This is a genomic window from Streptomyces sp. 1114.5, assembly GCF_003635085.1.
Taxonomy (GTDB): Bacteria; Actinomycetota; Actinomycetes; order Streptomycetales; family Streptomycetaceae; genus Kitasatospora.
This window is the reverse complement of sequence record NZ_RBXE01000001.1, coordinates 2630390-2744848: the sequence shown is the minus strand read 5'-3', so window position 1 is coordinate 2744848 and position 114459 is coordinate 2630390. Positions and strand designations below refer to the sequence as shown.

98 protein-coding genes and 5 tRNA genes (2 of these 103 only partly in view) are annotated in these 114459 nt (G+C 72.6%); 35 read left to right on the top strand and 68 right to left on the bottom strand.

Annotated features, from left to right (window positions below; genetic code table 11):
* From leuS to BX285_RS12055, 4 genes are all read right to left on the bottom strand, one after another.
* On the bottom strand, window positions 1-71 hold the 5' portion of the coding sequence (gene leuS / locus BX285_RS12070; protein WP_097237952.1) for a leucine--tRNA ligase. Its footprint begins 2824 nt before the window's first position; only the first 71 of its 2895 coding nucleotides appear in the window; its start codon is at window positions 69-71; the stop codon falls past the left edge of the window.
* A 389-nt stretch (window positions 72-460) separates the two neighbouring features.
* Window positions 461-1756, bottom strand: coding sequence for a hypothetical protein (locus BX285_RS12065; protein WP_121175112.1), 1296 nt, complete (start codon window positions 1754-1756; stop codon window positions 461-463).
* Between the two features lie 98 nt (window positions 1757-1854).
* Window positions 1855-1927: transfer RNA gene (locus BX285_RS12060), tRNA-Ala, on the bottom strand.
* Window positions 1928-2119: 192 nt separating this feature from the next.
* On the bottom strand, window positions 2120-3559 hold the full coding sequence (locus BX285_RS12055) for an MFS transporter (protein ID WP_121175111.1): 1440 nt from the start codon (window positions 3557-3559) through the stop codon (window positions 2120-2122).
* Window positions 3560-3662: 103 nt separating this feature from the next.
* Between BX285_RS12055 and BX285_RS12050 the strand changes: the two genes are divergently transcribed.
* Window positions 3663-4562: a helix-turn-helix transcriptional regulator gene (locus BX285_RS12050; RefSeq protein ID WP_097237949.1), complete on the top strand. Its 900-nt coding sequence runs from the start codon at window positions 3663-3665 to the stop codon at window positions 4560-4562.
* Window positions 4563-4700: 138 nt separating this feature from the next.
* On the opposite strand, the gene BX285_RS12045 is transcribed toward BX285_RS12050, so the two are convergent.
* The 8 genes from BX285_RS12045 to BX285_RS37260 form a co-directional block, all read right to left on the bottom strand.
* Window positions 4701-4773: transfer RNA gene (locus BX285_RS12045), tRNA-Ala, on the bottom strand.
* Between the two features lie 43 nt (window positions 4774-4816).
* Window positions 4817-4889: transfer RNA gene (locus tag BX285_RS12040), tRNA-Ala, on the bottom strand.
* Between the two features lie 213 nt (window positions 4890-5102).
* Window positions 5103-5753, bottom strand: a complete 651-nt coding sequence (locus tag BX285_RS12035) for a histidine phosphatase family protein (protein WP_121175110.1) — start codon at window positions 5751-5753, stop codon at window positions 5103-5105.
* Window positions 5750-6208 carry a ribosome silencing factor gene (rsfS, locus tag BX285_RS12030; RefSeq protein WP_121175109.1) on the bottom strand — a complete coding sequence of 153 codons (459 nt, stop codon included), beginning with the start codon at window positions 6206-6208 and terminating at the stop codon, window positions 5750-5752. The genes BX285_RS12035 and rsfS overlap by 4 nt, the downstream gene beginning before the upstream one ends.
* A gap of 195 nt (window positions 6209-6403) precedes the next feature.
* Window positions 6404-8305, bottom strand: coding sequence for an LCP family protein (locus tag BX285_RS12025; protein ID WP_121175108.1), 1902 nt, complete (start codon window positions 8303-8305; stop codon window positions 6404-6406).
* A 19-nt stretch (window positions 8306-8324) separates the two neighbouring features.
* Window positions 8325-8957, bottom strand: a complete 633-nt coding sequence (gene nadD, locus BX285_RS12020) for a nicotinate-nucleotide adenylyltransferase (protein ID WP_179852882.1) — start codon at window positions 8955-8957, stop codon at window positions 8325-8327.
* Between the two features lie 124 nt (window positions 8958-9081).
* On the bottom strand, window positions 9082-9237 hold the full coding sequence (locus BX285_RS37265; RefSeq protein WP_179852881.1) for a hypothetical protein: 156 nt from the start codon (window positions 9235-9237) through the stop codon (window positions 9082-9084).
* A gap of 199 nt (window positions 9238-9436) precedes the next feature.
* A complete protein-coding gene (locus tag BX285_RS37260; protein WP_179852880.1) occupies window positions 9437-9583 on the bottom strand; it encodes a hypothetical protein in 147 nt (48 codons plus the stop codon).
* Window positions 9584-9889: 306 nt separating this feature from the next.
* Between BX285_RS37260 and BX285_RS12015 the strand changes: the two genes are divergently transcribed.
* Entirely contained in the window at window positions 9890-10942 is a 1053-nt protein-coding gene (locus tag BX285_RS12015) for a M48 family metallopeptidase (RefSeq protein ID WP_097237945.1), read from the top strand.
* Between the two features lie 118 nt (window positions 10943-11060).
* On the opposite strand, the gene BX285_RS39200 is transcribed toward BX285_RS12015, so the two are convergent.
* The 5 genes from BX285_RS39200 to proB all read right to left on the bottom strand — a co-directional run bounded on the left by BX285_RS39200 (window position 11061) and on the right by proB (window position 16264).
* Entirely contained in the window at window positions 11061-12122 is a 1062-nt protein-coding gene (locus BX285_RS39200; RefSeq protein ID WP_121175107.1) for a hypothetical protein, read from the bottom strand.
* Window positions 12123-12279: 157 nt separating this feature from the next.
* Complete coding sequence (locus tag BX285_RS12005; protein ID WP_121175106.1) at window positions 12280-12867, bottom strand: hypothetical protein; 588 nt, start codon at window positions 12865-12867, stop codon at window positions 12280-12282.
* Between the two features lie 91 nt (window positions 12868-12958).
* Window positions 12959-14281, bottom strand: coding sequence for a glutamate-5-semialdehyde dehydrogenase (locus tag BX285_RS12000; protein ID WP_097237942.1), 1323 nt, complete (start codon window positions 14279-14281; stop codon window positions 12959-12961).
* Between the two features lie 151 nt (window positions 14282-14432).
* Window positions 14433-14951 (bottom strand): hypothetical protein, encoded by a 519-nt coding sequence (locus tag BX285_RS11995; RefSeq protein ID WP_097237941.1) that lies wholly within the window; start codon window positions 14949-14951, stop codon window positions 14433-14435.
* 176 nt (window positions 14952-15127) lie between these two features.
* The gene (gene proB / locus BX285_RS11990) at window positions 15128-16264 is read right to left on the bottom strand and encodes a glutamate 5-kinase (RefSeq protein WP_097237940.1); all 1137 of its coding nucleotides are present in this window, start codon (window positions 16262-16264) and stop codon (window positions 15128-15130) included.
* 312 nt (window positions 16265-16576) lie between these two features.
* On the opposite strand from proB, the gene BX285_RS37255 reads away from it, so the two are divergent.
* Window positions 16577-17362 (top strand): hypothetical protein, encoded by a 786-nt coding sequence (locus tag BX285_RS37255; RefSeq protein ID WP_183107057.1) that lies wholly within the window; start codon window positions 16577-16579, stop codon window positions 17360-17362.
* Between the two features lie 92 nt (window positions 17363-17454).
* On the opposite strand, the gene obgE is transcribed toward BX285_RS37255, so the two are convergent.
* From obgE to BX285_RS11955, 5 genes are all read right to left on the bottom strand, one after another.
* Window positions 17455-18936, bottom strand: a complete 1482-nt coding sequence (obgE, locus tag BX285_RS11975) for a GTPase ObgE (protein ID WP_097237938.1) — start codon at window positions 18934-18936, stop codon at window positions 17455-17457.
* Between the two features lie 120 nt (window positions 18937-19056).
* Window positions 19057-19314 carry a 50S ribosomal protein L27 gene (gene rpmA / locus BX285_RS11970; RefSeq protein ID WP_030058248.1) on the bottom strand — a complete coding sequence of 86 codons (258 nt, stop codon included), beginning with the start codon at window positions 19312-19314 and terminating at the stop codon, window positions 19057-19059.
* Between the two features lie 14 nt (window positions 19315-19328).
* Window positions 19329-19646 carry a 50S ribosomal protein L21 gene (rplU, locus tag BX285_RS11965; protein WP_045696828.1) on the bottom strand — a complete coding sequence of 106 codons (318 nt, stop codon included), beginning with the start codon at window positions 19644-19646 and terminating at the stop codon, window positions 19329-19331.
* 228 nt (window positions 19647-19874) lie between these two features.
* Window positions 19875-23534: an Rne/Rng family ribonuclease gene (locus BX285_RS11960; RefSeq protein ID WP_121175104.1), complete on the bottom strand. Its 3660-nt coding sequence runs from the start codon at window positions 23532-23534 to the stop codon at window positions 19875-19877.
* Window positions 23535-23969: 435 nt separating this feature from the next.
* Window positions 23970-24731 carry a TIGR03936 family radical SAM-associated protein gene (locus BX285_RS11955; RefSeq protein WP_097237936.1) on the bottom strand — a complete coding sequence of 254 codons (762 nt, stop codon included), beginning with the start codon at window positions 24729-24731 and terminating at the stop codon, window positions 23970-23972.
* 352 nt (window positions 24732-25083) lie between these two features.
* Here BX285_RS11955 and BX285_RS11950 point away from each other — a divergent pair, with 352 nt between their 5' ends.
* The gene (locus BX285_RS11950; RefSeq protein ID WP_121175103.1) at window positions 25084-26697 is read left to right on the top strand and encodes a recombinase family protein; all 1614 of its coding nucleotides are present in this window, start codon (window positions 25084-25086) and stop codon (window positions 26695-26697) included.
* A gap of 197 nt (window positions 26698-26894) precedes the next feature.
* Here BX285_RS11950 and BX285_RS11945 read toward each other — a convergent pair whose 3' ends face one another.
* The 5 genes from BX285_RS11945 to BX285_RS11925 form a co-directional block, all read right to left on the bottom strand.
* Window positions 26895-28334 (bottom strand): replication initiator, encoded by a 1440-nt coding sequence (locus tag BX285_RS11945; RefSeq protein ID WP_310794200.1) that lies wholly within the window; start codon window positions 28332-28334, stop codon window positions 26895-26897.
* Window positions 28335-28491: 157 nt separating this feature from the next.
* Entirely contained in the window at window positions 28492-28692 is a 201-nt protein-coding gene (locus tag BX285_RS11940) for a hypothetical protein (RefSeq protein WP_121175102.1), read from the bottom strand.
* The gene (locus tag BX285_RS11935; RefSeq protein ID WP_121177455.1) at window positions 28692-29993 is read right to left on the bottom strand and encodes an FtsK/SpoIIIE domain-containing protein; all 1302 of its coding nucleotides are present in this window, start codon (window positions 29991-29993) and stop codon (window positions 28692-28694) included. The genes BX285_RS11940 and BX285_RS11935 overlap by 1 nt, the downstream gene beginning before the upstream one ends.
* Window positions 29993-30199: a hypothetical protein gene (locus BX285_RS11930; RefSeq protein WP_147465146.1), complete on the bottom strand. Its 207-nt coding sequence runs from the start codon at window positions 30197-30199 to the stop codon at window positions 29993-29995. Before BX285_RS11930 ends, BX285_RS11935 begins: the two co-directional genes overlap by 1 nt.
* Entirely contained in the window at window positions 30199-30552 is a 354-nt protein-coding gene (locus BX285_RS11925) for a hypothetical protein (protein WP_121175100.1), read from the bottom strand. The genes BX285_RS11930 and BX285_RS11925 overlap by 1 nt, the downstream gene beginning before the upstream one ends.
* 251 nt (window positions 30553-30803) lie before the next feature.
* Between BX285_RS11925 and BX285_RS11920 the strand changes: the two genes are divergently transcribed.
* A complete protein-coding gene (locus BX285_RS11920) occupies window positions 30804-31592 on the top strand; it encodes a GntR family transcriptional regulator (RefSeq protein ID WP_121175099.1) in 789 nt (262 codons plus the stop codon).
* A 425-nt stretch (window positions 31593-32017) separates the two neighbouring features.
* Here BX285_RS11920 and BX285_RS11915 read toward each other — a convergent pair whose 3' ends face one another.
* From BX285_RS11915 to BX285_RS11900, 4 genes are all read right to left on the bottom strand, one after another.
* Complete coding sequence (locus BX285_RS11915) at window positions 32018-32338, bottom strand: hypothetical protein (RefSeq protein WP_183107056.1); 321 nt, start codon at window positions 32336-32338, stop codon at window positions 32018-32020.
* 142 nt (window positions 32339-32480) lie between these two features.
* The gene (locus BX285_RS11910) at window positions 32481-32735 is read right to left on the bottom strand and encodes a hypothetical protein (RefSeq protein ID WP_121175098.1); all 255 of its coding nucleotides are present in this window, start codon (window positions 32733-32735) and stop codon (window positions 32481-32483) included.
* 32 nt (window positions 32736-32767) lie between these two features.
* Entirely contained in the window at window positions 32768-32971 is a 204-nt protein-coding gene (locus tag BX285_RS11905) for a hypothetical protein (protein WP_147465145.1), read from the bottom strand.
* A gap of 310 nt (window positions 32972-33281) precedes the next feature.
* Window positions 33282-33731 (bottom strand): ATP-binding protein, encoded by a 450-nt coding sequence (locus tag BX285_RS11900; RefSeq protein ID WP_398900938.1) that lies wholly within the window; start codon window positions 33729-33731, stop codon window positions 33282-33284.
* 156 nt (window positions 33732-33887) lie between these two features.
* Between BX285_RS11900 and BX285_RS11895 the strand changes: the two genes are divergently transcribed.
* Entirely contained in the window at window positions 33888-35240 is a 1353-nt protein-coding gene (locus BX285_RS11895; RefSeq protein ID WP_121175096.1) for a transcriptional regulator, read from the top strand.
* Between the two features lie 98 nt (window positions 35241-35338).
* On the opposite strand, the gene BX285_RS36810 is transcribed toward BX285_RS11895, so the two are convergent.
* Window positions 35339-35803 carry a hypothetical protein gene (locus BX285_RS36810; protein ID WP_147465144.1) on the bottom strand — a complete coding sequence of 155 codons (465 nt, stop codon included), beginning with the start codon at window positions 35801-35803 and terminating at the stop codon, window positions 35339-35341.
* 1263 nt (window positions 35804-37066) lie between these two features.
* Window positions 37067-39010, bottom strand: a complete 1944-nt coding sequence (locus tag BX285_RS11885) for a TIGR03960 family B12-binding radical SAM protein (RefSeq protein ID WP_121175094.1) — start codon at window positions 39008-39010, stop codon at window positions 37067-37069.
* A gap of 356 nt (window positions 39011-39366) precedes the next feature.
* Here BX285_RS11885 and BX285_RS11880 point away from each other — a divergent pair, with 356 nt between their 5' ends.
* The 6 genes from BX285_RS11880 to BX285_RS11855 all read left to right on the top strand — a co-directional run bounded on the left by BX285_RS11880 (window position 39367) and on the right by BX285_RS11855 (window position 47269).
* Window positions 39367-40668 carry a M14 family zinc carboxypeptidase gene (locus tag BX285_RS11880; RefSeq protein ID WP_121175093.1) on the top strand — a complete coding sequence of 434 codons (1302 nt, stop codon included), beginning with the start codon at window positions 39367-39369 and terminating at the stop codon, window positions 40666-40668.
* A 99-nt stretch (window positions 40669-40767) separates the two neighbouring features.
* Complete coding sequence (locus BX285_RS11875; RefSeq protein WP_121175092.1) at window positions 40768-41607, top strand: IclR family transcriptional regulator; 840 nt, start codon at window positions 40768-40770, stop codon at window positions 41605-41607.
* A gap of 439 nt (window positions 41608-42046) precedes the next feature.
* A complete protein-coding gene (locus BX285_RS11870; RefSeq protein ID WP_121175091.1) occupies window positions 42047-43744 on the top strand; it encodes an ABC transporter substrate-binding protein in 1698 nt (565 codons plus the stop codon).
* Window positions 43741-44727: an ABC transporter permease gene (locus BX285_RS11865; protein WP_259470503.1), complete on the top strand. Its 987-nt coding sequence runs from the start codon at window positions 43741-43743 to the stop codon at window positions 44725-44727. Before BX285_RS11870 ends, BX285_RS11865 begins: the two co-directional genes overlap by 4 nt.
* Window positions 44724-45599, top strand: coding sequence for an ABC transporter permease (locus BX285_RS11860; protein WP_121175090.1), 876 nt, complete (start codon window positions 44724-44726; stop codon window positions 45597-45599). The genes BX285_RS11865 and BX285_RS11860 overlap by 4 nt, the downstream gene beginning before the upstream one ends.
* The gene (locus BX285_RS11855; protein WP_121175089.1) at window positions 45596-47269 is read left to right on the top strand and encodes an ABC transporter ATP-binding protein; all 1674 of its coding nucleotides are present in this window, start codon (window positions 45596-45598) and stop codon (window positions 47267-47269) included. The genes BX285_RS11860 and BX285_RS11855 overlap by 4 nt, the downstream gene beginning before the upstream one ends.
* Window positions 47270-47329: 60 nt before the next feature.
* On the opposite strand, the gene BX285_RS11850 is transcribed toward BX285_RS11855, so the two are convergent.
* On the bottom strand, window positions 47330-48427 hold the full coding sequence (locus BX285_RS11850) for an SGNH/GDSL hydrolase family protein (protein ID WP_259470502.1): 1098 nt from the start codon (window positions 48425-48427) through the stop codon (window positions 47330-47332).
* The gene (locus BX285_RS11845; protein ID WP_121175087.1) at window positions 48424-49887 is read right to left on the bottom strand and encodes an MFS transporter; all 1464 of its coding nucleotides are present in this window, start codon (window positions 49885-49887) and stop codon (window positions 48424-48426) included. Before BX285_RS11845 ends, BX285_RS11850 begins: the two co-directional genes overlap by 4 nt.
* A gap of 205 nt (window positions 49888-50092) precedes the next feature.
* Here BX285_RS11845 and BX285_RS11840 point away from each other — a divergent pair, with 205 nt between their 5' ends.
* The 5 genes from BX285_RS11840 (at window position 50093) to asnB (ending at window position 57894) form a co-directional block, all read left to right on the top strand.
* On the top strand, window positions 50093-51259 hold the full coding sequence (locus BX285_RS11840) for an acyltransferase (protein ID WP_121175086.1): 1167 nt from the start codon (window positions 50093-50095) through the stop codon (window positions 51257-51259).
* A 101-nt stretch (window positions 51260-51360) separates the two neighbouring features.
* Window positions 51361-52563: a cytochrome P450 gene (locus tag BX285_RS11835; protein ID WP_121175085.1), complete on the top strand. Its 1203-nt coding sequence runs from the start codon at window positions 51361-51363 to the stop codon at window positions 52561-52563.
* A gap of 268 nt (window positions 52564-52831) precedes the next feature.
* Window positions 52832-54481 (top strand): aromatic amino acid ammonia-lyase, encoded by a 1650-nt coding sequence (locus BX285_RS11830; protein WP_121175084.1) that lies wholly within the window; start codon window positions 52832-52834, stop codon window positions 54479-54481.
* Window positions 54482-54628: 147 nt separating this feature from the next.
* A complete protein-coding gene (locus BX285_RS11825; protein WP_121175083.1) occupies window positions 54629-56080 on the top strand; it encodes a phenylacetate--CoA ligase family protein in 1452 nt (483 codons plus the stop codon).
* Window positions 56077-57894, top strand: a complete 1818-nt coding sequence (gene asnB / locus BX285_RS11820) for an asparagine synthase (glutamine-hydrolyzing) (protein ID WP_097237925.1) — start codon at window positions 56077-56079, stop codon at window positions 57892-57894. Before BX285_RS11825 ends, asnB begins: the two co-directional genes overlap by 4 nt.
* 129 nt (window positions 57895-58023) lie before the next feature.
* Here the strand turns inward: asnB and BX285_RS11815 are convergent, their stop codons facing one another.
* Together BX285_RS11815 and BX285_RS11810 are read right to left on the bottom strand one after the other, a co-directional pair.
* A complete protein-coding gene (locus BX285_RS11815; RefSeq protein ID WP_097237924.1) occupies window positions 58024-58863 on the bottom strand; it encodes a bifunctional 2-polyprenyl-6-hydroxyphenol methylase/3-demethylubiquinol 3-O-methyltransferase UbiG in 840 nt (279 codons plus the stop codon).
* Window positions 58864-58971: 108 nt separating this feature from the next.
* Window positions 58972-59784 (bottom strand): cyclase family protein, encoded by an 813-nt coding sequence (locus BX285_RS11810; RefSeq protein ID WP_121175082.1) that lies wholly within the window; start codon window positions 59782-59784, stop codon window positions 58972-58974.
* A gap of 87 nt (window positions 59785-59871) precedes the next feature.
* Here BX285_RS11810 and BX285_RS11805 point away from each other — a divergent pair, with 87 nt between their 5' ends.
* The gene (locus BX285_RS11805) at window positions 59872-60378 is read left to right on the top strand and encodes a MarR family winged helix-turn-helix transcriptional regulator (protein WP_097237922.1); all 507 of its coding nucleotides are present in this window, start codon (window positions 59872-59874) and stop codon (window positions 60376-60378) included.
* Between the two features lie 95 nt (window positions 60379-60473).
* Here BX285_RS11805 and BX285_RS11800 read toward each other — a convergent pair whose 3' ends face one another.
* On the bottom strand, window positions 60474-61715 hold the full coding sequence (locus BX285_RS11800; protein WP_121175081.1) for a serine hydrolase: 1242 nt from the start codon (window positions 61713-61715) through the stop codon (window positions 60474-60476).
* A 221-nt stretch (window positions 61716-61936) separates the two neighbouring features.
* On the opposite strand from BX285_RS11800, the gene BX285_RS11795 reads away from it, so the two are divergent.
* Both BX285_RS11795 and BX285_RS11790 read left to right on the top strand, forming a co-directional pair.
* On the top strand, window positions 61937-62590 hold the full coding sequence (locus BX285_RS11795) for a nitroreductase family protein (RefSeq protein ID WP_097237920.1): 654 nt from the start codon (window positions 61937-61939) through the stop codon (window positions 62588-62590).
* Window positions 62591-62914: 324 nt separating this feature from the next.
* Window positions 62915-63625 (top strand): response regulator transcription factor, encoded by a 711-nt coding sequence (locus tag BX285_RS11790; RefSeq protein ID WP_097237919.1) that lies wholly within the window; start codon window positions 62915-62917, stop codon window positions 63623-63625.
* Window positions 63626-63648: 23 nt separating this feature from the next.
* Here BX285_RS11790 and BX285_RS11785 read toward each other — a convergent pair whose 3' ends face one another.
* The gene (locus tag BX285_RS11785; protein ID WP_121175080.1) at window positions 63649-64626 is read right to left on the bottom strand and encodes an LLM class F420-dependent oxidoreductase; all 978 of its coding nucleotides are present in this window, start codon (window positions 64624-64626) and stop codon (window positions 63649-63651) included.
* 151 nt (window positions 64627-64777) lie between these two features.
* Here BX285_RS11785 and BX285_RS11780 point away from each other — a divergent pair, with 151 nt between their 5' ends.
* Both BX285_RS11780 and BX285_RS11775 read left to right on the top strand, forming a co-directional pair.
* A complete protein-coding gene (locus BX285_RS11780; RefSeq protein WP_097237917.1) occupies window positions 64778-65101 on the top strand; it encodes a helix-turn-helix transcriptional regulator in 324 nt (107 codons plus the stop codon).
* A 155-nt stretch (window positions 65102-65256) separates the two neighbouring features.
* Window positions 65257-65655 (top strand): hypothetical protein, encoded by a 399-nt coding sequence (locus tag BX285_RS11775; protein ID WP_097237916.1) that lies wholly within the window; start codon window positions 65257-65259, stop codon window positions 65653-65655.
* 64 nt (window positions 65656-65719) lie between these two features.
* Here BX285_RS11775 and rodA read toward each other — a convergent pair whose 3' ends face one another.
* The 8 genes from rodA to BX285_RS11735 all read right to left on the bottom strand — a co-directional run bounded on the left by rodA (window position 65720) and on the right by BX285_RS11735 (window position 74609).
* The gene (gene rodA, locus BX285_RS11770) at window positions 65720-66919 is read right to left on the bottom strand and encodes a rod shape-determining protein RodA (protein WP_097237915.1); all 1200 of its coding nucleotides are present in this window, start codon (window positions 66917-66919) and stop codon (window positions 65720-65722) included.
* Window positions 66916-69243, bottom strand: a complete 2328-nt coding sequence (gene mrdA, locus BX285_RS11765) for a penicillin-binding protein 2 (RefSeq protein ID WP_121175078.1) — start codon at window positions 69241-69243, stop codon at window positions 66916-66918. The genes rodA and mrdA overlap by 4 nt, the downstream gene beginning before the upstream one ends.
* Before the next feature lie 52 nt (window positions 69244-69295).
* Window positions 69296-69934 carry a rod shape-determining protein MreD gene (mreD, locus tag BX285_RS11760; RefSeq protein ID WP_097237913.1) on the bottom strand — a complete coding sequence of 213 codons (639 nt, stop codon included), beginning with the start codon at window positions 69932-69934 and terminating at the stop codon, window positions 69296-69298.
* Between the two features lie 3 nt (window positions 69935-69937).
* On the bottom strand, window positions 69938-70897 hold the full coding sequence (gene mreC / locus BX285_RS11755; RefSeq protein WP_121175077.1) for a rod shape-determining protein MreC: 960 nt from the start codon (window positions 70895-70897) through the stop codon (window positions 69938-69940).
* A gap of 96 nt (window positions 70898-70993) precedes the next feature.
* Window positions 70994-72019, bottom strand: a complete 1026-nt coding sequence (locus tag BX285_RS11750) for a rod shape-determining protein (protein ID WP_030256393.1) — start codon at window positions 72017-72019, stop codon at window positions 70994-70996.
* Window positions 72020-72340: 321 nt separating this feature from the next.
* Window positions 72341-72754 carry a nucleoside-diphosphate kinase gene (ndk, locus tag BX285_RS11745; protein WP_030058261.1) on the bottom strand — a complete coding sequence of 138 codons (414 nt, stop codon included), beginning with the start codon at window positions 72752-72754 and terminating at the stop codon, window positions 72341-72343.
* 108 nt (window positions 72755-72862) lie between these two features.
* Entirely contained in the window at window positions 72863-73216 is a 354-nt protein-coding gene (locus tag BX285_RS11740; protein WP_097237911.1) for a DUF4233 domain-containing protein, read from the bottom strand.
* Window position 73217: 1 nt separating this feature from the next.
* A complete protein-coding gene (locus BX285_RS11735) occupies window positions 73218-74609 on the bottom strand; it encodes a folylpolyglutamate synthase/dihydrofolate synthase family protein (RefSeq protein WP_121177447.1) in 1392 nt (463 codons plus the stop codon).
* Between the two features lie 174 nt (window positions 74610-74783).
* Between BX285_RS11735 and BX285_RS11730 the strand changes: the two genes are divergently transcribed.
* Both BX285_RS11730 and wecB read left to right on the top strand, forming a co-directional pair.
* Window positions 74784-76217, top strand: a complete 1434-nt coding sequence (locus BX285_RS11730; RefSeq protein WP_121175076.1) for a glycosyltransferase family 2 protein — start codon at window positions 74784-74786, stop codon at window positions 76215-76217.
* Window positions 76218-76272: 55 nt separating this feature from the next.
* Window positions 76273-77427 carry a non-hydrolyzing UDP-N-acetylglucosamine 2-epimerase gene (gene wecB, locus BX285_RS11725; RefSeq protein WP_398900108.1) on the top strand — a complete coding sequence of 385 codons (1155 nt, stop codon included), beginning with the start codon at window positions 76273-76275 and terminating at the stop codon, window positions 77425-77427.
* A gap of 24 nt (window positions 77428-77451) precedes the next feature.
* On the opposite strand, the gene BX285_RS11720 is transcribed toward wecB, so the two are convergent.
* Together BX285_RS11720 and BX285_RS11715 are read right to left on the bottom strand one after the other, a co-directional pair.
* Window positions 77452-77976 (bottom strand): hypothetical protein, encoded by a 525-nt coding sequence (locus tag BX285_RS11720; RefSeq protein ID WP_097237910.1) that lies wholly within the window; start codon window positions 77974-77976, stop codon window positions 77452-77454.
* A gap of 285 nt (window positions 77977-78261) precedes the next feature.
* Window positions 78262-80898, bottom strand: a complete 2637-nt coding sequence (locus BX285_RS11715; protein ID WP_097237909.1) for a valine--tRNA ligase — start codon at window positions 80896-80898, stop codon at window positions 78262-78264.
* A 193-nt stretch (window positions 80899-81091) separates the two neighbouring features.
* Between BX285_RS11715 and BX285_RS11710 the strand changes: the two genes are divergently transcribed.
* Window positions 81092-81901, top strand: a complete 810-nt coding sequence (locus BX285_RS11710) for a hypothetical protein (RefSeq protein ID WP_097237908.1) — start codon at window positions 81092-81094, stop codon at window positions 81899-81901.
* 67 nt (window positions 81902-81968) lie between these two features.
* Here BX285_RS11710 and clpX read toward each other — a convergent pair whose 3' ends face one another.
* The 5 genes from clpX to BX285_RS11685 form a co-directional block, all read right to left on the bottom strand.
* The gene (gene clpX, locus BX285_RS11705) at window positions 81969-83258 is read right to left on the bottom strand and encodes an ATP-dependent Clp protease ATP-binding subunit ClpX (protein WP_030058268.1); all 1290 of its coding nucleotides are present in this window, start codon (window positions 83256-83258) and stop codon (window positions 81969-81971) included.
* Between the two features lie 282 nt (window positions 83259-83540).
* On the bottom strand, window positions 83541-84203 hold the full coding sequence (locus tag BX285_RS11700; RefSeq protein WP_097237907.1) for an ATP-dependent Clp protease proteolytic subunit: 663 nt from the start codon (window positions 84201-84203) through the stop codon (window positions 83541-83543).
* A 56-nt stretch (window positions 84204-84259) separates the two neighbouring features.
* Window positions 84260-84880, bottom strand: coding sequence for an ATP-dependent Clp protease proteolytic subunit (locus tag BX285_RS11695; RefSeq protein ID WP_051709451.1), 621 nt, complete (start codon window positions 84878-84880; stop codon window positions 84260-84262).
* Window positions 84881-85149: 269 nt separating this feature from the next.
* Window positions 85150-86538 carry a trigger factor gene (gene tig, locus BX285_RS11690; RefSeq protein ID WP_121175075.1) on the bottom strand — a complete coding sequence of 463 codons (1389 nt, stop codon included), beginning with the start codon at window positions 86536-86538 and terminating at the stop codon, window positions 85150-85152.
* Window positions 86539-86831: 293 nt separating this feature from the next.
* Window positions 86832-86905: transfer RNA gene (locus tag BX285_RS11685), tRNA-Pro, on the bottom strand.
* 201 nt (window positions 86906-87106) lie between these two features.
* On the opposite strand from BX285_RS11685, the gene BX285_RS11680 reads away from it, so the two are divergent.
* Window positions 87107-87177: transfer RNA gene (locus tag BX285_RS11680), tRNA-Gly, on the top strand.
* 79 nt (window positions 87178-87256) lie between these two features.
* Here the strand turns inward: BX285_RS11680 and BX285_RS11675 are convergent.
* A complete protein-coding gene (locus BX285_RS11675) occupies window positions 87257-87826 on the bottom strand; it encodes a hypothetical protein (RefSeq protein WP_097237905.1) in 570 nt (189 codons plus the stop codon).
* A 190-nt stretch (window positions 87827-88016) separates the two neighbouring features.
* Here BX285_RS11675 and BX285_RS11670 point away from each other — a divergent pair, with 190 nt between their 5' ends.
* On the top strand, window positions 88017-88811 hold the full coding sequence (locus tag BX285_RS11670) for a DUF6348 family protein (protein ID WP_143685801.1): 795 nt from the start codon (window positions 88017-88019) through the stop codon (window positions 88809-88811).
* 10 nt (window positions 88812-88821) lie between these two features.
* Here the strand turns inward: BX285_RS11670 and BX285_RS11665 are convergent, their stop codons facing one another.
* The 4 genes from BX285_RS11665 to BX285_RS11650 form a co-directional block, all read right to left on the bottom strand.
* Window positions 88822-89019, bottom strand: coding sequence for a hypothetical protein (locus BX285_RS11665; RefSeq protein ID WP_030058274.1), 198 nt, complete (start codon window positions 89017-89019; stop codon window positions 88822-88824).
* A 487-nt stretch (window positions 89020-89506) separates the two neighbouring features.
* The gene (locus BX285_RS11660) at window positions 89507-90640 is read right to left on the bottom strand and encodes a PP2C family protein-serine/threonine phosphatase (protein ID WP_257032794.1); all 1134 of its coding nucleotides are present in this window, start codon (window positions 90638-90640) and stop codon (window positions 89507-89509) included.
* A 411-nt stretch (window positions 90641-91051) separates the two neighbouring features.
* The gene (locus BX285_RS11655) at window positions 91052-91537 is read right to left on the bottom strand and encodes a ribose-5-phosphate isomerase (RefSeq protein WP_097237902.1); all 486 of its coding nucleotides are present in this window, start codon (window positions 91535-91537) and stop codon (window positions 91052-91054) included.
* A 69-nt stretch (window positions 91538-91606) separates the two neighbouring features.
* The gene (locus BX285_RS11650) at window positions 91607-92206 is read right to left on the bottom strand and encodes a biotin transporter BioY (protein WP_097237901.1); all 600 of its coding nucleotides are present in this window, start codon (window positions 92204-92206) and stop codon (window positions 91607-91609) included.
* A 267-nt stretch (window positions 92207-92473) separates the two neighbouring features.
* Here BX285_RS11650 and BX285_RS11645 point away from each other — a divergent pair, with 267 nt between their 5' ends.
* Window positions 92474-93886 carry an amino acid permease gene (locus tag BX285_RS11645; RefSeq protein WP_097237900.1) on the top strand — a complete coding sequence of 471 codons (1413 nt, stop codon included), beginning with the start codon at window positions 92474-92476 and terminating at the stop codon, window positions 93884-93886.
* Window positions 93887-94025: 139 nt separating this feature from the next.
* Here the strand turns inward: BX285_RS11645 and BX285_RS11640 are convergent, their stop codons facing one another.
* Window positions 94026-94658 carry a DsbA family protein gene (locus tag BX285_RS11640; RefSeq protein WP_121175074.1) on the bottom strand — a complete coding sequence of 211 codons (633 nt, stop codon included), beginning with the start codon at window positions 94656-94658 and terminating at the stop codon, window positions 94026-94028.
* Between the two features lie 220 nt (window positions 94659-94878).
* On the opposite strand from BX285_RS11640, the gene pepN reads away from it, so the two are divergent.
* On the top strand, window positions 94879-97482 hold the full coding sequence (gene pepN, locus BX285_RS11635) for an aminopeptidase N (protein ID WP_121177443.1): 2604 nt from the start codon (window positions 94879-94881) through the stop codon (window positions 97480-97482).
* A 314-nt stretch (window positions 97483-97796) separates the two neighbouring features.
* Here pepN and acnA read toward each other — a convergent pair whose 3' ends face one another.
* The 3 genes from acnA to BX285_RS11625 form a co-directional block, all read right to left on the bottom strand.
* Window positions 97797-100460: an aconitate hydratase AcnA gene (gene acnA, locus BX285_RS11630; protein WP_097237898.1), complete on the bottom strand. Its 2664-nt coding sequence runs from the start codon at window positions 100458-100460 to the stop codon at window positions 97797-97799.
* A gap of 183 nt (window positions 100461-100643) precedes the next feature.
* Entirely contained in the window at window positions 100644-100799 is a 156-nt protein-coding gene (locus tag BX285_RS37250) for a hypothetical protein (protein ID WP_179852877.1), read from the bottom strand.
* On the bottom strand, window positions 100796-101923 hold the full coding sequence (locus BX285_RS11625) for a hypothetical protein (protein ID WP_183107055.1): 1128 nt from the start codon (window positions 101921-101923) through the stop codon (window positions 100796-100798). Before BX285_RS11625 ends, BX285_RS37250 begins: the two co-directional genes overlap by 4 nt.
* Before the next feature lie 29 nt (window positions 101924-101952).
* Between BX285_RS11625 and BX285_RS38320 the strand changes: the two genes are divergently transcribed.
* The 5 genes from BX285_RS38320 to BX285_RS11600 all read left to right on the top strand — a co-directional run bounded on the left by BX285_RS38320 (window position 101953) and on the right by BX285_RS11600 (window position 105216).
* Window positions 101953-102300, top strand: coding sequence for a hypothetical protein (locus tag BX285_RS38320; RefSeq protein ID WP_121175073.1), 348 nt, complete (start codon window positions 101953-101955; stop codon window positions 102298-102300).
* Between the two features lie 110 nt (window positions 102301-102410).
* Window positions 102411-102935 carry a SigE family RNA polymerase sigma factor gene (locus tag BX285_RS38315; RefSeq protein WP_121175072.1) on the top strand — a complete coding sequence of 175 codons (525 nt, stop codon included), beginning with the start codon at window positions 102411-102413 and terminating at the stop codon, window positions 102933-102935.
* A 32-nt stretch (window positions 102936-102967) separates the two neighbouring features.
* Window positions 102968-104014, top strand: a complete 1047-nt coding sequence (locus BX285_RS11610) for a hypothetical protein (RefSeq protein WP_121175071.1) — start codon at window positions 102968-102970, stop codon at window positions 104012-104014.
* A gap of 58 nt (window positions 104015-104072) precedes the next feature.
* Window positions 104073-104480, top strand: a complete 408-nt coding sequence (locus BX285_RS11605) for a type II toxin-antitoxin system VapC family toxin (protein ID WP_097237895.1) — start codon at window positions 104073-104075, stop codon at window positions 104478-104480.
* Between the two features lie 160 nt (window positions 104481-104640).
* Entirely contained in the window at window positions 104641-105216 is a 576-nt protein-coding gene (locus tag BX285_RS11600) for a superoxide dismutase family protein (protein ID WP_121175070.1), read from the top strand.
* Between the two features lie 123 nt (window positions 105217-105339).
* Here BX285_RS11600 and argF read toward each other — a convergent pair whose 3' ends face one another.
* From argF to BX285_RS11585, 3 genes are all read right to left on the bottom strand, one after another.
* Window positions 105340-106341, bottom strand: a complete 1002-nt coding sequence (gene argF / locus BX285_RS11595; protein ID WP_097237893.1) for an ornithine carbamoyltransferase — start codon at window positions 106339-106341, stop codon at window positions 105340-105342.
* Between the two features lie 128 nt (window positions 106342-106469).
* Window positions 106470-109244: a polynucleotide kinase-phosphatase gene (locus BX285_RS11590; RefSeq protein WP_121175069.1), complete on the bottom strand. Its 2775-nt coding sequence runs from the start codon at window positions 109242-109244 to the stop codon at window positions 106470-106472.
* Window positions 109241-110839: a 3' terminal RNA ribose 2'-O-methyltransferase Hen1 gene (locus BX285_RS11585; protein ID WP_121175068.1), complete on the bottom strand. Its 1599-nt coding sequence runs from the start codon at window positions 110837-110839 to the stop codon at window positions 109241-109243. The genes BX285_RS11590 and BX285_RS11585 overlap by 4 nt, the downstream gene beginning before the upstream one ends.
* A gap of 141 nt (window positions 110840-110980) precedes the next feature.
* Between BX285_RS11585 and dapD the strand changes: the two genes are divergently transcribed.
* A complete protein-coding gene (gene dapD / locus BX285_RS11580; protein WP_121175067.1) occupies window positions 110981-111985 on the top strand; it encodes a 2,3,4,5-tetrahydropyridine-2,6-dicarboxylate N-succinyltransferase in 1005 nt (334 codons plus the stop codon).
* Between the two features lie 88 nt (window positions 111986-112073).
* Here the strand turns inward: dapD and BX285_RS11575 are convergent, their stop codons facing one another.
* The gene (locus BX285_RS11575) at window positions 112074-112373 is read right to left on the bottom strand and encodes a DUF6087 family protein (RefSeq protein ID WP_147465143.1); all 300 of its coding nucleotides are present in this window, start codon (window positions 112371-112373) and stop codon (window positions 112074-112076) included.
* Between the two features lie 203 nt (window positions 112374-112576).
* Window positions 112577-114459 carry the 3' portion of an RNA polymerase recycling motor ATPase HelR gene (helR, locus tag BX285_RS11570; protein WP_121175065.1) on the bottom strand. 277 nt of this gene lie beyond the right edge of the window, so only the last 1883 of its 2160 coding nucleotides appear in the window; its start codon lies off the right edge, out of view — the gene reads right to left on this strand; it ends in the stop codon at window positions 112577-112579.

Here is a 114459-nt window from a genome sequence, read left to right as displayed (position 1 = left end):
AGCGCGGCGCTGTACCGGAACGGCTCGGTCGCGGTCTCGGCCGCGCCGGACGCAGGGGTCGTCTCGCTCATGGTCCTTCAAGCTCCATCGGTGTCAGTTGGCGAACCGCGCAGGCGGCCGAGCCGTGGGCCCCGGCCCGGGACGGGGTCGGGGGCGGAAAACAAAAAATCCCCTCGCAGGAGGGGACGCCACGCCGACTCCGGCACCGCCCGAGGGCTCAGCCGGTCCTGGTCAGCGCGGCCGGCTAAGGAGCAGGCGCACGGTTCGCATGGGCTCAGGGTACCGCAAGCGACTCGGCGCGCTGCGGGGTATACCGCCCGGGCGCCCGTACGAACAGCGGCGTCAGCGCCTCAGCCCGCCGCCGCACCTTCACCGCACCGCCACGCCGCACCACAGCCCCAGCACTCCGCACCACCGCCACCGCCACCGCCACCGCCACCGCCACCGCAGCGCGCCACCCTCACCGCACCCCCGCCCGCCCCGCCGCGTCGAAGTCCCGCAGCGCCTTCGCCAACCGCTCCGACTGCATCCCCGCCGCGAGGGAGCGGGCCAGCGCCGCGGTGCGGGCCGCCTCCCGCTGGTCGCCGAGCTGCCGGTGGGTCTCGGCGAGGCGCACCATCAGCAGCGCCTTGGAACGTGCCCGCCCCGGCCCGAGCCCGGCCACGGCTTCGGCGAGCAGCCCCTTCGCCATCCGGTGCTGGCCGAGCGCGAGCCGCGCCTCGCCGACCATCCCGGCGAGGGAGGCGCGGGCCTCGTCGGTGCCTGGCACGCGGTCCAGTTCGGCGAAGGCCCGGGCGGCGGCGGCCTCGGCCCGCTGGGCCTCGTCCCGGCGGCCGTGGGCGCGCGCGAGCCGGCCGAGCTGGCGGGCCCGCCCGGTGGGGCCGAGCGCGGCACCGTGGACCTCCAGGGCGGTTTCGAGGGCGGAGACGGCGTCCAGGCCGCGCCCGCCCGGACCCTGGGTGGCGAGCACCACCAGGGCGCCGAGCACGGCGACCCCGAGCCGGGGGTCGCCACTGACGTGGGCGGCGCGCAGCGCGGCGACGAAGGCGCGCTGGGCGGCCGCGTCGTGGCCGAGGTCGTACGCGGCCCAGCCGGCCAGCCGGGCGAGGCTGCTGGCCGTGCCGTACAGCTCCCGGCCGAGCCGCTCGTCGTACGCGCCGAGTTCCAACAGCTTGGCCAGCATGGCGAGTTCGGCCCGAGTGGGGCCGAGGACGAGGCCGCCGCCACAGGAGCGTTCGAGCCGTTGCTTGCTGCGGTAGGAGAGGCCGAGTTCGCCGACGAGGCCGGGCTCGACGCGCAGGGCGCCTTCGCCGCCCGCGACGGGCGGGGGCGGGGAGGCGAGCCGGGCGGCGGCCTGGTCGAGGTCGGCGTTGCGGAACAGGTCGGTGAGGCGGACGGGCCCGGCGTCGGTGGCGGCCTCGCGCAGCGCGGTCTGGGCGGTGTCGGCGGTCCACGGGTCGGTGAGCAGCCGGGGCGAGAGGATCTTGGCTCCGCGGTGGCCGCCCATGCGGCCCCAGAGCTGTTCGTAGGTGACGGCGATGCCGAGGGTGCGGCTGAGCACTTCGCAGACCGCCTGGTCGTGCGGGCTGCGGGGCACCATGCCGCGGTCGCGCCACTTGTAGGGGGCGGTGGAGCTGATGGCCAGGCCGGGCGGCAGGGCGAGGCTCACCTCGCGGGCGAGCCGTTCCGGACTCCAGCCGAGCTGGTGGAGTATCCGGGCCAGTTCCTCGTTCCGCCTTCGCTCCAGATCGGCCATGGCACGACGGTAGCGGGATTCCTGTCCCTGCCGCCGGTCGCACGGGCGAAACGGCGAAGAGCCGCCCCCCGTTTCCGGGAGGCGGCTCTCGACTGCTGTGGAGCTATGGGGAATTGAACCCCAGACCTCTTGCATGCCATGCAAGCGCTCTACCAACTGAGCTATAGCCCCTTGACCTGCGATGTCACCGGGGTTTCGGTCGTTTCCTTCCGGTTTCCCTCGGCGACATCGACTACTTTACACGGTCCGGGGCGTGGTCCAGAAATCCGTTTCCCGAGCTCCTCTACGAGGCCCGAGACGAGGCCCCGAGGCGAGCCCCGCAGCAAGCTCCGCAACGAGGCCCGCGCCGGACCCCCGCCGCCCCTACCGCGCCGCCCGCCGGCTGCGCACGGCGAAGCCCGCGGCGGCCGCCCCCGCGACGGCGTCGACCGCCAGGGTGATCAGCAGCGCGTGCCCCGACTCGGCGGCCGGCGCCGGCAGGTCGACCTGCCCGAGGAAGACCGAGCCGAGCACCGCGACCCCGATCACCTGCCCGAGCTGGATGACCGTCACCATCACTCCGCTGGCGTCGGCCGCGTCCTCGGGCGCCACCCCCGCGAGGGCCCGGGCGAACAGCGGTGAGTACGCGCAGCCGGCGGCCAGGCCGAGCAGGGCCATCTCCACCAGCTCCCCGGCACCGATCTCGGCGCCGCCGCCGAGGAGCACCCCGAGCAGCAGGTAGCCGCCGCCGACCAGGACCGCGGCGAGCGCCGGCATGGCACCGTGCAGCCGTCCGGGCAGCCGGTGCCAGTGCATGCTGGACAGGCCGAAGCCGATCGCGACGGGCGCCGAGCAGAGCCCGGCCTTGAGCGCGCTGTGGCCGAGCCCGGCCTGCTGGTGCAGGGCGAAGGCGAACATGAAGCCCGCGAAGGCCGCCATGATCGAGAACAGTCCGGCCGCCGCCGGCCGCAGCCCGGGCGCGCGCAGCACCCGGCCGGAGATCAGCGGCTGTCCGCCGCGGCGGGCGATCCGGCGCTCGACCAGCACGAACAGGCCGAACATCAGCACGCTGCCGGCGATCATCGCCCAGCCCCAGGCGGGCCAGCCGAGTTCGTGGCCGAGGACGAGCGGCACCACCAGCAGGCCGAGTGCCGTGCCCAGCGCCACCAGGCCGGGGATGTCGAAGCCGCGCGAGGCGTCGCCGGGCAGTCGGGGCAGCAGTCGGGCGCCGGCCGCCAGCAGCAGCACCCCGATCGGCACGTTGACCAGGAACACCGGCCGCCAGCCGCTGCCGAACAGGTCGGCGCTGACCAGCACGCCGCCGAGCACCTGGCCGAGCGCCATGCCCCCGGCCAGCACCGCCGCGTAGAGGCCGAGCGCACGGGTGCGGGCGGTGCCGGTGAAGGTGCGCTGCATCAGGCTCATCACCTGGGGCACCATCAGCGCGGAGCCGGCGCCCTGGAGCAGCCGGAAGGCGATCAGCCACCCGGTGGACGGGGCGAGGCCGCAGGCCAGCGAGGTGGCGGTGAACGCGGCGAGGCCGAGTTGGAAGAGCCGGCCGTAGCCGTAGCGGGCGCCGAGGCGGGCGCCGGTGATGAGCAGGACGGCGTAGGCGATGGTGTAGCCGGCGATGATCAGTTGCAGGGCGGCCCCGGAGGCGCCCAGGTCGGTGCGGATGGTGGGCACGGCGACGTTGACGATGGAGACGTCGAGCACGGCCATGAACTGCCCGCACAGGACGAGCGCGAGGAGCAGCCCGGGCCGTACGGCCGGGGGCCCGGTGGTGCCTGCGGCCGCGCCGGGCCGGATCTGAAGGTCCGTCATGGGTACCAGCGTGGGGCCGTACCGGTACTGGTGGTTAGAGCCTGCGGATCCTGGTACTGGCAGCACCTGTATCGCCCGGCGGGCCTGCGGCACGATGGTGGGCATGACCGTCCTGGAGGAACTGCCGACCGGCGCGACCGGGCGTGACCGCCGCCGTACCGAGCTGGCCCGTTTCCTGAAGGCCTGCCGGGCGCGGGTGACCCCGGAGGACGTCGGGCTGGTGCCGGGGCTGCGGCGCCGTACGCCGGGGCTGCGGCGCGAGGAGGTCGCGCAGCTCGCCGGGGTGGGGGTGACCTGGTACACGTGGCTGGAGCAGGGACGCCCGATCAACGCGAGCGAGCAGGTGCTGCTGGCGGTGGCACGGGCGCTGCGGCTGGACGGCACCGAGCGCGAGCACCTGTTCCGGCTGGCCGGGATGGCGCCCTCGCGGTTCCCGCAGCCGGCTCCGCCGGAGCTGAGCCCGTCGATCCAGGTGATCCTGGACTCGCTGGCCCCGCTGCCGGCGGCGGTCTCCAACACCCGTTTCGACGTGTTGAGTTTCAACGGGCCGTACCGTTCGCTGTTCGGCACCGAGCGGATGCGGCCGTCCCACGGGGCGTTCTTCAACAGCCTGTGGTGCATGTTGGTGGCGCCGCCGTGCTGCAATCCGTGCGGCAACCGGGAGGAGTCCCTGCCGCGGATGGTGGCGGTGCTGCGCGCGGCCTACGGCAAACACGTGGGCGAGCCGGCCTGGGAGGAGCACGTGCAGCGGCTGTCGGCGCGCAGCGAGGAGTTCCGGGAGCTGTGGGCGCGCCAGGAGGTCGCGCCGCCGGAGACCTGGCTGCGGGTCTTCCGCCACCCGGAGGTCGGGTTGCTGCGGCTGAACGCCACCTATCTGACGATGCCCGGTGTGCAGGAGTGCTACATCGTGGTCTACGTGCCGGCGAGTGCGCAGGACCGGGAGCGGGTCGAGCGGCTGGGGTCGCTGCCGCCGGGCGGCTGGACGCACACCTGCGAGCAGTGAGCGCCCGAGCGAGCACCCCGGGCCGGGATGCCCGAAGGCCGGGGCACCCTGGCCCCGGGGCGCCCGAAGGCCGGGGCAGCCCGGCCCCGAAATGCCGGGAGGCCGCCACCCGTTGGGTGACGACCTCCCGAACTACTGTGGAGCTATGGGGAATTGAACCCCAGACCTCTTGCATGCCATGCAAGCGCTCTACCAACTGAGCTATAGCCCCGCGACACAGGCGACCCTGGCTGACCACGACCGCCGATGCGGAGTGGAGCTATGGGGAATTGAACCCCAGACCTCTTGCATGCCATGCAAGCGCTCTACCAACTGAGCTATAGCCCCGCACACACCGGATCTCCCGCTTCCCTTCCGGGCCGCGTTCCTTCCCTGCGAACGAGGAAGACTCTAGCTGGTCAGGGCCGGAACTGCGAAATCCGCTCCCGCAGCGCCCCCTCCGGGCCCCGCAGCGCCCCCCTCAGGGGCCCTGCGGTGTGGCCGCTCCGAGGCCCCCGGGGCCGCCCTCGGCCGAAGCCGTCAGCCGTCAGCCGGCAGGTGTCAGGTGTCGTCGCCGATGACCGGCTGCGGGAGCGTGCCCGCGTTGTGCTCCAGCAGGCGCCAGCCGCGCGCCCCCCGGCCGAGCACCGACCAGCAGCAGTTGGACAGCCCGCCGAAGCACTCCCACTGGACCGGCTCCAGGTCGAGCAGCCGTCCGAGCATGGTGCGGATCGTCCCGCCGTGGCTGACCACGACCAGGGTGCCGTCCTCCGGCAGCTTGGCCGCGGCCTCCAGCACCACCGGGACGGAGCGGTCGGCGACCTCGGTGGCGAGCTCCCCGCCACCGCCGCGGCGCACCGGCTCGCCGGCCGCCCAGGCCGCGTACTCCTCCGGGTAGCGCTCGCGGATCTCGGCGTTGGTCAGGCCCTGCCAGGAGCCCGCGTAGGTCTCCCGCAGGCCCTCGTGGTGGGTCACGTCGAGTCCGGTGACCGCGGCCAGTTCCTGGGCGGTGCGGCGGGCGCGCTTGAGGTCCGAGGAGATCAGCAGGTCGGGGCGGAGCCCGGAGAGCAGCCGGGCCGCCCGCTGGGCCTGCAGGACGCCCTGCCCGGTCAGCTCGATGTCCGTGGTGCCCTGGAACCGCGATTCGAGGTTCCAGGACGTCTGGCCGTGCCGCCAGAAGACAATGCGCGGGCCTCGCGCGCCGCGGCTCAGTGCAGGTCCTCGGGCTTGCCGAAGTCGTCGGCGGGGGCGACGGCGTTGCCGGCCTCGTCGGTGTGGGCGTCGGGGCGGTTGCGCGAGGCCAGGGCGTCCTCGGGGATGGGCAGCTCGGGGCAGTCCTTCCAGAGCCGGTCCAGCGAGTAGAAGGAGCGCTCCTCGGAGTGCTGGACGTGCACGACGATGTCGAGGTAGTCGAGCAGGATCCAGCGGCCCTCGCGCTCGCCCTCGCGGCGCACCGGCTTGATGTCCAGCTGCTCGCGCAGCTGGTCCTCGATCTCCTCGGCGATCGCGCGGACCTGGCGGTCGTTGTTCGCGGAGGCGATCAGGAAGGCGTCGGTGATCGACAGCACCTCGCTGACGTCGAACGCGATGATGTTGTGGGCCAGCTTGTCGGCCGCCGCCTGGGCGGCGACGGTGATGAGCTGCTGGCTGTGGTCGGTGACGGTCACGGTGTTCTTCCGGCTCGGCGGCGTTGGGGCGGCGCCCCGGCGCGGGGCCGGGGTCGCCTTCCAGGATCTCACGCCGCCCGGGCGGGCCCGGAACCGATTTCCGGGCCCCCGGGCCGCCGTACCGCCTCGCTCAGGGCCGCCGCGCCGCCTCGGGACGGACCCGACGGACCGCCCGGGGACGACCCGGCCGCCGCCCTACTGGTTCTTCGGCGGCTGGTAGTCCTTGCCGAGCACGACCAGCAGGTCCGCGTTCTGGGTGTCGCCGGTCACCTTCTTCACCGCCGTGTCCGGCAGGCCGAGGCTGGTCGCCAGCGACTTCGCCGCGCCCTGGCGGGCGTCGTCGGTGTAGCGGATCTCACTGGTGGCCTGCGCCGCGCTCTTGGCGCCGCCCGGGATGAAGGTCAGGCCCGAGTTGACGATCTGGACCTGCGCGGCGGCGGCCGCCGCGTCGTTGCCGCTGGCGTCCTGCAGTGCGACCCGGGCCGGGGCGTCCGCGGCGGTCGCGGACTTCACGGTCCCGCCCAGCACGTCCTTGACCTGCTTGCCCGCGGTCGCCTCGTCCAGGCTGCCGTCCGGCTTGACGGTCAGCGCGGTGGTGCCGAAGTGGCCGTCCTTCGCCTGCTGGGCGAGCTGGGCGAGCACTCCGGCGAGGGCGTCCTCGGGCAGGGAGGGGTCGAGCACCGCGTTCATCCGGTGCACGTCGTCCTTGGCGTCCTTGAACTCGGTCGGCATGGTGCGCACGACCGCTTCCATGACCTGCCCGAACCGGGCCAGCTGGGCGTCCCGGCCCTCCCCGGCGTTCTGCAGCGTCGCGTAGGCGACCGCGGCCTTTCCGCTGAGCATGGTGTTCTTCCCGGCCACGGAGAGCAGCTTGCCGTCCGGCTTGCCGCCCTCGTGGGTCTCGGCGTTGGTGTCCACCCGGACGCCGCCGAGCTGGGAGACCAGCAGTTCCAGGTACGGGGTGTCCAGCCGCCAGGTGCCGGCCACCTGGGCGCCGAGCACGGTGGAGAGGCCGTCGCGGGTCGCCGAGGCGCCGATGGTGTCCATGGCCTGGCCGACGGTGGTGACCGGCGGGTCGGCGGGGCCGGGCAGCCGCAGATTGTCGGGCAGCAGCAGCACGGTGCCCTTCTTGCCGGAGGCGTCGTCGACCAGCAGCGCGCTGGACACCTTGCCCTGCAGGTCGCGCAGGTGGACGACGTTGACCTGGCGCCCGCCGGCCGCGGCGGCCGCGGTCGGCTTGTCGCCGGTGAACCACAGGTAGCCGCCGACGCTGCCCGCCGCCAGCGCCACCACCACACCGAGGCCGATCAGCCGGTTGCGCAGCTTGCGGCGGCGCTCGGCGCGCACCTCGCTGCGGGACTCGGCGAACTTCAGCCAGTCGATGACGTCCTCGGTCTCCTCCGCCTCCTCCTCGGCGAAGGCGAACTCGCCCGTGGTGTAGCCGTCCCTGGACGCCTTGCTCCCGGCCTTGCCGGAGCGCGCCCCGGCGACCTGCTCGGACGGCGCCTCGGGCTTGGCCGGCGCCGCCGCGGCGGGCCGGGGCACCCGCGGGCGCGGCGGCACAGCGGCCGGAGCGGGGGCGGCGGGTGCGGGTGCGGGTTCCGGCTCGGCGACGACCGGCTCCGCCGGAGCGGCCTGGGCGGGCTGGTAGGGCTGCTGCTGGTAGCCGTCGTAGCCGTACGACGGCTCCTGGTACCCGTAGCCGCCCTGCTCCTGGTACCCCTGCACGGGCCGGCCGGGCTGCACGGGCTGCCCGTACTGGTCGTACTCGCCGTAGTGCTGCTGCTGGTGCTGGGGGAACTGCCCCGGCTCCTGGTACCCCTGGTAGGCCTGCTGCTGGTACGGCTGCTGCTCCTGGTAGCCCCCGTACGAGCCCTGGCCGTACACCGGCTGCCCGTACTGGTCGTACTGGTCGTACCGCTCCTGCTGCTCGTACGACCCCTGCTGCCCCTGCTGCCCCTGCTGCTCGTACGGCCCGTGCTGTCCGTGCTGCTCGTACGGCTGCCCCGGCTGCTGCCGGTAGCCCTGGTACGGCTGCTGGTACTGCCCGGTGGACCACTCCTCCGGCTGCTGCTGCCCGCCGCTGCGCTCGCTCACGCGCCCACCCGCTCCCGGTTCAGGTCCCGCGCGGCGCGTACAGCGCCCGCTTGTCGATGTAACGGACGACGCCGTCCGGGACGAGGTACCAGACCGGCTCGCCCTTGGCGACCCGGTTGCGGCAGTCCGTGGAGGAGATGGCCAGCGCCGGGACCTCCACCAGGGAAACCCCGCCCACTGGCAGACCGGCGTCCGACAGGATGTGGCCGGGGCGGGTGCAACCGATGAAGTGGGCCAGCGAGAAGAGCTCGTCGGAGTCGCGCCAGGACAGGATCTGGGCGAGCGCGTCGGCGCCGGTGATGAAGAAGAGGTCGGCGTCCGGGTGCAGGGCGTGCAGGTCGCGCAGGGTGTCGACGGTGTACGTCGGGCCCTCGCGGTCGATGTCGATCCGGCTGACCGAGAACTGCGGGTTCTCGGCGGTGGCGATGACCGTCATCAGGTAGCGGTCCTCGGCCGGGGTGACCTGGCGGTCGCTCTTCTGCCACGGCTGTCCGGTCGGGACGAAGATCACCTCGTCCAGGTGGAACGCGCTCGCCACCTCACTGGCGGCGACCAGGTGGCCGTGGTGGATCGGGTCGAAGGTGCCGCCCATCACGCCGAGGCGCTTCTTCACCGGTTCCGGTCCGCCGGGATTCCCGGCCTGCTTTCCCATGCCGCCACACCTTACGCGACGCCCGTTACGGTGCGGGAACGCCCGTGTGGGGGTTGCCCGCAGATGCGTGAGGGAGCGGCCGGCCCGATGGCCGGACGCTCCCCTGGCGGTCCGTGGAGCAGGCTCAGCGGTCCCGGTTGAAGCGGGTGGTGATGAAGAGCAGGAGCAGCAGGATGAACAGCGCGGCGCCACCCGTCAGGGCCGGGTTCAGGCTGTCGTGGTTGCCCCCCTCGCCCTCGGCGAGCAGGTTCAGAACGGGGAGTGCGGCGGCAGTGTTCATGGTCGGCGGGACCTTCTCGGCTCGGTGAACGGACCTGGGGGTTGTTCCGGGCCGGTGAGGGCCCACCCGTCATCGTACGGGGGGTCACCCGGCAACCGCTCGGCGGCCCACCGCCGCTGACCGGGCGTGAGCCCGTGCCGTCGGGGGCGGTCGAAAACGGGTCCGGTCCCGTTCTGGTCCCGGTCCTGCCGGTTCCCGTCTAGTTGCCGCGGAAGGCGCGGGCCATGATCCAGACCAGCAGGCCGACGCCCACGAAGGACGCGACGATGATGATCCGCAGGAACAGGCCCGGGCCGGCCTCGTCGGAAATGGGCGAGGCCAGGCTGACAAGCGCGTCGGTGGACATTGCGGGGGCTCCTCGAACTGCTCGGTACCGCGGCCGGATCCGGCCTCGGTCGTCCAGGTCATTCAGGGTAGACCGGCCTCACACGGGCGCCGCCCACCGGGGCTGTGACTCGCCCGCTCACCTCCGCGGCGCTCTGCCCCGGCGCTCCGCCCCGGCGCCGACGGCCGGGGCCGGGGCCGTTCGTACGCCGGGCCCGGGGACGAGTGCGCAACCGCGGACGTTGCACAGACAGTCGTTGCAGGCGAAGAGCAGCGGGGGGCCGGCCGGCGCGCCGGGACCGCCGTCGACCAGGAGGTAACCCAGACCATGACCGACACGACCGCGAAGACCCCGAGCCGCCGCCGCGAGCGCTTCCCCGGCATCTCCACCCGGGCCTGGGAGCACCCGGCCGACCGTTCGGCCCTGGTCGCCCTGCGGAAGCTGTCCGGCTTCGACGAGATCCTGAAGAAGCTCGCCGGGCTGGTCTCCGAGCGCGCAATACGGCTGATGTTCCTGGCCACCGCCGTGAAGACCTCCGAGCGCCAGTTCCCCGAGCTGTACGACATGGTGCGCGACGCCGCGTACACCCTCGACCTGCAGCAGGTCCCGGACCTGTACGTGACCCAGGACCCGTCGGTCAACGCGTTCACCATCGGCATCGACACCCCGATCATCGTGGTCACCAGCGGCCTGGTCGAGCTGCTCGACGAGGAGGAGCTGCGCTCGGTCATCGGCCACGAGGTGGGCCACGCGATGTCCGGCCACGCGGTCTACCGGACGATGCTGATGATCCTCACCAACATCGCCACCCGGATCGCCTGGGTGCCGCTGGGCAACCTGGCGATCACGGCCGTCATCACCGCGCTCAAGGAGTGGTTCCGCAAGGCGGAGCTGTCCAGCGACCGGGCCGGCCTGCTCGCCGGGCAGGACCTGCAGGCGTCCATGCGGGCCCTGATGAAGCTGGCCGGCGGGCACAACCTGGCCGAGATGAACGTGGACGCCTTCCTGGAGCAGGCCGAGGAGTACGAGAAGGCCGGCGACCTGCGCGACGGCGTCCTCAAGCTGCTGCAGCTGCTGCCGCAGACCCACCCCTTCGCGGTGGTCCGGGTCGCCCAGCTGAAGAAGTGGGCGGAGAGCGACGAGTACCGCTCGATCCTGGCCGGTGCCTACCCGCGCCGCGAGGACGACCGGGAGGCCTCGGTCGGCGAGCAGTGGAAGGCCGCCGCTGACCACTACGCGACCTCGGTGAAGGAGAGCAAGGACCCGCTGATGGGCCTGCTGCGGGACGTCGCCGGCGGCGCCGCGACCGTCGGCGGCAAGCTCCGCGACACCTTCGCCGGGGCCGGACGCGGCGGCTCGAACGACCGCGACGCCGACTGAGCCGGCCCGCCCGAGCCGCACGACGGCCGGTGACCCACCCGGGTCACCGGCCGTCCGCGCCTAAGGCCGTCCGCGCGTCCGCCCGCACACCTGCGCCCGCGCCTGCGTCCGCCGCCCCTCAGCTCCCCGCCAGCACTCCGCACACCTGCCAGGCCGGCCGGGCGTGGTTGCCGGGGTCGACCGCCGTCGGCGGCGCGACCGCCGTGCCCTGGGCGCCGGCCAGCACCGGCTGCAGGAAGCCCGCCATCGAGGTGCCGCAGGGTGCCGGCCCGGCCTCCAGCACCGAGTCCACCAGCCGCAGCTGCGCCGAGGCCAGGTCGACCCGGTCGAACTGGAAGGTCAGCTGCCGCCGCACGGTCTCCAGGGTGACCGGTGCTCCGGCCGGGGCGCCGGCCGGCTTGAGCGCGTAGACGAAGGTGTGGTCGGTGGTGATCTGCAGCGTCCCGCTGTCCGCCTCGTCGATCCGCATCGCGCCGGCCACCTTCACGGTGTTCGAGGCCAGCGCGACCTGCGCCGGGTCGAAGCGCACCACCCAGCCGGTCACCGCGTGGTGCCGGTCGTCCAGCGGTTGGGCCACGCTCGCGTCGAACCCGGCCTGCTCACCGGGTGTGACGAAGGTCCGTACGTCCGCGGTGGCGCCCTGGACCAGGGCGGCCGGGGCCAGCGAGGAGGCGACCAGGTAGCGCTGGACGGTGTCGAGCGCCTTGGTCACCTCGACCCGGCTGAAGTGCTCGGTGGCGGCCCCGGTCGGGGTGTTCAGCCCGAGCGTGCCGTCCCCGTACCCGGCCGGCAGCGCGGCGAAGGGGTTGGCCGGGTCGGCGACCGGGTGGACGGTCGAAGCCGGGCTCAACGCGACCAGGCTGACGGTCAGTTGGCTGCCCTCGGGGCGGGCCGGGACGCCCCTCGGCGAGCTGACCCCGAAGTACACGGCGGCGCCGAAGGCGAGCAGGATGAGCAGCAGCAGGGCGAGTGCCTGGCGCGGGACGGAGCCCAGCGGGCCGAGCCGCACGCGCTGCCGGGTGGCCTTGCCGAAGGAGCCGGCCAGCCGCTCCCGGGCGGACAGCTCCTGGATCCGGGCAGCCCGGACGAACGATTCGTCGAAGACGACGGACCGGAATTCGTCCTCGTTGCCGGAACCGCCCTCGGGCGTACCCTCAGGAGGTTCTCGCGGGTCACCCATACCACCAAGGGTAGGCGGACACCCGCGCCGCCACGAGGGGCCCGGCGCAGATTCCCGGGGACGCTCGGTGACCACCACCCGGGGCGTACGCCCGCGCGGCCTCCACACCGACATCCGTGCGGAAGCCCGAACGCAGGCGGTGGCCCGGAGGCGGGCCTCAGCCCGCCGGTGCGGCGGTGACCACCGGCAAGGGCTCGGCGGGCGCCGGGCGCGGGTCCACCCCGGCGCTGCTGCTGCCGGACTCCGGCCTGCGGGGCGCGCTCGGGGAGCCGCCCACGCCCTGGTAGACCGCCGCGACCGCGACCGCCACCAGGCTCACGCCCATGATCACGGCGAGCACCCAGGCCACCGGCCGGTGCCAGCGCTGCTGGGCCACGTACCGGCCGCGGCCGCCCACCGGGTCGAAGCCGCGCCGCCACCAGCGCCGGCCCTGGCGCCCGGCCGAGCGGCCCGTTCCCGACCAGGGGTCGGGGTAGAGGTGGTCCGCGTCCAGTCCGCTCGGGTACGGGCGCAGCTCCAGCGGCAGCCCGTCCCCGGCCGGGACCTCATGGCCCCAGCCCGCGCCCGCAGCGTCCGACTCGAACCGGGCCTCGGCAGCGGCGAGTTGCCGCTCCTTGGCGGTCGGCTCGTGCACGGCGGCGGACCGGACGAAGGCCTCATCGAAGACCACGGTGGCGAACTCGTCGTCCGCACCACCGTGGTCGGCGCCGTCGGGGTACGGCAAGCCCCCCACATCCTCAGCCACGGATTCAGCGTATTACCGGCCGGGCGATTTGTCTGTGGCTCCCGGCAGTTGGTCCGTCACCCGTGTGACGGCCGGTTCCCGTCCCCCCGGCTCAGCGGGCGTCCGAGCTCCCGCCGACGGTCTGCGTCGCCTCGCCCCGCACGTGCCCGTCACCGGTGACGATGTACTTGGTGCTGGTCAGCTCGGGCAGGCCCATCGGGCCGCGGGCGTGCAGCTTCTGGGTGGAGATGCCGATCTCCGCGCCGAACCCGAACTCACCGCCGTCGGTGAAACGGGTGGAGGCGTTGACGGCGACCGTGGTCGAGTCGACCAACTGGGTGAAGCGGCGGGCGGCGGCCTGCGAGGTGGTGACGATCGCCTCGGTGTGGCCGGAGGACCAGCGGCGGATGTGGTCGACGGCGGCCTCCAGCGAGGGCACCACGGCCGCGGCCAGGTCCAGCGACAGGTACTCGGCGCCCCAGTCCTCGTCGGTCGCGGGCACCACGGTGGCCTGGCCGCCCTCGGCGGCCTTGAGCACCGCCTCGTCGCCGTGCACGGTCACCCCGGCCTCGGCGAGGGCGGCCAGGGCGAGCGGCAGGAAGGCGTCCGCGACGTCCTGGTGGACCAGCAGGGTCTCGGCCGCGTTGCAGACGCTGACCCGCTGCGCCTTGGAGTTCAGCAGGATGCCGACGGCCATCGCCAGGTCGGTGTCGGCATCCACGTAGACGTGGCAGTTGCCGGTGCCGGTCTCGATCACCGGGACGGTCGAGCCCTCGACGACGGTCCGGATGAGCGAGGCGCCGCCGCGCGGGATCAGTACGTCGACGTAGCCGCGGGCGCGCATCAGCTCCTGCACCGAGTCGCGGCTCTCCCCGGGCACCAGCTGGATCGCGTCGGCGGGCAGCCCGGCCGCGGCGACGGCGTCCCGCAGGACGGCGACCAGCGCGGTGTTCGAGCGGTAGGCCGAGGCCGAGCCGCGCAGCAGCACCGCGTTGCCGGACTTGAGGCAGAGCGCGGCGGCGTCCGCGGTGACGTTCGGCCGGGCCTCGTAGATGATGCCGACCACGCCGAGCGGCACCCGGACCTGCCGCACGTCCAGGCCGTTCGGCAGCGTGTAGCCGCGCACCACCTCGCCGACCGGGTCGGGCAGGCCGGCCACGTCGCGCACGTCGGAGGCGATCGCGGCGATCCGCTCGTCGGTGAGCGTCAGCCGGTCGACCACCGACTCGGCCGTGCCGGCCTCCCGGGCCCGGGCCACGTCCTCGGCGTTGGCCGCGACGATCTCGGCGCTGCGGGCGACCAGCGCGTCCGCGATCGCCAGCAGCGCGGCGTCCTTCGCCCTGCGCGGCAGCGGGGCGAGCGCGGCGGCGGCCTCCCGGGCTCGGCGCGCTACGGCGAGGACGGGGCTGTCGGCGGTGGCGAGGTCGCTGGTCATGCCGCCAAGGGTAGCGACTGCGCGCGCCGCCCCGGCCGGTATTTCGCCCGGTGAGACACCCGGCGGGACGCCGCTGGGACGCCGACCGGGACCACCGGGCGAACCGGCCCGCCGACCCCGCCGCGACGGGCCCGGTACGGCTCAGTACGGCTCAGTACGGGTGCACCCCGCCCAGGTGCGGCGGCGGATCGCCGAAGCCCTCGGCCACCCGCTTGTGGTAGGTCGTCCGGTCGACGACCTCAAGACCGACGATCTCCCACGGCGGCAGCTTCGCGGTGACCTTGTGCTCGCCCCACAGCCGCAGCGCCATCGCCGCCGCGTCGTGCAGGTCCCGGGCCTGTTCCCAGTAACGGATCTCGGCGTGATCGGCCGCGTAGCGGGCGGTCAGGAAGAACGAGTGGTCGTGCGCCAGTTGCTCCAGCGAGGCGCGCAGCGAGGACAGTGGGGTCACCTGCCCGGCCACGCTCAGCACCACGTGCCACAGTCGTGCCTGCTCGGGCACGGTGGGCGGTTGTGCCGCGTCCGTGCGCTGCGGCCTGCGCGCTCCCCCGGGCCTCTGGTGTGGCGGACCGGCCGGCTCGGCGGGGCCGTCCCCGCGTCCGCCGTCGATGCTGGTCAGCCGTCGGCCTGCCGTCCCTCCGGTCAGCGCTGCCTCGCGCCTGCGTTCCACCGGCGGCCTCCTGTTCGGCGATGTCCTGTCGTCCCCACCGTCCCCCACCCGTCCCCGTCGGCTCCGGGCCGACGGGTGCGGCTGCGCCCCTCCTCGCCCGTGGCCGGACCGCTCCCGTTCGCAGCGGCCCGCCGTCCACACTGTGCCGATCGGCCGGTGCCGGCCCCCGGGGCCGGTCAGCCGCGCAGAACGACCAGGTCGTCGCGGTGGACGACCTCGCGCTCGTAGGCGGCGCCCAACTCCTGGGCCAGGTCGCGGGTGGACCGGCCGAGCAGGCGGGGCAACTCCCTCGCATCAAAGTTGACCAGTCCGCGGGCGACGATGTGGCCGTTTTCGGCAAGAAGGTCCACCGGATCACCCGCGGCGAACTCCCCGTCGACCTTGGTGACCCCGGCCGGGAGCAGCGAGGCGCCGCCGGAGACGACCGCCTCGACGGCCCCCGCGTCCAGGTGCAGGGCGCCGCGCGGGCTGCTCGCGTGGGCCAGCCAGAGCATCCGGTCGGAGGTGCGGGCGCCGGTGCGCAGGAAGAGGGTGCCGGTGGAGCGGCCGGCGAGGGCGTCGGCGGCCTGGCTGGCGGCGGTGAGCACGACGGGGATGCCCGCGCCGGTGGCGATCCGGGCCGCCTCGACCTTGGTGACCATGCCGCCGGTGCCGACGCCGGCCTTGCCCGCGCTGCCGATCTCGATGCCGTCGAGGTCGTGCGGGCCGCTGACCCGGGCGATCCGGCTGGTGCCGGGGCGGGACGGGTCGCCGTCGTAGAGGCCGTCCACGTCGGAGAGCAGGACCAGCAGGTCGGCCCGGACGAGGTGGGCGACGAGCGCGGCGAGCCGGTCGTTGTCGCCGAACTTGATTTCGGCGGTGGCGACGGTGTCGTTCTCGTTGACGATCGGCATCGCGCCCATGGCCAGCAGCTGGTCCAGGGTGCGGTAGGCGTTGCGGTAGTGGGCACGCCGGCTGGCGTCCTCGGCGGTGAGCAGCACCTGGCCGACCCGGATGCCGTACCGGGCGAAGGAGGCGGTGTAGCGGGCGACGAGCAGTCCCTGGCCGACGCTGGCGGCGGCCTGCTGGCGGGCCAGGTCCTTGGGGCGCTTCTCCAGGCCGAGCGGGGCGAGTCCGGCGGCGATGGCGCCGGAGGAGACGAGCACGACCTCGGGTGCGTCGGGGCGGCTGCGCACTTTGGCGAGCGCGTCCACCAGGGCGTCGACGCGGTCGGCGTCCAGGCCGCCGGCCGCCGTGGTGAGTGAGGAGGAGCCGACCTTGACGACGATCCGTCGTGCGGTCAGCACCTCCTCCCGCAGAAAGTCCTCGCTCATCTGGCTGTACGCCCTTCCGGTGTGGTGCGGGTACGGCGGGCCCGGCCTGCCGTCACCCCCGAAATCTACGCGATTCGCGCAGGTCTCCCGAAGGCCGTTTCACCGGCTGGACCCGGCCTGGTCACGGGCTTGCCACAGACCGGTCGACAATCCGGATGGCTGGTATGGTCCCTGACCGAAAGCCAGATCGGGGGACGGCTTCTTGCCCGCTGGACCCATTTCGTCTTCGACCCTTCCTGTCACGAGAGGGCGGCGCCGCACTGGGCATGCCGGCAACGGTTCGCGGCTGCGCGCCCGGGAGAAAAGCGCATCATGCGTTCGTACACCACCAAGCTGACCGTCGCCGCCCTGGCGGCGGCCACCGCGCTGTCGCTCGCGGCCTGCGGTCCGGACAACTCGGACCCGTCGACCGGTACCGGCGGTGCGACCGGTGCCGCTCCGGCGCCGACCGGCGGGGCCACCACCGGCGGGGCCTCCGGGGGTGCCGCCACCGGCGGTGCGGCCGGCGGTTCGACCGCCGCCCCCTCGGGCGCGGCCACGGGCGGGGCCACCGGTGCGGCCACGGGCGGCGCGGCCACCGGCGGCGCCGGGACGGCCGGGGCCGCGGGCGGCGGGGCCGGCGGCGGCAAGCTGCCGCAGGCCGGCACCGCGGTGAAGTTCGGCCAGCCGGCCACCGTGGACTTCACCGACAAGACCTCGAACATCAACGCCAAGCTGGAGTTCACCGTCACCGGCGTGGCCCCGGGCTCGCTCAAGGACTTCCAGGACGCCAAGGCCAACCCGGCCGGTCTGGACGGCCGCGCGCTCTACTACGTCAGCTGGACGATGAAGAACCTCGGGGACACCAAGCTGACCTTCAGCGCCCCCGATTCCAAGCTCAAGGTCTACGACGCCTCGGGCAACACCGCGAGCTTCGCCAACCCGGTCGGCTCGACCCCGATCGCCAAGTGCACCACCCCGAGCTTCTCGGGCGCCACCAAGGGCGTGGAGTTCAAGGGCTGCGACATCGTGAGCTTCCCGGCCGGCGGTTCGCCGGTGATGATCGGCTACGGCGACTCGACCGACATCACCAAGGTCCAGGCCGCCTGGACGAAGTGACGATCCGTCACCACTGCCACCGGGCAGGCGAACGGCCCCCGTCGACCGGAAGGTCGGCGGGGGCCGTTCGGCGTCAGCGGCTGCGCGCAGGATCAGTCCTCGTCTTCGTCGTCGCCCTCGATGGCGGCCTGGCGGCCGCTGGAGAGCGCCTCGAAGGCGAGGAACTCGGCCTCGGCCGCGTCCCGGCCCCGCTGCTTCTCCCGGCGGCGGTCGACCGCCGGGCGCTGGGTCTCCATGCGGTGGTCCTCACCGCGGCGGCCGAGCATCTCCGCGCCGGCGGCCATGGTCGGCTCCCAGTCGAAGACGACGGCGTTCTCGTCCGGGCCGATGATGACGGTGTCGCCCTCCTGCGCCCCGACCTTCCACAGCTTCTCCTCGACGCCGAGGCGGGCCAGCCGGTCGGCGAGGTAGCCGACGGCCTCGTCGTTGCTGAAGTCGGTCTGGCGGACCCAGCGCTCCGGCTTGACGCCGCGGATGCGGTAGGCGCCGTCCTCCTCGGTGATGGTGAAGCCCGCGTCGTCGACGGCGGCGGGCCGCAGCACGATCCGGGTGGACTCCTCGACCGGCTTGGCGGCGCGCGCCTCGGCGACGATCTTGGCCACCGCGAAGCTCAGCTCGCGCAGGCCCTTGCGGGAGGCGGCGGAGACCTCGAACACCTGGTAGCCGCGCTCCTCCAGGGAGGCGCGGGTCAGGTCGGCGATGTCCTGGCCGTCCGGCACGTCCACCTTGTTGAGCGCGACCAGGCGCGGGCGGTCCTCCAGACCGCCGTACTCGGCGAGCTCGGCCTCGATGGTCTCCAGGTCGCTCAGCGGGTCGCGGCCGGGCTCCAGGGTGGCGCAGTCCAGCACGTGCACCAGCACCGAGCAGCGCTCGACGTGGCGCAGGAACTCCAGGCCCAGGCCGCGTCCCTGGCTGGCGCCCGGGATCAGGCCGGGCACGTCGGCGATGGTGTAGACGGTGTCGCCGGCGGTGACCACGCCGAGGTTGGGGATCAGGGTGGTGAACGGGTAGTCCGCGATCTTCGGCTTGGCGGCGGAGAGCACCGAGATCAGCGAGGACTTGCCGGCGCTCGGGTAGCCCACCAGGGCCACGTCGGCGACGGACTTGAGCTCCATGACGATGTCACGGGCCTCGCCGGGCTCGCCGAGCAGCGCGAAGCCGGGCGCCTTGCGGCGGGCCGAGGCCAGCGCGGCGTTGCCGAGGCCGCCGCGGCCGCCCTGGGCGGCGACGAAGCTGGTGCCGTGGCCGACGAGGTCGGCCAGCACGTTGCCCTTGCGGTCGAGCACCACGGTGCCGTCCGGCACCAGCAGGACGAGGTCCTCGCCGTCGGCGCCGGTGCGGTTGCCGCCCGCGCCCGGCTTGCCGTTGGTGGCCTTGCGCTTGGGCGAGTGGTGGTACTCCAGCAGGGTGGTGACCTGCGAGTCCACGGTGAGGATGACGCTGCCGCCCTCCCCGCCGTTGCCGCCGTCCGGGCCGCCGAGCGGCTTGAACTTCTCGCGGTGCACGGAGGCGCAGCCGTGGCCCCCGTTACCCGCGGCGACGTGAAGTTCGACGCGGTCCACGAAGGTGGTCATGGGTGTGCCTCCAGTGCGCGAGAGTCTGCTTCTACCTGCGTAAAGCGTGAAGGGTGGACCGGAGAATTCCGGCCCACCCTTCACTGTGAGTCGTTATGTGACTCGGGAGTCCGCGGGGACTCAGGCCTCGACGGCCACGATGTTGACGACCTTGCGGCCGCGGCGGTTGCCGAACTGCACGGCACCGGCGGTCAGCGCGAACAGGGTGTCGTCGCCACCGCGACCGACGCCCGCACCCGGGTGGAAGTGGGTGCCGCGCTGGCGGACGAGGATCTCGCCGGCCGAGACGACCTGGCCGCCGAAGCGCTTCACGCCGAGGCGCTGGGCGTTCGAGTCACGGCCGTTACGGGTAGAGCTTGCGCCCTTCTTGTGTGCCATATCTCGCTAACCCCTTACTTGCTGACCGAGTCGATGCTGGTGATGCGCACCGCGGTGTGCTGCTGACGGTGACCCTGACGGCGGCGGTAGCCGGTCTTGTTCTTGTAGCGCAGGATGACGATCTTGTCACCCTTGGTCTGGTCGACCACCTCGGCGTGAGCCTTCACGCCGGCCAGGACCCACGGGTCGGAGGTGACAGCGTCACCGTCGACGACGAGGATGGTCGAGAGCTCGACCGAGTCACCCGGCTTGGCCTCGATACGGTCGATCTCCAGCACGTCGCCCACGGCGACCTTGTGCTGGCGGCCGCCTGCGCGAACGATCGCGTACATGCGGTACCTGCTTTCCTTGCTCGGTCTGAACCCCCGACGCCAGCCACCTGGGTACGGACACAGGAGCCTCTTCCCTCCGTACCGCGCGGACGCGGTGCTTCGGGAAGGTGATGTGCTCGGGAGCATGGCGTAGACACGCCGATGGTCAAGAATACGGACCGGCCGCCCAGGGGGCAAACCGGCCCGTACGGCCCGGGGCGGGAACGACTCCCGCCCCGGGCGTGGGCACTACTCGGCCGCCGTATCACCCTCGGCGGCCGCGGCCTTCTTGGCCGCCGCGCTCGTCCGCTTGGTGGCGGTCTTGCGGGCGGTGGTCTTCTTGGCCGCCGTGGTCGTCTTCTTGGCGGCCGTCTTCTTCGCGGCGGTCTTGCGGGCAGCCCGCTTCTTCGGCGCCGGCGCCTCCTCGGCCGCGGCCTCCTCGGCCGCTGCCTCGGCGGCGGGGGCCTCGGCGGGCTCCTCGGCCGGGGTCTCGGCGACCGCGGCCTCCGCGACGACGGCCGGCTCGCCCGGCGCCTCGACGGCGGCCTCGGCAGCGGTCTCGGCGACGGCCGGGGTCGCGGCCTCCAGGGCCGCCTCCAGCGCCGCCTCGGCCTTCGCCTGCAGCACCACGATCTCGGCGGTGCCCGGCGAACCGGCCGAAGCGGTCGCCTTGCGCACCGCACGGCGACGCGGGCGGCCCGCCGGAGCGGCCGGGGCCTGCTCGGCGACCGGCGCCTCGACGACCACGGCCTCGGCGGCCTCCACGACGGGGGCCTCGGCAGCGGCCTCGACGCCCGGGACCTCCAGGGCCAGCTGGCCCTCGATCTCCTCGCGCACCGGCTCGGCCGACGCCTCGACGGCCTCGACGGCCTCCGCGCCGACCCGCGCCACCGCCTCGGCCGCGGCGGCCTCGACGGTCTGCAGCTCCTCGTGGGCCGCGCCGCCCTTGCCCCGGCGACGGCGCTTGCCGCCCGAGGCGGCCTCGCCCGCCGCGGCGGCCGGGGCGTGGACGTGGACGCTCGGCTGCTCCATGTGGACGATCACACCGCGGCCGTTGCAGTGCACGCAGGCCTCGGAGAAGGACTCCAGCAGGCCCTGGCCGACCCGCTTGCGGGTCATCTGGACCAGGCCCAGCGAGGTGACCTCGGCCACCTGGTGCTTGGTCCGGTCCCGGCCCAGGCACTCCAGCAGGCGGCGCAGCACCAGGTCGCGGTTGGACTCCAGGACCATGTCGATGAAGTCGATCACGATGATGCCGCCGAGGTCGCGCAGCCGCAGCTGGCGCACGATCTCCTCGGCCGCCTCGATGTTGTTGCGGGTGACCGTCTCCTCCAGGTTGCCGCCCTGGCCGACGAACTTCCCGGTGTTGACGTCGATGACGACCATCGCCTCGGTGCGGTCGATCACCAGCGAACCGCCGCTGGGCAGCCAGACCTTGCGGTCCAGCGCCTTCATCAGCTGCTCGTCGATCCGGTAGGTGGCGAACACGTCCACCTCGGAGGTCCACCGCTGGAGCCGCTCGGCGAGGTCCGGGGCCACGTTGGAGACGTACTCGTGGATGGTCTTCCACGCCTCGTCACCGGAGACGATGACCTTGGTGAAGTCCTCGTTGAAGATGTCGCGGACGACCCGGACGGTCATGTCCGGCTCGCCGTACAGCAGCGCCGGGGCGTTGCCGGTCGTGGCCTTCTTCTGGATGTCCTCCCACTGCTGCTGCAGCCGCTGGACGTCGCGGGTCAGCTCCTCCTCGGAGGCGCCCTCGGCGGCGGTGCGCACGATCACGCCCGCGTCGTCCGGGACGATCTTCTTGAGGATCTGCTTCAGGCGGGCGCGCTCGTTCTCGGGCAGCTTGCGCGAGATGCCGGTCATCGAGCCCTCGGGCACGTAGACCAGGTAGCGGCCGGGCAGCGAGATCTGGCTGGTCAGGCGGGCGCCCTTGTGGCCGATCGGGTCCTTGGAGACCTGCACCAGCACGGACTGGCCGGACTTCAGCACCGACTCGATCCGGCGCGGGCCGCCGTGGCCGCCCAGCGCACCGAAGTTGACCTCGCCGGCGTACAGCACCGCGTTGCGGCCCTTGCCGATGTCGACGAAGGCGGCCTCCATCGACGGCAGCACGTTCTGGACCTTGCCCAGGTACACGTTGCCGACGTACGAGGTGGCCTGCTCCTTGTTGACGTAGTGCTCGACCAGCACGCCGTCCTCAAGGACGCCGATCTGGGTGCGCTGACCGTTCTGGCGCACCACCATGACGCGCTCGACCGACTCCCGGCGGGCCAGGAACTCGGCCTCGGTGATGATCGGCACCCGGCGGCGGCCCAGCTCGCGGCCCTCGCGGCGGCGCTGCTTCTTCGCCTCCAGACGGGTCGAGCCCTTGATGGACTGCACCTCGTCCGGGTCGAAGGACGGCTCGGTGGAACGGCGGCGCGGCTCGCGCACCTTCACCACCGTGCGGACGCCGTCCTCGGTGGTCTCGGCGGTCTCGACGGCGCCGGCCTCACCGCTGCGGCGGCGACGGCGGCGACGACGACGGGACGAGGACAGGCCGGCGGCCAGGTCGTCGTCCTCCTCCTCGTCCTCCTCCTCGGCGACGGCCCGGGCCGGCTCCTCGGCGGCGGGCTGCTCGGTCTCGACGGCCTCGGCGGCCTCGAAGTCCTCGGCCTCGCCACGACGGCGGCGGCGACCGCCCCGGCGGCGGCGGCGCGACGGACGGCCGTCCTCCTCCCAGTCGCCCTCGGCCTCCGGACCGGCGGCGGCCCGTGCCTCCACGGCGGGCGCCTCGGCGGCCGGAGCCTCGACGGCGGGGGCCTGGACGACCGGGGCCTTGGCCGCCGGGGCCTCGGCACGCGCCGCGGCGGCCGGCTTGCGACGGCCCGACTCGACCCGGGCACGGACCCGGCGGCGGCGGCCGACGCCGCTGTACTCGTACTCCTCGTCCTCGGCGCCCTCGACGGCGGCCGGGGCCTCGACCGGCGCCGGGGCGGCGGCGGGCTGCTGCGCCGCGGCCGGCCCGGAGGGCGCGGCAGGCGCGGACGGCGCGGACGGCGCGACGTAGGGGGCGGGCTCCTGGAACACCGGGGCCTGGAAGACCGCGGTGGCCGGGCGGACGGCGCGGCGGCGCACCCGGTGGTGCGGCTCGGCCTCGACGGCCGGGGCGGGGGCGGCAGCCGGGGCGGTCTCGGCCACCGGCTCGACGGCCTCCTCCTCGGCCTCCTCCGCGACGACCGGCTCCTCGGCGGCGGGCTCCTCGACCGGCGCCTCGACCACCGGCGCGGCCTCGACCACCCGGCGACGGCGCGGACGGCGGGCCGGAGCGGCCGGAGCCTCCTCGGCCACCGGCTCGGCGGCGGGGGCGGGCGTCTCGACGGCCGGCGCCTCGACGGCGGCGGGGGCCTCGGCTGCGGGCGCACCCGCGGGAGCCTCGGCACGCTTGCGGGTACGACGGGCCCGGACCGGCTTCTCCGCCGTCTCGGCCTTCTCCGCCGTCTCGGCCTTCTCCGTCTTGTCGGCCTTCTCGGCCTTCTCGGCCTTCTCGGCCTTCGCCGCCGGCTGCTCCTCGACCGGCGTCACGGCGGCATCCGCCGCGGTGACCACGATCGCGGAGGCCTCCGGCGCCCCGGCCGGGGCCTCGGCACGCTTGCGGGTCCGGCGGGCCCGGACCGGCTTCTCGGCGGCCTTCTCGGCCACCGGCTCGGCGGCCGCAGCCGCGGCGGTCTCGACCGCCGGTGCCTCGGCCGGCAGGACCGTCTCGGCCGCCTCGGCGGCCGCCCCCTGCGGGGTGCCCGCCGGGCGGGACACCGCGCGGCGACGGCGACGCGGGGGCGCGGCGGACGCGCCCTCGCCGCCGGCCGCGGCGGCTTCGTTCTGTTCCGTGGCCGCAGTCTGCTGCGGATCGGTGTTATCGAGCATGCGGGTGGATCTCCCGTCAGGCCCCCGGGCTCCGCATCCGGGCACGGCACGGCACCGGTGGGCGGCCGGCATCGCGACGATGCTCGGGCCGGACCCTTCCTTGGTACCGCCGCGCGGACGCGAGGCCGCACAGGGGCTCGTAGTCTCGCTCGGCGCCCCGCGCTCGGCGGGGTGTCGAAAGTCTTCTGGTCTGACCAGTCTTCTGAGGTTTTCCCAAGCTGCGCCCTCCCCCAACCCCGGGTGGCTCCCGGACGGGGCCCCGGGCCCACCGGCCTTCCTGGCCGGCAGGCCCCGGGTGGCAGGCCTGTGCTGCGACGACGCTCGCTCCCCTGGGGAGCCGCGGGAACCCTGGAGGACCGTCGGGCCCAGTGAGTCACTGGACCCGGCCTCCGCCCGCTAGGCGGACGCGGTAGCGCGCGGCCCGGCAGCCGTTTCTCAGCCGGCCGGGGCCGCGGCGCGGTCGAGCGCCAGCGGGTCGGTCACCGTGCCGGTCCCCTCGTCGAGCGGCCCCTGCGCCAGCCTGGTCACCTCTGCGGGGACCGGCGGCGCCAGGTCGGCCGTCGCACGGAGACCGGACAATACGTCGTCGGGTCGTACGGCGGGTGTGGCGTGTCGTACTACCAGGCGCAGTATCGCACAGGGACGGGCCGTCCGAACATCGTGGTCGGTTCCCGTCTCCGTGTCCGCACCGGCGTCGACCTGGGCCGGGACGACGTCGAGCGCCGCCACCGCGCCGCGCGCGTCGAAGACCCGCACGCCGTTCTTGGTGAGGCGTTCGACCTCGACCCGCTCCTCGGCGAGGAAACGCGCCGCCGCACGGGCCGCCTCGTCCGGCTCGACACCGTCCAGCCGGACCAGCCACTCGGAGGCCTCCAGGCGCTCCACGAAGTTCGGCGTGCGCACCTCGACGGCGTCGATCACGTCCAGGCCCGTCGGCAGCGACTCGTCCAGCTGCGCCCGCAGTTGCTCGGGGTCGCGCAGGGCGGCCAGGCCGATCTCCAGGTACTCCGCCTCGCTCGCCACCCCGGTCGGGGCCGCGTTGGCGTAGGAGACCTTCGGGTGCGGGGTGAAGCCGGCCGAGTAGGCCATCGGAACGGCGGACCGGCGCAGGGCGCGCTCGAAGGCGCGCTGGAAGTCGCGGTGGCTGGTGAAGCGGAGCCGGCCGCGCTTGGTGTAGCGGAGACGAATCCGCTGCACCGTCGGCGCGGGCGGCGGACCGTCGGGCGTACGGCGTGCCAGGGTCGCTCAGTCCTTAGTCAGTTGTCCCAGTCCGGCACGGCGTCTTCCCGCCACTGTCCGGACTCTGTCACCCCAAAGGGTACGCGCCCCGCCACCCCCCTCGCTCCGCCCCTGGTCAGCCACGCACGGGCGACCCCCGGCCGGAACGTTCCGACCGGGGGTCCGGGATGTGGCGACCGTCACTCGCCGACGGCTACTTGTTGACGACCGTCAGCGGGAGCAGCTTCTTGCCGGTGGGGCCGATCTGGATGGCCGTGTCCATCTGGGGCTATATGGAGGCAGACCTACAACTCATCAGGGGGTCACCGACATGGCGAAGCGCACCCGTACGGCCCGTGCCGCGCAGCAGAAGACGTACACGGTCGAGGCCGAGTGGACCGCCGCGGATCTGGCTCTCCTCGAACAGTTGAAGAGGGCCGAGGCCGCCCTTCCGACGGACGCGCCCCGGGCGCTGCTCTCGGTCCGGTTGTCCGTACTGACAGAGGACACCACCTCCCCCGTGCGCCAGGAGCTCGACCTCCGCCGCGAAGCCCTGAACCGGGGGTGCCGCGTGGTCGGTGTGGCCAGCGATCTGAACGTGTCCGCCACGAAGGTGCCCCCGTGGAAGCGGAAGCAGCTGGGCGACTGGCTGAACAATCGGGCCCCGGAGTTCGACGTCCTGCTGTTCTGGAAGCTCGACCGGTTCATCCGCAGGCTGTCCGATCTGCACACGATGATCGACTGGGCGTTGAAGTACGGGAAGAACCTCGTCTCCAAGCACGACTCGATCGACCTGACCACGGTCGTCGGGAAGATCCTGGTCACGCTGATCGGCGGCATCGCGGAGATCGAGGCCACCAACACGAGCACCCGCGTCGCGAGCCTCTGGGACTACACGAAGACCCAGTCCGCTTGGCTGGTCGGCAAGCCGGCCTTCGGATACACCACCGCCGAGGACGAGAACGGGAACGTCGTCCTTGTCATCGAGGCCGACGCACACAAGGCCCTGCACTGGTGCCGGCGCATGGCCCGTCGAGGCGTCTCCGCTACCCGCATGGTCAAGCTGTTGAAGCGCGCGGGCCTCGCCAGCGACGGCCTCACAGCTACGACCCTTCTGCGTCAGCTCCGCAATCCCGCTTTGATGGGCTACCGGGTGGAAGAGGAGAAGAAGGGCGGCGCTCGCCGATCCAAACTTGTCCTGGACAAGGCCGGGAAGCCCATCAGGGTCGCGGAGGCTGTCTTCGCCGACGAGGAGTTCAACGAGCTCCAAGCGGATCTCGACAAACGCAGCAAGAACCAGCCTCAGCGCAGGCCCGGCGGTGCCACGAAGTTCCTCGGAGTCTTCTTCTGCGTCGACTGCAAGACGAACATGCTGGAGCAGCGGAACCGCGCCAAGGATCGGGTGTACGAGTACCTGCGGTGCCAGGGCTGCAAGGGCGGAGGCCTGGGCGCTCCCAACCCCGACGTGATCAACGCCAAGCTCGTCCTCGACGTGCTGTCGGTCCTCGGCGATGAGCCCGTGCAGGTTCGCGAGTACGCACGGGGTGCGGAGGCACGCGCGCATGTAGCGCAGCTTGAGGAGTCCATCGCCTATTACATGAAGGAACTGGAGCCCGGCGGCCGGTACGCGAAGACCCGGTTCACGCGCGAGCAGGCGGAGGAGACTCTGGACAAGTTGATCACCGAACTCGGGGAGATCGATCCCGAGACCACCCAAGACCGGTGGGTGAACGTGGCCAACGGGAAGACGTTCCGGCAGCAGTGGGAGGACGGCGGCACCGAGGCCATGGCCGCAGACCTCCTGAGGGTGGGCGTCCGCTGTGAAGTCACCCGTACCAAGGTCAAGGGTCAGCGGGCTCCCGCGATCAAGCTGCGGCTCATGATCCCCAAGGACTACCGGGACCGGCTGATCGTCAAGGAAGACCACTTCGCAAGCAAGCTCTGACGCCGACAGCCCCCGTCATCGTGGCGGGGGCTGTGGTGCTCAGTGCTTGGCGGAGTCGTACGGCTCTTCGTAGCCCTCATCATCCACGATGACGATCTCGCTTTCGATGGTCGGAGCTCGGAGCGTCGTCTGTCTCGCTGGAGCCGGTACAGCCGCCCGCGGATCGGACGACGCTCTGAGAGCGACGCGCTGGGCTGTCATCCCCTCCCCCTTGCCCTATCCGCCACGTCCACTTCTTCACGGGCAATCTCCCGGTTGGTGGCGAGGTCTTCGGCGATGCCGGCAGCGATGAGTGCTTCCGCCGTGGTGTGCCCCGTTCCGACGAAGCGCCAGGCCGCTTCAGCCACGGTCTCGCCGTCCCAGCCGGCGTACAGTCCATGGGCGTGTTCGGCGCGGGCAGATCGGAGCTGCCCATATGTAGTGGAGTAGGCGTGGGTTTTGGTGAGGCAGTGGCCCCGGTAGCCGAGCATGTGAGCCCAGGCGCGTAAGCGCAGGGGTTGCAGTTCGGGTAGGCCGCCGAGGCGCCAGGCGGTGGCGATGAGCGCCCGGACGTGCGGGCTGACTCGCAGGGCCCGTATCTCGGCGAGGGATTCGATGCGGCGGTCGACGGCGCCGGCGGCTTCCACGCTCTTGCTCGTGTACTTGGCGACGTAGGCGGCTACGGCGTCGTCGGTGATTCGTCCGCCGGTCCCGTTGGTGAGGGGGTGTGCGTCGAGTTGGGTGCCGAAGCTGAGCCGACCGCCGCTGTAGGCAGCCGAGTCAGGGCACGGCAGTGCCACGGCGGCGGCGGCCGAGTGGACCGTCTCCAGAAGAAGGGTCGGGGTGGCCCAAAGCGGGGGCGGGGACGTGGGTCCGTCGGGGCCGTCGAGGCGGATGACGGCGTGGAAGTGGACGGCGCCGCGCTTCTGGTACTCGGCGACCTTGGTAGCCGAAACCCGGACCAGGGTGCGCACCTGCGACCGGCTGACGCCCGCTCCGGAGGCGACGTGGTGGTACAGGTTGTCACGGAAGGCTTTCCAGAGCGCTGGGGCCATGGCGTTCCAGAGGATGTGGCCGGGGTAGTCGTAGCAGTCGGCGCAGAGCGGCTGTCCGATGAGCGGGTCCGTATCCGGGTGGGTTCGGCCGCAGCCGTGCCGGCCCCCGTGGTCGCAACGTCGGCGCCGGGCCTGGTGGCATTCGCCCGCGCGGTGGACGCGCCCGAAGGAGGGGGCGGTCAGGGTGACGAACAGCCGCGGATGCGTCCGGACCGTTTCGGGGACGCCCTTGCCGCCGATGAGGCCGGAGCGGACCAGGTGGAAGGTGTCGCCGCTGTGCTCGCGTGAGCAGGGTGCGCAGCGGGTGGCTCGGCGGTTGCGGCAGCGGACGGCGAGTCGGCCGCCGGGTTCGGTGGCGGTCGAGTAGTGGCGCAGGACTTCGCCGGTGTCGGCGTCGAGGGTGGTGGTGTGCCCGGTGAGGTAGATCGGTTCGGCGCAGCCGCCGGTGGCGCGGATTTGGTCGAGCCAGCGGTTCAGGTCCGGCATCTCGCCGAGGCGGACCAAGTCGCGCTCGATGGACGGCAGTTGGCGCAGCCGCGCCTCCCGATCGAGGAGGGCGCGGCGTGCGGTGGGGTCGGTGTAGGGGTTGGTGCCGGTGGTCATGGTGGGTGTCTCCAGGGCCAGGGGTTGCCGGGCCCCGGCCGGGCCAGGCATGTGCTGGCGCGGCCGGGGGTGGCGTTGGGGTGGGTGGAGCCGGTCCGGCGGGTGGGGGTGGGGCCGCCGGTGGGGGCTGGGTGGGTTGGCACGGTGATCACGTCTTTCAGGTGGTGGTGTGGGTGAGGCCTTGGACGATCCAGGTGACGGCGTAGACGATCGGGTCGGTCCAGCCGATGCGGTCGAGGTAGATGGCGAGTACGCCGACCAGCAGGACCTGCCAGAAGCGCAGTTCGCCGGAGCGGACCAGCAGGAAGGTGGCGAGGGCCAGGAAGGCGATCAGGGTGAGGGCGGCACCGTTGCTCATCAGAGGTAGACCCCTTCGGTCGGCTCATCGACGTGGAGGCCGGGCCAGGCGGGAGCGAGGTGGGCGTACTTTGTGGCGGTTCGGCGGGCCTGGTCGGGGGTGACGTGGATCGAGCGGGCCCGGGTCCACTGACCGTCGGTGTCGGCGGTGATGGCGACGCCCTGTTCGGCGAGGGTGATGCGCTGGGCGGCTTCGAGTGCGTCCTTGTTGAGGTCGCCGAGTGCCATCTCTGCCGTGCCGGGGTCGCTCACCCGGTGGCAGATGCGGCCGGCCAACTGGGCGCGGAGGGCGGTGACGCCGGGGCCGAGGTCGGAGCCGACACGCTGTCCGGCGATGACCAGGTGGAGGCCGAGGGCCGCGCCGAGTTGGGCGAGTCGCAGGAGGTTGGTGGAGATCTCCGCGACCTCCGCCTTGTCCTCCCGTGTGGCCATCAGGTACAGCTCCGCGACTTCGTCAACGATGACGACGATGGGCACCTTGCGGAGCTTGGCCGGGAGGTCCCAGATCGAGCGGGCCCCGACCGTGCGGCACAGTTCCATCCGCGCCTCGATCTCGGCGACCAGTTCGGCCAGGAGTCGCGCCGCTTCCGTCCGAGTGGAGGCCAGGGCGGACAGGCGGTCTTCGAAGAGCGACAGTTCCATGCCGCCCTTGAGGTCGATGCCGAACAGAGCGACGCGTTGCGGAGCGAGTTCCTTCACCAGGGCGGCGATGAGGGTGGACTTGCCGGAGCGGGTTGCGCCGACGACCAGCCAGTGCGGCGCTCTCCGGAAGTCGATGGCCCAGGCCCGGCCGTCTTCCAGCAGGCCGACCACCGCGCGCAGGGCGCGCTGCTTCAGCTGGTAGGGCACGACGGGCGTCCGGAGCGGATCCCAGGCGAGCGCGGACAGGGTGACGAAGCCCCGATCGTCGGACGCAAGCCGGACGGCGTGGACCCGCCATGCATGGGTGAGCGCTTCGACGGCCGAGTGGAAGTGGTCGGGTACCTGCCCGGGGTGCAGCCTCACCGTCACGTCCAGGCCGCCGCGCCTCAGCTTCGGCACACCGATGCGGGGCGGGGCCGGCCGTAGCGGATCACCGCGCACCACCATGTCTCCGAGCAGCGCACGCCCGGGACGTTTGGCCACCGCGAGGCCGAGGTTCGTGGTCAGCCGCCGCCACGTCACCCGGACCCGGACGACCGTGACCGGGTAGCCGAGCAGGCACCACCACACGTACGGGTAGTTGCGCCGCAGGCCCGGTGCCGTGCTGAGCAGGATCAGCACCGCGGCCAGGAGTGCCAGCCAGAGGAGCTGGAGAACGATCACGGCCGACCCCCGTTCTCCATCGCGGTGTTGTGTGCTTCGGTCTCCAGGTCACGGGCCTGTCCGGCCGCCTTGGTGGCGACCTTGGCGATGTGGTCGAAGAGCGGGGCGCCGCTGTCGTCGTGGGCGAACGGGTCGACCTCTTCGGCCAGGTCGCCGAGTTCGCGCAGCAGGCCGCGCAGCTTCACGCGCGTCGCGCCGCTCATCAGGCGTCGCCGCCCTTGCGCGAGCCGGCCGGGGCCGGGGCCGGGGCGGGGGTGATGGCGTCGGCGCGGAAGGACAGGCCGTGCCGGTCCCCCATCGCCCACGAGAAGGCGGTCAGGCCGGTGACGTGCACCCGTACGCCTTCGACCACGCCGGCCGGCTCTCCCGGGACGCTGATCTCGATGATCGATGCCCGCCGGCCGTCCTGGCGGACCGCGACGCCGACCGTGTACATGGTCTGGCCGTCGCGGTTCTTCCTGATCTCGCCGGTCTCGCGGTTCGCGATCCGCGCTTCGGGGGCGACGATGCAGGTCATCGTGCCCAGGCGGGTCATGTCGACGGGGATGGACTGCATGAGTGCACGCTCCAGGGTCACCAAAGGCCGCATGACGTCAGATGTCAAACGTACTTACCTTTGCTCGCTCGATGATGCCCCTCCTTGACGCCCCGACGCAAGCGATTCATGCTTACGTTTAACGCCTAGCGACTGACGACAGACATAGAGATGCCGCCCGAGCAGGGCAAACGACCACACCCGAACCCTCGAAAACGACACGACATACGCGAAGCGGGCCTCCCCGGCGCCCGCACCAAGGGGTCAACACCATGGCGATCATCCGGAACGAGGCACTGCACAAGCAGGTGGCAGCGGCGATGCGGCAGGCGATCGCCGGCGGCGAATGGCCACCCGGCACGCAGCTGCCCACGGAGACCGACCTCGCCCAGAAGTACGGCGTTTCCCGCCCCACCGTCCGTCTCGCCGTCGCCGCTCTGCGCAGCGAAGGCCAGTTGGACGTCAAGCAGGGGCGCGGAACCTTCGTCCGCACCACGGTCCACGGCCCCGCCAGCGCCATGGAGCGCACGGTCAGCCTCCGAAGTGGCGTCTTCGAAACACCCACCGACGCCTGGTTCGGGACCGGCGAAGAGCCGAGCGTCTACCGCACGCGCACGGACGCGATCACGGCTCCACTGCTGGAAATGCAGCAGGACGAACTCATGCTCGGCTGCGACCGCCTGCTCACCGAACCTTCCGGCGACAGCCGCGCCCTGCACCGCCTGATGCTGCCGATGGAACGCATCGAGGGCACGCCGCTCGCCCAGCAGCCAGGCGTGACACCGGCCGAGGCCTACACGACGCTGACCACCGCCGGCCACGAACTCGCCTGGCGCGAACGGGTCAGCGCCCGCGTTCCCCAGCCCGACGAGCGCGAGGCCCTACGCCTCTCCGAGGCCGCCGTCCTACTGGTCGCCCACCGCATCACCTACGACCAGGCCACAGGCCTGCCCCTGCTGCTCGAAGAACTCCGGCTCGGCGCCGAAACCACCGGCCTGACCTACGACATCGAGGCCACCAAGCCCAGGCGCGCCGCCCGGACAGCCAAGACCGCCCGCTGAGCACCAGCCGTACCGATCAGCCCCCACGCCCTGACAACGGGTTGGGGGCTGTCGCAACTCTTCTTCACTTACTCAAGCGGCGGCGCATCCGCGCCGCCGGGCGGCCCCAGCCGCCCCGGCCGGGCATGCGGCCTTGCGGCCGTTCCGGGCCGGGCGCCTGGCCCGCCCACGAATGCTTCACCACTCGGCAGACAGAAGGCTCTCAGTCCCGCTCGCTGCCGCGCGGTGGCTGGTGGCCGGCGGCGGGAAGCTTTACGCACCTTGCCGGGCCGGGGCCCGCGTCGGGCAAGGACGGGGGGCCACTCGGCCATACTGCGGTCAGGCCCAAAAGCCCTGACCGAGTCGCAGCAGCTTACGGCCCCCCGACCATGCCCGACCCCAACCCCGCAAGGACACCGCCCAAAGCTTCCCCCCGCCGCCCGTAGTCACGCACCCGCCCGCCGCGCATGAGCCGCCAGACACAACAGCTCCTCAAGGCTCAACCACCCCTCGGCGACACCCTCCAGCCGCACCACCGGCCCGCCCTGGGCATCGGTGTCAGCGATTGCCCGCAACGTCGCACGCTCCACCCCGCACAGGCCAAGCAACCCGTTCAGCTCGTCCGCTGTCCGCCGCGCGGCTCTCCACCCGGCCGCGTAGTCCACGCCCGGCAACCACACCCACGAGTCCGGGTCGAGGCTCGCCGCCAACTCCGCACCGAAGTCGTCGTCCCCGTCCAACAGCGCTTCAACTCCCTTGATCTGCAACCGAAACAGCTCATCCGTGCACGGACATGCCGAGGAGCCCGATACCATCGGCACCGGGTTCCGACCCACCGGACCACCCCATCCCCGCCAAGGTCTCGGGGTGGTCCGGCACGTCTTCAGTTGTCCCTGATCAAGCCAGGCCTTATCGCGTTGCCCCGCCGTCTTCGGCGTCGCACCCGAAGATCCGCCGGAACAACACCTCCTCACTCAGGCCGAGTAGCGGATCATCGACTCCGCTCCTCTCTCGCCGGACCCGCCACATCAGGTCCGCCCGGAAGCCGTCGAGAAATCCCGGCTCGGCGCACCATTGCGCCACCTCTCGGTGCGCGGCACGACGCCCCGGCGAGACCGCCCGGACCATCCGCGAGAACTGGCCGTCCAGGAGCCACCAGGTCATGACCCGCTCCCTCCAAGCCCGCGCCCGGCGGATCACCGGGGCGCCCCGGAATCGGCCGGATACAGGAGGACCACGGTCGGGGTCAGGTCGAGGAAGGCCAGAGCCCGCACCTCCCCGTGCGTCGCGAGCCGATGCCCGATCGACTGCACTTCCGAGGGGCCGAACAGCTCGGCGAAGTAGCCTTGCTGGTCCGCGCTGAGCGGCAGCGCCCCGAGCGTCCTCAGGAGTGCGTCCATCGCGTCCGCCAACCTGCTGAACCGGGCAGGCCCCGTCACTCCTCGAACTTCCGCGACGACCGGGAACGGGTACGACGAGGCCGCATCCGACACAGCACCGCCGGCCGCCAGGACCAGTTCCGTCCCCGGCGTACCACGGTCTCCAAGCGGCATCACTTCCCCGACACCTCCCCCGTACGACGCGGGTGCCACACGTGGACGCCAACCGCCCGACCGTTCACCACGATGGTTCGGGTCACCGCCTTCAGCAGCCCCGCGCCGCAGTAGTGGCACCGCGCTGCCGCCAACCCGCCCGGCCTTCCCCGCTTCATCACGCACCACCTTCCGGGCCGACCAGGGCCCAAACGATCTTTCCGATGCCTTCCGGCCGGACCGCACAGCCCCACTCGACGGACAGGTCCTCCACCAGGCAGAGTCCCCGCCCGGAGCTGTCGTCCGGGGCGGCTGACCGCCGGATGGCCGGCTTCTCGCTGCTCGCGTCGTGCACCTCGATCCGGAGGTGCCCGCACACGCTCTCGAAGCGCACGGCGATCCGCCGGCCCTTGGGCACCCGGGCGTGCAGCACCGCGTTGGTCACCAGCTCGGAGACCACGAGCTCACTGCTGTCCATGAGGTCGACGCCGCCCGGAACGCCGCGCAGGAAGTCCTGCAACAGCCACCGCGCCTCACCGACCGACCGCCGGTGACGCGGCAGCCAGAAGAACGCCGACGGCGCGGGCGGAGATACCGACGCCCCAGCCGATGTACCTGCCCTGTTCACCACATCCGCCCCAACCCTCGCCCAACTCGCTCGGTCCACGAAGCAGCCGTACGGACCTTCCGCTTCAGACAACACCGCCGGGCCAGGTCGGAGTAATGTCGTAGGGGGTGTTGAACCGTTGTGAATGGGCGTCAGAACACCGACAGGGGAACGATCTTGAAGACACCGAACGCTCAACTCGCCGACTGGTTGGGACGAACCGGATGGTCACTCGGCGAACTCGCCCGCCGGGTCCGCTCGAAGGCAGCCGAGTGCGGCCACAACCACGTCTCATCGGACCCGTCCAGCGTCAAGCGATGGCTTGACGGCCAGACTCCCCGCTGGCCGGTCCCGGACATCCTGTCCGACGTGTTCTCGTCCCACTTCGGCTACCGGGTCACCGCGTACGACCTCGGGCTTGAGACTTCGTCCGTCGCGGACCGAGCCCTTGTCTACAACCAGTCCTACCCCGCTACGGTGGAGGCTGTTGCAGACCTTGGGAGGGCCGACGTGGATCGACGGAAGTTCCTGACCGGATCGACATTCGCTGTCGCGGCAGCTGTCGGGCCGTCTCGCGACTGGCTGCTCCAGACACTCGACCAGGCACCGAAGCCCGGCCGGCGGGTCCAACTGGAAGACGTGACCGCCGTGAAGAACATGTTCGGCGCGTTCCAGCAGATGGACATCTTCCAGGGCGGCGGATCAGGTCGCCTGGCCCTCGCCGCCTACATGAACGAGCACGTGTTCCCGCTGCTGCGGCAGACCCACACCGAAGAGATCCGCCGTGCACTGTCCGAAGCCGCCGCGGAGCAGACCTACCTGCTCGGGTGGATGGCGTACGACAACGGCGAACACGGACCGGCACAGCGGTACCTGATCCAGTCTCTCCGCCTTGCCGAGGAGTCCGGGAACCCGGCACTCGGCGCCCACGTGCTCGCCGGCATGGCCGATCAGGCCACGCTGCTCGGGCACCCGGACGAGGGCCGACGTCTCGCCCAGGCCGGGCGCGCGGGGCTCTCCAGGACGCCGGAGTCGGACGCGTGCCTGGCAGATCTCTGGGCACTCGAAGGCCGGGCACTTGCCAAGCTCGGCGAGAAGCGTGCGGCAGCTCAGGCCGTCGTCGCCTCGGAGAAGGCCTACGAGAACGTCCAGCTCGACAACGAGGCCGAGTGGGCCCGGTTCATCGACCCGGCCTACCTCAACGGCGAGCACGCCCACACCTTCCAGGATCTCGGCGATGCCACCGAGTCCGAGCGTTACGCCCGCCTCTCCATCGAGCACGCCACGGCCCAGAAGCGGGCCCGTCGCGGCGCGATGTCACAAGCGGCCCTCGCCGTCTCGCACCTCCAGCGCCGAGACCTCGAAGCCGCCCACGCGGCCGGCCTGCGGACGCTCAGGCTGACCAGCCAGGTCAAGTCGTCCCGCGCCGTCGAGGCCGTGCAGAACCTCAAGCAGCAGATGGTGCCTTTCGGCCGCCACGCTCTCGTCGCCGACTTCAACGACCGAGCACGCGAACTACTGGCAGCCTGAGCGAGCGCCCCCAGTCGAGTTGAGCCCTCTCCCGCAAGGGGAAGGGCTCGACTGTCGTTGCGCTCGATGACGGGTGTTGCAGGATCGCGTGCCGATCATCAATTCCGCTCTCCTTCCGGCACGCTAGGTACGGCAGATTTCAGAAGCGCCTCCTCCCTCTTTGAAATCATGTGAGTAACCAGCTCCTCCGAGTAGCCGAAAACGATAGCGAAGGACAGGACCTGGATAGAGTTCTGAGCTTTAATACTAGCTGCACTGAGCAGCATGACCCCCACAATTGCCGTAACCCCTCCCGCCATTGCCTTGAGAAATGCCTGGGCTGCATGGATGGCATATGGATCAATCGCTCGACGCGCGCTTGCTATCGCCCGCACCGCGGCAAGGGCTCCACCGATAACCCCGAAAATCGCAACGATAACCACGTCACCTCGACGCGATTCACCCCCGCCGCTTGTGGGACATACAGATGGGCACACAATCTGTACGTGCGGCCAGACATAAACCTGAACAAGCGAGAGAGCCACGAGTATTGCGAAGAGTGCCACCGCCGCCCAGACCAGCATCCGATGGAAGGATATAAGGCGTGCACGATTGAGACTGTTGACATAGTATGCCCAGCTCAAAGCGGAGGATAGACGCTCACGCTCATAATCGGTCACACGGCCGCCATGCGGGGAGCATTCCTTGATTCGGCCCCCCAGGCACTCATCGACCCACGCCCGCCGAAGATCCTCTCTGGGCAGATAGTCATCAATTGAGCGCTGCATCCTGGGCAGCTCAGCTTGCAGTTGAATTTCAGTCAAGACTGGGAGAACTGACATTTCGGCAGCATGGACAAGGGTTTGCACGGACTCCCGTTGCCTGGCAATGCTCCATGGCGGCCAGTTCCGTGTTTTTTCCACTGCCGAGCGGACGGCGGCCACGCTATCTGCAACATACGCGTATTGGAGTTCCTGAAGCACCCCCCAATTGAGAGAACTAAGCCTGGCGGTCACGGCGTCGCGCCCTATACGATCCGCCCGCTTTTCTGCGATAAGCGCCCAAGGTTTTTTGTGCATAGTTTGCTCCCACGGCACGAGAATCAAGGCCCAGCCCGATGCAATGCAGGCTCTGTCCTCCACCGTACGTTCAAAGGTCGGCCATTCACCAAACTCACAGGGGCGAACCGTCCCCTCTCAGATTGCATCTACCAATTCCATCTCGCAAATGGCAGACCCACTCTCCCGGCCCTGGGCTGGGCAGCGCGCATCAGGGACCAGCGGTAAAGACAGAGCGCAGCCCAGGCCAGTTGGCCACGGGACGGCGCTCCGCACTCCCTACCTCGCCCGCGACCGTGTCAAGGACGATGACTATCACGAGCCGGAACGTCCGCATCTACTCACGCTGGGGCATGGCCGCGCCCGGAACGGCACCATGAGTCGCGGCGTCAAACGGGCCAGTCAGGGATGGCCATCTGAGAGTCTGTCCAACTCGGCCAGCGCGCACCTGCCACTCCTAGTGAGTAGCTGACGGCGGTCGGCTATCACTCGAAGGTGGGAAGCACCCAAGAAGCACAAGAGCCCTCCCCGACCGTATCGGATCGGGGAGGGCTCTACGCGTGGCCTCAAGGCCTCAGATCCACTCGATCGAGGACTCGATGCCCGGGGCGCTCCTGGCGGCGGGCAGAGGGGTCCTCTGGCCGCCTTGCCGGGCCTTCCCGGCGGCGGGGGCGGGCCCGTCCTGGGCGCGCGTCATGTGGAGCGCGCCCAGGACGAGCTCCCGCTCACCCTCCGGAAGGCTGTGAAGTAAGTCACACAGCTCGCTCACTGTGTCACCCACGTCGTCGGCTACTTCTGCTGGTCAGCGCCGTTGACGACGCTCAGCGGGAGCAGCTTCTTGCCCGTCGGGCCGATTTGTATGGCCGTCTGCATCTGGGGGCAGACGCCGCAGTCGAAGCACGGGGTCCAGCGGCAGTCGTCGACCTCGACCTCTTCGAGGGCGTCCTGCCAGTCCTCCCAGAGCCAGTCCTTGTCGAGGCCGCTGTCCAGGTGGTCCCAGGGCAGCACCTCCTCGTAGGTGCGCTCGCGGGTGGTGTACCAGTCGACGTCGACGCCGGTGCCGGCCAGGCCCTTCTCGGCGCAGGCCATCCAGCGGTCGTACGAGAAGTACTCGCGCCAGCCGTCGAAGCGGCCGCCGTCCTCGTAGACGGCGCGGATGATCGCGCCGACCCGGCGGTCGCCGCGGGAGAGCAGGCCCTCGACGATGCCCGGCTTGCCGTCGTGGTAGCGGTAGCCGATGTTCTTGCCGTACTTGCGGTCGCCGCGGATGGAGTCGCGCAGCTTGGCCAGGCGGGCGTCGGTGGCCTCGGCGGACAGCTGCGGGGCCCACTGGAACGGGGTGTGCGGCTTGGGCACGAACCCGCCGATGGAGACGGTGCAGCGGATGTCGTTCTGGCCGGTGACCTCGCGGCCCTTCTGGATGACGTTCTTCGCCATCTCGCCGATCTGGAGCACGTCCTCGTCGGTCTCGGTCGGCAGGCCGCACATGAAGTACAGCTTCACCTGGCGCCAGCCGTTGCCGTAGGCGGTGGCGACGGTGCGGATCAGGTCCTCCTCCGACACCATCTTGTTGATCACCTTGCGCATGCGCTCGCTGCCGCCCTCGGGGGCGAAGGTGAGGCCGGAGCGGCGCCCGTTGCGGGACAGCTCGTTGGCGAGGTCGATGTTGAAGGCGTCGACCCGGGTGGACGGCAGCGACAGGCCGATCTTGTCCTCGCTGTAGCGGTCCGCGAGGCCCTTGGCGATGTCGCCGATCTCGGTGTGGTCGGCGCTGGACAGCGACAGCAGGCCGACCTCCTCGAAGCCGGTCGCCTTCAGCCCGCGCTCGACCATCTCGCCGATGCCGGTGATGCTTCGCTCCCGCACGGGGCGCGTGATCATGCCGGCCTGGCAGAAGCGGCAGCCGCGGGTGCAGCCGCGGAAGATCTCCACGGACATCCGCTCGTGCACCGTCTCCGCGAGCGGGACCAGCGGCTGCTTCGGGTACGGCCACTCGTCCAGGTCCATCACGGTGTGCTTGGACACCCGCCACGGCACGCCGGGGGCGTTCGGCACGACGCGGGCGATCCGGCCGTCGGCCAGGTACTCCACGTCGTAGAACTTCGGCACGTAGAACCCGCCGGTGCGGGCCAGGCGCAGCAGCACCTCGTCGCGCCCGCCGGGGCGGCCCTCGGCCTTCCAGGCGCGGATGATCTCGGTCATGTCGAGGACGGCCTGCTCGCCGTCGCCGACGACCGCCGCGTCCAGGAAGTCCGCGATCGGCTCCGGGTTGAACGCCGCGTGGCCGCCCGCGAGGACGATCGGGTCCTCGTCGGTGCGGTCCTTGGCCTCCAGCGGGATGCCGGCCAGGTCGAGCGCGGTCAGCATGTTGGTGTAGCCGAGCTCGGTGGAGAACGACAGGCCGAACACGTCGAAGGCCTTCACCGGGCGGTGGGCGTCGACGGTGAACTGCGGGACGCCGTGCTCGCGCATCAGCGCTTCGAGGTCCGGCCAGACGCTGTAGGTGCGCTCGGCGAGCACGCCCTCGCGCTCGTTCAGCACCTCGTAGAGGATCATGACGCCCTGGTTGGGCAGCCCGACCTCGTAGGCGTCGGGGTACATCAGCGCCCAACGGACGTCGCAGGCGTCCCAGTCCTTGACGGTCGAGTTGAGCTCGCCGCCGACGTACTGGATCGGCTTCTGGACGTGCGGGAGGAGGGCCTCCAGGCGTGGGAAGACCGATTCGACAGTCATGTACTAGGAACCCTTACGACGTGATTCGGTGCCGCGAGCAGCACGGGAGGGGTGACCCTCAAGGGTAGCCCAATCCGGGGAACGGGCCGTCTGCCGCGGATCACGGCCTCCGCGGTCGGGCGCGCCCCGGGCGTCCGGCACGCGCGGTGCGCCCGTGTTCGCCCGGCGCCGTCCGCCGTTGACACGCCCGGAGGGCCCGTGCGGTACTGACAGGGCTCCGCCAAGAATCGTGCACACATTCTGCACCCCTTCCGGACAAGGAAGTTGGGTCGTACGCTCGGCCCTCATCGGAGTTCCCCCGGCGCTGCCCCCTCCCGCCGCGCCCCGGCGGCCGCACGACCGGCGCAAGGAGAACCATGACCGACACCGGCCGGCGGATCCGCGCCCTCCGGACCCTCGACGCCCGGCCGGCCCGCTACCCCACGCAGGCGCAGGCCGAGGCCGCCGCCCGACGGCTCGCCCTGCGCCACCCGGACCGCTGCCGGCTGCGCGAGGTGGGCCGCTCCCGGGCCGGGCGCCCGCTGCTGCTGCTCTCCGTCGACCGCGGCCCGCGCGCCGTGCTGGTGGTCGGCGGCCCGCACCCCAACGAGCCGATCGGCACCGCCGGAGCCGTCCGACTGGCCGAGGTGCTGCTGGAACGCCCCGCCCGCCCCGGCCTCTCCTGGCACCTGCTGCTCTGCCTCGACCCGGACGGCGCCGCGCTCAACGCCGGCTGGCTCGACGGCCCGCTCACGATGCGCCGCCACTACGAGCACTTCTTCCGCCCCGCCTTCGAGGAGCAGCCCGAACTGCTGCCCGCTCCCGGCTCCGGCCGCGCGCCGATGCCGGAGAGCCTGGCGCTGACCGGTCTGATCGACGAGCTGCGCCCGTTCCTGCAGTGCTCGCTGCACGGGGTGGACTTCGGCGGGGCCTTCGTCCAGCTCACCGGCCCCGTCCCCGGCCTCGCCGAGCGCTTCGCCCGCTCCGCCGAACGGGCCGGGCTGCCGCTCGACGTGGACTCCTACGACGCGATCGGCTGGGCCAGCCCCTCCCCCGGCACCTACCTGATGCCGGCTCCCGGCAGCACCGAGGTCTCCCGGGCACTGCCGGACGAGCCCGGGCTCTCCACCTGGGCCCACGCCGCCCGGTACGGCGCGGTCACCGCCGTCCTGGAGGTCCCGATGTGGGCCGTCGACGCGGTCGGCGACGCCCGCCCCCACCCCGCCGCGGCACGGGCCCTCGGCGCCGCCGCGCGGGACCTCACCGCCCGCGCCGAGGAGCTGACCGCGCTGCTCGCCCACGTGCCGGCGCACGGGGGCGGCGCGGGCGGGGCGTACGGGCCGCTGCTGCGCACCGCCGAGTTCAGCCTGGCGGTGGCCCCGCGGGTGGCCGAGGAGTGGCTGGAGCGCTGGTCCGACCAGCCGCTCACCGCCTCCCGGGTGACCACCCTCGGCCTGGTCGCCGCCCGCGTGCCGCTGCGGGTCGCCTCGATCCTGCTTCGGCTGCTCGCCGACGCCCGCGGCCCGGCCGCCGACACCGCCCGCGACCGGGCCCGCGCCGTCGTCTCCGACAGCCTCGACCGCCTGCGCCACCGCTTCGGCGCCCGCTGGGTGCCCGTCCAGGAACAGCTCGCCCACCAGACCCGTGCGGTCCTCACCACCGCCGACTGCCTCCTCTGACCCGGGCCGCGGGTGTCGCCGGGCCTGCCGGAATCACCGTGCGGGGCAAGGGTGTTGGGGCGGGGGAAGGGCGCGGGCCGGGCGGCGGAGGGTGGGGCGATGGCGGGGAACTCGGGTGAGGCCGGGGGGCGGTCGGTGGCCGGGCGGGTGTTCGCGGTGCTGGAGGCCTTCGACGGGGAGCGGGAGTCGCTGCGGCTGGCCGAGATCGCCCGGCACGCGGACCTGCCGGCGCCCACCGCGCTGCGGATGGTGCGCGAGCTGGTCGCCTGGGGTGCGCTGGAGCGGCAGCGGGACGGCGGGTACCGGTTGGGGCGGCGGCTGTGGTCGCTGGGGGCGCTGGCGCCGTGCCTGCGGCGGATCCGTGAGCTGGCGCAGCCGGCCCTGCAGGAGCTGCACGAGCGGACCGGGCAGACGGCGCTGGTGGCGGCGCTGGACGGCCGTTCGGCGCTGCTGCTGGACCGGCTGCCGGGCGCGGCGGTGCAGTCCTCGCCGTTCCAGGTGCGGGTGGGCGGGCGGATGGACCTGCACGCCACCGCGGTGGGCCGGGTGCTGCTGGCCTTCGCGCCGGAGGCGCTGGTGCGGGAGGTGACGGCGGGTCTGGCCGCGGCGGGGGCGCGGCACACCCGGTACACCGTGGTGGCGCCGGGCCGGCTGGCCCGGGAGCTGGCAGCGGTGCGGCGCGGGGGTGTCGGGTACGCGCGGCGGGAGATGCAGCCGGCGTACGGGGCGGCGGCCGTGCCGGTGTTCCACCCGGACGGTTCGCTGCTGGCCGCGTTGGGGCTGGTGGTGCCGGCCCCGGTGGACCCGGCCCGGTACGAGGGGCGGCTGCGCGAGGCCGGGCGGCTGATGGCGGCCGAGGTGGCGCGCTCGGTGGTGGCGGAGCGGGCGGCGGGGAACACGGCGGGGAACGCGGCGGGGAACGCGGCTTCCACTGGGTGAAACGCCGCGGTGGCCAGGAACCGCCGCCGACGGGCACCCTGGTGCGCGAAACGGGCGGACGGCTCAGGCATCGGAGAACGCAGTGCACAGCAGCGGTGGCAGGACCCTGGCCGCGCGGGGCGTCGCCTCGCCGGCGGTCCGGTGCCCCGCCCGCGGCCGATGTCGCGTCCTCGACCGCGCCGGGGTCTGAACCGGCGCCCACGCCGGGCCTGACACCGGCCCGGCACCCGCACCGGCACCGCGCCCGACCCCAGGCCCCCGGCCCAATGCCCCCGCCCCCAAGGCCCCAGGCCCCAGGCCCCAGGCCCCAGGCCCCAGGCCCGACCTTCGTCGACGGTCCGAGCCGAACCGCTTCCCCTCCCCACCCCGCCGTGCGCCGCCCCCGCGCGCCCGGCGGCGGTCCCGTACGCCCTCCACCGGCACCACCAAGGAGCCCCGCATGCCCAGCAGACCCGTGCCCGCCGCCCAGCGCTCCCCCCGACGCTCCCCCCGCCCGTTCGCCGTCCCCCCGGCCGTGCCCGCCGCCGGCCTGGCGGCCGTGCTGCTCGCGGGCTGCTCCTCCGCCGGCCCGACCGGGACGGGCGCGGGCCCGGCCGCGGCACCGGTGCGCGGCGGCACCCTGAAGTACGCGGTGGCGGTGGGCACGTCCTGCCTGGACCCGCACGTCAGCCCCGGCGACGTGACGGCCGTGATCCAGCGCAACGTCTTCGACTCGCTGGTGTACCTGGACGACAAGGGCGGCTTCCACCCGTGGCTGGCGAAGTCCTGGCAGGTCTCGCCGGACGCGCGGACGTACACCTTCCGGCTGCGCGACGGCGTCGCCTTCCACGACGGCACGGTGTTCGACGCCGCCGCCGTGAAGGCCAACCTGGACCACATCAAGGACCCGAGGACCAAGTCGCTGTACGCGGCCAGCCTGCTCGGCCCGTACACCGGCGCGGAGGTGGTCGACCCGCACACCGTCCGGGTGTCCTTCTCGGAGCCGTACGTCCCGTTCCTGCAGGCCGCCGCCACCCCGTACCTGGGGATCGCCTCGCCCAAGTCGCTGGCGGAGAAGGCCGACCAGCTGTGCGCGGGCGGCGCGAACTCGGTGGGCACCGGGCCGTTCAAGGAGACCGAGTACGTCAAGAACGACCACGTCGAGTTCAGGCGCAACGACGCCTACGCGTGGGCCCCGGAGGGCGCCGCGAACCAGGGCGCGCCGTACCTGGACGGCCTGACGATCCGCTTCCTGCCCGAGGACTCCGTCCGCAGCGGCGCCCTGACCAGCCGCCAGGTGGACGCGGCGGCCCTGCCGGTGACGGCGGTGCGCACCGTGCGGGCCGCCAACGGCATCGAGGTGAGCCGGACGCAGAACCCGGGCGTGGTCTACTCGCTGTTCCTGAACACGACCCGCGGGGCGCTGCAGGACGAGCGGGTGCGCAGGGCCGTCCAGCGGGCGGTGGACGTGGACGCGCTGGTCAGGAGCATCTACTTCGGTGAGTACGAGCGCGCCTGGAGCCCGCTCAGCCCGACGACCCCGGCGGCGTACGAGGCCGGGCTGAAGGACTCGTTCCCGCACGACGCCGCGGCGGCCGGCCGGCTGCTGGACGAGGCCGGCTGGAGCGCCCGGGACGCGGACGGCTACCGGGTGAAGGACGGCAAGCGGCTGACCCTGCACTGGCCGTACATCGCCTCGCTGGTGCGCGACCAGCGCGACACCCTGGCGGCGGGCATCCAGGCCGACCTGAAGAAGGCCGGGATCGAGCTGGTGCGCGACTCGATCGACAACGGCACCTACTTCACGATCTACGCGAGCGGCGACTACGACCTGTGGGACAACTCCTGGGTGCGGGCCGACCCGGCCGTCCTGGCCGGCTTCTACCTCTCCACCAACACCCCGGCGGCAGGCGGCCAGAACGTCTCGCTCAGCAAGGACCCGGAGCTGGACGGCTGGCTGAGGGCGGGCGCGGCGACCACCGACCCGGCGGCCCGCAAGGGGAACTACACCAAGGCCGAGCGGTGGGCGGTCGAGCACGCCACGGTGCTGCCGCTGTACGTGACCACCAACCTGGTCGGGCGGGCGCAGGGCGTCCAGGGCCTGGTGTTCGACGCGAACGCCTGGCCGCAGTTCGCCGGCGTCTGGAAGACCAGGTGAGCGGGCACCGAGGCCTGACCCGGACCGCGGCCCGCACGGTGCTGCACCGGGCGGGCGGCGCGGTCCTGGTGCTGTGGGGCGCCGCGACCCTCGGCTTCCTCGCGCTGCACCTGGTGCCCGGCGATCCGGTCGCGACCCTGCTCGGCGGCTCGGTGACCACCGGTTCGGACACCGTCCGGGCCGAGATCACCCGGGAGTTCGGGCTGGACCGGCCGCTGTGGGAGCAGTACGCGACCTTCCTCGGCCGGCTGTCGGGCGGCGACCTCGGCCGCTCCTACCAGCAGCAGCAGCCGGTGAGCCGGATCATCGGCGAGCAGCTCGGCCCGACCGCGGCGCTGGCGCTGACGGCCTTCGGGCTGATCCTGCTGCTGGCGCTGGTCTCCGCCGTGACGACGGCCGGGCGGCGGCGGGCGGTGCGCGGCGCGGCGTCCGGGGCGGAGCTGCTGGCGATCTCCACCCCGCCGTTCTGGCTGGGCGTCCTGCTGCTCACGCTGTTCTCCTTCCACCTGCGGCTGTTCCCGGTCGCGGGGGCGGACGGCTGGCAGTCGCTGGTGCTGCCGGCGGTGACGCTGGCGGTGCCGTTCGGCTCGCTGCTCTCCCAGGTGCTGCGGGAGGGGCTGGAGTCGGCCTTGCACGAGCCGTTCGCCCTGACCGCCCGTTCGCGCGGGATCGGCCCGCTGGCGCTGCGGGGGCGGCACGCGCTGCGGCACGCGCTGGTCCCGGCGGTGACGCTGGGCGGCTGGCTGGTGGGCGGGCTGCTGGGCGGGACGGTCCTGGTGGAGACGGTGTTCGCCCGGCCGGGCCTGGGCCGGGTGGCGCTGGACGCGGTCACCGGGCACGACCTGCCGGTGGTGATCGGGCTGATCCTGCTGTCCGCGGCGGTCTACCTGGTGGTGAACACCGTGGTGGACGCGCTCTACCTGCTGATCGACCCCCGGCTGCGCGGCGGCGGGGCGGCGGCGGTCCGGGAGGTGGCGGCATGACCCGGCCCGTCACCGGAACGGCCGCCGCCCCCGCCCGGGCGGTCCGTTCGGCCGGGCGGCGGACCGCCCGGCTACGCCCCGGCGCGCTGCCGGCCGCGCTCGTCCTGGCGGCGGCGCTGCTCGCCTGCGCCTGGCCCGGCCTGCTCGCGCACGCCGACCCGACCGCGGCCGACCCGATCGCCGCACTCGCCCCGCCCGGCTCCGAACACTGGCTGGGCACCGACCAGTTGGGCCGGGACGTGTACGCCAGGGTGGTGTACGGCGCCCGCTACTCGCTGCTGATCGGGCTCGGCGCGACCGCGCTGTCCGTGCTCGCGGGCCTGCTGGTCGGCCTGTCCGCCGCACTGACCGGGCGGGTCGGCGACCAGGTCGCGATGCGCGCGGTCGACGTCCTGCTGGCCCTGCCGGAACTCCTGCTCGCCCTGCTGGTGATCGCCGTGGTGGGCCCGGGCACGGGCAACTCGCTGCTGGCCATCGCGATCGCCGCCACCCCCGGCTTCGCCCGGCTGGTGCGGGGGCAGGCGATGGTGGTGCGCGGCTCGGAGTACGTGCGCGCCGCGACCGCGCTCGGGGTGCCCCGGAGGGCGGTGGTGCTGCGGCACGTCCTGCCGAACACCCTGGGGCCGCTGACGGTGCCCGCGACCCTGGCCGTCGGCACCGCCGTGGTCTCGGGCTCGGCGCTCAGCTTCCTGGGGCTCGGGCCCAAGGCGCCCGCCCCCGAGTGGGGGGCGATGCTCTCCCAGGGCCGCGACTTCCTCTCCACCGCCTGGTGGATCGCGGTGTTCCCGGGGGCCGCCATCACCGCCGTGGTGGTGGCGATCACCGTGCTCGGCCGACTGCTGCACCGCCGCCTGGAAGGACGGACACCATGACCCCGATCATCGAACTGGAGGGCCTGAGCGTCGAGTTCGGCCACGGGCGGCAGCGGACCACGGCGGTGGCCGGGGTGTCGCTGGCGCTGGCGGCGGGCGAGTGCCTGGCGCTGGTCGGCGAGTCCGGTTCGGGCAAGAGCGTCACGGCCCGGACGCTGGTCGGGCTGACCGCGCCCGGTGCCGCCGTACGGGCGGAGCGGTTCCTGGTGGAGGGCCGGGACGCCGCCGGCTTCGGCGAGCGGGAGTGGCGCCGGGTGCGGGGGCGCACGGTCGGGCTGGTTCTGCAGGACGCGCTGTCCGCCCTGGATCCGCTGCGCCGGGTGGGCGCCGAGGTGGGCGAGCCGCTGCGCGCCCACCGCGTCCTGCCGAAGGCCGAAGTGCCCGGACGGGTCGAGGAGTTGCTGAGCGCCGTCGGGGTGCCCGAGCCGGCCGGGCGGGCCCGGCAGTACCCGCACCAGCTGTCCGGCGGGCTGCGTCAGCGGGCGCTGATCGCCTCGGCGCTGGCGGCCGGGCCGCGGGTGCTGATCGCGGACGAGCCGACCACCGCGCTGGACGTCACCGTACAGGCCCAAGTACTGGACCTGCTCGGCGAGTTGAAGAACCAGGGGACGGCCTTGCTGCTGATCAGCCACGATCTGGCGGTGGTGGCCCGGCTGGCGGACCGGATCGCGGTGATGAAGGACGGCAGGATCGTGGAGACCGGCCCGGCCGCGCAGGTCCTGGGCGCGCCCGAACACCCGTACACCCGGATGCTGTTGGCCGCCGCCCCCGATCCGGACCGCCCGGGGCCGGCCACCGCCGGCGCTGCCGGGACCGTCTCCGAACCCGCCGGAGCCGACCCCGCCCCCGCCCCCGCCCCCGAAACCGACCCCGACCCCGACCAGGCCCGACTCCTCACCGCCCGCCACCTGGTGAAGCGCTACCGCACCCCCGACGGCGGCCTGCGCGAGGCCGTCGCCGACGTGTCGTTCACCCTCGCCCCCGGCGAGACCCTGGGCATCGTCGGCGAGTCCGGCTCCGGCAAGAGCACCACCGCCCAGCTGGCGATGGGCATGCTGGCCCCGGACGGCGGCGAGGTGCTGCTGGACGGCCGGCCGTGGAGCGCGCTGCGCGAGCGCGAGCGCCGTCCGGCCCGGCCCGCGGTCCAGCTGGTCCACCAGGACCCGCTGGCCTCCTTCGACCCGCGCTTCACCGTCCGGCGGATCCTGGCCGAGGCGCTGGCGGTCGCCGGGGTGGCCCGCGGCGCGGCCCGGCGGGAGCGGGCGGTCGAGCTGCTGACGCAGGTGGGCCTCGGCGAGGAGCACCTGGAACGGCGGCCGCGGGCGCTGTCCGGCGGGCAGCGCCAGCGGGTGGCGATCGCCCGGGCGCTCGCCACCGGGCCGCGGCTGCTGGTGTGCGACGAGCCGGTGTCGGCGCTGGACGTCTCGGTGCAGGCGCAGGTGCTGGAGCTGCTGGCCCGGCTGCGGTCCGAACTGGGCCTGGCGATGCTGTTCATCTCGCACGACCTCGCGGTGGTGCGGCAGGTGAGCGACCGGGTGCTGGTGATGAAGGACGGCCGGGCGGTCGAGTACGGTCCGGCCGAGCGGGTGTTCCGCGCGCCCCAGCACCCGTACACCCGGCAGCTGCTGGCGGCGGTGCCCCGACTGCCCGAGCGGGCCACGGCGGCCTGACGCGACGGTGCCCCGGCGGGAGTCTCCCGCCGGGGCACCCGGCACCACCGTGACCGCCCGTCAGCCGAGCGGGATCCCCTTGAGGATCGGCGCGGCGCGGTCGGCGAGGTCGTGCTCGCCGTCCGGGGTGGGGTGCAGCCCGTCCGCGTAAACCCGGTCGGCGTCCGCGATCGGCAGGACGTCCCGGCCGTCGACCAGGTGCAGCCGCCGGTCGCCGAGCTGCTGCAGCACCCGGACCGCCTCGCCGGTGAGCTCGCGGATGCCCTCCAGGGTGAGTCCGGCGGCGTTGACCACCTTCTCCCGTTCCACCGAGGGCAGCGCGGCGATGACCGCGATCGGGGTGTCCGGGTGCCCGTCGCGGATGGTCTCGACGAAGCCGCACACCGCCGAGCCCCAGCTGCGCGCGGTGAACACGTTGCGGATGTAGGCGTTGGTGCCGATCTCCAGGGTGATCAGCTCCGCCGGGGTGTCCCGGATGATCCGGGCGACCAGCGGGTCCAGGTACGCCTCCCCGGCGAAGCCGAGGTTGCGCAGCCGCCAGCCGTGCCGGACGGCGACCAGGGAGACCCAGCTCTCGGACGGGCCGTGCGGGAACATCGCGTGGGTGAGCGAGCTGCCGTAGGCGACCCAGCGCGGGCCGGTGCGCTCGACGGGCTCCAGCACGCGGTGGCCCCGGACGGAGAGCCGGCCGAGCCAGGTGCGGCTCAGGTGCGGCAGCCAGACCTCGACCTCGGCCGGGCCGCCGGTGTCGGCGTCGGTCCCGGTTCCGGTTCCGGCTCCGGTGCCGCTGGGCAGCGGCAGGGTCAGCCGGTGACGGCCGGGCACGGGGTGCCAGCGGTGGGCGACGACGCCGTCCACCACCACGTCCAGCGGGGCGCTGCCGGGCTCGGCGTCCAGTTCCAGCGTCAGTTCGACGGCGTCGGTGCGGAAGCCGAAGCGGGCGCCGACCGGGAGTTCGGCGAGCCGGGCGAAGTTGCCGGACAGCGTGGTGGCCACCCGGTCCAGGGGCAGGCGCAGCGGGATCCAGCGGTCGTCGCGGCGGGCCAGTCCGTTGATGCCGTCCCAGGAGAGCCGGGGGTCCTCCGGGGTGAGCCATTCGACGGCGGTGGTGGTAGCCGCAGGGCCGGACGTCACAGCAGCGGGTCGGGTCGCGGTCACGCCGGGTCCTTCTGGAGGTCGGCCGCGGTCGCCGGCGCCCCGTCGCCGCCCGCGTCCGCCGTTTCGCCGGCTTCGGCCTTGGGCGCGCCCAGGCCGAGGGCGGCGGCGACCAGTCCGACGGCCGAGAAGATCGCGGCCACCAGGAAGGCCCAGTGGTAGGCGGAGAGCGAGGGCGAGGCGCCGCCGACTCCGGTGAGCACGGCCGCGCCGACCGCGACGCCGATGCCGCCGCCGAGCTGGAGGGCGGCGGTGACCAGTGCGGTGGCCAGGCCCTGGTCCTCGTTCTTCACGCCGCTGACGGCGGCGATGTTGAAGGCGAGGAAGCTGGTGCCGTTGCCGAGGCCGTGCACGATCAGGGCGGGCAGCAGGACGCTCGGGTAGTTGCTGTCGGTGCCGGTGCGCAGGAAGAGCAGGATGCCGCCGCCCTGGAGCAGCAGGCCGAGGACGGCGGCGGGGCGCAGCCCGGAGCGGTTGATGAGCTTGGGTGCGAGGTTGACGGCCAGCAGGATGGCGGCGGCCATCGGGACGATCGCCAGGCCCGCCTGGAGGGCGCTGTAGCCGAGCACCTGCTGGAGGTAGAGCAGGGCGATGAACTGCCAGCCGATGGTGGCGCCGGCCCAGACCAGGCCGACGGTGTTGGCGGTGGAGAGGGTGCGCGAGCGGAAGATCCGCAGCGGGAGCAGCGGGTCGGTGCGCCGCTGTTGGATGACCACGAAGACGACCAGCAGGACGACGGCGGCGATCAGCGAGCCGAGGGTGGCGGTGGAGCCCCAGCCGACCTCGGGGGCGCGGACGAGTCCGAGGACGAGCAGCAGGACGCCGGCGGTGGCGGTGAGGGCGCCGGCCGCGTCGAAGCCGGGTCGTTCGCCGGTGCGCGGCCGGTCGGGGGCGACGGCGTAGTTGGTGACGGCGAGGACGAGCGAGGCGACGACGAAGGGGACGAAGAAGATGAGCCGCCAGTGGAGTTCGGTGAGCACGCCGGAGAAGACCAGGCCGGCCGCGTAGCCGCTGGCGCCGGTGAGGGAGAAGATGCCCATCGCGCGGGTGCGCTCGGGGCCTTCCTTGAACGTCGTGGTGATGATCGACATCGCAGCGGGGGCGATGAAGGCGGCGGCGATGCCCTTGATGACGCGGCTGACGACCAGCAGGGTGCCGTCGGAGACGAGCCCGCCGCCGAGGCTGACCAGCGCGAACACGGCGGTGGCCCAGAAGAAGAGCCGGCGGCGGCCGAAGAGGTCGGCGGCGCGTCCGCCGAGCAGCAGGAAGCCTCCGTAGGCGACGGCGTAGCCGGAGATGATCCACTGCAGCGTCTCGGGTCCGAGGCCGAGGTCCTGCTTGATCTCCGGCAGCGCCACGCCCATCAGGGAGACGTCCATCGAGTCGAGGAAGAGCTGGGCGCAGAGCACCAGGAGTGCCAACCCTTTGTGTGCGCCGAGGGTGCGGGGCGCCGTGTCCGGCATCGGCCCTCTCCCTATCCATCTGGCAGACAATCGTCTGCGTCTCAATCAAGTGGACCGAACGTAGCAGCCAAATCATCTAGCGTCAAACAATCTCGGCCCCACATGAAACCCAACACCCCTTGCGCAGAGCCGAGTTGACTTCATATTGTTTGATAATTCCCGAACCTTAGAAATACCGTCCCTACGCACGGGGGAGTGCCCGCCCATGCCCGGAACCACCCACAGACGTCCCGAGCTGCCCTCGCTCACCGGCATCAGGTTCCTGCTCGCGATCCCGGTCTTCGCCTTCCACGTGGACATGGAGAAGCCGTTCGGGGACCACGGGGTCGCCGACGCCTACGCCTGGACCGTCAGCAACGGCGGCTGGACCGCGATCAGCCTCTTCTTCGTCCTCAGCGGCTTCGTGATCACCTGGGGCTCCCGCCCCGAACACCGGGCGGGCCGCTTCTGGCGCGGCCGGGCCGCCAAGATCTACCCGCTGCACGTGCTCACCTGGGCCGCCGCGCTGATCCTGCTCGCCGTGGCCGGCACGGCCGCCACCGCCCGCCAGGCCGTCCCCAACCTGTTCCTGGTGCACACCTGGAACCCGGACCGCGCGGTCTTCTCCAGCCTCAACGACGTCAGCTGGTCGATCTCCTGCGAGGTCTTCTTCTACGCCGCCTTCCCGCTGCTGGTGCGCTGGATCCGGCGGATCCGGCCCGAGCGGCTCTGGTACTGGGCCGCCGCGGTGATCGCCGCGATCCTGCTCGTCCCGGCCGCCTCCGCGCTGCTGCCCGACCGCCCGCCGCTGCCCTTCGGCTCCGGCTCCGTCCGGCAGTTCTGGTTCGTCTACGTGTTCCCGCCGGTGCGCCTGCTGGAGTTCGTCCTGGGCATCCTGCTCGCCCGGATCGTCCGCACCGGCCGTCGGCTGCCGCTCGGCGCAGCGGCCGCCGCACTGCTCTTCGTCCCCGCCCAACTCCTCGCCAAGCAGCTGCCGTTCCTCTGGGGCCTGACCACCCCCTCGATCATCCCGATCGCCCTGCTGCTGCCCGCACTCGCCGCCCGCGACCTGGCCGGCCGCACCTCCCTCCTCACCTCACGGCCGCTGGTCACCCTCGGCAACTGGACCTTCGCGTTCTACCTGGTCCACCGGCTGATCCTGGACCACGGCCACCGTGCCCTGGGCGGAGGCCAGTTCAGCACCCCGGTCGCCACCGCCCTGCTGCTCGGCGCCTTCGCCGCCTCCTGGCTGCTGGCCGGGGCGCTGCACCGCTACGTCGAACTCCCGGCCGTACGGCTGCTCACCGGCTCCCGCACACGCCCGGGCGGCCCCACCCGGCAGGGGTCCTCCGGGGACCCGGCCCCCGCCCCCGACCTCGCCACCACCACCTGACCGCGAGCCGCCCCACCCGGCCGCGAGCCGACCCACCCGACCGCGAGCCGCCCCACCCGAGCCGATCCGAGCCGATCCCATCCGACCCGAAAGGCCGCCCGATGACCGATCAGGACCTCACCGCCTACCCCCTCCCGCTCTCCCCCTACGGCGAGCCGCCCGCCGAGTTCGCCGACCTGCGGGCCAAGTGCCCGGTCAGCAGGGTCCGGCTGCCCAGCGGCGACCAGGCCTGGCTGGTCACCGGCTACGACGAGGTGGTCTCCGCGCTCTCCGACCAGCGGCTGTCCCGGGCCGCCCTGCGCGAACCGGGCGCCGTCCGCACCGTCTCCGGCGAGGACTTCTCCGACAACCCGTACAACCTGCTCAACCAGGAGGGCCCCGACCACGCCCGGCTGCGCCGGCTGATCTCCCCCGCCTTCACCCCGCGCAAGGCCGAGCGCTGGCGCGCCCGGGTGGTCGAGATCGCCGAGGAGCTGATCGACCGGCTGGTCGCCGGACCCCGCCCGGCCGACCTGCACCACGACTTCGCCGCGGTGCTGCCGGTCTGGGTGATCTGCGAGATGGTCGGCGCCCCGGTCGAGGACCGCCCGCTGCTCCAGGAGTGGACCGATCGGCTGGTCTCCATCACCGCCCACACCCCCGAGGAACGGCTCGCCGCCCGCCAGGAGTCCGCGGCGTACGTTGCCAAGCTCGTCGCCGAACGCCGCGCCGACCCGGGCGAGGACCTGCTCTCCACCCTCATCTCCGCCCGGGACGACGACGACCGCCTCGACGAGCGCGAACTCGTCTGGCTCGGCATCAACCTGCTGGTGGCCGGACACGACACCACGGTCAGCGCCGTCTCCCGGGCGCTCTACCAGCTGCTGCGCCACCCCGACCAGTGGCGGCTGCTCACCGAGCGCCCCGACCTGCTGGAGAACGCCACCGAGGAACTGCTGCGCTACGCCCCGCCGTCCGAGATCGGCTTCATGCGGATCGCCACCGAGGAACTGGAGCTGGCCGGCACCACGGTCGCCAAGGGCGAGGGCGTCATCCCGGTGATGCACGCCGCCGGCCGCGACATCCGCCGGGTGGACGATCCCGAACGGCTCGACCTCACCCGCACCGACCCCCGGCACGTCGCCTTCGGCCACGGCGCCCACTACTGCCCCGGCGCGGGCGTGGCCCGGATGGAACTGCAGGTCGCCTTCGGCACCCTGGCCCGCCGGCTGCCCTCACTGCGGCTCGCGGTGCCCGCCGAGGAGGTCGAATGGCTCGGCGGCCTGCTGACGCTGCGTCCGAAGGCGCTGCCCGTCGAGTGGTGACCGCCCGACCGCCCACGCCCCAGCCACCCGCCCCCAGCCGCCCGCACCCCGAGTCCCCCTCACGCCCCGGCCCTCGCCCGCCCACGACGCCCGGTCCGACGGCCCGTCCGTTGGACCGGGCCCCCGGCCGCCGCCCGTCCGTTGGGACGGGATCCGGTCCGTACCGACGCCCGAAGACGGAACACCCGTCCGATCCCGAGACTTGGGGCCAGCCGGTACACGGACCACCGACGACCGGACCGCACGCTCCGCCCAGGAACGAGGACCCATGCCGCCGACACTGCCGCCGACACCGACACCCACCGCAACCCCCCTGCCGCTGACCGGTCACCACCTGACCCTCCCCGCCATCGTGGCCGTCGCCCGGGCCCGCCCCGGCGCCCCCAGGCCGGTCCTCGCCCCGGCCGCCGTCGAGCGGATGGCCGCCTCGGTCGCCCTCAAGGAGGACTGGCTGGCCCGCGGCATCCCGCTGTACGGCATCACCACCGGCTTCGGCGACTCCGTCTCCCGCCAGATCTCCGCCGACCGGGCCGCCGCGCTCCAGCGGAACCTGGTCACCTACCACCTGAACGGCACCGGCCCGACCGCCGCGCCCGAGGTCGCCCGCGCCGTCCAGCTGATCCGCGCCAACTGCCTGGGCCGCGGCCCGTCCGCGATCCGCCCCGTCGTCATCGAGACCCTGCTGCGCCACCTGGACGCCGACATCCTGCCGCTCATCCCCGAACGGGGCTCGCTCGGCGCCAGCGGCGACCTCGTCCCGCTCTGCTACCTGGCGTACGCGCTGCTCGGCGAGGGCGAGGTGCTGCACCGCGGCCGGGTCCGGCCCGCCGCCGAGGCACTGGCCGAGGAAGGCATCGATCCGGTCGTCCTGACCGCCAAGGAGGGCCTGGCGCTGATCAACGGCACCGCCTTCACCTCCGCCTTCGCCGTCCTGGCCGCCCACGACGCGGCCGAACTCGCCGCCGCCGCCGACATCGCCACCGCCTTCGCCGTGGAGGCCCTGCGGGGCAACGTCTCGCACTACCACCCGTTCCTGCACCGGCAGAAGCCCCACAGCGGCCAAATCACCTCCGCCGCCACCATCCGCGCCCTGCTCGACGGCTCGGACCTCGTCACCGACTACGAGGGCATCCTCGGCCGCCAGGAACTCCTCGGCGAACGCGGCTTCCTCACCCACGAGCACCGCATCCAGGACCCGTACTCGCTGCGCTGCGCCCCGCACGTCAACGGCGTGCTGCGGGACACCCTGGACTGGGTGCGGCCCTGGCTGGAGACGGAGGTCAACTCCTCCACCGACAACCCGCTGTTCGACACCGGCGAGGGCCTGCTGCACCACGGCGGCAACTTCTACGCCGGCCACGTCGGCCAGGCCATGGACGGCCTCAAGACCGCCGTCGCCAACCTCGCCGACCTGCTCGACCGCCAGCTCGCCCTGGTCGTCGACCCCAAGTTCAACCGCGGCCTGCCGCCCAACCTGATCGCCCCCACCGCCGACACCGACCACCAGGCCGGACTGCACCACGGCTTCAAGGGCATGCAGATCGCCGCCTCCGCGATCACCGCCGAGGCGCTGAAGACCGCCACCCCCGCCTCGCTGTTCTCCCGCTCCACCGAGGCGCACAACCAGGACAAGGTCAGCATGGGCACCATCGCCGCCCGCGACGCCCGGACGGTCGTCGAGCTCGCCCGCGAGGTCACCGCGATCCACCTGCTCGCCCTCGCCCAGGCGGTCGAACTGCGCGGCCTGCGCCAGGCCGCGCCCACCCTGCAGAAGGTGCACGGCCTGATCCGCGAGCACGCCCCCTTCACCGACCGCGACCGGCGGATGGACGGCGACATCGCCGCCGTGGCCGGCCTGGTCCGGGACGGCTCACTGCGCCGCGCCGCCGGCCTCCCCGAACCCTTCGCCACTGGCTGAGCCCTTCGCCACCGACTGAGCCCGAACGACACCGAGCCCGAACGACACCCGAGCCCGAACGACGACCGCACCGCGGCCCCCACCGCCCCTCCCCCGCACCGGCACCGTCCCGCCCGAGACTCCCCACAGCCCGAGGAGCAATCAGAGATGCTGCTACTGCGCGATCCCGTACTGCGCCAGGACGCCGCCGAGCGCCTGGACTCCCACACCGCCCTGATCCACCGCACCTGGCAGGGCCAGGCCCCGGCCGACCGCTACGGCGCCAAGCTCGCCGACACCCTGACCGCCGCCGTACGGTCCCCGATGTACGCCGAGACCCTGACCGGCGCCCTCGCCGACCGGCTGCGCTCCGACACCCCGCTGACCCCGGCCGAAGCCCTCGACGCCTTCGCCGCCCTGCCCTTCCTCGGCAAGAAGGAGCTCGGCGGCCACGGCGCCGGCGCCTTCACCCGCCCGCTGTCGGAGTTCCTGCACTACTACGAGTCCTCCGGCACCACCGGCGACCCGGCCCCCGCCCCCAAGGCCGTCGACGATCTGCTGATCAACACCCTCAACATCGGCGAGATGTGGGGCCGGCTGCTGCAGCCCTCCGACGTCGCGCTGATCCTCATCAACGCGCCCTTCGCCCCCGCCGCCTACCAGTTCGAGAAGGTGCTGGAGTACCTGGGGGTGATGTCCTTCCGCCCCTGGGTGGACAACATCACCGGCGACTACACCCGGGTGCTGCGCCTGGTCTCCGAGCTGAACGCCAACGTCTACGTCGGGCCGCCCTCCCGGCTGCTGGAGATGGCCCAGTTCTCCCAGCGCAACGGCCTGCCGCTGCCCCGCTTCGACCGGCTCCTGCTGATGGCCGAGCAGACCGGCCCCAGCTTCGTGCGCCACCTCGAACGCCTCACCGGCGGCACCGCCTACGTCGGCTCGTACGGCTCCTCGGAGACCGGCACCCTCGCCGTCACCTGCGAACACCGCCGGCTGCACCTGCAACTCCAGAGCTACCTGCTGGAGATCGACGACGGCGAGCGCACCACCGTACTGGGCCCGGACAACGAGCCCGTGCAGGGCGAACTGGTCGTCACCACCCTCGACATCCCCTCCCGACCACTGCTGCGCTACCGCACCGGCGACCTCGTCCGGATCGAGACCGACCCGTGCGACTGCGGCATCCGACTACCCGTGCTGCGCACCCTCGGGCGCGCCCAGGACGTCCTGCTGCTCGCCGAGAACAACATCCGCCAGGACGACCTGGAGGAGGCGCTGTGGGCCGAAGCCCTGCCCGGCGCCTCGGTGTTCAACTACATGCTGGTGCTGCGCGGGCGGACGCTGGTCTGCCTGGTCACCACCGACGGCACCCCGGACGGCTCCTGGGCCCGGGTGCTGGAGCAGCGCCTCGCCCCGCTGTTCGAGGAGTACACGGTGACCGTCCACCCGGTGGAGAAGCTGCCCCCGCTGGCCTCGCTCGGCCAGTACCTCGGCTGGAAGCTCTCCCGGGTCCTCGACCTCAACGAGGAAGCCAACTGGGGCCGGCTGCCCGCCCCGCTCACCTCCCTGGTGCGCGAGTCGCTGGAGCAGGTCGCGAAGACCACCGGAGTACGGGCATGAGCGCTCTTGCAGGGCTGGTGTCGCGCAGCGGGGATGTGCGCGAACAGGCCGATCTCGTAAGGGAGTTCACCGACACCCTGACCCACCGCGGCCCGCGCCGCGGCGGCACCTGGCTCGCCCGGCACGCCGCCCTCGGCCACCGCCAGTTCCACACCGGGCCCCGCAACGACGTGCCGCAGCCCTGGTTCCCGCCCGAGCTCGACCCGGCCCCGGCCGTCATCGCATTCTCCGGCGAACTCCTCAACCCCGGCCCGCTGCACACCGCGCTGACCGCCCGCGGCCACCGCGTCCGCAACGGCTCGGACGCCGAACTCACCCTGCGCGCCTACCTGGAGTGGGGCGAGGCAGCCGCCGAGCGGCTGATCGGCGGCTACGCGGTCGCGATCTGGGACACCCGCACCGAGGAGCTGGTGCTGATCCGCGACCGGCTCGGCGTCGAACCGCTCTACTGGGCCGAACTGCCCGACGGCTCCCTCGCCTTCGGCTCCGAGCCGAAGGCCCTGCTGGCCGCCGGCCTGCCCGCCGAGGTCGACGCCGACGGCCTGGTCGACGTCCTCACCGTCGCGCTCAAGCGCCCCGGCGACGCCGTCTACCGCGGCCTGCACGAGGTCCGCCCCGGCTGGGTGCTGATCGCCGGCCCCAACGGGGTGCGCCACCAGCGATACTGGGCGCCGGAGGCCGCCGAACACCCCGACGACGAACCGACGACGGTGCGCCGGGTGCGCGCACTGCTCGGCGACACGGTGCGCCGGCAGGCCGCCGACACCGGCGTCAAGCCCGGCGCCCTGCTCTCCGGCGGCCTGGACTCCAGCGCCATCGTCGCCCTGGCCGCGGCCGGCGGCGACAGCGTCGCCACCTACTCGGTCGACTTCGCCGGCAGCGAGACCGACTTCAAGGCCGACGCCCTGCACGTCAGCCGGGACGCCCCGTACGTGCGCGCGGTGGTCGAGCACGTCGGCACCAAGCACACCGAGATCCTGCTGGACGCCCCCTCGCTGCTCGACCACCTCGGTGCCACCCTGCGCGCCCGCGACCTCCCCGGCGTCGGCGACCTCGACGTCTCGCTGCACCTGCTCTTCCGCGAGGTGCGCGGCCACGCCGAGGTGGTCCTCTCCGGCGAGGGCGCGGACGACGTCTTCGGCGGCTTCCCCTGGTTCGCCGCCGAGGCCGACCGCCCGACCGCCAACTTCCCGTGGTCGGCCGGGATCACCGACCGCAGCGGGATGCTCTCCGCCGAGCTGCGCCGCCACCTGGACGTGGACGCCGCGGTGGCCGCCCGCTACCGCGAGGCGATCGCCGAAGTCCCGCGCCTGGACGGCGAGTCCGGTCAGGACCACCGGCTGCGCGAGGCCTTCCACCTCCAGCTCACCCGCTTCCTGCCGTTCCTGCTGGACCGCAAGGACCGGATGAGCTTCGCGGCCGGCCTGCTGGTCCGGCTGCCGTTCACCGACCACCGGCTGGTCGAGTACGTGTGGAACGTTCCGTGGGCGCTCAAGCGGGCCGCCGGCCAGGAGAAGGGCCTGCTGCGCGAGGCGGTCGCCGACCTGCTGCCCACCGAGGTGGTGCGGCGGCAGAAGAGCGGTTTCCCGTTCGGGCAGAGCCCGGAGTACCTGGAAGCGGTCCGCGAGGCCGTCCGCGCGCTGCTCGCCGACAAGGACTCGCCCGCCCTGCCGCTGCTGAACGCCGAGGCGCTGCGCGCCCAGGTGGACGGCGGCGACTGGCACACCGGCACCTTCACCCCGCCGCCGTGGCTGCCGCGCGCCCTGCTGCTGGACGCCTGGCTGCGGACGTACGGCGTCCGCGTGGTGCTCTGACCCCGCGCCCCGCAACCCCCGCGCCCCGCAACCCCCGCACCCACGCGCCCCGCACCCACGACAGCGCCGCCCGTACCCCGTCCTCCGGGGGTACGGGCGGCGCCCCGTTCCGGCTCGGTTCAGGCCGGTTCAGGCCCGCGTCCCCCAGGCGGTGAACACGGCGAGCGAGAGGTCCCGGAACTCCGGGTCGGCGAGCTCCCGGTACGCCGCCTCGAAGTCCTCGTCCGTGGCGAGCCCGGCGGCCACCACCGCCGGCCGGGTCTGCTCCAGGGTGAGTCGCCACCACTCGGCCTCGTCGTCCCCGCCGGTGACCAGCTGGAAGCGCGCGTCGTGGCCGAGGCCGGTCAGCCCCTTGCCCTCCAGCGGCACCGGCAGGCTGCGGGCCCACTCGGTGTCGGTGCCCACCGCGGTCTCCAGGTGGCGGCGGAAGGCCCGCAGCACGGTCCGGTAGCCGGGGTGCGGGGAGTCCTTGATCGGGAAGAACGCCGGCTCCTCCAGCACCAGCGTCCCGCCGGGCGCCAGCCAGCCGGCCAGCCGCTCGACGGCCTTCTCCGGGTCGGGCAGGTGGATCACCACGTACCGGGCGTGGATGAAGTCGAAGGAGGCGGGCGGGAAGTCGTCGGTGTACACGTCGTGGCGCAGCACCCGCACGCCGTCGGCGGCGAGTTCGTCCAGGAAGGTGGTGTCGAGGTCGGTCACCGTCACCTCGGCGCCCTGCCCGGCCAGCCAGCGGGCGACGGAGCCGCCGCCCCCGCCGACCTCCAGCACCCGGTGCCCGGCGCGCAGGCCGAGCGCCCGGAAGCGGGCCCGGGTGTGCTCGTCCAGGACGGACTCCAGCAGGCGCAGCCGGTGCAGTTCGGTGCCGACGGCGTGGCTGAACACCCCGTCGCGGTAGCGCTCCTCGTTCCACTGCCAGCGTTCGCCGCTGGCCCCGGCGAAGACGGACTCCGAGCCGGTCTGTACGGTCATGGGTTTCTCCTGTGATCGCGGTCGGGCGTGCGGGTTGACGGGGTCGTGCGGGCTCCACGGGCCGTACGACGGGCGGCGGGGGCCTTCGGGAGTGGTTTCGGGGGTGGTTCAGACGAAGGCGAGGACGCGGACCGGGCCGCCGGTCCCGCCGAGGTGCTTGGGCGCGCCGACCACGGCGACGGCGCCGAGGTCGGGCACGGTGTCGAGCCCGGCGAGGCATTCGATGGCGTACTTGCCGGCGGGCAGCAGCACCCGGTGGGTGTCCGGGTCGGCGGGCCGGGTGCCGGGGTCGAGGCTGATCGAGTCGGTGCCGACGCCGACGACGGAGCGCTCGGTCACCAGGAACTGCGCGGCCTCCACCGAGATGCCGGGGAAGCGGTAGAGCCCTTCCGCGGGGTCGAGGTTGAGGAAGGCGCCGGGGGTGTGGATCCGGTGCGCCCAGTCGTTGTCGACCGCGAGCAGCGCGCCGTCGGGGATCCGCCCGTTGCGGCTCTCCCACCTCAGCAGGTCGTCGACGGTCAGCTCGGTGACGTTGTCCCGGGCGGCGCGCTCGCCGATCCGGACCACGGCCAGCGGGGCGACCAGGGTGTCGGCCGGGATCTGGTGGGTGGCGAGGCCGTTGTCGTCGAAGTGCGAGGGCGCGTCGAGGTGGGTGCCGATGTGCTCGTTGTAGGTGAGTTCGAAGGCGTTGTACTCGTGCTCGGCGAGGTTGGCGAGCCGCTTGATCTCCATCGGTTTGACGTACAGCTCGAACACCGGCCAGTCCGGTCCGACCACGTGGGTGAGGTCGCGGACGGCCCCGCCCGGCAGCGTGACGGGGGTTCTGGCCCGGATCGGCGCCGAGACCTCCACGGCCGGTTCTGCGGTGGCGAGGTGGGCGCTGTGCGCGGTGGCGCCGGCCACCGTCTCGGGTGAGCACATGGGATTCCCCTTCCTTGGAGAACATCTATCGGAAAACAATCTCCTGAACGCGTTATGCTGGTGGCCCCGCCCGCAGAAGGAGATCCGATGGCCACCGCCCCGCGGACGCCCCGCCTCGCCTCGCCGAGCCGGACGGAGGACGACGGCGAGCGCCGGAAGTACTTCGCGACGCTCACCCGGGAGCGCCCCGACATCGCGCTCTGCCGGGCCACCACGGTGGTCGCCCGGGCGATCGACGAGGAGCTGACCGACGCCCGGCTGACGGTGGCCCAGCACCTGGTGCTGAAGATGCTGGACGCGGTCGGCGCCTGCTCCCAGCAGGAGTTGAGCGAACAGCTGCGGATCGACCGCAGCGTCATGGTCGGCTGCATCGACGGCCTGGAGAACTCCGGGCTGGTCGTCCGCGAGCGCCACCCGCGCGACCGCCGCGCCTACGCCGTCACCATGACGGAGGCCGGATCGAGGGCGCTGGCCGAGGCGGAGGCGGGCATCGCCCCGCTGATGGACCGGGTCTTCGCCGCGCTCACCCCGGAGGAGCGGGCGACGCTGACCCGGCTGACCCGCAAGATCCTCGCCGTCCAGCCCACCGGGTGAACCCGGGCCCGCGGCCGGCCCACCTGCGCGCCTCGGCCCTCCGGCGCCCGTCGGCGCACCGACGCCGGCCGGCCCCCCGCCGCCACCGCTGCCGGTTACCGTCGGTCCACCAGCGCCTGGTTGACCAACTGCCGCAGCCGCCCGTGCAGTTGATGGGCACTGGAGGGCATCAGCTGGGTCAGGAACAGCACCGTCAGCCGCTCCACCGGGTCCACCCAGAAGATGGTGGACGCGGCGCTGTGCCACCCGTACTCCCCCACGCTGGCCGGCACCCCGGCAGCGGCCGGGTCCTGCACCACCGCGAAGCCGAGCCCGAAGCCGACCCCGGCGGTGGGCATCTCGGCGAAGACGGGCCGCCCGACGCTCTTCAGGTCCCCGCCGCCGGGCAGGTGGTTGCGCAGCGCGTGGCGCACGGTGTGCCGTCCGAGCACCCGTACGCCCTGGTACTCGCCCTCGCCGAGCAGCATCTGGCTGAACCGGTGGTAGTCGGCGAGCGTGGTGACCAGCCCGGAGCTGCCGGAGAGGCAGACGGGCTCGTGCAGCACGTCGCCGCCGAAGGCGTCGTTGCGCACCGCCTTGCCGTTCGCGGGGTTGACGACGTAGAAGCCGGCCAGCCGGTCGGCCTTGTCCGCGGGGACGTGGAAGCCGGTGTCCGCCATGCCGAGCGGGCCGAGCACGCGCTCGGCCAGGAACTCGTCCAGCCGCCGGCCGGAGGCGACCTCGATCACCCGCCCGAGCACGTCGCTGGAGGCGCCGTAGTTCCAGGCGGTGCCCGGTTCGAAGAGCAGCGGGAAGGAGGCCCACTTCGCCACGCACTGGGCGAGGTCGAGCCCGGGGGCGGTGGTCCACTCGAAGCCGTTGGCGGTGTAGATCTCGTCCACCGGATGGGCCCGGTGGAAGCCGTAGGTGAGCCCGGAGGTGTGGGTGAGCAGGTGGACGATCCGGATCGGCTCGGCGGCGGGCACGGTGACCGGCCGGGAGGCCGGTCCGCGCTGGTAGACCCGGACGTCGGCGAACTCCGGCAGGTAGCGGGAGACCGGGTCCTGCAGACCGATCGCGCCCTCCTCCAGCAGGACCAGCGCGGCCACCGAGGTGACCGGCTTGGTCATCGACCACGACCGGTAGATGGTGTCCGCGGTCTGCGTCAGGCCCTTCTCGACGTCGCGGTGCCCGTACGCGGCGAGGTGGGCGACCTTCCCGCCGCGGGTCACGGCGAGCTGCCAACCGGGCAGCCGGCCGTCGTCCACGAAGGCCCGGAGGTACTCGTCGATCCTGCGCAGCCGTTCGGGGTCCAGCCCGACCTCGGCCGGTTCGACTTCGACTTTGATCTGCGACATGGCGTCCTCTCGCGGTCGACCGCACTCGTCATGTTTCGAATGTTCGAAGTTGTTGGAAGCATAGGAAGAATCAACTCCGCACACAAGAGCGGGACTTGAGAACCAGTCTCGTCACTTCGAATGTTGCGCAAGTTTCGAACCATTACTAGGCTGGCCAGTCGAGTACGCATTCGCGGGCGATGGATCCGCACCCCGACCCGACCCGACCGGAGCTGGCGCCCATGTCTCCCCTCGCGCTTTCCATCGACGAACTCCTCACCACCACCCGGGCGGTGCGCAAGCGGCTGGACCTCACCCGCCCGGTGGAGCGCAAGCTGATCGAGGAGTGCCTGACCCTGGCCACCCAGGCCCCCACCGGGCGCAACCGCCAGCGCTGGGACTTCGTGATCGTCACCGACCCGGCCAAGCGCTCCGCCCTCGCCGACCTCTACCGGCTCGGCCTGGTCCGCCCGCGCCAGCAGACGGTCGGCACCGGCGTCGACCGCACCGTCGGCGACCAGCTGCGCCGGCTGCGCCTGGCCGAGAGCGCCCAGCACCTCTTCGACCACCTGCACGAGGTCCCCGTCCTGGTGATCCCGTGCGTCCGGATCGAGGGCCGGCACGAGGTCGACTCCTTCGTCGGCCAGGCCAACACCTGGGGCTCGATCATCCCGGCCACCTGGCAGTTCATGCTCGCCGCCCGCTCCCGCGGTCTCGGCACCGCCTGGACCACTCCGCACCTGCACTACGAGCGCGAGGCCGCACAGATCCTCGGCATCCCCTACGAGACCGTCCTGCAGGCCGCCCTGATCCCGCTGGCCCACACCATCGGCACCGACTTCCGCCCCGGCCCCCGGGTCGAGACCGACCGGATCGCCCACTGGGACACCTGGTAGGCGGTCCCGGAGGGCTCCGGACGGGCCCGAACATCCTTGACCACCGCTCGAACGGCTCCCTAGGATGGCCACCATGTTCCGGGAATGTCGAGTCAACGGCCTTGCCGCCGAGGCGACTTCCGACCGCGCGACCGGCCACGGCCGCTGTCGCCCCTGAACTCCCCCTCCGCGTCCGCACACTGACGTGACGCCGGAAAGAGATCTCCTCTCATCATCACGGTTCCACCCCGCGACGGTGCCCCCACGCACCCCGCCGGTGTCCTGACCGCGCTGCGCCCGGTGGCCGCCCGGGGCCCCGGAACCTCGACGGCAAGGAGAACGAACATGAGCCTGTCCCTCTACCGCCCCAACGGCCCGACCGACTTGGCCGGCCCGACCGTACGGGTGCTGATCTGTGCGGCCTCGCCGTTACTGCGCACCGGGCTGCGCACCATCCTGCAGCGCGCACCCGGGCTGCAGCCGCTCACCGAGCCGGCCGGCACCGCCAGGATCGCCCAGGTCTGCGCCGCCAAACGGCCGGACGTGGTCATCGTCGACGCCGACATGCCCGGCATGGAGAACGCCTGCGAGGTCAAGAAGCTCACCGACACCCGGGGCACCGGGCAGCCCGGCACGATCCTGCTGGTCCGCCCGGGCGACCCGGACCGCATGCTCGACTACCTCAGAGCCGGCGCCCGCGGCCTGATCCTGCGCGACGGCCCGGAGGCCGACATGGTGCACGCGGTCCGGGCGGTCGCCGCCGGGAACGCGCTGATCTCCCCGTCCATCACGGCCGAGGTGGTCACCGCGATGGCCCGCCGGCTGCCCGGCCCGCCACTGCACACGCCCCCGCTGCTCCACCTGCTCACACCCCGCGAACAGGAGGTGCTCACCCTGATCGCGGGCGGCCTGTCCAACGCGGAAATGGCCGCCGAGCTCCACCTCAGCGAGAAGACCGTCAAGTTCCACGTGTCCAACGTGCTCGGCAAGTTGCGGGTGCGCAGCCGGGCCCAGGCGATGGTCTACGCCCGGTCGGGACACCGGGCGGCCGGCTGACCCACCGCCCGCCCGGTGCGGCGTCACGTCTGCGGGGCCAGGGCCCGCAGCGTGTCGCGCAACCCCGGTCCGGCGCCGAAGTCCGGCACCGGGAGCACCGCCAGCAGCGGCGTGTCCACCCCCGCCGCCACGAACTCCGCCACCCGTTCCCGGCACTCCTGCGGGGAGCCGTGGATCAGCAGCGCGTCGACCAGGTGGTCGGGCACCGCCGCGAGCGCGCCGTGGAAATCGCCCGCCGCCCACGCCGCGTGCGAGGCCGCCAGCTCCTCCCCGCGGCCCAGCCAGTCGTGGAAGCCTCCGTACGTCCGGGCGTTGAGGATCGGCCCGAGCAACTGCCGCCCCTGCCGGCGGGCGTGGTCGCGGTCCTTGGTGGGGCAGACGAACAGCCGGGCCACCACCTCCTTGTCCCGGCCGGGCCCGCCCATCGCGGCCCGCACCCGCGGGACGTCCTCCACCGCCAGGAAGTTGGTCACCAGGCCATCCGCCTCCCGCCCGGCCAGTCGCAGCATCTGCGGGCCGAGCGCGCCCATCATCACCGGCGGCACCGGGTCCGGCCGCAGCGCCGGGGTGTACTGCTCGATGGTGAAGGAGTCGAAGTCGCCCCGCACCGTCCGCCCGGCCAGCGCCTGCTTCAGGAAGCGCACGGTGTCGCGCACGTGCCGGTACGGATGCTCGAACGGGATCCCGTTGATCCGGGTGACGAACGGCGGGCCGGAGGAGCCGACGCCCACCACCACCCGGCCGGGCGCGGCCTCGGCCAGCGTGGCGACGGTCATCGCGAGCAGCGCCGGCCCTCGGGTCTGCACCGGGACGACGCCGGTGCCCAGTCGCAGCGCGGGCGCCCAGGCGGCCGCGAGCGCCAGCGGGGTGAACCCGTCGTAGCCTGCCGCCTCCCCGGTCCACACGTCGGTGTAGCCCAGGTCGGGCAGTTCCTCGACCAGTGCGCGGTGCCGGTCCAGGGGGACGCCGCGCAGCGGGAGCGTCACCCCGTGGCGGCCCATGCGCACCTCCCGGCGGTCCGCTCGCGGCGCTCGCTCATCCGGTGTCCTTCCGCGGGAACGGCGGTGCGGGCCGGCCCCATTGCCTAAGATTGGATAGTACGCCAAAGTTCGAACAATCGATCACGCGTCACAGGACGACAGAGGAGCCGCCATGCGCACCCCCAGCCACCCGGCCACCGAATCCATCCAGCTCGCCGGGATCTTCCACGCCCTCAGCGACCCGGCCCGCCTCTCCATCGTGACCGGCCTGGCCGAGGTCGACGAGCAGTGTTGCAGCGACCTGGACGTACCGCTGTCCAAGTCCACCCTCTCCCACCACCTCAAGGTGCTGCGCGAGGCCGGCGTCACCACCACCCGGGTCGAGGGCACCCGCCGGCTGATGTCGCTGCGCCGGGACGACCTCGAACTGCGCTTCCCCGGCCTGCTGGACGCCGTGCTCAGCGCCGCGACCCGTGAGCCGGCCGGCGCCCACTGATTCTCCCCGACACTCCCGGGGCGCCTCTTCGGCCGTGCGACCGGTCTCTGCCCCGGCCTTTGGACCTGAATCGGCGCCGCCCGGCCCCGCCGGGCGCACCGATGGCCCAGGCTGGCCAGGACCCCTCCCGTCCGCACCCCGCCCTGGAGCCCGCCGTGTCCGCCGAACCCCGCGCCCACGAGGCCGCCGCCCGCGCCGCCCTCGACGCCTTCCTCGACGCCCTCAACAGCCGCGACCTGGCGGCCTGGGCCGAGACCCTGCACTATCCGCACGTCCGGGTGCACGAGGGCGCGGTCACGGTCTGGGAGGACGAGGCCGGCTACGTCGAGCGCTCCACCCCCGAGCTGGCCCAGCTGGTCGATTCCGGCTGGACCCGCAGCAGTTGGGAGAGCGTGGAGCTGAGCCAGTCCTCCCCCGACCAGGTGCACGCCCTGGTCCGCTTCGCCCGCCACGACGCGTCCGGCGCCCGCACCGGCTCCTTCGACTCGGTCTACGTCCTCACCCGCCGGGACGACCGCTGGGGCGTGCTCGCCCGGATCGGCTTCTCCGTCTGACCCCGCACACGCCGCGGGGCCGGCCCGGGAAGTCCCGGACCGGCCCCGTCGGAAGGGCCACGGCTCAGGCCGCTATCGGCCGCTGGCTCCGCACCGCCTGGAGCAGCCCGACCGCCATCCAGTTCGCGAACATCGAGGACCCGCCGTACGAGACGAACGGCAGCGGGATGCCCGCGACCGGCATGATGCCCAGGCACATCCCGATGTTCTCGAAGGCCTGGAAGGACAGCCAGGCGATGATCCCGGCCGCCACGATCGTGCCGTACAGGTCGGTGGCCTGACGGGCGATCCGGCAGGCCCGCCACAGCACCACGCCGACCAGCAGGATGATCGCCAGCGCCCCGACGAAGCCCAGCTCCTCACCGGCCACGGTGAACACGAAGTCGGTCTGCTGCTCCGGCACGAACTGCCCGGTGGTCTGCGTCCCGTGGAACAGCCCCTTGCCGGTCAGACCGCCCGAGCCGATGGCGATCCGGGCCTGCGCGGTGTTGTAGCCGACGCCGTTCGGGTCCAGCTGCGGGTTGGCGAACGCGGCGAAGCGGTCGATCTGGTACTTGCTCAGCAGCCCGAACTTCCAGATCGCCACGCACCCGGCGGCGCCCGCCACCAGCAGCCCGAGGACCCAGCGGTTGGCCGCGCCCGAGCCGAGCAGGATGCCCAGCACGATCGCGGCCATCACCATCACCGAGCCGGCGTCCGGCATCAGCAGCACTATGCACATCGGCAGCCCGGCCCAGACCAGGCCGCGGAACACCGCCCGGTGCGAGGGGAACTCCCGTTCCCCCGCGTCGACCTGGTCCGACAGCACGACCGCCATCGCCAGCACGATACCCAGCTTCGCGAACTCGGCCGGCTGGATCGAGAAGCCGCCGCCGAGCTGGATCCACGAGTGTGCGCCGTTGATGGTGGAGCCCAGCGGGCTGAGCGTCGCCAGCAGCAGCACGATCACGCCGACGTACACGAACGGCACCAGCGTGCGGAAGCGACGGCTCCCTATCGCTATCACCACCGCGCACAGCACCAGCCCGACCACGAAGTTGGTCAGGTGCCGGTACAGGAAGTACTGCGGGTCCCCGTGGGTCAGCGACTCGCGCCCGCGGGTGGCCGACCAGACCAGCAGCGAGCTGCCGGCCGACAGGGCCAGCGCGGCCAGCAGCAGTATCCAGTCCAGCCGCCAGAGCGGGGAGTCCTTGGCCAGGGCCTTGGAGACGCCGCGGCGCTGCGGGGCCAGCCGCAGCTGCCGGTAGGAGCCGTAGGAGGTCATGCCCGTCCCCTTCCCGGGCCGCGTCCGGGTTCGAGCGCGGCGTCGGCCGCGGTGTACGACGCCGGCCGGTCGGCCGGCGGCGCCTGGTCGAGGAAGGCCGGCGCCGGGACCGCCTGCGCGGAGCCCGCGTCGAGCAGCGCCGCCGCCGGCACGAGCGCCGGGGCCGAGGCCGGGGAGCCCGCCGCCGGGCCGGCCGGGGCCGGGGCGGCGGTGTAGGAGGCCGGCTTGATGATCGCGGTGCCGTCCGGGTTGAACTTCGGCAGCTCGCCCTGCGGGGTCGGCAGCAGCGCCTTGCCGTTGTCGACGTTGCCCTTGTCGTCCACGCCGTACAGCGCCTGGTAGATCCGGCGCACGGCGTCGCCGGAGCCGCCGGAGCCGGTGCCACCCTGGCTTATCGTCATGATGATCGCGTAGTCCTTGCTGTACGTGGCCAGCCAGGAGGTGGTCTGCTTGCCCTCGACCTCGGCGGTGCCGGTCTTGGCGTGCAGTGCGATCTTGTCCTGCGGCCAGCCGGCCTGCGTGAACTTCCAGGCGGCGGTACCGCTCTTGACGACGCCCTCGGTGGCCTGGTTGATGTAGCTCAGCAGCTTCTGGTCGCCGGGGAACTTGGCGTCCTCGTGCGGGGCGATCTCGCGGACGAGGTCCCCGCCCGGGCTTATCACCGCCTTGGCGATCGTCGGCCGGTAGAAGGTGCCGCCGTTGGCCAGCGCCGAGTAGATCCGGGCCATCTGGACCGGGGTGACCAGGGTGTCGCCCTGCCCGATCGCGAAGTTGACGGCGTCACCGGCGCGCATCTGGTAGCCGTCGACGCAGTTCTCCCGGGCGATCTGGTCGGAGAAGCTGTTGCCGCCCTTCTGCGCCTGCGCGCACCAGGCGTCCTTGTTGTTGTCGTAGAAGGACTGCTTCCACTGCCGGTCCGGCACCCGGCCGGTCACCTCGGCCGGCAGGTCGATGCCGGTCTTGGCGCCGAGGCCGAACTCGTGGGCGGTCTTGAAGAACCAGTCGGCCGGCTCCTTCTTCGGCTTGATGCCGCCGTCCTTCATCCACTGGTCGTTCGCCAGCCCGTAGAAGACGGTGTCGCAGGAGACCTCCAGCGCCTTCTCCAGCGAGATGGAGCCGAAGCTCTCGCTCTCGAAGTTCTTGAACTCGCGGCCGCCGATGGTCATGCTCTTCGGGCACGGGTAGGTGCCGTCCAGCGGGTAGCCGGCCTGCACGGCGGCGGTGGTGGAGATGACCTTGAAGGTCGAGCCGGGGGCGGACTGACCCTGTATGGCCCGGTTCAGCAGCGGGAAGTTGGACTCCTTGCTGGTCAGCGACTGGTAGTCCTTGCCGCTGATGCCGCCCACCCAGAGGTTCGGGTCGTAGGTCGGCGCGCTGGCCATCGCGACGATCCGCCCGGTGTGCACGTCCATCACGACGGCGGCGCCGGAGTCGGCCTCGTAGTTGCGGTTGGTGACCTTGTCGAAGGTGTTCCGGGCGTCGTTCATGGCCTGCGCCAGGTTGTCCTCGACGACCTTCTGCACCCGGGCGTCGATGCTGGTGACCAGGTTGTCGCCGGTCTGCGGGGCGACGGCGCCGGCGGTGCCGATCACCCGGCCGAGGTTGTCCACTTCCAGCTTGGTGATGCCGGCGGTGCCGCGCAGGTCGCGGTCGTACACCGACTCCAGCCCGGCCCGGCCGATCTGGTCGGCCGGCAGGTAGCGGTCCAGGCCGCTCTTGGCGGCGGTCTTGCTGACCTCCTCGTCGGTGACCGGCGAGAGGTAGCCGAGCACCTGGGCCAGGTTGGCGCCCTCGGCGCCGGTGTAGCGGCGTACGGCGGTGGGCTGCGCGGTGACCCCGGGGAAGTCCTCGCGGCGCTCCATTATCTGCATCGCCTGCTGGGTGGTCGCCTCCTTGGTGACCGGGATCGGCTGGTACGGCGAACCGTTCCAGCAGGGCTGCGGGGTCTTGGCGTCGCAGAGCCGGACCTTCTCCTGGACGTCCTTGGCGGGCATCCCGAGCACGTCTGCCAGCCGGGCCAGCACGGCCTTGCCGCCGTCCTTCATCTGCAGCAGCGAGGTGCGGCTGACGGAGACCACCAGCCGGGTCTCGTTGCCGGCCAGGACCCGTCCGGAGGCGTCCAGGATCTCGCCGCGGACGGCCGGTTCGACCACCTCGCGGATGTGGTTGCCGGTCGCCTTGGCGGTGTACTCCTTGGCGTTGCGGATCTGCAGGTACCACAGCCGCCCGCCGAGGGTGGCGAGCAGCGACAGCACCAGGATCTGCAGCACCACCAGACGGATCGTCACCCTCCGGGTGCGGCCGGTCTCGGGGATGTTGCTCACGTCTCGTGCGCTCCAGGATGCGGGGAGGGTCGGGAGGTCGGGGCCGGACCGGTTACGGGCGGCGGGCGAAGCCGGGCACGCGCCGCTTCTTGTACCTCGGGCCGGAGGAGGCCTCGCGGGTGGTGCGGTACCGGGCCAGCGTGCCCAGGCCCGGGCCGCCCTGGTCGTCGTCGGCGGCGGCCAGCGGATCGCGCCCGAAGCGGCGCCCGAGCAGCATCACCAGCGGCACCACGAAGGGCGCCAGCAGCAGGTCGTACAGCAGGGCGCTGATCACCAGGCCGCCGAGGCCGACGTGCCGGGCCGCGGTGTCGCCGACCAGGGCGCCGACCATCGCGTACAGCAGCGTGGAGGCGACCGCCGCGGCGCCGACCACCAGCAGCGCGCTGGCGACGGAGCGCTGGCGGCCGTGGTCGGGGCGCAGCAGCCCGGCGGCGTAGCCCATCAGGCAGAGCACCAGCGCGTAGCGGCCGATCGCGTGGTCGGAGGGCGGTGCGACATCGGCCAGCAGGCCGGCCGAGAAGCCGACCAGGCAGCCGCCGGTGGGCCCGTAGACCATGGCCAGGCCGACGACGACGAGCAGCAGTATGTCCGGGGTGGCTCCCGGGAGCTGGAGCCGGCCGAAGACGCTGACCTGGAGGATCAGGCCGAACAGGATCAGGCCGGCGGAGACGGGGATGCGGGCGAGGCGCATGGCTCAGTTCCCCCCATTGGGCTTGGCGGGCGGGGCGGCCGGTGTGGAGGCCGGGGCCTGGCCCGGGGCGGGCGCGGCGGGGGCCTGGCCCTGGCCGGCGGCGGGGGCGGGCGGCAGGACGGCGTCGCGCGGGTCGGTGCGCGGCGGCACGACCACCACGCCGACCAGGTCCAGCCGGGTGAACTGGACGAAGGGCTCGACCAGGACGGTCTTGGTCAGCTGGCCCGCGTTGGCCTGGACCTCGACGACCTTGCCGACCGGGACGCCGGGCACGAACGGGCGGCCGCTCTGCGAGCCGAAGGTGACCAGCCGGTCGCCGGCCTTGACCTGGGCCTTGCCGTTGAGCAGGGAGACCTTCATCGGACTGTCGCCGCCGCCGGAGGCGAAGCCGATCTCGCCGGTGCCCTCCAGCCGGGTGCCGGCCGAGAAGCCGGGGTCGGAGGCGAGCAGCACGGTGGCGGTGGTCGGTCCGACGGTGGTGATCCGGCCGACCAGGCCCTGGCCGTTGATGACCGTCATGTCGCGGGTGAGGCCGTCGTCGCTGCCGGCGTCGAGGGTGATGGTCCAGGAGAAGCCCTGGGCCGGGCCGATCGCGATGACCTGGGCGGCCTTGACGGTGTAGCCGCCGGCGCCGGCGGTGCGCAGCAGGTCGTCCAGCTGCTTGGTGCGCCCGGAGGCCATGTCGGAGGAGGCGAGCTTCTGCCGAAGTTCGGTGTTCTCGCGGGCGAGCTGGTCGGTGCGTCCGCTGTTGGTGGCGGCGTCGCGGAAGGCCCGGACGGTGTCGGCGACGGGGTCGACGACGGTGGCGGCGCCGCGCTCGACCGGGCCGAGGACGCCGGCGGCGGCGCGGCGGGCGGGGCCGAGCGGGGAGTCCTCACCGCCCTTGATGTCCACGGTGATGAGCGCGAAGGCGACCGCCACCAGCAGGATGAGCAGCAGCCGGCTCTCTCGTGTGTCCCTCACGGTGCTGGTACTGCCCCTTCGTACCTGGCAGCCGCCCGGGGCTGTGGGGCCCGGGCGGCGGCCCGTTCAGTCGGTGTCGGTTGTCGTTCGTGGTGGCTAACGCCGCGGCTGGGCGTCGAGTACCTGCTGGAGCGCCTCGAACTCCTCGACGCACTTGCCGGAGCCGAGCGCCACGGAGTCGAGCGGGTTCTCGGCGATGTGGATCGGCATGCCGGTCTCGCGGCGCAGCCGCTCGTCCAGGCCGCGCAGCAGGGCACCGCCGCCGGTGAGCACGATGCCCCGGTCCATGACGTCGCCGGCCAGCTCGGGCGGGCACTGGTCGAGGGTGGTCTTGACCGCGTCGATGATCGAGTTGACCGGCTCGTCGATGGCCTCGCGGACCTCGGCGGCGGAGATGACGACGGTCTTGGGCAGGCCGCTGACCAGGTCGCGGCCGCGGATCTCGGCGTGCTCGTCCTTCTCGCCCTCCAGGCCGAAGGCGCTGCCGATGCTCATCTTGATCTGTTCGGCGCTGCGCTCGCCGAGGAGCAGCGAGTACTCCTTCTTGATGTGCTGGACGATCGCGTTGTCCAGCTCGTCGCCGGCGACCCGGATGGACTGGGCGGTGACGATGCCGCCGAGGGAGATCACGGCGACCTCGGTGGTGCCGCCGCCGATGTCGACCACCATGTTGCCGGTGGCCTCGTGGACGGGCAGCCCGGCGCCGATGGCAGCGGCCATCGGCTCCTCGATGATGTGCACCTGGCGGGCGCCGGCCTGCGAGGAGGCCTCGATGACGGCGCGGCGCTCGACGCCGGTGATGCCGGAGGGCACGCAGACGACGACGCGCGGGCGGGCGAGGTAGCGGCGGCGGTGGATCTTGAGGATGAAGTACCGCAGCATCCGCTCGGTGATCTCGAAGTCGGCGATCACGCCGTCCTTGAGCGGGCGGATGGCGACGATGTTGCCCGGGGTGCGGCCGATCATCTTCTTGGCCTCGGCGCCGACGGCGAGGATGCCGCCGGTGTTGGTGTTCACCGCGACCACGGACGGCTCGTTCAGGACGATGCCCTTGCCCCTGACGTACACCAGCGTGTTGGCAGTTCCGAGGTCGATCGCCAAGTCGCGGCCGATGAACGACAGGTTGCTCGCCATGGAGAGTAGGTGCCTTCCCGGGCTCGGAGTTCATGGGGGTGGTGGACGACTGCGCGCCCACGCTCGGGCGGAGACCAGCTGAGCTGCCTTACCGGGCCCTTGGGTCGCGTCCATCGTAGTCACGCGGCGCGGTACGGACGTCGACGCGGGGCATACCGTCCATTGTCCGGAGCGTGATCGCTTCTCCGAGGATTGGGACGCCGTGTCGGCAGCCCCAGTTCCCTATTTCACGATAAGAATGCCCCGGCCGGGCCAATGGTCCCGACCGGGGCAGGTCTTCGGTCCTGCGGGCTCGTCGCCCGGCTCGGATCAGGCGTGCGCCGGGAAGAAGATCTTGATCTCGCGCTCGGCGGACTCCGGGGAGTCCGAGGCGTGGATCAGGTTCTCGCGGGTGATCGTCGCGTAGTCGCCGCGGATGGTGCCGGCGCCGGCCTCCAGCGGGTTGGTGGCGCCGGCCAGCATGCGGATGCCGGGCACGACCTCCTCGCCCTCGACGATCAGCGCGATCGACGGGCCGGAGGTCATGAACTCCAGCAGCGGCTCGTAGAACGGGCGGCCGACGTGCTCCGCGTAGTGCAGTTCCAGCGTCGCCCGGTCGAAGGTGCGCAGCTCGACGGCGGCGAGCTTCCAGCCGGCCTTGCGCTCGATGCGGCTGATGATCTCGCCGGCCAGGCCGCGGCGGACGGCGTCGGGCTTGAGCAGGACGAGAGTGCGCTGGGACACGGTGCGTCTCCTGGGGATTCGGTTCGGCAGACAGTCGGGTCGACGCGTGGGGCCGACACGGCAGAGGTTACCTTGCGTACACGGCGTGTCGGCCCGTCGGTCCGGGCCTCAGGCCTGTACGGCGGCCGCCTCGACGGCGGCGGCCCGGGCGGCCTTGAACGCGTCGACCTTGCGGCCGTAGTGCACCGAGCACCACCACAGGCCGGCGAAGACCACGCCGAGGCCGAACATGGTCGGCAGGATGAAGCCGCTGGCGATCAGGCCGATCTGCAGCGCCCAGCCGATCTGCACCGCGCCGGGGCGGTTGATCATGCCGCAGAGCGCGATGCACAGCGCCATCGCGATGCCGCTGACCGTCCAGATCTCCCCGTCGGAGACGTCGGAGAGCCGCATCGCGACCAGTGCCGCGAACATGATCAGCAACGCCTCGCCGATCAGGGTCGAGGAGCAGAGCGTCCTCATGTCACTTCCTCCCGAGCAGCAGGCGGGCCTCGCCCACCGTGATGACCGAACCGGTGACCAGCACCCCGGCGCCGCCGAGGTCGCCCTCCTCCTCGGCGAGGGTGACGGCGGCGGCGATGGCGTCGTCGAGCCGGGGCTCGACCTGGACGCGGTCCTCGCCGAAGATCTCGACGGCCAGGGCGGCCAGCGCGTCGACGTCCATCGCGCGGTGGGTGGAGTTCTGGGTGATGACGACCTCGGCCAGGATCGGCTCGAAGGCCTCCAGGACCCCGGCCACGTCCTTGTCCCCGGACGTGCCGATCACGCCGACGAGCCGGGTGAAGCCGAAGGACTCGGTGAGGGCGGCGACGGTCGCGCGGGCGCCGTGCGGGTTGTGCGCGGCGTCCAGGATGACGGTGGGGCTGCGGCGGACGACCTCCAGACGGCCCGGCGAGGAGACGCCGGAGAAGCCCTGGCGGATCTTGTCCACGTCGAGCTGCCCGCCGCGGGCGCCGCCGACGCCGAAGAAGGCCTCGACCGCGGCCAGCGCGAGCGCCGCGTTGTGCGCCTGGTGCTCGCCGTGCAACGGGATGAAGACGTCCTCGTACTCCTCGCCGCCGAGTCCGCGCAGCGTCACCAGCTGGCCGCCGATGGCGAGTTCGCGCCGGATCACGCCGAACTCCATGCCCTCGCGGGCGACCGTGGCGTCCACCTCGACGGCGCGGCGCAGGATGACCTGGGCGGCGTCGAGCTGCTGCTGGGCGACGACGGCGACGGCGCCGGACTTGATGATCCCGGACTTCTCGACGGCGATCTCGCCGGTAGTCTCGCCGAGCTTGTCGGTGTGGTCCAGCCCGATCGGGGTGATCACGGCGACGGCGGCGTCGATGACGTTGGTGGCGTCCCAGGAGCCGCCCATGCCGACCTCGACCACGGCGACGTCCACCGGGGCGTCGGCGAAGGCGGCGTAGGCCATGCCGGTCAGCACCTCGAAGAAGGACATCGGCACCGGCTGCGCCGCGTCGGCCATCTGCACGTAGGGCTCGATGTCGCGGTAGACCTCGACGAAGCGCTCGGGGGTGATCGGGGCGCCGTCCAGGCTGATCCGCTCGGTGACGGACTCCACGTGCGGGCTGGTGTAGCGGCCGGTGCGCAGCTCGAAGGTGTTGAGCAGCTGCTCGATCATCCGGGCGGTGGAGGTCTTGCCGTTGGTGCCGGTGATGTGGATGGAGGGGAAGGACCGCTGGGGCTGGCCCAGGATGTCCATCAGCGCCTCGATCCGGTCGAGCGAGGGCTCCAGCTTGTTCTCCGGCCAGCGCTTGGAGAGTTCCACTTCGACGTCGCGCAGGGCGTCGCCGGTGCCGCCGTCGGCGGGGCGGATGGTGTACGGGTTCGGGTCGGCCTTGTCGCTCACGACCACAGTCTACGGAGCGGCGGCGGGCGCTCCTCACGGGGTGAGAACGACCACTTTGCCCTGACTTTCCAGTTTGCCACCTTTACTATCGATTTAGCGATTTGAACCGCAACGAAGCATCGACTCGCGCCTCGCAGGAGCCCCGTCACCTTCGATCGCAAGGAGAACCGCGCCATGCCCGACGCCCTGCACGACTGGATCGTGCTTCGCCAGGACGCCGTCGTCTGGGTCGCCGGACTGATCTCCCTGGCCCTCGTCGGCTACATGGTGCTCGTCTTCGGGCGCTTCCTCGTGTACTGGGCCGGCTCCCGCCACGCCTTCCGGCACAACCGCCCCGCCGCGCCCGGCGACCCGGCCGCCTTCCGGTGGCACCTGGTGATCCCCTGCCGCGACGAGGAGGCCGTGGTCACCCAGACGCTCGCCGGCCTGCGGGCAAGCGCCCCCGAGGCCCACCTGTGGGTGATCGACGACGACAGCGAGGACGCCACCCGCGAACTCGTGCTCGCCGCCGCGGCCCACGACCCGCGCGTCCACCTCGTCCAGCGCCGCCGCCCGCACGCCCGGATCGGCAAGGGCGCCGCCCTCAACGCCGCCTACCGGGAGATCTCCGCCTGGCTCCCCGAGTCCACCGACCGCTCCCGCGTGGTGATCGGCGTGGTCGACGCCGACGGCCGGCTCGACCCGGGCACCCTCGCCCAGGTCTGCAACGAGAAGGCGCTCGGGCGCCCCGACACCGGCGCCGTCCAGATCGGCGTCCGGATGCGCAACGCCGACGAGGAGCTGCCGCTGCCCGGCCGCGGCCGGGCCGCCAACGCCCTGGCCCGCGCCCTGGTCCGGATGCAGGACGTCGAGTTCCAGGCCAACAACGCCGGCATGCAGCTGCTGCGCCGCCGCACCGGCAGCGTCGGCCTCGGCGGCAACGGCCAGTTCGTCCGGCTCACCGCCCTCGACTCGCTGACCGCCGAGGAGGGCCGGGCCGGCCGCCCCTGGCCCGAGCGCGCCCTGCTGGAGGACTACGAGTCCGGCCTGGACCTGCGCCTCGCCGGCTGGCGGCTCACCCACGTCACCGAGACCCAGGTCTCCCAGGAGGGCCTGATCTCGCTGCGCCGCTTCCTCACCCAGCGCACCCGCTGGGCCCAGGGCAACATGCAGTGCCTGCGCTACACCGGCCGGGTGCTGCGCTCACCGCACTACACCTGGTCCGGCAAGGCCGAGGTGATGTACACCTTCCTGCAGCCCGTGGTCTGCGTGCTGCTGGTGCTGCTCGTCCCGCTCTCGCTCGGGATCACCGCCGCCGGGCTGGTGCTCTTCCCCGCCGAGACCGCCGACTTCCAGCTCCGGTACGGGCCGTGGATGCTGCTCGCCTTCGTGCTCGCCACCCTGCCGATGGTGTTCTGGGGCCTCGCCTACCGCCGGCTCGTCCACCCCGACCGCAGCAGGCTGACCGGATTTCTCTGGGGGGTCCTGGTCTGGCTCTACGCGTACCACCTCTTCGTGGTCGCCGCCCGGGCCGCCGTCCGGATGCTGCTCGGACGCAACGGCTGGGCCAAGACCCGCCGCAACGCCGAGAAGGTCACCGTCGGCGCCCCCACCGCACTCGAATCCTGAGCCACCCGCTCCCCCTCCCCCGCGCCTCCTCCCCACGCCTCCACGGAGCCCCCGCATGAGCATGTGCCTGCCCCCGTCCAGCGTCGCCGTCGTCCTCGGCACCCGCCCCGAACTGGTCAAGCTCGCCCCGCTGATCCACGAGCTCGGCGACGCCACCCGGCTGGTGCACACCGGCCAGCACTGGGACGAGGCGATGTCCGGCCGCTTCCTGCGGGACCTCGACCTGCCCCGGCCCGAGCTGCTCACCGGTGTCGGCGGCCGCCCCCGGGCCGGCCAGATCGCCCAGTCGCTGGGCCAGTTGGACGCCGCCTTCGCCGAGGACCGCCCGCTCGCCGTGGTCGTCCAGGGCGACACCAACGCCACCCTCGCCGGCGCGCTGGCCGCCAACGCCCGGGAGATCCCGCTGGTCCACGTCGAGGCCGGGCTGCGCAGCTTCGACCGGGCGATGCCCGAGGAGCACAACCGGGTGATGGTCGACCACGTCTCCGACCTGCTCTGCGCCGCCACCCCGGACAACGTCGCCAACCTGCGCGCCGAGTCGCTGGCCGAGGAGCGGATCGCGCTCACCGGCAACACCGTCGTCGAGGTGGTCCGCCGTCAGCTGCCGGACGCCGCCGCCCGCGCCGCGCTGCTCGCCGCGCACGGTCTGCGCCCGGACGGGTACGTGCTGGCCACCGTGCACCGTCCGGAGAACACCGACACCGCGGAGGCGCTCGGCGCGGTGCTCGCCGAGCTGGACCGGATCGCCCGGGCCGGCACCCCGGTGCTGTTCCCGATGCACCCGCGCACCCGGGCCGCCGTCGGGCGCTTCGGCCTGGACGGCCTGCTGGAGCGCCTGGCCGTCACCGGGCCGGTCGGCTACGCCGACTTCCTGGGCCTGGCGGGCCACGCGGCCCTGCTGGTCTCCGACTCCGGCGGCGTGCAGGAGGAGTGCACCGTGCTCGGCCGTCCGCTGCTGGTGGTGCGCCGCTCCACCGAACGCCCGGAGGCGGTGGCGGCCGGCTTCGCCGCGCTGGTGCAGCCCGGCGAGGAGCTGGGCGAGCTCGCCCGCGCCTGGCTCTGCGACACCCCCGAGCGCCTCGCCCGGCTCGCGGCCACCCCGAGCCCGTACGGCGACGGCCTGGCCTCGACCCGGATCGCCGCCCTGACCGCCTCGCTCGCCGAGACCACCGGATCCGCCACCGTGGAAGCCGTACCGCTGGCCGCGTAGGAGCACTTCACGGCCGCCGGGGCGTCAGACCCCGGCCCGGGCCTCCGGCACGTGCACGGTCGCGCCGTGCCGGCGGCGCAACTCGGCGGTGATCTCGGCCAGTTCGCCCTCGGGCAGCAGCGGCAGCATCATCGCGACGCCCTGCAGCAGCCCGCCGAGCAGGTAGGTGGTGTCGGCCGTCGCGGCGACCAGGCCGCGCACCTCGGCCACCTCGCCGGCCGCCACCGCCTCGATCAGCCGGGCGGCGTCGGCGGACTCCTCGTCCACCGCGACCGCCCCGCTGTCGGCCGGGGCGCGCCGGGCCATCGCCCGCAGCACCCGGTCGCCGACCTCGGGGGCGTACGCCTTGCGGACGGCCTCGGCGGCGATCCAGGTCAGCAGGGTGGTCACCTCGCGCTCGGCGTGCTCGGCGAACAGCAGCTCCAGCTCGTGATCGAACGCGAGCTGGTTCCCGTGCCGGAAAGCGAGCAGCAGCGTCGCCGCCCTGGCCTTGGCTTCCTCGACCGCCTCGGCAGGCAGTTCGTCGGCCAACTCCTCGGTCACCACCATGCCGTGCCCTCCCGTCCGTCGCTCAGCAGGAACGCTCAGCGGAAACGTCCATTGGGAAACTCCGTGCACACCGTACACATCCGACCTGAAAACTTCGGCGAACGCGCGCGGGCAAGACAGGAATCAATTCGCTCGGAATTGGACCTCACCCGGTCCGGGATGAATATTCGCCGGAAGGGAGCAATGGTGCTGGGCTATTCGGTGTAAGGCGGGCCGGGGCCGGAAAAGGCCCAGGGGCCGCACTCCGTGAAAACGGAGTGCGGCCCCTGGCCGGTTCTGCCGGGCTCAGCCCTGCGGCAGCGCCGCGAGCTGGGCGGTGATCCGGGCGATGTCGGCCTCGGCGGCCTCCTGGCGCGCCTTGATCTTGGCGACCACCTCGTCCGGCGCCTTGGCCAGGAAGGCCTCGTTGCCGAGCTTGGCGGTGGTCTGGGCCTTCTCCTTCTCGGCGGCCGCGAGGTCCTTGGCGAGGCGCTTGCGCTCCGCCGCGACGTCGATGGTGCCGGAGAGGTCCAGCGCGACGGTGGCGCCCGCGACCGGCAGCGAGGCGGTGGCCGCGAAGCCCTCCTCGGGGACGGTCAGCCGCAGCAGCGAGCGGATCGCGTCCTCGTGGGCGGCCAGCGCGGTGCCGTCCAGCTCCAGGGTGGCCGGCACCCGCTGGCCCGGCTTCAGGCCCTGGTCCGTACGGAACCGGCGGACCTCGGTGACGACCTGCTGCAGCGTGGCGATCTCGGCCTCGGCCGCGGCGTCGCGGTAGCCGCTGTCCTTCGGCCAGTCGGCGATGACCACGGACTCCGCGCCGGTCAGCGTGGTCCACAGGGTCTCGGTGACGAAGGGCACGATCGGGTGCAGCAGACGCAGCGTGACGTCCAGGACCTCGCCGAGGACCCGGCGCGCGGCGTCGGCCTGCGGGCCGCCCTTGGCCAGGGTGGTCTTGGACAGCTCGACGTACCAGTCGAAGACCTCGTCCCAGGCGAAGTGGTACAGCGCCTCGGAGAGCTTGGAGAACTGGTAGTCCTCGTACAGCCCGTCCACCTCGGCGACGGTGCTGTTGAGGCGGGACAGGATCCAGCGGTCGCTCGCGGTCAGCTCCTCCGGCGCGGGCAGCGGGCCCTCGACGGTGGCGCCGTTCATCAGCGCGAAGCGGGTGGCGTTCCAGATCTTGTTGGCGAAGTTGCGGGCCGCCTGGACCCAGTCCTCGCCGATCGGCACGTCGACGCCCGGGTTGGCGCCGCGCGCCAGCGTGAAGCGCAGCGCGTCGGAGCCGTACTTGTCCATCCAGTCCAGCGGGTTGACCACGTTGCCGAAGGACTTCGACATCTTCTTGCCGTTCTGGTCACGGACCATGCCGTGCAGCGCGATGGTGTGGAACGGCGGGGTGCCGTCCATCGCGTAGAGGCCGAACATCATCATCCGGGCGACCCAGAAGAACAGGATGTCGTAGCCGGTGACCAGGACGGAGTTCGGGTAGAACTTCGCGAGGCTCTCGGTCTGCTCCGGCCAGCCGAGCGTGGAGAACGGCCACAGGCCGGAGGAGAACCAGGTGTCCAGGACGTCGGTGTCCTGGTGCCAGCCCTCGCCGGCGGGCGGCTGCTCGTCCGGGCCGACGCAGACGATCTCGCCGTTCGGGCCGTACCAGACCGGGATGCGGTGGCCCCACCAGAGCTGGCGCGAGATGCACCAGTCGTGCAGGTTGTCGACCCAGTCGAAGTACCGCTTCTCCATCTCCTGCGGGTGGATCTTGACCTTGCCGTCGCGGACCGCGTCACCGGCGGCCTTCGCGAGCGGGCCGACCTTGACCCACCACTGCATGGACAGCCGCGGCTCGATGGTGGTCTTGCAGCGCGAGCAGTGGCCCACCGAGTGGACGTACGGGCGCTTCTCGGCGACGATCCGGCCCTCGGCGCGCAGCGCGGCGACGATCGCCGAGCGGGCCTCCAGGCGGTCCAGGCCGAGGAACGGGCCGTGCACGGTGATCACGGCGTGCTCGTCCATGACGGCGATGTTCGGCAGGTTGTGCCGCTGGCCGATCTCGAAGTCGTTCGGGTCGTGCGCGGGCGTCACCTTGACGGCGCCGGTGCCGAACTCCGGGTCGACGTGGGTGTCGGCGACGATCGGGATCCGACGGCCGGTCAGCGGCAGCTCGATCTCGGTGCCGACCAGGTGCTTGTAGCGCTCGTCCTCCGGGTGGACGGCGACGGCCGTGTCACCCAGCATCGTCTCCGCGCGCGTGGTGGCGACGACGATCGAGTCCTCGCCCTCGCCGTAGCGGATCGAGACCAGCTCGCCGTCGTCGTCCTGGTACTCCACCTCGATGTCCGAGATGGCGGTCAGGCAGCGCGGGCACCAGTTGATGATGCGCTCGGCGCGGTAGATCAGCTCGTCGTCGTAGAGCTTCTTGAAGATGGTCTGGACGGCCTGGGACAGGCCCTCGTCCATGGTGAAGCGCTCGCGGGACCAGTCCACGCCGTCGCCCAGGCGCCGCATCTGGCCGGAGATCTGGCCGCCGGACTCCGCCTTCCACTTCCAGACGCGCTCGACGAAGGCCTCGCGGCCCAGGTCGTGGCGGGACTTGCCCTCCTTGGCGAGCTCGCGCTCGACCACGTTCTGGGTGGCGATGCCGGCGTGGTCCATGCCGGGCTGCCACAGCGCCTCGTAGCCCTGCATGCGCTTGCGGCGGACCAGGGCGTCGATCAGCGTGTGCTCGAAGGCGTGGCCCAGGTGCAGGCTGCCGGTGACGTTCGGCGGGGGGATGACGATCGTGAACGGGGGCTTGTCGCTCTTGGCGTCCGCGGTGAAGTAGCCACGCTCTACCCAGCGCTCGTACAGCTCGCCCTCTACGTCCGCGGGGGTGTAGGTCGTCGGGAGGGTTGCCGCATCGTCCCCGGTGGTGCTCACGGGGCGCTGGTTCGTCGTGTCGGTCACGACGCACAGTTTACGTAACCGCGGGCCCGGGTTACGAACCGCTTTCGGTGGGCGGACCCGACACGCCCGTACGGGCCCGCGGCGGGCGCCGTGCGGTACCGTGCCCGGGCACTCGTCCGGTCGGTACCGGGCGGGCACGGAACGACTCCACACCACGACAGGCCGCGGGTGCGGCGGGGGAGCACAGACGCAGATGTACGGCCAGGGACAGCAGTATCCGCAGGGACAGCCGCAGCCTTACGGCGGCCAGCCGCAGTACGGCCAGCCTCCGCAGCAGCCCTACGGCGCCCCGCAGCCCCCGTACGGCTACCCGCAGCAGCAGCCCTACGGCGCGCCCCAGCAGCCGTACGGCGTGCCGCCGCAGGCGCCGTACGGCCAGCCCGGTTACCCGGTGGCCCCGCCGCCGAAGAAGGGCAAGGGCGGCCTGGTGATCGGCCTGGTGATCGGCGCGCTGGTGCTGGGCGGCGGCGGCTTCGCCGCGTGGAAGTTCCTCGGCGGCAGCGACCAGGGCGGCACGTACAAGATCACCGCCCCGCAGTCGCTGCCGGACGGCTACGTGCAGAAGTCGGCGAAGGAGCAGGCCGCCGACATGAGCAAGCCGGACGCGGCGAAGTTCGGCACGGACCTGCAGGTCCTGGTGGCCAGCTACAGCAAGGGTTCGGACGCGCTGGACACCTTCTCGGTGGTCGGCGTCTACGGGAACCTCAACGACCCCGCGCAGATCATCGAGGACTCCAAGAAGGACAGCGGCAGCCTGTCCGTGTCGATGACCGACTTCCCGGCGCAGGACTCGCACAGCTCCTCGGCGAAGCTCACCTGCGGCACGACGACCATGCTCGGCAAGCCCGGCCCGACGGTCTGCGTGTGGGCGGACAAGTCCACCACCGGCCGGGTCACCTTCAGCAAGATCAGCACGAGCGGCAGCAGCGGCCCGGCGCTCAGCGCGGACCAGGCGGCCGCCAGGACCCGGGCGATCCGCGACGCGATGGTGGTCGCCAAGTAGCGCCCGCCGTACGCGAAGGGGCCCCGTACCGGATGTCCGGTACGGGGCCCCTTCGTGCTGCGTCGGGTCAGGCGCTCTTGTCCCGGCGCTCGCGCTTGATCATGTCGCGCGGCACCAGGGTGGGGATGGCGTGCTTGGAGACCACGTCCCCGGTGACCACCACGCGGGCGACGTCCTGACGCGAGGGGACCTCGTACATCACGGACATCAGCACCTCCTCCATGATGGCCCGCAGACCGCGCGCGCCGGTGCCGCGCAGGATCGCCTGGTCGGCGATCGCCTCCAGCGCGTCGCGGGAGAACTCCAGCTCCACGCCGTCCAGTTCGAAGAGCTTGCGGTACTGCTTGACCAGGGCGTTGCGCGGCTCGGTGAGGATCTGCAGCAGCGCCTCGCGGTCCAGGTTGTGCACGCTGGTGATCACCGGCAGACGGCCGATGAACTCGGGGATCATGCCGAACTTCACCAGGTCCTCGGGCATCACCTGGCGGAAGTGGTCGCTGGCGTCCGACTCCCGCTTGGAGCGGATGTTGGCGCCGAAGCCGATGCCCTTGGCACCCGCACGGCCCTCGATGATCCGCTCCAGGCCGGCGAACGCGCCGCCGACGATGAACAGCACGTTGGTGGTGTCGATCTGGATGAACTCCTGGTGCGGGTGCTTGCGGCCCCCCTGCGGCGGCACCGACGCGGTGGTGCCCTCCAGGATCTTCAGCAGCGCCTGCTGCACGCCCTCGCCGGAGACGTCCCGGGTGATCGACGGGTTCTCGCTCTTGCGCGCGACCTTGTCGATCTCGTCGATGTAGATGATCCCGGTCTCGGCCTTCTTGACGTCGTAGTCGGCCGCCTGGATCAGCTTGAGCAGGATGTTCTCGACGTCCTCGCCGACGTAGCCGGCCTCGGTCAGCGCGGTGGCGTCCGCGATCGCGAAGGGCACGTTGAGCATCCGGGCCAGGGTCTGCGCGAGCAGCGTCTTGCCGGAGCCGGTGGGGCCCAGCAGCAGGATGTTGGACTTGGCCAGCTCGATGGCGTCCTCGCGGCCGTTGCCGCCGCTGCGGCCCGCCTCGCCGGCCTGGACGCGCTTGTAGTGGTTGTAGACCGCGACCGACAGCGCCTTCTTGGCGAGGTCCTGGCCGACCACGTACTGGTCCAGGAATTCGTAGATCTCACGCGGCTTCGGGAGTTCCTCGAAGCGCACCTCGGAGGTCTCGGCGAGTTCCTCCTCGATGATCTCGTTGCACAGGTCGATGCACTCGTCGCAGATGTACACGCCTGGGCCGGCGATCAGCTTCTTCACCTGCTTCTGGGACTTGCCGCAGAACGAGCACTTGAGCAGGTCGCCACCGTCTCCGATGCGTGCCACGAGGTGCTTCCCCTTCGCCAGGGGCCCCGCAGGGGTTCCGGGGCCTGGTGCTGTGGACCGTCAACGCCGACGGCGCTCGGTCTCGCTATCCGACGGTACTCTGCCGGGCCCGTGATTCCGTCCTCTTCGCCGGGTCTGCCCTACGCCCTGGGCGAATTGATACCGAACAGATGCCGTGCGCGGGCCCGCCGATGGGCCGGGGCGGGACGCGCACCCGGGGTGCGCCGTCCCGCCCCGATGGGGCCTCCCGGACCCGCTGGACGGACGGGGAGGGAGCCGACCTCAGGAGGTCAGCGAGGTCTTGCGGGTGGAGATGATCTGGTCGACCAGGCCGTACTCGACGGCCTCCTCGGCGGTGAGGATCTTGTCGCGCTCGATGTCCTCGCGCACCTGCTCCGCCGACTTGTTGGAGTGCTTGGACAGCATCTCCTCCAGCTGCTCGCGCATCCGGAAGATCTCCTTGGCCTGGATCTCCAGGTCGGACACCTGGCCGCGGCCGGTCTCGGTGTACGGCTGGTGGATCAGGATCCGGGCGTTCGGCAGCGCCATCCGCTTGCCGGGGGTGCCGGCGGCGAGCAGCACGGCCGCGGCGGAGGCCGCCTGGCCCATGCAGACCGTGGTGATGTCCGGCTTGACGTACTGCATGGTGTCGTAGATGGCCGTCAGGGCCGTGAACGAGCCGCCGGGCGAGTTGATGTACATCTGGATCTCGCGGTCCGGGTCCATCGACTCCAGGCACAGCAGCTGCGCCATGATGTCGTTCGCCGAGACGTCGTCCACCTGCGAGCCGAGGAAGATGATGCGCTCCTCGAACAGCTTGGCGTACGGGTCGTACTCGCGGATGCCCTGCGTGGTGCGCTCCACGAAGCGCGGGACGATGTAGCGGCCCTCGGCACGCATGTCCTCGACGCGGGCCTTGGCGGCCGACAGGCTGGGGATGTTCATGGGGGTTCTTGTCCTCCGGGGCGTTGTGGCTGTGGTCTCGCGGGCCGGGCCGAGGCTCAGGCAGCGCCCGTGCCGCCGCCGCCGGGGACGTCCGCGGCGCTGTGCATGATCGCGTCGATGAGGCCGTACTCCAGGGCCTCCTCCGGGGTGAACCAGCGGTCGCGGTCGGAGTCGGCGGTGATCTGCTCGAAGGACTGGCCGCTGTGGTGCGCGATCAGCTCGGACATCCGCTTCTTGGTGCGGAGCAGCTGCTCCGCCTGGATGCGGATGTCGGTGGCGGAGCCGCCCAGGCCCGCGGAGGGCTGGTGCATCAGGATCGTCGAGTTCGGCAGCGAGAAGCGCTTGCCGGGGGCACCCGCGGTCAGCAGGAACTGGCCCATCGAGGCGGCCATGCCCATCGCGATGGTGACGACGTCGTTCTTGATGTACTGCATGGTGTCGTAGATCGCCATGCCGGCCGAGATCGAGCCGCCCGGGGAGTTGATGTAGAGGAAGATGTCCTTGTCCGGGTCCGCGGCCAGCAGCAGCAGCTGCGCGGTGATCTTGTTGGCGATGTCGTCGTCGACCTGCTGGCCGAGGAAGATGATCCGCTCGTTGAGCAGCCGGTTGTAGACCTGGTCGCCAAGGCCGCCGAGCACGTCACCAGCGGCGGCGTGCGGCGCCATCGGGCCAGGCATCTGCATCTGCGGGAACGTCACTTAGCCACCTGCTCAGTCGATTTGGACGGTCGCTCCACGGCCGTCACGGTGTCGCACAGCTTCCGGGTATCACGTCGTGATTGTTGCTGTCCAAGGACCCTAACGCGCAGGCCGGGCCGCAGAATCCCTCACGCAGAACTGTTCGCTGTGAGCGCAGGGTCGCGGCGGGCCCTCGGGCGGGAAGACAGCGGGCCCGGACACCTTGTCGGCGTCCGGGCCCGCTGCGTGCCTCAGGGGGCTGCCGGGGCTCAGGCCTCGGTCTTCTCCTCGGCGCTCTCCTCGGCGGCGGCCTCGACGGTCTCGGCCGTCTCGTCCTCGTCGTCGAAGTTGATCTCGTTGCCCTCGGTGTCGACGACCTTGGCGGCCTCGACCACGGTGGCCAGCGCCTTGCCGCGGGCGACCTCGCCGACCAGCAGCGGCACCTGGCCACCCTGGACGACCTGCTGCGCGAACTGGTCCGGGGTGAGGCCCGAGCCGGCGGCGCGGCGGATGAGGTGCTCGGTCAGCTCCTCCTGGTTAACACCCAGCTCCTCGTCGGCGACGATCTGGTCCAGGACGAACTGGGTCTTGATGCCCTTCTTCGCCTGCTCCTCGATCTCCGCGTCCCACTCCTCGCGGGTCTTGCCCTGGGTCTCCAGGTAGGTGTCGAGGTTCAGGCCCATCGGCTCCAGCTGGTGGTGCTCGACGTTGTGCTTGCGGGTCTGGATCTCGTCCGCGAGCAGCTTCTCGGGGTACTCGATCTCGACCAGCGCGAGCAGCGCGTCCAGCACCTTCTCCTGGGCCTGGGTGGCCTGGTCGTACTCCTTCATGCGCTCCAGGCGCTTGCGGGAGTCGGCGCGCAGCTCCTCCAGGGTGTCGAACTCGCTGGCCAGCTGGGCGAACTCGTCGTCCAGCTCCGGCAGCTCCTTCTCCTGGACGGCGGTGACGGTGACGGTGACCTCGGAGGTCTTGCCCGCCTGGGTGCCACCCTTGAGCTCGGTCTCGAAGGTCTTCTCCTCGCCGGCGGACAGGCCGACGACGGCCTCGTCGATGCCGTCGATCAGGCGGCCCGAGCCGATCTCGTAGCTCACGCCGGTCGCGGTGCCGTCCTCCGGCACCTCGCCGTCGACCTTGGCGACCAGGTCCACGACCACGATGTCGCCGGTGGCCGCGGCGCGCTCGACGTCCTTGACCGACGAGAAGCGCTCGCGCAGCTGCTCCAGCGACTTCTCGATGTCCTCGTCGGAGACGGCGATCGGGTCGACGGTCACCTCGATGGAGGAGAACTCCGGCAGGGTGATCTCCGGGCGGATGTCCACCTCGGCGGTGAACTTCAGGTCACCGCCCTCGGCGATCTTCTCGACACCCTCGATGTTGGTGATGTCGGGCTGGCCGAGGACCTCGATCTTGCCCTCGTCGACGGCCTGCGTGTAGAAGCGCGGCAGGGCGTCGTTGACGGCCTCCTCCAGCACGGCGCCACGGCCGAAACGCTGGTCGATGACGCGAGCCGGGATCTTGCCCTTGCGGAAGCCCGGAACCGTGACCTGCTGGTTGATCTTCTTGTACGCCGCGTCGAGGCTGGGCTTGAGCTCCTCGAAGGGCACCTCGACGGTGAGTCGAACCCGGGTCGGGTTCAGAGTCTCGACGGCGCTCTTCACGGTTTGGTCTCCTATGGCTTGCGGTCAGGTTGTCTCCGCCCGTCCCCGCCGTACGGCCGGAGCCGTACGAGTGGGTCGGACGAGACGGGCGATGGGCGGTTGGAGCTGCATCTCCCGTGGGGGTGGACGGTGAGCTTGACTCCTCGCCCTCGTGCGGTTGACCTGGGTTGACGCCACAGGGACTACCGCCAGCGCCCCATCCTACCGGTACCACGAAAGGCGGACGCCAGGCGCCACCGTACCGCCCGAACAGAACAGGGCCCCGCCCCGGTGGGCGAGACCCTGCCGCACTGTCGGGGTGGCCGGATTCGAACCGACGGCCTTCCGCTCCCAAAGCGGACGCGCTACCAAACTGCGCCACACCCCGTGGTGCCGAGAGGAAGCGTACACGGCAGGCCTGTTCGGCTCGCCGACTATTTCCACCCGGGCGTGCGGGGGCGTGCGCGACGGTCTGCACGGCGCTGTGCGGGGGTGCGCGGAATGCCGTGCGGAATGCGGTGTGCACGGCGGGCGCCGGACCAGGTACGCTGTTCCCCGAACTTCCGGCCGGTACCGGTCGGGGGGTCGCGCGGGCGTAGCTCAATGGTAGAGCCCTAGTCTTCCAAACTAGTCACGCGAGTTCGATTCTCGTCGCCCGCTCTTCGTCCGGCCCCGGTGTGCAGTCCGCACACCGGGGCCGGTTGCGTTCCCGGGATCCGCCCGGCGGGCAGCCCGCGGATCAGAGCCCGAGGCGGGCGGCCCGGGCGGCGGCCCGGTCGAGCAGTTGGTGGACGTCGCCCTCCCGGGTGGTGGGGCGGTCGTTGAACTCGTCCGGGGAGTGCGCCGGGCGGCCGGTGGCGTGCAGCACCTCCATCAGCTGGACCCGGGCCGTGCGGACGGTGGCCGGGGTGCCGTAGCCGTACGCCAGCACGGCGGCCTGGGCACCGAGCAGGCAGACCCGGCCCGCCTCGTCCCACATCGCGCCCTGCAGCCAGCCGTGGGCGCCGATGTAGCGGGAGGCGAGCCTGAGGTGGCCGGCCGCGCTGACCGGGACGGGGCGGGCGGGGCGGCGCAGCACCCGGTCGAGCAGGGTGGCCCGGGGCAGCGGGTGGCCGGTGTGCCAGGGCTGCGGGGTGCTGCCGTACGGGTGGACGGACGGATGGGCGTACGGATGGGCGTACGGCGCGGGGGCGGGCAGGGAGGCGAGGTACGCCTCGATCTCGGCGACCAGGCCGCAGCCGTCCGGGTGGACCAGCGGCGGGGGTGCGGGCAGGGGCGTCGGGGCGGGCGGGGCGGTGGTGCGGGGCATGCGGGCCCTCCGGGCGGACAGCGTGCGGGTTCCGCTGCCCAAAGTGGGGCATTGCAGACAATTCCGCGACCGGAGGGCCCGGGCGTCCGGACGGTTTCCCGGTTGCCTCCCGGGCCGATAGCCTCGGCGGCGTTCGAGCGCAGTTCGAGCGTGAGCTCAGCCGCCGCGCTCCCGAGGTGGAGGAGTCCCGGTGCGTCCGCAGGAGCGACTGGCCGTCATACAGCGCTGTGTGGTCCGGGAGATGGCGCGACTGGGCCAGGTCTTCCGCCCCGACGGCGAGGTCGTGCGCGGCCCCGGCACCACGGCGGTCGCGGTGCGCGAGCACCCCGGGGACGACGGCACCGGGCACGTGGACCTCGGCTTCGTGCTCCAACTCGGCCGCGCGGACGCCCCGGTGGTGTGGGACTGCGCGGCCGGCCTCGGCAAGACCGAGGAGGAGAAGCTCGCCAACGCGGTCAAGATGTGGGCGACCACCACCGCCTCGGTGCTGGTCGAGCTGGCCGAGGGGTACGGGCTGCGGGCCGACCGCCCGGACGTGCCCGAACTCCCGGGCTGGCACGCGGTGCAGGGGCCGGCGGCGGTGTTCGGCTTCGGCAACGAGCACCTGGCGGGATGGCTCGCCGAGAACCGGGTGCTGCCGGCGCTGGCGCCCGCGCTGCGCTCGGAACTGACCGGGCCCGGCCCGGTCGGGGTGAAGCTCTTCCTGGGCGGGAAGGCGGGGGACGACGTCGCCGAGGTCCGGGTGGGCGGCGAAGTCTCGGAGGCCGCCTCCGCGGCGCTGCGCGCGCTGGACTGGCCGCGGGGTGAACGGCTGTGCTGGGCGCGGCTGTTCGTCCTGTTGACGACCGAGCGGACCGCGCCCGAGCAGGCCGCACCGGCGGGTGGCGTGGCACCCGCACCGATGCGCGCCCAGGCGGCCCCGGCGGCGGTGCGCCCCCGGGGTCTGTTCGCCCGCTGGCGGGAGGCCAGACGGGCCGGCCGGTGAGGAGGTCCGGCTACCCGCCGGTGATGCTGGAGATGCTGTGCGCGAGGTTGGCCAGCAGGGAGTTGATCGAGGTCGCGACCGTGGTCTCGTGCAGCATGAAGCCGAACAGGGCGGCGACGATCGCGTGCGGGATCTTCATCTGCTTGTTGCGGATGAAGATGATGCTCAGGATCGCGAACAGGACCAGCGCGGAGACGGAGAGTGCCACCCGGACTCACTTCCTCGTTTTCATAGCGGGGTGCCACCACCCGGCGACACCAGCGAAAGCCGGACCCCGGCCTGTCTGTCCGACGGTCCCGAGGCGGAATCGCGGACCGTCCGACACACCGCCGGTGAGGGAGCCCACGGTCGACCGCTGTCTGTCGTGCCGCACGTGACGCCCCCTATCCCCCGAATCCTGAACAGTCCCGCCCGGACTCAGTGTGGTCGACCGTGCCGATTGCGTAAAGGTCTGACAGTCAGCCCAACGCCGATATCCTGCGATGCGAGACGAGTTTCCGCCGACCGGGACGATAGTCGAGCCGCCCTGACGAATCGTCGGCGGGGCCGCGCTGAGCGGCCGGGAAGCGGTCGGAGGCGGGTAACGGAAGCCGCTGGTCCGGTCTACCGACGGGCCGTCCGATTTGGCCGAAGATCAGCTGCCAGGCTTGACAGCTGCTGCCTGCGGCATGTGCCAGGACGCGACCCGTCGGCACCTAATCGCGCCAGAGCAGCAGGACCGCGCGGTCGTCGTTGATGTCCCGGGCGACGGTCTCGATCAGTGCGGCCGCGCTGCCCGCCCCCGCGCCGCCGCCGGGGACCAGCCGGTCCGCCTCGCCCATCAGCCGGTCCATGCCCTCGGTGAGGTCCCGGCCGGGGGCCTCGACCATGCCGTCGGTGCACAGCATCAGGACGTCGCCCCGGTTCAACCGCCCGCGCACGCCCTCGAACTTGGCGCCGTCGTAGATCCCGAGCAGCGGGCCGTCGGCCTCCTTGACCTCCCAGCGGCCGGCGCCCGCCAGTCGCTGCATGCCCGGCAGGTGCCCGGCCGACAGCAGCTCGTACTCCCCGGTGTCCAGGTCCAGCACCAGGTGGACGGCGGTGGCGAAGCCCTCGTCCCAGGACTGGCGCAGCAGGTAGCCGTTGGCGGCGGGCAGGAAGTCGTGCGCGGGCAGCGAGCCGACCAGGCCGCCGAAGGCGCCGGAGAGCAGCAGCGCGCGGGAGCCGGCGTCCATGCCCTTGCCGGAGACGTCCGCCAGGACCACCTCCAGCAGCCGCTGGCCGGGGCCGGTGCGGGCGGCGACCACGAAGTCCCCGGAGAAGGACTGCCCGCCGGCCGGGCGCAGCGCCATGTCCGCGTGCCAGCCGTCCGGCAGCCGGGGCACCCGGCTCTGCACCCGCAGCCGCTCACGCAGGTCGAACAGCATGGTGGAGCCGCCCCACCAGGGCACACCGACCCGCGCCCGGAACTGGGCCAGCAGCAGGCCGCCCACTCCGGCGGCGCCGACCACCAGGGCCGCTCCCGGGGTCACGCCGTAGAGGTAGGCCTGCGGGTTGTCGCTGGCGACCCGCTGGCCGGTGTGGATCACGGACTCGGCCGAGAGGCCGAGCGCGGCCAGCGCGTAGAGCACCACCAGGCTGCCGGGGCGCAGCAGCAGCGCGCCCGCCAGGATCGGCAGGACCAGCGAGGTGGGCGGGGCCCAGTCGGGGATCCAGATGTTGAGCAGGATCAGCATCGGGACGAGCAGGGCGAGCGCGCAGAGCACCGGCCAGTCGGCGGCGCCGCCGCGGAAGTAGTCCACACCGGCCGTGCGCAGCCTTCGGCGGACCCGGCGGAGCCTCTTGCGCAACCGGGCCGTCACGGACTCGGACGCCGGGGCGGCGCCGGGCCTCGTCGCAGTCGTCTGGGGCGGTGCGCCCGGCGGTCTGCCAGCCATGGGGCCCGACCCTATCCACGGGTACGGCCCGGCGTCGACGGCCCGGGGGCGGGCGCGGGCGCCGGGGCGCGGGGCGCTCGGCGGGTTTCGGCCGATCGGGGCGGCCGCGGGCAGGTCGTCAGGAGGCGTACGGCGGTTGGGCGTACGGAAACGGGCGGGCGGCGTGCGCGCCCCGCGCGCGGTGCCGGCTGCGCGCCGGGGCCTGTGGCCGATCCCACAGGACCGGGGTCCGCCGGACGGGCTCCGGCACCGGCTGCGCCCCGGGACGGCGGCGGCCGGCCGCACGGGAGGGTGCGGCCGGCCGGGAGGACGGTGGGGGCGGGATCAGCCCTGGGGGTGGTGGGCCGGGATCGGCGGGAGCTCGCCGGTGGTCTCGTACTCGCTCAGCATCTCGATCCGGCGGGTGTGCCGCGGCTCGCCGCTGTAGGGGGTGGCGAGGAAGACCTCGACGAACTTGGTGGCCTCGTCCTCGGTGTGCATGCGGCCGCCGATGGAGATCACGTTGGCGTTGTTGTGCTGACGGCCGAGCTCGGCGGTCTGCACGCTCCAGGCCAGCGCGGCCCGGACGCCCTTGACCTTGTTGGCGGCGATCGCCTCGCCGTTGCCCGAGCCGCCGATCACGATGCCCAGCGCCTCCGGGTCGGCGGCGGTGCGCTCGGCGGCGCGCAGGCAGAACGGCGGGTAGTCGTCCTCGGCGTCATAGATGTGCGGCCCGCAGTCGACCGGCTCGTGGCCGGCCCCCTTCAGCCACTCCACGAGGTGGTTCTTCAGTTCGTATCCGGCATGGTCGGAGCCCAGGTACACGCGCATGCCATGAGTGTGGCATGCGCGTGCGCCCGGGCCCGACAACGGGGGCCGGGCGGGCCGATCAGGCTGTGCTCAGCGGCGGCCGAGGAGCTTCCAGGTCAGCGGCAGGGCGCCGGCGGCGAGGGCCGCCTTGAGGGCGTCGCCGACCAGGTACGGGTAGAGGCCCAGCTCGGCGGCGCGGGCGAGCGACACGTGCAGCGAGAAGGCCAGGTACGGGACGCCGACCGCGTAGATGGCGAGGCTGCCGAGGACCATGGCGACGGCGGTGTTCACCGGGGTGCGGTCGGCGCCGCGGCGGGCCAGCGCGCCGGTCAGGGCGGCGGCGACGACGAAGCCGAGCACGTAGCCGAGGGAGGGCATCGCCCAGCCGGAGGTGCCCGCGGCGAACCAGGGCAGGCCCGCCATGCCGGCCAGCAGGTAGAGGGCGAGCGAGGCGACGCCGCGGCGGGCGCCGAGCGCGGTGCCGACCAGCAGGGCGGCGAAGGTCTGGCCGGTGACCGGCACCGGCGAACCGGGGACGTTCACCGACAGCTGGGCGGCCACGCCGGTCAGCGCGGCGCCGCCGGCCACCAGGGCCAGGTCGCGGGCCTGGGCGCCGAGGCGGGTGGACGCGGCGGGCAGCAGGTCGGCGAGGACGGCGCGGCGCGGTATCGGGGTGGTGGCGGTGGCCATCGGGGGCTCCTCCGTGGGGATCCGGGTGAGTGAACACCTGTGAACCTACGCGGTGATCCACTCCGCCACCTTCACGGTTTCGGACAAAGCCCCGCCTGTTCGCATTGTCGGAACCACCCGGGAACGACCCTTGGTGACGTTGCCGTCACTCCGCGTTTCCGCCTGGTCCGCAATGTGGTCCCGGGCCGGAACGCGTTGGCATGAACAGAGGTGTCCCCGGATATTGGACAACTCATGCCGCATACCGCACAGTCTGGAACCACCCCTATGGCCCCCACCTCCGCGCCCCCGGCGCCCGGGACCACCGACGCCGCCACCCCGGCGTCGAACAGCCAGCAGCTCTCCCACGGGCTGAAGCAGCGCCACCTGTCGATGATCGCCCTCGGCGGTGTGATCGGCGCGGGCCTCTTCGTCGGCTCCGGCGCGGGCATCGCGGCCGCGGGTCCTGCGATCATCCTGGCCTTCGTGCTCTCCGGCCTGCTGGTCATGCTGATCATGCGGATGCTCGGCGAGATGTCCGCGGCCCGTCCCGCCTCCGGCTCGTTCTCGGTGCACGCCGAGAAGGAGATCGGCCCGTGGGCCGGGATCACCGCGGGCTGGATGTACTGGGTGATGCTCTGTTGCGGCGTCGCCGCCGAGGCCACCGCCGCCGGGAAGATCGTCAACGGCTGGGTGCCGGGCGTCTCCTCGTGGGTGTGGGTCGCCCTGTTCATGGTCTTCTTCTGCGCCAGCAACCTGACCGCGGTGAAGAACTTCGGCGAGTTCGAGTTCTGGTTCGCCACGATCAAGGTCGCCGCGATCATCGCCTTCCTGGTCCTCGGCGGGCTGGGCATCGCCGGGGTGCTCGGCCCCGGATCCCCCGGCACCGACAACCTCACCGGCCAGGGCGGCTTCCTGCCCACCGGTGTCAACGGGCTGATCGTCGGTCTGCTCGCCTCGGTCTTCGCGTACGGCGGTCTGGAGACCGTGACCATCGCCGCCGCCGAGTCCGACGACCCCAAGAAGAACGTCGCCAACGCCGTGCGCACCGCGGTGTGGCGGATCGCCATCTTCTACATCGGCTCGATGGCCCTGGTGGTCACCCTGGTCTCCTGGAAGGACCCGGCGGTCGTCGCCGACGGCCCGTACGTCACCGTGCTGCGCCACCTCGGGGTGCCCGGCGCGGGGGCGATCATGCAGGTCGTGGTGCTGGTCGCGCTGCTGTCCGCGATGAACGCCAACATCTACGGCGCCTCCCGGATGGCGTACTCGCTGGTCGGCCGCGGCCAGGGCCCCAAGGCGCTGGCCAAGGTCAGCGGCGGGGTGCCGCGCCGGGCCGTGCTGGCCTCCTGCCTGTTCGGCTTCGGCGCCGTGCTGGCCGCCAAGTTCTGGCCCGACACCGTGTTCACCTGGCTGATGAACACCACCGGCGTGGCGATCCTGGTGGTCTGGCTGTTCATCTGCGTGGTCCAGCTGCGGATGCGCCGCCGGCTGGAGCGCGAGGCGCCCGAGCTGCTGACCGTGAAGATGTGGGGCTACCCGTACCTGACCTGGGTCGCGATGGCCGCCGTGGCCGGCATCCTCGCGCTGATGACCACCACCGAGGGCAACCGGGAACAGCTGTACGCGGCCGGGGTGCTGGTGGCGGTGCTGAGCGCCGCCGGGCTGCTCAAGCAGCGCCGGGACGCCGCCACGCGCTGAGGCCGACCCGAAGGGCCCGGTACCGGAGTCCGGTACCGGGCCCTTCGCCGTACGGCCGCACGGCCTCTCGGAGGCCGCGCGAACACCCGAAGGCGGTGCGAACACCCGAAGGCCGCGCGAACACCCGAAGGCCGTGCGGTCACTCGAAGGACGGGCCGGCCGTCCGGGTGCGCTTGATCTCGTAGAAGCCCGGGGTGGAGGCCACCAGCAGGGTGCCGTCCCAGAGCCGGGCCGCGGCCTCGCCCTTCGGGGCCGGGGTGACCACGGGGCCGAAGAAGGCGACCCGGTCGCCGTCCGCGCCCTCGACCGCGATCACCGGGGTGCCGACGTCCTCGCCGACCAGGCTGATGCCCTCCTTGTGCGAGGCGCGCAGGGCCTCGTCGTGGGTGTCGGTGTCGGCCGCGTCGGCCAGCTCGGCGGGCAGGCCCGCGGCCACCAGGGCGGCCGTGACGGTCTCCCGGTTCTGCGGCAGGCCCTGGTTGTGGAAGCGCAGGCCCAGCTCGGTGTAGAGCCGGCCGAGCACCTCCTCGCCGTGCTGCTCGGCCGCGGCTATGCACACCCGCACCGCGCCCCAGGCGTTGTCCAGCATCTTGCGGTAGCTCTCCGGGAGGTCCCGGTGCTCGTTCAGCACGGACAGGCTCATCACGTGCCAGCGCACGTCGACCGGGCGCAGCTGCTGAACCTCGATCAGCCAGCGGGAGGTCATCCACGCCCACGGGCAGGCCGGGTCGAACCAGAAGTCTGCGGTCTTGCGCTCAGCGGCAGTCGTCACTGCGTGTCGTCCTTCGTGAGGGGGTCCGGGCCGGGAATCTCCGCCCCCGAGGCCCAACACCCGCACGGCGCCGCTGATTCCGGCGCGGACGCGGCGGCCTGTGCAATGGTACCGACGGCGGGGGCGTGAAAGGATGACCCGCGTGCGCGGCCACACCGCGCACCGTGACCGCACCGCCCAGACCCGCACCACCGTGCGAGCCGGACAAAGGAGTACCGCCGTGCCGGGCAAGAACCTCAGCCGCGACGAAGCCCAGCACCGGGCCAGCTTCCTGGCCGTGGACGGCTACCGGGTCCGGCTGGACGTGACCTCGGCGCCGGACCCGGCGGCCGCCACCTTCCGCTCCACCACCACGATCGCCTTCCGCTGCTCCCGGCCCGGCGCGGACACCTTCCTCGACCTGCTCGCCCCCGCCGTCCGCTCGATCACCCTCAACGGCCGCGCCATCGACCCGGCCACCGCCTACGACGGCGCCCGGGTGCACGTCGACGGCCTGGCCGCCGAGAACGAGCTCACCGTCGAGGCCGACTGCGCCTACAGCCGCACCGGCGAGGGCCTGCACCGCTTCGTCGACCCGGTGGACGGCGAGACCTACCTGTACACCCACTACGAGCCGGCCGACGCCCGCCGGGTGTTCGCGACCTTCGAACAGCCGGACCTGAAGGCCCCGTTCACCTTCACCGTGACCGCCCCGGCCGCCTGGGACGTGTGGTCCAACGCCCCGCACGAGACCGTCACCGAGACCGCCACCGCGGAAGGCGCGGCCCGCACCTGGGAGTTCGCGCCGACCAAGCCGATCTCCACCTACCTCACCGCGGTCGTCGCCGGCCCGTACCACGTCGCCCGCGACCACTACAGCCGCGAACTCGCCGACGGCACCACCCTGGAGATCCCGCTCTCCGCGATGTGCCGCAAGTCCCTCGCCCCGTACTTCGACGCCGACGAGATCCTCGGCGTCACCAAGCTCGGACTCGACTTCTTCCACGAGGAGTTCGACTACCCGTACCCCTTCGGCAAGTACGACCAGGCCTTCGTCCCCGAGTACAACATCGGCGCGATGGAGAACCCGGGCTGCGTCACCTTCCGCGAGGAGTTCGTCTTCCGCTCGAAGGTCACCGACGCCGCCTACGAGGGCCGGGCCAACGTCATCCTGCACGAGATGGCGCACATGTGGTTCGGCGACCTGGTGACCATGCGCTGGTGGGACGACCTGTGGCTGAAGGAGTCCTTCGCCGACTTCATGGGCTCCTACGGCCTGATCGGCGCCCGCACCCGCTACTCCTCGGCCTGGGTCACCTTCGCCAACCAGCGCAAGGCCTGGGCCTACCGGCAGGACCAGTTCCCCACTACGCACCCGATCACCGCGGACATCCGGGACCTGGAGGACGCCAAGCTCAACTTCGACGGCATCACCTACGCCAAGGGTGCCTCCGTCCTCAAGCAGCTGGTGGCGTACGCCGGTTCGGAGGCCTTCTTCGAGGGCGCCCGCCGCTACTTCAAGCGCCACGCCTTCGGCAACACCGAGCTCACCGACCTGCTGGACATCCTGGAGGAGACCAGCGGCCGCGACCTCAAGTCCTGGGCCGCCGCCTGGCTGCAGACCGCCGGCGTCAACGCGCTCACCCCGCAGGTCACCACCGACGCCGAGGGCCGGATCACCGAACTGGCCGTCGTGCAGGACGGCACTGCGGACGATTCTGCGACTCCGTCGCGTGGTCTGCGCCCGCACCGGATCGCGGTCGGCCTGTACGACCGGGACGCCGACGGCGCCCTGGTGCGCACCGAGCGGATCGAGCTGGACGTCACCGGCGCCCGCACCGTGGTCACCGGCGCCACCGGCCGCCCCCGCCCGGCGCTGGTGCTGCTCAACGACGACGACCTGACCTACTGCAAGATCCGCTTCGACGAGGAGTCGCTGGAGACCCTGCGCACCGGCCTCGGCGACATCCGCGACGAACTGTCCCGCGCCCTGGCCTGGTCCGCCGTCTGGAACCTCACCCGGGACGGCCTGATGCCGGCCCGCGACTACGTCGCCCTGGTGCTGCGCTTCGCCGGCCAGGAGGGCAACATCGGCGTGCTGCAGTCGCTGCACGCCCAGGCCAAGACCGCCGTCGACCTGTACGCCGACCCGGCCTGGCGCGCCGAGGGCGGCCGGCTGCTCGCCGACGGCGCCCTGCGCGAGCTGCGCGACGCCGTGCCCGGCAGCGACCACCAGCTGGCCTGGGCCCGCTTCCTCGCCCAGACCGCGGGCGGTGCCGAGCACCTCGGCCTGGTCCGCGGCCTGCTTTCGGGCAGCGCCCGGATCGACGGCCTGGAGGTCGACCAGGAGCTGCGCTGGTCGCTGTGGCTGGCCCTGGCCGCCGCCGGTCAGGCCGGTGACGAGGAGCTGGCCGCGGAGCTGGCCGCCGACAACACCGCGAGCGGCAAGCGCCAGTACACCCAGTGCCTGGCCGCCCGGCCCACCCCGGAGGCCAAGGCCGCCGCCTGGTCGGCCGTGGTCGACTCGGACGAGCTGCCGAACGCCCTGGTCGAGGCCAACATCGCGGGCTTCGCGCTGCCCTCCCACCGCGACCTGACCGCCCTCTACGCGGCGCCGTACTTCAAGCTGCTGGAGCGGATCTGGTCCGAGCGCACCATCGAGATCGCGATGCGCTTCGTCGGCGGCTTCTTCCCGAGCGCGCAGACCACCGAGCAGACCCTGGCCGAGGCCGACGCCTGGCTGGACGGGCACCGGCAGGCGGCCCCGGCGCTGCGCCGCCTGGTCCTGGAGCGCCGGGACGACCTGGCCCGCGCCCTGCGGGCGCAGGCCTGCGACCGGGGCTGACCGCCTGAGCTCAGGCTGAGCGAACGGGCCCGCCGACGTTGGCGCAGCCCTCTGACCCTTTTGCACAGGAAGTCGGGCTGGCCGACGTCCTGCGCAAAAGGGTCAGACAACCCCGTCGCCGTTTCGGCTGTGCCGAAGCGGCGACGGGGTGACAGCGGAATGGGCTGCCCGCACAGTGCTGTGTTGCGTGGGAGGGGATGGCGGTGGCCGCCATGACCCCGTGCCCCGGCCCGGCATCTGCCGCCCCTGCGCACAGGATGCGGAAGAGGCCGGACCGCGGAGTGCGGTCCGGCCTCCCCTTGAGGCGCCTGGGCTCAGCCGTTGATCAGCGAGCGCAGCACGTACTGCAGGATGCCGCCGTTGCGGTAGTAGTCCGCCTCACCGGGGGTGTCGATGCGCACGACCGCGTCGAACTCCTTGCTGGTCCCGTCCGCGCCGACCGCCTTGACCTTGACGGTCTTCGGGGTGCGGCCCTCGTTGAGCTCGGTCACGCCGGTGATGGAGAAGGTCTCCTCGCCGGTCAGGCCGAGGGAGTCGGCGTTCTCGCCCTCCGGGAACTGCAGCGGCAGGACGCCCATGCCGATCAGGTTCGAGCGGTGGATGCGCTCGTAGGACTCGGCGATGACGGCCTTGACGCCCAGCAGCGCGGTGCCCTTGGCGGCCCAGTCGCGGGACGAGCCGGAGCCGTACTCCTTGCCGGCCAGGACGACCAGCGGGATGCCGGCGGCCTGGTAGTTCTGCGAGGCGTCGTAGATGAACGACACCGGCGCGTCGGCCTGGGTGAAGTCGCGGGTGTAGCCGCCCTCGGTGCCCGGCGCGATCTGGTTGCGCAGGCGGATGTTGGCGAAGGTGCCGCGGATCATCACCTCGTGGTTGCCACGACGGGAACCGTAGGAGTTGAAGTCGCGCTTCTCGACACCGTTGGCGGTCAGGTACTGCGCCGCCGGGGTGCCCGGCTTGATGTTGCCGGCCGGGGAGATGTGGTCGGTGGTGACCGAGTCGCCCAGCTTGGCCAGGACGCGGGCGTCGGCGATGTCGGTCACCGGGCTCGGGGTCTTGGCCATGCCCTCGAAGTACGGGGGCTTGCGGACGTAGGTGGACTCGGCGTCCCACTCGAAGGTGTTGCCGGTCGGGACCGGGAGCGACTGCCAGCGGTGGTCACCGGCGAAGACGTCCTGGTAGCCCTTGTCGAACATGGCCTCGTCGATGGAGCCGGCGACGACCTCGGCGACCTCCTGCTCGGACGGCCAGATGTCGGCGAGGAAGACGTCGTTGCCGTCGGCGTCCTGGCCCAGGGCGTCCTTGGTGATGTCGACGTTCATGTTGCCGGCGAGGGCGTAGGCGACCACCAGCGGCGGGGAGGCCAGGTAGTTCATCTTGACGTCGGGGTTGATCCGGCCCTCGAAGTTGCGGTTGCCGGAGAGCACCGAGACGACTGCGAGGTCGGACTCGTTGACGGCGGCCGAGACCTCCTCGGGCAGCGGGCCCGAGTTGCCGATGCAGGTGACGCAGCCGTAGCCGACCAGGTTGAAGCCCAGCTTCTCCATGTACGGGAGCAGGCCGGCCTTCTCGTAGTAGTCCATGACGACCTTGGAACCGGGCGCCAGGGTGGTCTTGACCCAGGGCTTGACGTGCAGGCCCTTCTCCACGGCCTTCTTCGCCAGCAGGGCGGCGCCCAGCATGACGGAGGGGTTGGAGGTGTTGGTGCAGGAGGTGATCGAGGCGATCACGACCGCGCCGTTGTCGATCTCGTAGGTCGAGCCGTCGGGGGCGGTGACGGTGGTCGGCTTCGAGGCCTCGGCGGAGTAGGTCGGCAGCGCCTCGGCGAACTTGCTCGCGGCCTCGGCCAGGATCACGCGGTCCTGCGGGCGCTTCGGGCCGGAGATCGACGGGACGACGGTGGAGACGTCCAGCTCCAGGTACTCGGAGTAGACCGGCTCGACCGACGGGTCGTGCCAGAGGCCCTGCTCCTTGGCGTACGCCTCGACCAGGGCGAGCTGCTGCGCGTCGCGGCCGGTGAGCTTCAGGTAGTTGATGGTCTCGGCGTCGATCGGGAAGATCGCACAGGTCGAGCCGAACTCCGGCGACATGTTGCCGATGGTGGCGCGGTTGGCCAGCGGGATGGAGCCGATGCCGTCGCCGTAGAACTCGACGAACTTGCCGACCACACCGTGCTTGCGCAGCATCTCGGTGATGGTGAGCACCAGGTCGGTGGCGGTGGTGCCGGCCGGCAGCTCGCCGGTCAGCTTGAAGCCCACCACGCGCGGGATCAGCATGGAGACCGGCTGGCCGAGCATCGCGGCCTCGGCCTCGATGCCGCCGACGCCCCAGCCCAGCACGCCCAGGCCGTTGACCATGGTGGTGTGCGAGTCGGTGCCGACGCAGGTGTCCGGGTAGGCCTGGCCGCCCCGGACCATGACGGTGCGGGCCAGGTGCTCGATGTTCACCTGGTGGACGATGCCGGTGCCCGGCGGGACGACCTTGAACTCGTCGAAGGCGGTCTGGCCCCAGCGCAGGAACTGGTAGCGCTCCTTGTTGCGGCCGTACTCGATCTCGACGTTCTGGGTGAACGCGTCCTTGGTGCCGAACTTGTCGGCGATGACGGAGTGGTCGATGACCAGCTCGGCCGGGGCCAGCGGGTTGATCTTGGCCGGGTCGCCGCCCAGCTCCTTGACGGCCTCGCGCATGGTGGCGAGGTCGACCACGCACGGCACGCCGGTGAAGTCCTGCATGATCACGCGGGCCGGGGTGAACTGGATCTCCTGGCTCGGCTGGGCGTTCTCGTCCCAGTTGCCGAGGGCGCGGATGTGGTCGGCGGTGATGTTCGCGCCGTCCTCCGTGCGGAGCAGGTTCTCCAGCAGCACCTTGAGGCTGTACGGCAGCCGCTCGGAACCCTCGACGGCGGAGAGCTTGAAGATCTCGTACGACTCGTCGCCCACCTGCAGCGAGCTGCGGGCGTCGAAGCTGTTCGCGGACACGACTGACTCCTTCTGGGTGCTTCGTGCGATATCCGGCCGCCACGCGGTGGTAAGGTCAGCCTTACTTAGGCTTGCCTTGCCCGCATCGCCGGTGAGCGCCTCTCGGCAAGTATCTTGATGTCGAGATATATCCTAAGCGGCAGTTATCTCGATGTCGAGATAAACCATAGTGCATGCCGTGACTCACTCGCCGTCCGGGCCGCGCCGCTTGCGCTCCAGCCTGATCAGCCAGACCGCTCCCGCCACCACCGCGGCTGCCATCAGCAACACCACCACAAGCTCACCACCGGAACCGCCGGTCGGCGAGGGGGCGATGTCCGCCAGCAGGGTTGTCCTCATACGTTCACCTCCGCTCCATCCGCGCTCCGCTCCGAACCGGCCCGCGCGCCGACGCCGGCGCTGTCGCCGAGGCTGTCGCCGGCGCTGTGGCCGAGGCTTGCGCCGGCACCGAGGCTGTCGCCGGCGCCGAGCACCAGCATCAGCAGCACCGGGAACTCCAGATAGGCGTGGTAACTCGCCAGCGCCGCGTACAGGGACCGGCCCTGCGCGTAGTCCACCGCGAACAGCAGCGCCAGCAGCAGCCCGGCCCCCGCGCCCAGCAGCCACGCCCGCACGCCGCGCAGGGCCGGTACCCGGGCGTCGAAGCGCTCCGCCGCCTCCGGCGCGTACCGGGGCAGGAACCAGACCCAGACCACGTAGTGCATCGTCTGCAGGAAGGCGAACACCGCCAGGAAGCGCAGGCCCACCTCCGGCGTCAGCCAGGCCGGCGGGGTGTAGGCGGCCGCCAGCCGGTCCGTCCATCCGCTCGCCCAGCCGCTCGCCCAGCCGTCGGCGGGCCGGGACAGCAGGCCGTCCAGCAGGCCGCTCAGCAGCAGCGCCGGAACCAGCAGCACCCAGCCGCACTGCACCGCCAGGAACACCGCCCGCCCGCGCGGCAGCCGGCGCGACCACTCGGCCAGGAACAGCAGCGGCACCACGTTGTGCAGGTGCGCCAGCACCACGAAGTGGTACGCGGGGAAGGCCAGCGACGCCGCCCCGGCCCCCAGCAGCAGCACCGCGATCCCCGTCGACAGCCGAGGACGACCGCGCAGCCCGTACCGGCAGGCGGCCGCCAGCAGACCGTACGCGAGCAGGATCTCCGCCGACTGGGACACCCGGGACGGCGGCAGCAGCCGGCACAGCACGATGCCGGTCACCAGCACCAGCAGCAGCCGCAGCAGCGGGCCCGCCAGGACGGCGGCGAACCGGCCCGCGACGTAGCGCAGCTCCAGCACGTTGTGCAGCAGTCCGAAGGTGGCCAGACCCAGCACCGCCAGGCCCGTCGGCGCCCGCAGGGCCAGCGCGAGCGCGAGGACGGCCGACAGTGCGAAGCCCGCCAGCGGGGCGGCGACCTGGCCGGGCGCCGCGCCGGGCGCGGGCCGGACCGGCGGGGCCGGCGGTGCCGGTGCGACCTCGGTGGCCATGCTCCCCTCCCCGTGGCACGATCCCCGCCGTGCCCTACGCCCTCGCCCTGGCCCTGACCCTGCTGGTCGAGGTCCCCGTCTACACCGCCGCGCTCGTCCGGGCCGGCGGCCTGCGCCCCGCCCGGGCCGCCGGTGCCGCCGTCCTGGTCAACCTGGCGACGCACCCGCTGCTCTGGTGGTCCCTGCGGCCGTACTCCGCCGGGCCCGCCGCAGCGTACTGGACCGCCTTCGGGATCGGCGAGGCCGGCGTCTGCCTGGTCGAGGGCGCCCTGCTCGGCCCGCTCACCGGGCTGCGGCTGCGCACCCCGCTCCCCTGGGCCGCCGCCACCACCGCCAACGCCGCCTCGGTGCTCGCCGGGTTCCTGCTCGGGAGCTGATCCGGTTCCACATTCCGTCCCGGCGGCCCGTAACGCGGCCTCCGGACTCAGGCGTCTTACCAGGCACAGGGGGCGCAGACCCCACATCCACGGGGTTCGAGGGGACGGCAGTGACCGGAAAGAAGCGACGGGCGGAGGAGACCGCGGAGTTCGAGGGCTTCGCGTACGGCCGGGGGCAGAGCCTCTTCCGCACGGCCTTGCTGCTGTGCGGCGACTGGCACCTGGCCGAGGACCTCACCCAGGTCACCCTGGCCAAGCTCTACGCCTCCTGGTCCAAGGTCCGGCGCGCCGAGAACCAGGACGCCTACGCCCGCAGCACCCTCGTCCGCACCTACCTCTCCCACCGCCGGCTGCGCCGCACCGGCGAGCGGCCCGCCCTCGGCGAACTGCCGGAAGGCATCGCCCCCGAGGGCGACCCGGCGCTGCGCGTCACCCTGCTCACCGCCCTCGCCGAACTGCCGCCCCGGGACCGGGCCGTGCTCGTCCTGCGCTACTGGGAGGACCGCAGCGTCGACGAGACCGCCGCCGAACTCGGCCTCAGCACCGGGGCGGTGCGCAGCCAGTCGCTGCGCGCCCTCGGACGGCTGCGCGCCGTCCTCGGCCCGGAAGCCGCCGACCAGCTCACCCTGTCCTGAGCCCACGTCACGCACCCGAGAGGAACACCCGCATGAACGAGTCCGACGTGGACGGCCGGAAGCTGTCCGCCACCTTCGAGCGCGCGCTGGACGGGGTCGGGGCCGACCTGGGCCCGCTGGTCGCCGGGGCCGCCGAACGCGGCCGCTCGATCCGGCGCCGACGGCGGACGACCGCGGCCGGCGCGGCCGCGGTCGCGGCCGTCCTGGTCGTCGGCGGCGCCCTCACCCTGCGGCCCGGCGGCGGCAACGCGGCCGTCACCGTCCAGGCACCGACCGCCTCCGCCTCACCGATGCCGAGCCGGGCGTTCCCGCAGTTGCTGCAGAAGTCCGACACCGGCCCCGAACGGCTCGACCCGGGCACCGGCGCCCAGCAGGGCTCGGTCGCCCTCACCGGGCACGCGGCCGTCCTCACCCTCGCCCGGGCCCTGCCCCCGGGAGGACACACCTCCGGGTTCTCCGGCTACTCCGGGGTGGTCGGCTGGACCGAAGCGCCGACCAGGAACGTGGCCGCCCGGGCCACCCTCCTGTACGACGACGGCACCGGCCCGGTCGAGGTCGGCGTCGAGGTCGACGGCGGCATCGGCGCCCTCTACCGGCCCGGCTCCTACCCGCCGGGCCCCGGCCAGGACCCGTACGTCATCGGCTACGACGACGAGTACGACTGCACGAAGACGGTCGCGCCGAACATCCGCTCCTGCTCCGCCACCGTGCTCCCGGACGGCGGCCACCTCAAGCTCACCGAGTCGGTCCTCGACCGCGTGACCACCCGCACCGTCAACCTGCTGCGCCCGGACAACACCCGGGTCATCGTGACCGCCACCAACTCCGTCCCGGTGGCGGACTCCAGGAAGCCCCAGCCGCTCCGGGAGGGACTGCCGCTGAGCCTCGACCAGTTGCAGACCGCCGCGATGGCCGCCGGCTTCCACGAGTGGATCACCCCGGAGGAGGCCGAGCGGGCCGAGGAGGCGGTCCGGCCGTTCCACGACGACACCCCGGGGAAGAACATGCCGTCCGGCACCGGCTCCGGCGCGAACGCGGGTGCCGCCACCGCCGGCCCGACGCCCGGCGGCAAGGGGTGAGCGCCGCCCCGGTACGGTGACCCGAGTTGACGTACGGGGACGGGCAGGGGAACGACCGATGATCGTGGTGGACGCATCCGCGCTGGTACTGGCACTGGCCGACGAGGGTCCGCGCGGGGCCGCCGCCCGGGCCGAACTCGCCTCCGGCGGCGAGTGGTTGGCGCCCGAGCACATCCTGGTCGAGGTGATGCAGTCGCTGCGCGGCCTCTACCTGGCCAAGGAGCTGACCGCCGCACGGGTCGCCGAACTCACCGGCGAACTGGCCGCGGTGGCGATCCGCAAGGTCGAGGTCGCGCCGCTGCTCGGCCGGATCTGGGAGCTCAAGGACAACCTGACCCCGGACGACGCCGCGTACGTCGCGGTGGCCGAACTGCACGGGGTGCCGCTGGTCACCGCCGACCTGCGACTGATGCGGGCCAGCGGGCCGCGCTGCGAGATCCGGGGGATCCGGCGCGAGCCGGCCTGACGGCGAGGGCCGTTGCGGGCGGTGGCGGCTGTTGCGGGCGGTGGCGGCTGTTGCGGGCGGCGGCTGTTGCGGGCGAGTCTCCCGCGCGGGCCGGCGGTGTCCTTCACGGGCCGGCGCCGTTAGCAGGGTGACCGTCGCCCTGCCCCGGAAGGCCCGACCGATGTCCGCTCCGCTCGCCGCCGCCCTGCTGCCGCTGGCCCTGCTCGCCCCCGCCGCCACACCGGCCTCCGCTTCGCCGGCCTCCTCCTCGGCCCCCACGTCGGCGGTCTCCGTGCTGGAGGCCGCCTTCGACCCGGCCACCGCCTTCGTCCCGCCGACCGCCGTCAGCTACGCGGCCGACCTGGTGCCGTACGGCTCGCACGCCCGGGTCGTCACCGACCGCTCGGTGCCCGGGCGGACGGTGCTCACCCTGACGGCCTCCGGGCTCGCCGCCGACCACGAGTTCCCGGTCCACCTGCACACCGGAAGCTGCGGGGCCGACCCGGCCTCCTCGGGCCCGCACTACCAGAACGCGGTCGACCCGGTGCAGCCGTCCATCGACCCCGCGTACGCCAACGAGCACAACGAGCTGCGGCTGCTGCTGCGCACCGACGGCCGGGGCGGGGGCACCGCCACGACCGCGGTGGACTGGCAGCCCCGGCCCGGCGGGGCGCGCTCGCTGGTGCTGCACGCGGGCAGCCCGGCCGGCCCGCGCGCGGCGGGCGACCGGGTGGCCTGCGTCAAGCTGGAGCGCTGACCGGCGGGAGCTCAGGAACCCGGCAGGTCAGGAACCCGGCAGGTCAGGAGCCCGGCAGGTCAGGAACCCGGCAGGTCAGGAACCCGGCAGGTCAGGAACCCGGCAGGTCAGGAGCCCGGCGGCTCAGGAGCCCAGGGTGGCGACCAGGACCGCCTTGATGGTGTGCAGCCGGTTCTCGGCCTGGTCGAAGACGATGGAGTGCGGCGACTCGAACAGCTCGTCGGTGCACTCCAGTTCGGTCATTCCGGTCGCCTCGTACATCTGCCGCCCGACCACCGTGCCGAGGTCGTGGAAGGCCGGCAGGCAGTGCAGGAACTTCACGGCCGGGTTGCCGGTGGCGCGGACGGTGTCCATGGAGACCTGGTAGGGCTTGAGCAGCTCGATCCGCTCGGCCCAGACCTCCTTGGGCTCGCCCATCGAGACCCAGACGTCGGTGTAGAGGAAGTCGGCGCCGGCCACGCCCTCGTCGACGTCCTCGGTCAGGGTGATCCGGGCGCCGGTCGTCTCGGCCAGGGCCTGCGCCGACTTCTGCACGTCCTCGGTCGGCCAGAGGCCGCGCGGGGCGACGATCCGGATGTCCATGCCGAGCAGGGCGCCGGTGACCAGCAGCGAGTTGCCCATGTTGGAGCGGGCGTCGCCGAGGTAGGCGAGCGCGACCTCGGGGAGCGGCTTGACGGTGTGCTCGGTGATGGTGAGCACGTCCGCCAGCATCTGGGTGGGGTGCCACTCGTCGGTCAGGCCGTTCCAGACCGGGACTCCGGCGTGCTCGGCGAGCTCCTCGACGACCTCCTGGCCGTGGCCGCGGTACTCGATGCCGTCGAACATCCGGCCGAGCACTCTGGCGGTGTCCTTGATGGACTCCTTGTGGCCGATCTGCGAGGCCGCCGGGTCCAGGTAGGTGGTGGTGGCGCCCTGGTCGTGGGCGGCGACCTCGAAGGCGCAGCGGGTACGGGTGGAGGTCTTCTCGAAGATCAGCGCGATGTTCTTGCCGCGCAGCCGGGGCTGCTCGGTGCCCGCGTACTTCGCCGCCTTGAGCCCGGCGGCGAGGTCCACCAGGAAGCGGAACTCCTGGGGCGTGAAGTCGAGCTCCTTGAGGAAGTGCCTGTTCCGGAGGTTGAAGGCCATGCCGGGCTCCTGGGGTGACGGGACGAGGGGGGAAGGCTGGCAAGTGTATACGATGTGCCGAATTTCTATACAGAATAGGACGGGCGGAAGGGGAGCCCGGTAAGGACTCCCCTTCTCACCATCCACCGCTACAGCCGCGGGTCGACCGGCTCCGACTCCAGCGCCAGCACGGCGAACACCGGCTCGTGCACCCGCCACAGCGGCTCCCCGGCCGCCAGCCGGTCCAGCGCCTCCAGGCCCAGCGCGTACTCGCGCAGCGCCAGTGAGCGCTTGTGGCCCAACGCCCGCTGGCGCAGCCGGTCCAGGTGCTCGGTGTAGTCCGGGCCGTAGATGATCCGCAGGTACTCCCGGCCGCGGACCTTCACCCCGGGCTGAACCAGCCCGCCCGGCCGGCCCTCCCCGCGCGAGGTCCGCACCAGCGAGGCCAGCGGCTTGACCACCATGCCCTCGCCGCCCGCCCCGGTCAGCTCCTCCCACCAGGCGGTGGCGGCGGCCATCGAGGCCTCGTCCTCGGTGTCCACCAGGATCCGGCCGGTGCGCTGCAGCACGGGCTCCTTCGCCCCGCCCGCACCGTAGGCGCCGCCCGCCCTGTCGGCACCGTCGGCACCCCCGGCGGCCACCAGCTCCCCGGCGGCCACCAGCTCCTCGTCGGCCGCCGCCAGGCGGTCGATCCAGGCCAGGTGCTCGTCGTGCGGGCGCACCGCGAGGTTCGCCCCCTCGGCGGCCAGCAGCTGGAACGGCGCCAGCCGGATGCCGGACAGGCCCTCCGTCGGCCAGCAGTAACGCCGGTACGCCTCGGTGAACGCCCGGGCGTCGGTGGCGCGCTGCCGCTGGCGGTCGGTCAGGGCGGCCAGGTCCAGGCCGCGCCCGGCCGCCCGCTCCAGCGCGGACAGCACCTCCGGCAGGGCGGCACCCGCCGCCGCACCGACCGCCGCGTACTGGCGGCGCAGCAGCTCCACCGCCTTCAGCGACCACGGCATCAGCTCGGCGTCCAGCAGCAGCCAGCCGGTGCCCAGCTCCTCGAACAGCCCGGCGCGCTCGGCGGCCGCCCGCACCCGGCCCAGGACGGCGGCGGTCAGCTCGTCGTCGCCGAGGAAGGCGCGACCGGTACGGGTCCAGATCGCGCCCGGGCCGGCCACGCCGAAGCGGCGTTCCAGCTCGGCCCCGTCCCGGGCGACCAGCAGCACCGCGCGCGAGCCCATGTGCTTCTCCTCGCACACCAGGTGCCGCACTCCGTCCGCGCGGTAGGCGAGGAAGGCCTCCTCCGGGTGCTCCAGGTAGCCGTCCCGGCGGGAGGTCGCGCTCGGCGCCATGGTCGGCGGCAGATAGGCGAGCAGCCGCGGATCCAGCGCGAAGCGGCTCATCACCTCCAGCGCGGCCGCCGCGTTCTCCTCCCGGACGGCGACCCGCCCGTGCAGACCGGTCTCGACGATCCGGCGCCCGGCCACGTCGGCGAGGTCCAGCGGGCGGCCCTCACGGGCGCCCGGCGCGTCGGTGATCATCGGGCGCACCGGGGCGTACCACTCGCGCTCGGCCTCGACGCTCACCAGCTCCCGCTCCGGGTAGCGCAGCGCGGTCAGGCTGCCACCGAAGACGCAGCCGGTGTCCAGGCAGATGGTGTTGTTGACGAAGCTCGCGGTCGGCACCGGAGTGTGGCCGTAGACCACCAGCGCCCGGCCCCGGTACTCCTCGGCCCACGGGTAGCGCACCGGCAGGCCGTACTCGTCGGTCTCGCCGGTGGTCTCCCCGTACAGCGCGTGCGAGCGGACCCGGCCGGAGTTGCGGCCGTGGTACCGCTCCGGCAGGCCGGCGTGGCAGACCACCAGGGCGCCACCGTCCAGCAGGTAGTGGCTGACCAGGCCGCGCATGAACGCGCGCACCTCGGCCCTGAACTCCTCGCTCTCCCCCGCCAGCTGGTCCAGCGACTCCTGCAGACCGTGCGAGACGGTGACCTTCTTGCCGTCCATCGCCCGGCCGAGCTTGTTCTCGTGGTTGCCGGGCACGCAGATCGCGTGACCGGCCGCCACCATGCCCATCACCAGGCGCAGCACGCCCGGGGTGTCGGGGCCGCGGTCGACCAGGTCGCCGACGAAGACGGCGGTACGGCCCGCGGGGTGCTCGGCGTCCACCGGGCGGCCGTGGGCGTCCCGGGTGAGCGCGTAGCCGAGGCGGGTCAGCAGGGTCTCCAGCTCGGAGCGGCAACCGTGGATGTCACCCACGATGTCGAACGGGCCGGAGAGGTGGCGCAGGTCGTTGTAGCGCTTCTCCAGCTCGATCCCGGCCGACGCCACCTCGGCCTCGCCGCGCAGGATGTGCACCTTGCGGAAGCCCTCGCGCTCCAGGCCGCGCAGGGAACGTCGCAGCTCGCGGTTCTGGCGCGGGATGACGTGGGCCGGCAGCTGCCGGTCCGGGCGGGAGCGGTTGCGCTCGGCGCACACCCCCGGCGGGACGTCCAGGACGATCGCGATCGGCAGCACGTCGTGCTCGCGGGCGATCCGGACCAGCTGACGGCGGGCCTCGGGCTGGACGTTGGTGGCGTCCACGACGGTCAGCCGGCCGGCCGCCAGGCGCTTGCCGACGATGTAGTGCAGGAGGTCGAAGGCCTCGGCGGAGGCCGACTGGTCGTTCTCGTCGTCGGCGACCAGGCCGCGGCAGAAGTCGGAGGAGACGACCTGGGTGGGCAGGAAGTGGCGGCGGGCGAAGGTGGACTTGCCCGCGCCGCTGGTGCCGATCAGGACGACGAGGGAGACGTCGGTGACGGGGAGGCGGCGGGGGGTGGTGCTCGCGGTCGTCGCGGCGGCGCCGGTCGCGGCGGGTGCGGCGTCGGCTGCGGTCGCGGCGGTTGCTGCCGGGTCGGTTGCGGTCGGGTCGGCTGCTGTCGGGTCGGCTGCGGCGTCGGTCATCGGGATTCGCCTCCTTCGGGCGTCGTCGTCGGATCGGTGGCGGTCGGCTGGGCGACCGGGCTTTCGGTGGCGGTACGGAACAGGGCGAGCTGCGTCGGCGCGCCGACCTCCTCGTCCTCCGGGCCGACCGGGCGCAGCACCACGGTGTAGCCGTAGGCGGCCGCGACCTTCTCGGCCCAGGCCCGGAACTCGGCGCGGGACCACTCGAAGCGGTGGTCAGCGTGCCGGACCGCGCCCGCCGGAAGGCTCTCCCAGCGCACGTTGTACTCGGCGTTCGGCGTGGTGACCACGACGGCCCGCGGACGGGCGGCGCCGAACACGGCGTACTCCAGGGCGGGCAGCCGCGGCAGGTCCAGGTGCTCGATCACCTCGCACAGCACCGCCGCGTCGAAGCCCTTCAGCCGGGCGTCGGTGTACGTCAGCGCACCCTGCACCAGCGTCACCCGGGCCGCCTGCCGCTCCGGCAGCCGCTCCAGGCGCAGCTTGCGGTTCGCCGCCTGCAACGCCCGGACGGACACGTCCACGCCGAGGATCCCGGTGAACCGGGCGTCCTTGAGCAGCTCGCCGATCAGCTCGCCCTGCCCGCAGCCGAGGTCGGCGACCCGGGCGGCACCGGTCTCGCGCAGGGCCTCGACGATCGCGGTGCGGCGCTGCTCGGCGAGGGACGGCGGGCGGGGCTCCGCCTGCTCGCCGCTCTTCCGGCTGCTCGGCTGACCGCCGTCCTCCTGGCTGCCGTCCTCGCCGGTCTCGTCCCCAGGGCGGTCGTCGACCGCGTTGTCGATCTCCTCGACCTCACGGTCGTCCGCCTCCGCCAGCCGGGCCAGCTCCAGACGCTCCATCGCGGCCCGGGTCAGCGACCAGCGCCGGGCGAGGTAACGACGGGTGATCAGGGCCCGCTCCGGGTGGGCGGCCAGCCAGCCCTCGCCGGCGGCGAGCAGCTTGTCCACCTCGTCCGGGGCGACCCAGTAGTGCTTGGCACCGTCCAGCACCGGCAGCAGCACGTACAGCTGCTGGAGCGCGTCGGCGAGCCGGACGCTCTCGGAGGCGAGCGCGATCCGCACGTACCGGGAGTCGCCCCACTCCGGGAACGCCTCGTCCAGCGGGATCGCCGCCGCCTCGACCCGCCAGCCCAGCGGCTCGAACAACCGGGCCACCATCGCCGCGCCGCCGCCCTCGCCCGCGCCGTTCGCGGGCACGGCGGGCAGCTCGATCCGCAGCGGGCGGGCCTGCCCCGGCAGTTCGGGACGGGCCGGGCAGGCGCCCTTCATCGCGGACCGGAACACCGTCCGCAGCGCCACCGCGAGCAGCGAGGACGCGGCGTACGGGCGGTCGTTGACGTACTGGGCGAGCGCGAAGTCGGGCGAGCCGCCGCGCCCCCTGCCGTCGCCCCGGCCCTTGCGGACCAGCGCGATCGGGTCGACGTCCAGCAGCAGCGCCGCGGTGCAGACCTCGTCCCCCGCCTCGGGGTAGAAGACGTGGGCCTCACCGTGCGACGTCGTGAACCGCTGGACCTTGCCGGGGTGCTTGTGCAGCAGGAACCCGAGATCCGTGGCCGGATTCTCGGCGCTGCCTGTGGTGGAGATCGACATGAACACCCGCCGAAGTATTGACCAGGAACCGGCCCCTGAGCACCGGGTTTTCCCGTCCGGCGCCCCACCGGCCGGGGAAGCCGCCGGGCGTGTCCGCACGGTGGGCGTGTTCGGCAGCGGGGCCCCGCATTGGTTAACGTGCACGATGTGACTGCTGAATCCACCTCGCGCGAATCCACCTCCCCGGCGAACGGCGCCGTGGCCGCCGGTCTGGCCACCATCGCCGCCGACGGCACCGTCCTCGACACCTGGTACCCCGCCCCCGTGCTGGCCGCCGAGCCCGGCCCGGCCGGCACCGTCCGACTGACCGCCGAGCAGGCCGAGGCCGAGCTCGGCGCCGGCGCGGCCGAGGCGCTGCGCGCCGACGCGCGCCGCGGCGTCGAGGTGGTAGCCGTGCGCACCACCATCGCCTCGCTGGACGAGAAGCCGCTCGACACGCACGACGTGTACCTGCGCCTGCACCTGCTCAGCCACCGCCTGGTCAAGCCGCACGGCCAGAACCTGGACGGCATCTTCGGCCTGCTGGCCAATGTCGCCTGGACCAGCATCGGCCCCGTCCCGGTGGACAAGGTCGAGCAGGCCCGCCTCGCCGTGCGCGCCCAGGGCGGCCAGCTGGCCGTCTACGGGATCGACAAGTTCCCGCGGATGACCGACTACGTCGCCCCGACCGGCGTGCGCATCGCCCACGCCGACCGCGTCCGGCTCGGCGCGCACCTGGCCGCCGGCACCACCGTGATGCACGAGGGCTTCGTCAACTTCAACGCCGGCACGCTGGGCACCTCCATGGTCGAGGGCCGGATCAGCGCGGGCGTCGTCGTCGGCGACCACAGCGACATCGGCGGCGGCGCCTCGATCATGGGCACCCTGTCCGGTGGCGGCAAGCAGGTCGTCTCGGTCGGTGAGCGCTGCCTGCTCGGCGCCAACGCGGGCATCGGCATCTCGCTCGGCAGCGACTGCGTGGTCGAGGCCGGCCTCTACGTCACCGCCGGCACCCGGGTCACCACCCCGGACGGCACGGTGGCCAAGGCCGTCGAGCTGTCCGGCCAGGACAACCTGCTGTTCCGCCGCAACTCGCAGACCGGCGCGGTCGAGGTCATCGCCCGCTCCGGCTCCTGGGGCGGCCTGAACGCCGACCTGCACGCCCACAACTGACGTACGGTCACAGGCCGTTGGGCTCCGGGGCCCGGGACGCGCACGCGTCCCGGGCCTTCCCGTGCCGCAGTACCCGCCCGCCCGCCGCTCAAGGCTTGCGGTGACGCCCCGGCGCCTTCTTCGGCCGCTGCGCCCGGTTCGCGGGGCGCAACCGGCCGTCGCCGTCGATCCCGTGCAGGATCCGCTGCGCGGCGGCGTAGTCCTCGGCCACCGTCTCCGGCAGCCACTGGAAGCCGTCCCACCGCACGATCAGCCTGGGCTCACCCGGCGCCACATGGGCGCCCCGCGGCCGCCCGTCCGCGAGCGGTACGGCCCGCAACTGCCCCACCGGCCGCAGCCGTTGCTCCCGCCTGGCCGCCCACGACGCCAGCGGTTCCTCCTCGTCCATCGCCCCAGTCTGGCCGCCGGACGCCACCGACCGACACCCGCATCACTCGACCGGGGGACGGAGGATCCGGCCCCTCCGCCCGTCTTCCCGTCTCACGGCTCCCTCCTGTCGCACGGGCCCTCTCACACCTCATGAACCGCTCCCGTCCTCCAAGCCTCTCCTTCCTTCCGCCAAGCCCTCCTCCCGCACGAACTGCCCCTCCCTCACGCACTCCTGAGGATCACCAGCCGCTGCGTCGCCCGGGTCATCGCGACGTAGCGGTCGACGGCTCCCTCGATGCCGCCGCCGAAGGCCTCCGGATCGACCAGGACGACCAGGTCGAACTCAAGCCCCTTCGACAGCTCCGGGGTCAGCGATCGGACCCGCGGCCGGGCCCGGAAGTCCGGGGCGCCGATCACGCAGGCGACCCCCTCGGCGTGCTCGGCGAGCCAGCCGTCCAGGACCGCGTCCAGCTCGGCCACGGAACCGTGCCCGACGGGGATCCCGCTGCTGCGGACGGAGGTCGGCACGTTGGCGTCCGGCAGCGCCGCCCGGATGGCGGGCTCGGCCTCGGCCATGACCTCCTCGGGGGTGCGGTAGTTGATGCTCAGCGAGGCCACCGTGGCCCGGTCGAGCCCGATCCGCGCCAGCCGTTCCTGCCAGGACTCGGTGAACCCGTGCCGGGCCTGCGCACGGTCCCCGACGATGGTGAAGCTCCGGGACGGGCAGCGCAGCAGCAGCATCTGCCACTCCGCGTCGGTCAGCTCCTGGGCCTCGTCCACGACGACGTGCGCGAACGGGCCGGCCAGCGGCTCCGGATCGGCGACGGGCAGGGCGGTCTCGTCGACGAGGCTGTCCTGGAGGTCCTTCCCGCGCAGCATCGTCACCGCGCCCTCACCGTCGTCGTCGGCCTGCAGCAGGTCCCCGATGACGTCGGCCATCCGGGCGCGTTCGGCGGCGGCCGCGGCCTCGCGCCGGCGCTGCCGCAGGGCGGCCTCCGGATCGCCGAGCCGCTGCCGGGCCGCGTCCAGCAGCGGCAGGTCGGACACCGTCCAGGCCCGGGGCGCGTGCTCGCGCTGCAGCACGCGGACCTCCTCGGGGGCGAGCCAGGGCGCGCACATCCGCAGGTAGGCGGGCACCGACCAGAGGTCGCCGACCAGGTCGGCCGCTTCGAGCAGCGGCCACGCCCGGTTGAGCGTCTCCACCAGCTCCCGGTCCTGCCGCAGTGACCGGAGGAACAGCTCGGGCGACACCGACTCGTCGTCCTCGTCCAGCTTCTCCAGCAGGATCGTGGCCAGCTCCTCCCAGATCTGTTCACGTGCCTCGTTGTGCGGAGTGCCCGGGTCCGGCGCGTCGAACGCGTCGGCCCAGTCCTGGGCGCTCAGCCAGAGGTCGGCCCAGTGGGTCGTGACCGCCATCCCCTCGGTAGGCGGCTCCTCGTAGAACCGGACGGCCTTCTCGATCGCCTTCACCATGTCGACCGAGGACTTCAGCCGGGCCACCTCCGGGTCGGCCTCGACCCCCGCCTGTGCTCCCTCGGCGACGAGGTCCCGCACGGTGCAGGTCCGCACGCCCTCCTCGCCGAGGCTGGGCAGGACGTCGGCGACGTAGGCCAGGTACGGCTGGTGCGGTCCGACGAACAGCACGCCGCCCCGCCGGTGGCCGAGCCGCGGATCGGAGTAGAGCAGGTACGCGGAGCGGTGCAGCGCGACGACCGTCTTCCCGGTGCCGGGGCCGCCGTCGACCACCAGGGCGCCCCGGGATCCGGCCCGGATGATCGCGTCCTGGTCGGCCTGGATGGTGGCCAGCACGTCCCGCATCCGGGCCGACCGGTTGCTCCCCAGGCCGGCGATGAACGCGGACTGGTCGTCCAGCGCGGCATGCCCCTCCAACGCCTCGGCGGCGAACACCTCGTCCCAGTAGTCGCCGATCCGGCCGCCGGTCCAGCGGTACCTGCGGCGGCTCACCAGGCCCATCGGGTCGGCGTGGGTCGCCGCGAAGAACGGCTCGGCCGCGGGCGAGCGCCAGTCGACCAGCAGCCGGCGCCCCTCGCTGTCGGTGAGGCCGAGCCGCCCGATGTACACCGGCTCGGGGTCGTCCGCGCCGA

What these genes read in the sequence shown, in the direction of transcription:
- BX285_RS12065 (WP_121175112.1), bottom strand. Translation starts at nt 1,756, where the DNA reads ATGGCCGATCTGGAGCGAAGGCGGAACGAGGAACTGGCCCGGATACTC.
- BX285_RS12055 (WP_121175111.1), bottom strand. Translation starts at nt 3,559, where the DNA reads ATGACGGACCTTCAGATCCGGCCCGGCGCGGCCGCAGGCACCACCGGG.
- BX285_RS12050 (WP_097237949.1), top strand. Translation starts at nt 3,663, where the DNA reads ATGACCGTCCTGGAGGAACTGCCGACCGGCGCGACCGGGCGTGACCGC.
- nadD (WP_179852882.1), bottom strand. Translation starts at nt 8,957, where the DNA reads ATGGGAAAGCAGGCCGGGAATCCCGGCGGACCGGAACCGGTGAAGAAG.
- BX285_RS37265 (WP_179852881.1), bottom strand. Translation starts at nt 9,237, where the DNA reads ATGAACACTGCCGCCGCACTCCCCGTTCTGAACCTGCTCGCCGAGGGC.
- BX285_RS37260 (WP_179852880.1), bottom strand. Translation starts at nt 9,583, where the DNA reads ATGTCCACCGACGCGCTTGTCAGCCTGGCCTCGCCCATTTCCGACGAG.
- BX285_RS12015 (WP_097237945.1), top strand. Translation starts at nt 9,890, where the DNA reads ATGACCGACACGACCGCGAAGACCCCGAGCCGCCGCCGCGAGCGCTTC.
- BX285_RS39200 (WP_121175107.1), bottom strand. Translation starts at nt 12,122, where the DNA reads ATGGGTGACCCGCGAGAACCTCCTGAGGGTACGCCCGAGGGCGGTTCC.
- BX285_RS12000 (WP_097237942.1), bottom strand. Translation starts at nt 14,281, where the DNA reads ATGACCAGCGACCTCGCCACCGCCGACAGCCCCGTCCTCGCCGTAGCG.
- proB (WP_097237940.1), bottom strand. Translation starts at nt 16,264, where the DNA reads ATGAGCGAGGACTTTCTGCGGGAGGAGGTGCTGACCGCACGACGGATC.
- BX285_RS37255 (WP_183107057.1), top strand. Translation starts at nt 16,577, where the DNA reads ATGCGTTCGTACACCACCAAGCTGACCGTCGCCGCCCTGGCGGCGGCC.
- obgE (WP_097237938.1), bottom strand. Translation starts at nt 18,936, where the DNA reads ATGACCACCTTCGTGGACCGCGTCGAACTTCACGTCGCCGCGGGTAAC.
- rpmA (WP_030058248.1), bottom strand. Translation starts at nt 19,314, where the DNA reads ATGGCACACAAGAAGGGCGCAAGCTCTACCCGTAACGGCCGTGACTCG.
- rplU (WP_045696828.1), bottom strand. Translation starts at nt 19,646, where the DNA reads ATGTACGCGATCGTTCGCGCAGGCGGCCGCCAGCACAAGGTCGCCGTG.
- BX285_RS11960 (WP_121175104.1), bottom strand. Translation starts at nt 23,534, where the DNA reads ATGCTCGATAACACCGATCCGCAGCAGACTGCGGCCACGGAACAGAAC.
- BX285_RS11950 (WP_121175103.1), top strand. Translation starts at nt 25,084, where the DNA reads ATGGCGAAGCGCACCCGTACGGCCCGTGCCGCGCAGCAGAAGACGTAC.
- BX285_RS11945 (WP_310794200.1), bottom strand. Translation starts at nt 28,334, where the DNA reads ATGACCACCGGCACCAACCCCTACACCGACCCCACCGCACGCCGCGCC.
- BX285_RS11940 (WP_121175102.1), bottom strand. Translation starts at nt 28,692, where the DNA reads ATGAGCAACGGTGCCGCCCTCACCCTGATCGCCTTCCTGGCCCTCGCC.
- BX285_RS11930 (WP_147465146.1), bottom strand. Translation starts at nt 30,199, where the DNA reads ATGAGCGGCGCGACGCGCGTGAAGCTGCGCGGCCTGCTGCGCGAACTC.
- BX285_RS11925 (WP_121175100.1), bottom strand. Translation starts at nt 30,552, where the DNA reads ATGCAGTCCATCCCCGTCGACATGACCCGCCTGGGCACGATGACCTGC.
- BX285_RS11920 (WP_121175099.1), top strand. Translation starts at nt 30,804, where the DNA reads ATGGCGATCATCCGGAACGAGGCACTGCACAAGCAGGTGGCAGCGGCG.
- BX285_RS11910 (WP_121175098.1), bottom strand. Translation starts at nt 32,735, where the DNA reads ATGACCTGGTGGCTCCTGGACGGCCAGTTCTCGCGGATGGTCCGGGCG.
- BX285_RS11905 (WP_147465145.1), bottom strand. Translation starts at nt 32,971, where the DNA reads ATGGACGCACTCCTGAGGACGCTCGGGGCGCTGCCGCTCAGCGCGGAC.
- BX285_RS36810 (WP_147465144.1), bottom strand. Translation starts at nt 35,803, where the DNA reads ATGCTGGTCTGGGCGGCGGTGGCACTCTTCGCAATACTCGTGGCTCTC.
- BX285_RS11885 (WP_121175094.1), bottom strand. Translation starts at nt 39,010, where the DNA reads ATGACTGTCGAATCGGTCTTCCCACGCCTGGAGGCCCTCCTCCCGCAC.
- BX285_RS11880 (WP_121175093.1), top strand. Translation starts at nt 39,367, where the DNA reads ATGACCGACACCGGCCGGCGGATCCGCGCCCTCCGGACCCTCGACGCC.
- BX285_RS11875 (WP_121175092.1), top strand. Translation starts at nt 40,768, where the DNA reads ATGGCGGGGAACTCGGGTGAGGCCGGGGGGCGGTCGGTGGCCGGGCGG.
- BX285_RS11870 (WP_121175091.1), top strand. Translation starts at nt 42,047, where the DNA reads ATGCCCAGCAGACCCGTGCCCGCCGCCCAGCGCTCCCCCCGACGCTCC.
- BX285_RS11860 (WP_121175090.1), top strand. Translation starts at nt 44,724, where the DNA reads ATGACCCGGCCCGTCACCGGAACGGCCGCCGCCCCCGCCCGGGCGGTC.
- BX285_RS11855 (WP_121175089.1), top strand. Translation starts at nt 45,596, where the DNA reads ATGACCCCGATCATCGAACTGGAGGGCCTGAGCGTCGAGTTCGGCCAC.
- BX285_RS11845 (WP_121175087.1), bottom strand. Translation starts at nt 49,887, where the DNA reads ATGCCGGACACGGCGCCCCGCACCCTCGGCGCACACAAAGGGTTGGCA.
- BX285_RS11840 (WP_121175086.1), top strand. Translation starts at nt 50,093, where the DNA reads ATGCCCGGAACCACCCACAGACGTCCCGAGCTGCCCTCGCTCACCGGC.
- BX285_RS11835 (WP_121175085.1), top strand. Translation starts at nt 51,361, where the DNA reads ATGACCGATCAGGACCTCACCGCCTACCCCCTCCCGCTCTCCCCCTAC.
- BX285_RS11830 (WP_121175084.1), top strand. Translation starts at nt 52,832, where the DNA reads ATGCCGCCGACACTGCCGCCGACACCGACACCCACCGCAACCCCCCTG.
- BX285_RS11825 (WP_121175083.1), top strand. Translation starts at nt 54,629, where the DNA reads ATGCTGCTACTGCGCGATCCCGTACTGCGCCAGGACGCCGCCGAGCGC.
- asnB (WP_097237925.1), top strand. Translation starts at nt 56,077, where the DNA reads ATGAGCGCTCTTGCAGGGCTGGTGTCGCGCAGCGGGGATGTGCGCGAA.
- BX285_RS11815 (WP_097237924.1), bottom strand. Translation starts at nt 58,863, where the DNA reads ATGACCGTACAGACCGGCTCGGAGTCCGTCTTCGCCGGGGCCAGCGGC.
- BX285_RS11810 (WP_121175082.1), bottom strand. Translation starts at nt 59,784, where the DNA reads ATGTGCTCACCCGAGACGGTGGCCGGCGCCACCGCGCACAGCGCCCAC.
- BX285_RS11805 (WP_097237922.1), top strand. Translation starts at nt 59,872, where the DNA reads ATGGCCACCGCCCCGCGGACGCCCCGCCTCGCCTCGCCGAGCCGGACG.
- BX285_RS11800 (WP_121175081.1), bottom strand. Translation starts at nt 61,715, where the DNA reads ATGTCGCAGATCAAAGTCGAAGTCGAACCGGCCGAGGTCGGGCTGGAC.
- BX285_RS11795 (WP_097237920.1), top strand. Translation starts at nt 61,937, where the DNA reads ATGTCTCCCCTCGCGCTTTCCATCGACGAACTCCTCACCACCACCCGG.
- BX285_RS11790 (WP_097237919.1), top strand. Translation starts at nt 62,915, where the DNA reads ATGAGCCTGTCCCTCTACCGCCCCAACGGCCCGACCGACTTGGCCGGC.
- BX285_RS11785 (WP_121175080.1), bottom strand. Translation starts at nt 64,626, where the DNA reads ATGGGCCGCCACGGGGTGACGCTCCCGCTGCGCGGCGTCCCCCTGGAC.
- BX285_RS11780 (WP_097237917.1), top strand. Translation starts at nt 64,778, where the DNA reads ATGCGCACCCCCAGCCACCCGGCCACCGAATCCATCCAGCTCGCCGGG.
- rodA (WP_097237915.1), bottom strand. Translation starts at nt 66,919, where the DNA reads ATGACCTCCTACGGCTCCTACCGGCAGCTGCGGCTGGCCCCGCAGCGC.
- mreD (WP_097237913.1), bottom strand. Translation starts at nt 69,934, where the DNA reads ATGCGCCTCGCCCGCATCCCCGTCTCCGCCGGCCTGATCCTGTTCGGC.
- BX285_RS11740 (WP_097237911.1), bottom strand. Translation starts at nt 73,216, where the DNA reads ATGAGGACGCTCTGCTCCTCGACCCTGATCGGCGAGGCGTTGCTGATC.
- BX285_RS11730 (WP_121175076.1), top strand. Translation starts at nt 74,784, where the DNA reads ATGCCCGACGCCCTGCACGACTGGATCGTGCTTCGCCAGGACGCCGTC.
- wecB (WP_398900108.1), top strand. Translation starts at nt 76,273, where the DNA reads ATGAGCATGTGCCTGCCCCCGTCCAGCGTCGCCGTCGTCCTCGGCACC.
- BX285_RS11720 (WP_097237910.1), bottom strand. Translation starts at nt 77,976, where the DNA reads ATGGTGGTGACCGAGGAGTTGGCCGACGAACTGCCTGCCGAGGCGGTC.
- BX285_RS11710 (WP_097237908.1), top strand. Translation starts at nt 81,092, where the DNA reads ATGTACGGCCAGGGACAGCAGTATCCGCAGGGACAGCCGCAGCCTTAC.
- BX285_RS11700 (WP_097237907.1), bottom strand. Translation starts at nt 84,203, where the DNA reads ATGAACATCCCCAGCCTGTCGGCCGCCAAGGCCCGCGTCGAGGACATG.
- BX285_RS11695 (WP_051709451.1), bottom strand. Translation starts at nt 84,880, where the DNA reads ATGCCTGGCCCGATGGCGCCGCACGCCGCCGCTGGTGACGTGCTCGGC.
- BX285_RS11675 (WP_097237905.1), bottom strand. Translation starts at nt 87,826, where the DNA reads ATGCCCCGCACCACCGCCCCGCCCGCCCCGACGCCCCTGCCCGCACCC.
- BX285_RS11655 (WP_097237902.1), bottom strand. Translation starts at nt 91,537, where the DNA reads ATGCGCGTGTACCTGGGCTCCGACCATGCCGGATACGAACTGAAGAAC.
- BX285_RS11650 (WP_097237901.1), bottom strand. Translation starts at nt 92,206, where the DNA reads ATGGCCACCGCCACCACCCCGATACCGCGCCGCGCCGTCCTCGCCGAC.
- BX285_RS11645 (WP_097237900.1), top strand. Translation starts at nt 92,474, where the DNA reads ATGGCCCCCACCTCCGCGCCCCCGGCGCCCGGGACCACCGACGCCGCC.
- BX285_RS37250 (WP_179852877.1), bottom strand. Translation starts at nt 100,799, where the DNA reads ATGAGGACAACCCTGCTGGCGGACATCGCCCCCTCGCCGACCGGCGGT.
- BX285_RS11625 (WP_183107055.1), bottom strand. Translation starts at nt 101,923, where the DNA reads ATGGCCACCGAGGTCGCACCGGCACCGCCGGCCCCGCCGGTCCGGCCC.
- BX285_RS11610 (WP_121175071.1), top strand. Translation starts at nt 102,968, where the DNA reads ATGAACGAGTCCGACGTGGACGGCCGGAAGCTGTCCGCCACCTTCGAG.
- BX285_RS11605 (WP_097237895.1), top strand. Translation starts at nt 104,073, where the DNA reads ATGATCGTGGTGGACGCATCCGCGCTGGTACTGGCACTGGCCGACGAG.
- BX285_RS11600 (WP_121175070.1), top strand. Translation starts at nt 104,641, where the DNA reads ATGTCCGCTCCGCTCGCCGCCGCCCTGCTGCCGCTGGCCCTGCTCGCC.
- argF (WP_097237893.1), bottom strand. Translation starts at nt 106,341, where the DNA reads ATGGCCTTCAACCTCCGGAACAGGCACTTCCTCAAGGAGCTCGACTTC.
- BX285_RS11590 (WP_121175069.1), bottom strand. Translation starts at nt 109,244, where the DNA reads ATGACCGACGCCGCAGCCGACCCGACAGCAGCCGACCCGACCGCAACC.
- BX285_RS11575 (WP_147465143.1), bottom strand. Translation starts at nt 112,373, where the DNA reads ATGGACGAGGAGGAACCGCTGGCGTCGTGGGCGGCCAGGCGGGAGCAA.